88 protein-coding genes, 2 tRNA genes and 4 pseudogenes are annotated in these 104272 nt (G+C 72.4%); 40 read left to right on the top strand and 54 right to left on the bottom strand.

Annotated features, from left to right (window positions below; all coding sequences use genetic code 11):
- From ACSNN7_RS04700 to ACSNN7_RS04710, 3 genes are all read right to left on the bottom strand, one after another.
- On the bottom strand, nt 1-616 hold a 616-nt coding region (locus ACSNN7_RS04700), incomplete at its 3' end, for a TetR/AcrR family transcriptional regulator (RefSeq protein WP_436679391.1).
- Between the two features lie 100 nt (nt 617-716).
- Complete coding sequence (locus ACSNN7_RS04705) at nt 717-3554, bottom strand: hypothetical protein (RefSeq protein WP_436679393.1); 2838 nt, start codon at nt 3552-3554, stop codon at nt 717-719.
- A 7-nt stretch (nt 3555-3561) separates the two neighbouring features.
- A complete protein-coding gene (locus ACSNN7_RS04710; protein ID WP_436679394.1) occupies nt 3562-5349 on the bottom strand; it encodes an HSP90 family protein in 1788 nt (595 codons plus the stop codon).
- 113 nt (nt 5350-5462) lie between these two features.
- Between ACSNN7_RS04710 and ACSNN7_RS04715 the strand changes: the two genes are divergently transcribed.
- Entirely contained in the window at nt 5463-6749 is a 1287-nt protein-coding gene (locus ACSNN7_RS04715) for an MFS transporter (RefSeq protein WP_436679395.1), read from the top strand.
- Here ACSNN7_RS04715 and ACSNN7_RS04720 read toward each other — a convergent pair.
- Nucleotides 6640-7209, bottom strand: coding sequence for a VanZ family protein (locus tag ACSNN7_RS04720; protein WP_436679396.1), 570 nt, complete (start codon nt 7207-7209; stop codon nt 6640-6642). The genes ACSNN7_RS04715 and ACSNN7_RS04720 overlap by 110 nt on opposite strands.
- Nucleotides 7210-7218: 9 nt before the next feature.
- On the bottom strand, nt 7219-8373 hold the full coding sequence (locus ACSNN7_RS04725) for an FAD-dependent oxidoreductase (RefSeq protein WP_436679397.1): 1155 nt from the start codon (nt 8371-8373) through the stop codon (nt 7219-7221).
- A gap of 100 nt (nt 8374-8473) precedes the next feature.
- Here ACSNN7_RS04725 and ACSNN7_RS04730 point away from each other — a divergent pair, with 100 nt between their 5' ends.
- Nucleotides 8474-9058 carry a TetR family transcriptional regulator gene (locus ACSNN7_RS04730; protein ID WP_436679399.1) on the top strand — a complete coding sequence of 195 codons (585 nt, stop codon included), beginning with the start codon at nt 8474-8476 and terminating at the stop codon, nt 9056-9058.
- Nucleotides 9059-9114: 56 nt separating this feature from the next.
- Here the strand turns inward: ACSNN7_RS04730 and ACSNN7_RS04735 are convergent, their stop codons facing one another.
- The 8 genes from ACSNN7_RS04735 to ACSNN7_RS04770 all read right to left on the bottom strand — a co-directional run bounded on the left by ACSNN7_RS04735 (nt 9115) and on the right by ACSNN7_RS04770 (nt 17071).
- On the bottom strand, nt 9115-10017 hold the full coding sequence (locus tag ACSNN7_RS04735) for a sulfurtransferase (RefSeq protein WP_436679400.1): 903 nt from the start codon (nt 10015-10017) through the stop codon (nt 9115-9117).
- Nucleotides 10018-10140: 123 nt separating this feature from the next.
- Nucleotides 10141-10587 (bottom strand): imidazolonepropionase-like domain-containing protein, encoded by a 447-nt coding sequence (locus ACSNN7_RS04740; RefSeq protein WP_436679402.1) that lies wholly within the window; start codon nt 10585-10587, stop codon nt 10141-10143.
- 2 nt (nt 10588-10589) lie between these two features.
- Nucleotides 10590-11357 carry an SGNH/GDSL hydrolase family protein gene (locus tag ACSNN7_RS04745; RefSeq protein WP_436679404.1) on the bottom strand — a complete coding sequence of 256 codons (768 nt, stop codon included), beginning with the start codon at nt 11355-11357 and terminating at the stop codon, nt 10590-10592.
- 442 nt (nt 11358-11799) lie between these two features.
- A complete protein-coding gene (locus ACSNN7_RS04750; protein ID WP_436679406.1) occupies nt 11800-12894 on the bottom strand; it encodes a glycoside hydrolase family 19 protein in 1095 nt (364 codons plus the stop codon).
- A gap of 375 nt (nt 12895-13269) precedes the next feature.
- Nucleotides 13270-14736, bottom strand: a complete 1467-nt coding sequence (locus ACSNN7_RS04755; protein ID WP_436679408.1) for a TolB family protein — start codon at nt 14734-14736, stop codon at nt 13270-13272.
- The gene (locus ACSNN7_RS04760) at nt 14733-15236 is read right to left on the bottom strand and encodes a SigE family RNA polymerase sigma factor (RefSeq protein ID WP_436679410.1); all 504 of its coding nucleotides are present in this window, start codon (nt 15234-15236) and stop codon (nt 14733-14735) included. Before ACSNN7_RS04760 ends, ACSNN7_RS04755 begins: the two co-directional genes overlap by 4 nt.
- A gap of 138 nt (nt 15237-15374) precedes the next feature.
- Nucleotides 15375-16544 carry a hypothetical protein gene (locus ACSNN7_RS04765; RefSeq protein ID WP_436679412.1) on the bottom strand — a complete coding sequence of 390 codons (1170 nt, stop codon included), beginning with the start codon at nt 16542-16544 and terminating at the stop codon, nt 15375-15377.
- A complete protein-coding gene (locus ACSNN7_RS04770; RefSeq protein ID WP_436679414.1) occupies nt 16541-17071 on the bottom strand; it encodes a SigE family RNA polymerase sigma factor in 531 nt (176 codons plus the stop codon). Before ACSNN7_RS04770 ends, ACSNN7_RS04765 begins: the two co-directional genes overlap by 4 nt.
- Before the next feature lie 153 nt (nt 17072-17224).
- Between ACSNN7_RS04770 and ACSNN7_RS04775 the strand changes: the two genes are divergently transcribed.
- The 4 genes from ACSNN7_RS04775 to ACSNN7_RS04790 all read left to right on the top strand — a co-directional run bounded on the left by ACSNN7_RS04775 (nt 17225) and on the right by ACSNN7_RS04790 (nt 20661).
- A complete protein-coding gene (locus tag ACSNN7_RS04775) occupies nt 17225-18994 on the top strand; it encodes a proline--tRNA ligase (protein WP_436679416.1) in 1770 nt (589 codons plus the stop codon).
- 57 nt (nt 18995-19051) lie between these two features.
- On the top strand, nt 19052-19471 hold the full coding sequence (locus tag ACSNN7_RS04780; protein WP_436679417.1) for a CBS domain-containing protein: 420 nt from the start codon (nt 19052-19054) through the stop codon (nt 19469-19471).
- Between the two features lie 111 nt (nt 19472-19582).
- On the top strand, nt 19583-20008 hold the full coding sequence (locus ACSNN7_RS04785) for a SufE family protein (protein WP_436679418.1): 426 nt from the start codon (nt 19583-19585) through the stop codon (nt 20006-20008).
- 20 nt (nt 20009-20028) lie between these two features.
- The gene (locus ACSNN7_RS04790; protein ID WP_436679477.1) at nt 20029-20661 is read left to right on the top strand and encodes a DsbA family oxidoreductase; all 633 of its coding nucleotides are present in this window, start codon (nt 20029-20031) and stop codon (nt 20659-20661) included.
- Between the two features lie 56 nt (nt 20662-20717).
- On the opposite strand, the gene ACSNN7_RS04795 is transcribed toward ACSNN7_RS04790, so the two are convergent.
- From ACSNN7_RS04795 to ACSNN7_RS04815, 5 genes are all read right to left on the bottom strand, one after another.
- Nucleotides 20718-21266 (bottom strand): YbaK/EbsC family protein, encoded by a 549-nt coding sequence (locus tag ACSNN7_RS04795; protein ID WP_436679478.1) that lies wholly within the window; start codon nt 21264-21266, stop codon nt 20718-20720.
- Nucleotides 21267-21435: 169 nt separating this feature from the next.
- Nucleotides 21436-21630, bottom strand: coding sequence for a hypothetical protein (locus ACSNN7_RS04800; RefSeq protein ID WP_436679419.1), 195 nt, complete (start codon nt 21628-21630; stop codon nt 21436-21438).
- Nucleotides 21631-21667: 37 nt separating this feature from the next.
- Nucleotides 21668-22450, bottom strand: coding sequence for an SDR family oxidoreductase (locus ACSNN7_RS04805; protein WP_436679421.1), 783 nt, complete (start codon nt 22448-22450; stop codon nt 21668-21670).
- A gap of 52 nt (nt 22451-22502) precedes the next feature.
- Nucleotides 22503-23144, bottom strand: a complete 642-nt coding sequence (locus ACSNN7_RS04810) for a GAP family protein (protein WP_436679422.1) — start codon at nt 23142-23144, stop codon at nt 22503-22505.
- A 138-nt stretch (nt 23145-23282) separates the two neighbouring features.
- Nucleotides 23283-24662, bottom strand: coding sequence for an MFS transporter (locus tag ACSNN7_RS04815; RefSeq protein ID WP_436679423.1), 1380 nt, complete (start codon nt 24660-24662; stop codon nt 23283-23285).
- A 267-nt stretch (nt 24663-24929) separates the two neighbouring features.
- On the opposite strand from ACSNN7_RS04815, the gene ACSNN7_RS04820 reads away from it, so the two are divergent.
- A complete protein-coding gene (locus tag ACSNN7_RS04820; RefSeq protein WP_436679424.1) occupies nt 24930-29417 on the top strand; it encodes an HAD-IC family P-type ATPase in 4488 nt (1495 codons plus the stop codon).
- A gap of 58 nt (nt 29418-29475) precedes the next feature.
- Entirely contained in the window at nt 29476-30273 is a 798-nt protein-coding gene (locus ACSNN7_RS04825; RefSeq protein WP_436679425.1) for an MBL fold metallo-hydrolase, read from the top strand.
- A 73-nt stretch (nt 30274-30346) separates the two neighbouring features.
- Here the strand turns inward: ACSNN7_RS04825 and ACSNN7_RS04830 are convergent, their stop codons facing one another.
- Nucleotides 30347-30766: a CBS domain-containing protein gene (locus ACSNN7_RS04830; RefSeq protein WP_436679426.1), complete on the bottom strand. Its 420-nt coding sequence runs from the start codon at nt 30764-30766 to the stop codon at nt 30347-30349.
- Nucleotides 30767-30838: 72 nt separating this feature from the next.
- Entirely contained in the window at nt 30839-31801 is a 963-nt protein-coding gene (locus tag ACSNN7_RS04835) for an L-threonylcarbamoyladenylate synthase (protein ID WP_436679479.1), read from the bottom strand.
- Nucleotides 31802-32167: 366 nt separating this feature from the next.
- Between ACSNN7_RS04835 and ACSNN7_RS04840 the strand changes: the two genes are divergently transcribed.
- From ACSNN7_RS04840 to ACSNN7_RS04860, 5 genes are all read left to right on the top strand, one after another.
- A complete protein-coding gene (locus ACSNN7_RS04840; protein WP_436679427.1) occupies nt 32168-33403 on the top strand; it encodes a glycosyltransferase in 1236 nt (411 codons plus the stop codon).
- A 62-nt stretch (nt 33404-33465) separates the two neighbouring features.
- Nucleotides 33466-35619, top strand: a complete 2154-nt coding sequence (helR, locus tag ACSNN7_RS04845) for an RNA polymerase recycling motor ATPase HelR (protein ID WP_436679428.1) — start codon at nt 33466-33468, stop codon at nt 35617-35619.
- A 73-nt stretch (nt 35620-35692) separates the two neighbouring features.
- Nucleotides 35693-36658 (top strand): phosphotransferase enzyme family protein, encoded by a 966-nt coding sequence (locus ACSNN7_RS04850; RefSeq protein WP_436679429.1) that lies wholly within the window; start codon nt 35693-35695, stop codon nt 36656-36658.
- 274 nt (nt 36659-36932) lie between these two features.
- Nucleotides 36933-38105 carry a hypothetical protein gene (locus ACSNN7_RS04855; RefSeq protein WP_436679430.1) on the top strand — a complete coding sequence of 391 codons (1173 nt, stop codon included), beginning with the start codon at nt 36933-36935 and terminating at the stop codon, nt 38103-38105.
- 218 nt (nt 38106-38323) lie between these two features.
- Nucleotides 38324-38704: a YciI family protein gene (locus ACSNN7_RS04860; protein WP_436679431.1), complete on the top strand. Its 381-nt coding sequence runs from the start codon at nt 38324-38326 to the stop codon at nt 38702-38704.
- A gap of 178 nt (nt 38705-38882) precedes the next feature.
- Here the strand turns inward: ACSNN7_RS04860 and ACSNN7_RS04865 are convergent, their stop codons facing one another.
- Nucleotides 38883-39353, bottom strand: coding sequence for a hypothetical protein (locus tag ACSNN7_RS04865; RefSeq protein ID WP_436679432.1), 471 nt, complete (start codon nt 39351-39353; stop codon nt 38883-38885).
- Nucleotides 39354-39677: 324 nt separating this feature from the next.
- The gene (locus ACSNN7_RS04870) at nt 39678-40034 is read right to left on the bottom strand and encodes a hypothetical protein (protein ID WP_436679433.1); all 357 of its coding nucleotides are present in this window, start codon (nt 40032-40034) and stop codon (nt 39678-39680) included.
- 182 nt (nt 40035-40216) lie between these two features.
- Here ACSNN7_RS04870 and ACSNN7_RS04875 point away from each other — a divergent pair, with 182 nt between their 5' ends.
- From ACSNN7_RS04875 to ACSNN7_RS04885, 3 genes and pseudogenes are all read left to right on the top strand, one after another.
- Entirely contained in the window at nt 40217-40372 is a 156-nt protein-coding gene (locus ACSNN7_RS04875; RefSeq protein ID WP_436679434.1) for a hypothetical protein, read from the top strand.
- A 1122-nt stretch (nt 40373-41494) separates the two neighbouring features.
- On the top strand, nt 41495-42145 hold the full coding sequence (locus ACSNN7_RS04880; protein WP_436679435.1) for a DUF4241 domain-containing protein: 651 nt from the start codon (nt 41495-41497) through the stop codon (nt 42143-42145).
- Nucleotides 42146-42163: 18 nt separating this feature from the next.
- Nucleotides 42164-42406 (top strand): annotated as a pseudogene (locus ACSNN7_RS04885) (tyrosine-type recombinase/integrase); the annotation flags it as partial.
- A 55-nt stretch (nt 42407-42461) separates the two neighbouring features.
- Here ACSNN7_RS04885 and ACSNN7_RS04890 read toward each other — a convergent pair.
- From ACSNN7_RS04890 to gyrB, 6 genes are all read right to left on the bottom strand, one after another.
- Nucleotides 42462-42537 (bottom strand) — tRNA-Ala (locus tag ACSNN7_RS04890).
- A gap of 44 nt (nt 42538-42581) precedes the next feature.
- Nucleotides 42582-42710, bottom strand: a complete 129-nt coding sequence (locus ACSNN7_RS04895) for a DLW-39 family protein (protein WP_218105107.1) — start codon at nt 42708-42710, stop codon at nt 42582-42584.
- 46 nt (nt 42711-42756) lie between these two features.
- Nucleotides 42757-42830, bottom strand: a tRNA-Ile gene (locus ACSNN7_RS04900).
- A 298-nt stretch (nt 42831-43128) separates the two neighbouring features.
- Nucleotides 43129-44013, bottom strand: a complete 885-nt coding sequence (locus tag ACSNN7_RS04905; RefSeq protein ID WP_436679436.1) for a DUF3566 domain-containing protein — start codon at nt 44011-44013, stop codon at nt 43129-43131.
- 3 nt (nt 44014-44016) lie between these two features.
- The gene (gyrA, locus tag ACSNN7_RS04910) at nt 44017-46536 is read right to left on the bottom strand and encodes a DNA gyrase subunit A (protein WP_436679437.1); all 2520 of its coding nucleotides are present in this window, start codon (nt 46534-46536) and stop codon (nt 44017-44019) included.
- A gap of 130 nt (nt 46537-46666) precedes the next feature.
- The gene (gene gyrB / locus ACSNN7_RS04915; RefSeq protein WP_436679438.1) at nt 46667-48613 is read right to left on the bottom strand and encodes a DNA topoisomerase (ATP-hydrolyzing) subunit B; all 1947 of its coding nucleotides are present in this window, start codon (nt 48611-48613) and stop codon (nt 46667-46669) included.
- 525 nt (nt 48614-49138) lie between these two features.
- Between gyrB and ACSNN7_RS04920 the strand changes: the two genes are divergently transcribed.
- Nucleotides 49139-49693, top strand: a complete 555-nt coding sequence (locus ACSNN7_RS04920; RefSeq protein WP_436679439.1) for a hypothetical protein — start codon at nt 49139-49141, stop codon at nt 49691-49693.
- Here ACSNN7_RS04920 and ACSNN7_RS04925 read toward each other — a convergent pair.
- Entirely contained in the window at nt 49678-50217 is a 540-nt protein-coding gene (locus ACSNN7_RS04925; protein WP_436679440.1) for a MarR family winged helix-turn-helix transcriptional regulator, read from the bottom strand. The genes ACSNN7_RS04920 and ACSNN7_RS04925 overlap by 16 nt on opposite strands.
- 91 nt (nt 50218-50308) lie before the next feature.
- Here ACSNN7_RS04925 and ACSNN7_RS04930 point away from each other — a divergent pair, with 91 nt between their 5' ends.
- A complete protein-coding gene (locus ACSNN7_RS04930; RefSeq protein WP_436679441.1) occupies nt 50309-50551 on the top strand; it encodes a hypothetical protein in 243 nt (80 codons plus the stop codon).
- Here ACSNN7_RS04930 and ACSNN7_RS04935 read toward each other — a convergent pair.
- The 5 genes and pseudogenes from ACSNN7_RS04935 to dnaA form a co-directional block, all read right to left on the bottom strand.
- A pseudogene (locus tag ACSNN7_RS04935) lies at nt 50542-51108 on the bottom strand (DUF721 domain-containing protein); the annotation flags it as partial. The gene ACSNN7_RS04930 and the pseudogene ACSNN7_RS04935 sit on opposite strands and share 10 nt — an antisense overlap.
- Nucleotides 51109-51322: 214 nt before the next feature.
- On the bottom strand, nt 51323-52456 hold the full coding sequence (recF, locus tag ACSNN7_RS04940; RefSeq protein WP_436679442.1) for a DNA replication/repair protein RecF: 1134 nt from the start codon (nt 52454-52456) through the stop codon (nt 51323-51325).
- 22 nt (nt 52457-52478) lie between these two features.
- Nucleotides 52479-53351, bottom strand: a complete 873-nt coding sequence (gnd, locus tag ACSNN7_RS04945; protein WP_334453793.1) for a phosphogluconate dehydrogenase (NAD(+)-dependent, decarboxylating) — start codon at nt 53349-53351, stop codon at nt 52479-52481.
- 41 nt (nt 53352-53392) lie between these two features.
- Entirely contained in the window at nt 53393-54526 is a 1134-nt protein-coding gene (gene dnaN / locus ACSNN7_RS04950) for a DNA polymerase III subunit beta (RefSeq protein WP_436679443.1), read from the bottom strand.
- Between the two features lie 773 nt (nt 54527-55299).
- Nucleotides 55300-57219, bottom strand: a complete 1920-nt coding sequence (gene dnaA, locus ACSNN7_RS04955) for a chromosomal replication initiator protein DnaA (RefSeq protein ID WP_436679444.1) — start codon at nt 57217-57219, stop codon at nt 55300-55302.
- Between the two features lie 510 nt (nt 57220-57729).
- On the opposite strand from dnaA, the gene rpmH reads away from it, so the two are divergent.
- From rpmH to ACSNN7_RS05000, 9 genes and pseudogenes are all read left to right on the top strand, one after another.
- The gene (rpmH, locus tag ACSNN7_RS04960) at nt 57730-57867 is read left to right on the top strand and encodes a 50S ribosomal protein L34 (protein ID WP_067300964.1); all 138 of its coding nucleotides are present in this window, start codon (nt 57730-57732) and stop codon (nt 57865-57867) included.
- A 35-nt stretch (nt 57868-57902) separates the two neighbouring features.
- Nucleotides 57903-58319 (top strand): ribonuclease P protein component, encoded by a 417-nt coding sequence (gene rnpA, locus ACSNN7_RS04965; RefSeq protein WP_436679445.1) that lies wholly within the window; start codon nt 57903-57905, stop codon nt 58317-58319.
- Between the two features lie 32 nt (nt 58320-58351).
- A complete protein-coding gene (gene yidD, locus ACSNN7_RS04970; protein WP_436679446.1) occupies nt 58352-58603 on the top strand; it encodes a membrane protein insertion efficiency factor YidD in 252 nt (83 codons plus the stop codon).
- A 3-nt stretch (nt 58604-58606) separates the two neighbouring features.
- Nucleotides 58607-59590: a membrane protein insertase YidC gene (gene yidC / locus ACSNN7_RS04975; RefSeq protein WP_436679447.1), complete on the top strand. Its 984-nt coding sequence runs from the start codon at nt 58607-58609 to the stop codon at nt 59588-59590.
- A gap of 213 nt (nt 59591-59803) precedes the next feature.
- Nucleotides 59804-60403, top strand: coding sequence for a protein jag (locus tag ACSNN7_RS04980; protein ID WP_334453773.1), 600 nt, complete (start codon nt 59804-59806; stop codon nt 60401-60403).
- A 118-nt stretch (nt 60404-60521) separates the two neighbouring features.
- Nucleotides 60522-61223 (top strand): 16S rRNA (guanine(527)-N(7))-methyltransferase RsmG, encoded by a 702-nt coding sequence (gene rsmG, locus ACSNN7_RS04985; protein WP_436679480.1) that lies wholly within the window; start codon nt 60522-60524, stop codon nt 61221-61223.
- Between the two features lie 225 nt (nt 61224-61448).
- Nucleotides 61449-62807 carry an AAA family ATPase gene (locus ACSNN7_RS04990; RefSeq protein WP_436679448.1) on the top strand — a complete coding sequence of 453 codons (1359 nt, stop codon included), beginning with the start codon at nt 61449-61451 and terminating at the stop codon, nt 62805-62807.
- Nucleotides 62808-62993: 186 nt separating this feature from the next.
- A pseudogene (locus tag ACSNN7_RS04995) lies at nt 62994-63860 on the top strand (ParB/RepB/Spo0J family partition protein); the annotation flags it as partial.
- Nucleotides 63861-66464: 2604 nt separating this feature from the next.
- Nucleotides 66465-67454: a hypothetical protein gene (locus ACSNN7_RS05000; protein ID WP_436679449.1), complete on the top strand. Its 990-nt coding sequence runs from the start codon at nt 66465-66467 to the stop codon at nt 67452-67454.
- A gap of 11 nt (nt 67455-67465) precedes the next feature.
- On the opposite strand, the gene ACSNN7_RS05005 is transcribed toward ACSNN7_RS05000, so the two are convergent.
- Both ACSNN7_RS05005 and ACSNN7_RS05010 read right to left on the bottom strand, forming a co-directional pair.
- Entirely contained in the window at nt 67466-68464 is a 999-nt protein-coding gene (locus ACSNN7_RS05005) for a D-alanine--D-alanine ligase family protein (protein WP_436679450.1), read from the bottom strand.
- A gap of 7 nt (nt 68465-68471) precedes the next feature.
- The gene (locus tag ACSNN7_RS05010) at nt 68472-69782 is read right to left on the bottom strand and encodes a PLP-dependent aminotransferase family protein (protein ID WP_334453764.1); all 1311 of its coding nucleotides are present in this window, start codon (nt 69780-69782) and stop codon (nt 68472-68474) included.
- Between the two features lie 295 nt (nt 69783-70077).
- Between ACSNN7_RS05010 and ACSNN7_RS05015 the strand changes: the two genes are divergently transcribed.
- Nucleotides 70078-70743 (top strand): GNAT family N-acetyltransferase, encoded by a 666-nt coding sequence (locus tag ACSNN7_RS05015; RefSeq protein ID WP_436679451.1) that lies wholly within the window; start codon nt 70078-70080, stop codon nt 70741-70743.
- A 16-nt stretch (nt 70744-70759) separates the two neighbouring features.
- Here the strand turns inward: ACSNN7_RS05015 and ACSNN7_RS05020 are convergent, their stop codons facing one another.
- The 7 genes from ACSNN7_RS05020 to murJ all read right to left on the bottom strand — a co-directional run bounded on the left by ACSNN7_RS05020 (nt 70760) and on the right by murJ (nt 79212).
- On the bottom strand, nt 70760-71917 hold the full coding sequence (locus ACSNN7_RS05020; protein WP_436679452.1) for an N-acetylmuramoyl-L-alanine amidase: 1158 nt from the start codon (nt 71915-71917) through the stop codon (nt 70760-70762).
- 194 nt (nt 71918-72111) lie between these two features.
- Nucleotides 72112-72435 carry a thioredoxin gene (gene trxA, locus ACSNN7_RS05025; protein ID WP_436679453.1) on the bottom strand — a complete coding sequence of 108 codons (324 nt, stop codon included), beginning with the start codon at nt 72433-72435 and terminating at the stop codon, nt 72112-72114.
- 36 nt (nt 72436-72471) lie between these two features.
- The gene (trxB, locus tag ACSNN7_RS05030) at nt 72472-73425 is read right to left on the bottom strand and encodes a thioredoxin-disulfide reductase (protein ID WP_436679454.1); all 954 of its coding nucleotides are present in this window, start codon (nt 73423-73425) and stop codon (nt 72472-72474) included.
- 195 nt (nt 73426-73620) lie between these two features.
- Entirely contained in the window at nt 73621-74613 is a 993-nt protein-coding gene (locus ACSNN7_RS05035) for a hypothetical protein (protein ID WP_436679455.1), read from the bottom strand.
- Nucleotides 74610-75386: an RNA polymerase sigma factor SigM gene (gene sigM, locus ACSNN7_RS05040; RefSeq protein ID WP_436679456.1), complete on the bottom strand. Its 777-nt coding sequence runs from the start codon at nt 75384-75386 to the stop codon at nt 74610-74612. Before sigM ends, ACSNN7_RS05035 begins: the two co-directional genes overlap by 4 nt.
- A gap of 43 nt (nt 75387-75429) precedes the next feature.
- Entirely contained in the window at nt 75430-77028 is a 1599-nt protein-coding gene (locus ACSNN7_RS05045; protein WP_436679457.1) for a protein kinase family protein, read from the bottom strand.
- Nucleotides 77029-77469: 441 nt separating this feature from the next.
- Nucleotides 77470-79212 carry a murein biosynthesis integral membrane protein MurJ gene (murJ, locus tag ACSNN7_RS05050; RefSeq protein ID WP_436679458.1) on the bottom strand — a complete coding sequence of 581 codons (1743 nt, stop codon included), beginning with the start codon at nt 79210-79212 and terminating at the stop codon, nt 77470-77472.
- Nucleotides 79213-79341: 129 nt separating this feature from the next.
- On the opposite strand from murJ, the gene ACSNN7_RS05055 reads away from it, so the two are divergent.
- Nucleotides 79342-80811, top strand: a complete 1470-nt coding sequence (locus tag ACSNN7_RS05055; protein ID WP_436679460.1) for a CCA tRNA nucleotidyltransferase — start codon at nt 79342-79344, stop codon at nt 80809-80811.
- A gap of 41 nt (nt 80812-80852) precedes the next feature.
- Here ACSNN7_RS05055 and ACSNN7_RS05060 read toward each other — a convergent pair whose 3' ends face one another.
- The 4 genes from ACSNN7_RS05060 to ACSNN7_RS05075 are packed head-to-tail and all read right to left on the bottom strand — an operon-like array spanning nt 80853 to nt 84564.
- Complete coding sequence (locus ACSNN7_RS05060; protein ID WP_334453744.1) at nt 80853-82382, bottom strand: flotillin family protein; 1530 nt, start codon at nt 82380-82382, stop codon at nt 80853-80855.
- 40 nt (nt 82383-82422) lie between these two features.
- Nucleotides 82423-82959 carry a hypothetical protein gene (locus ACSNN7_RS05065; RefSeq protein ID WP_436679461.1) on the bottom strand — a complete coding sequence of 179 codons (537 nt, stop codon included), beginning with the start codon at nt 82957-82959 and terminating at the stop codon, nt 82423-82425.
- A 10-nt stretch (nt 82960-82969) separates the two neighbouring features.
- The gene (locus ACSNN7_RS05070; RefSeq protein ID WP_436679462.1) at nt 82970-84046 is read right to left on the bottom strand and encodes a hypothetical protein; all 1077 of its coding nucleotides are present in this window, start codon (nt 84044-84046) and stop codon (nt 82970-82972) included.
- The gene (locus ACSNN7_RS05075) at nt 84043-84564 is read right to left on the bottom strand and encodes a SigE family RNA polymerase sigma factor (RefSeq protein WP_436679463.1); all 522 of its coding nucleotides are present in this window, start codon (nt 84562-84564) and stop codon (nt 84043-84045) included. The genes ACSNN7_RS05070 and ACSNN7_RS05075 overlap by 4 nt, the downstream gene beginning before the upstream one ends.
- Before the next feature lie 145 nt (nt 84565-84709).
- Here ACSNN7_RS05075 and ACSNN7_RS05080 point away from each other — a divergent pair, with 145 nt between their 5' ends.
- The 3 genes from ACSNN7_RS05080 to ACSNN7_RS05090 all read left to right on the top strand — a co-directional run bounded on the left by ACSNN7_RS05080 (nt 84710) and on the right by ACSNN7_RS05090 (nt 87314).
- The gene (locus ACSNN7_RS05080; protein ID WP_436679464.1) at nt 84710-85189 is read left to right on the top strand and encodes a methylated-DNA--[protein]-cysteine S-methyltransferase; all 480 of its coding nucleotides are present in this window, start codon (nt 84710-84712) and stop codon (nt 85187-85189) included.
- Between the two features lie 122 nt (nt 85190-85311).
- Entirely contained in the window at nt 85312-86232 is a 921-nt protein-coding gene (locus tag ACSNN7_RS05085) for a hypothetical protein (protein WP_436679465.1), read from the top strand.
- Between the two features lie 164 nt (nt 86233-86396).
- Nucleotides 86397-87314, top strand: coding sequence for a hypothetical protein (locus ACSNN7_RS05090; RefSeq protein ID WP_436679466.1), 918 nt, complete (start codon nt 86397-86399; stop codon nt 87312-87314).
- A gap of 82 nt (nt 87315-87396) precedes the next feature.
- Here ACSNN7_RS05090 and ACSNN7_RS05095 read toward each other — a convergent pair whose 3' ends face one another.
- Both ACSNN7_RS05095 and ACSNN7_RS05100 read right to left on the bottom strand, forming a co-directional pair.
- A complete protein-coding gene (locus ACSNN7_RS05095; protein ID WP_334453737.1) occupies nt 87397-88476 on the bottom strand; it encodes an inositol-3-phosphate synthase in 1080 nt (359 codons plus the stop codon).
- A 23-nt stretch (nt 88477-88499) separates the two neighbouring features.
- Nucleotides 88500-89138, bottom strand: a complete 639-nt coding sequence (locus ACSNN7_RS05100) for a PadR family transcriptional regulator (RefSeq protein WP_436679467.1) — start codon at nt 89136-89138, stop codon at nt 88500-88502.
- 174 nt (nt 89139-89312) lie between these two features.
- On the opposite strand from ACSNN7_RS05100, the gene ACSNN7_RS05105 reads away from it, so the two are divergent.
- From ACSNN7_RS05105 to ACSNN7_RS05115, 3 genes are all read left to right on the top strand, one after another.
- Nucleotides 89313-89771, top strand: coding sequence for a DUF5318 domain-containing protein (locus ACSNN7_RS05105; RefSeq protein ID WP_436679468.1), 459 nt, complete (start codon nt 89313-89315; stop codon nt 89769-89771).
- Between the two features lie 197 nt (nt 89772-89968).
- Entirely contained in the window at nt 89969-92749 is a 2781-nt protein-coding gene (locus tag ACSNN7_RS05110) for a transglycosylase domain-containing protein (RefSeq protein ID WP_436679469.1), read from the top strand.
- A gap of 113 nt (nt 92750-92862) precedes the next feature.
- Nucleotides 92863-94365, top strand: coding sequence for a glycosyltransferase family 87 protein (locus tag ACSNN7_RS05115; protein WP_436679470.1), 1503 nt, complete (start codon nt 92863-92865; stop codon nt 94363-94365).
- A gap of 17 nt (nt 94366-94382) precedes the next feature.
- On the opposite strand, the gene ACSNN7_RS05120 is transcribed toward ACSNN7_RS05115, so the two are convergent.
- Nucleotides 94383-96818, bottom strand: a complete 2436-nt coding sequence (locus tag ACSNN7_RS05120; protein ID WP_436679471.1) for a hypothetical protein — start codon at nt 96816-96818, stop codon at nt 94383-94385.
- A gap of 5 nt (nt 96819-96823) precedes the next feature.
- Nucleotides 96824-97606 (bottom strand): deoxyribonuclease IV, encoded by a 783-nt coding sequence (locus ACSNN7_RS05125; RefSeq protein ID WP_436679472.1) that lies wholly within the window; start codon nt 97604-97606, stop codon nt 96824-96826.
- A 625-nt stretch (nt 97607-98231) separates the two neighbouring features.
- Between ACSNN7_RS05125 and rpsF the strand changes: the two genes are divergently transcribed.
- From rpsF to rplI, 4 genes are all read left to right on the top strand, one after another.
- Nucleotides 98232-98522 carry a 30S ribosomal protein S6 gene (gene rpsF, locus ACSNN7_RS05130; protein WP_120328341.1) on the top strand — a complete coding sequence of 97 codons (291 nt, stop codon included), beginning with the start codon at nt 98232-98234 and terminating at the stop codon, nt 98520-98522.
- Nucleotides 98523-98603: 81 nt separating this feature from the next.
- Nucleotides 98604-99140 (top strand): single-stranded DNA-binding protein, encoded by a 537-nt coding sequence (locus tag ACSNN7_RS05135; protein WP_179802407.1) that lies wholly within the window; start codon nt 98604-98606, stop codon nt 99138-99140.
- Nucleotides 99141-99181: 41 nt separating this feature from the next.
- Nucleotides 99182-99421 (top strand): 30S ribosomal protein S18, encoded by a 240-nt coding sequence (gene rpsR / locus ACSNN7_RS05140; protein WP_007073789.1) that lies wholly within the window; start codon nt 99182-99184, stop codon nt 99419-99421.
- Nucleotides 99422-99435: 14 nt separating this feature from the next.
- Complete coding sequence (gene rplI, locus ACSNN7_RS05145) at nt 99436-99882, top strand: 50S ribosomal protein L9 (RefSeq protein ID WP_436679473.1); 447 nt, start codon at nt 99436-99438, stop codon at nt 99880-99882.
- An 82-nt stretch (nt 99883-99964) separates the two neighbouring features.
- On the opposite strand, the gene ACSNN7_RS05150 is transcribed toward rplI, so the two are convergent.
- Entirely contained in the window at nt 99965-101515 is a 1551-nt protein-coding gene (locus ACSNN7_RS05150) for a hypothetical protein (RefSeq protein WP_436679474.1), read from the bottom strand.
- A 396-nt stretch (nt 101516-101911) separates the two neighbouring features.
- Between ACSNN7_RS05150 and dnaB the strand changes: the two genes are divergently transcribed.
- The gene (gene dnaB / locus ACSNN7_RS05155) at nt 101912-103318 is read left to right on the top strand and encodes a replicative DNA helicase (RefSeq protein WP_436679475.1); all 1407 of its coding nucleotides are present in this window, start codon (nt 101912-101914) and stop codon (nt 103316-103318) included.
- Between the two features lie 13 nt (nt 103319-103331).
- Here the strand turns inward: dnaB and ACSNN7_RS05160 are convergent, their stop codons facing one another.
- Together ACSNN7_RS05160 and ACSNN7_RS05165 are read right to left on the bottom strand one after the other, a co-directional pair.
- Nucleotides 103332-104012 (bottom strand): maleylpyruvate isomerase N-terminal domain-containing protein, encoded by a 681-nt coding sequence (locus ACSNN7_RS05160; RefSeq protein WP_436679476.1) that lies wholly within the window; start codon nt 104010-104012, stop codon nt 103332-103334.
- Nucleotides 104013-104088: 76 nt separating this feature from the next.
- Nucleotides 104089-104272: pseudogene (locus tag ACSNN7_RS05165) on the bottom strand (zf-TFIIB domain-containing protein); the annotation flags it as partial.

The following is a 104272-nucleotide window of genomic DNA, read 5'->3' on the forward strand; positions in this document are numbered from 1 at the left end:
CGGTGGGGGCGAGGAGGGCGGCGAGGGTGGCGGCCCGGAGCAGTTCCGCGCGGCGGCGGCGGTCGACCTCGCCGCCGAGGAACGGGGTGGAGTTCATCAGGCCGAACGCGGCGTGGGCCAGCACCCGCGCCTCACCGTCGGGCAGCCCCGGGTGCAGCGCGGTCAGCACCGTCACCCACTCCTCGACGTAGAGCCGCTGGAGCCGGCGGATCTTGCGGCGCGGCTCGTCGGGGAGCCGATCCAGCTCGTGCAGGTGCAGCGCGATCACCGCCGGGTTGGCCAGCGCGAAGTCGACGTGGAAGTCGATCAGCGACTCCAGCGCGCCGCGCGGGTCGTCCGGGTGACCGGCGGCCCGGTCCCGGCCGCCGTCGAGCAGCCCCTCGCTGACCGGGATCAGCGCGGCGACCAGCATCGCCTCCTTGCCGGCGAAGTGGTGGTAGAGCGCCGGACCGGTCACCCCCGCGGCGGCGCCGATGTCGTCCATCGACACGCCGTGGTAGCCGCGTGCGGCGAAGAGGCCGACCGCGATCTCCAGGATCTCGTCCCGACGGGACCGCCGGCGACCCGCGCCCGTCGCGCCGTTCGCCCCGCCCCGCGCCTGCTGTTCCACCGCCACCGGGCAAGCCTAGACCGCGCACCGGCCGTGGTGGAGGCTCGGTTACCCGTCGGTCGGTCCACCGCCCCGCGTGCGCCCCCCGGCGGGAGCGCGACCCCCGTCAGTCCTCCTCGATGCCGTGCTCGGCGCGCAGCTTCGCCGCCTCGGCCGACCGGCCCAGCTCGTCCAGGGCCCGGGCCAGCAGCCAGGCCGCCTGGCTCGCCGGCCGGGAGTCGGACGGCAGCCCACCCAGCACCTCGCGGAGCAGGCGCTCGGCGTCGGCCGGCCGGTCGCTGCGCAGCAGCAGGTCGCCGGTGAGGAGTTCGACCTGTGCCGCCTCGCCGAACGCCTCGATCGACCGCAGCCGGCCCGCCACCCCGTCCAGGCGGTCCAGCGCGGCGACGGTACGGCCCTCGGCGGTCAACACCCGGGCCACCGCCTCGGCGGCCAGCGCCCGCTCGTACGTCACCACGGGCGGCTCCTCGGGCAGCCCGGTGAGCGCCGCCATGGCCACGTCCACCACGTCGACCAGCGCCGAGGCGGCCGGCAGGTCACCGGCCCAGAAGAGGGCCAGCAGCTGCCGCCGCCGGGCGCGCAGCTCGTCCAGCGGCAGCTCGGCCAGCCGGTACGCCGAAGCCGCCGCGGCGAACCGCTGCGCGGCCACCGCGTCCCGGTCGGCGTCGTAGAGGACCCCGCCGGCCTCCTCCAGCACCTGCGCCCGGTGCGGGAGGTTGTCCGGGCTGTCCAGGTTCTCCGCGAGCTGCTCCAGCAGCGCCAGCGCGGGATCGATCTCGCCCAGGCTCTCGTAGACGCCGGCCAGCAGGTGCCGGCACCGGTCCGCCTCGGCCTGCGCACCGAGCCGGTCCAGCCCGAGCACCGCCTCCTCCGCCACCTCGGCGGCTTCGCTCATCCGGCCGGCCACCCGGTAGGCGTTGGCCAGCTCCCACCGCAGGAACGCGTCGCCCTGGGCGCCCTGCTCCACGCAGAGGGTCACCGCCTCGGCCAGGTCGTCCACGGCGTCGCCGGCCCGGTCTGCGGCGAGCAGTGCCCGGCCCCGGGCCACCCGGACGGCGAGCCGGGCGTCCGCCGGGGCCACCCGCAGCGCCTCGTCACAGGCGGCGACGGCCTCGGCGGGGTCGTCGGCCCAGCGGGCGTACGCCAGGCAGGCGGCGGCCAGCATGCCGGCCGAGCCCACCTCGCGGCTGAGCCGGCGGGCCCGCTCGGCCGCCTCGCCCACCTCCTCGCCGCGTTCCAGCTCCTCCAGGATGTGCGCGCGGTGCAGCGCCACCCGGGCCGCCAGCCACGGGTCGACGTCCGCCTCGGCGGCGGCCCGGTCGACCTCGTCGAGCGCGTCGGCCCAGCGCTGCCGGTGCACGTACGCCAGGGCCAGCCGGTCGTGGGCGGCGGCCCGCTCCCGCTGGTCGCCGTGCCGGTCGAGCTGCTCCGCCGACTCGCGGGCCAGGGCCAGGCCCTCCTCGGCACCCTCGTCGGTCATGCAGAGCAGCGCGCCGAGACGCCCCGCCACCACCTGCGCGCGCACCGGGTCGGGCACCTCCCGCCAGGCGGCCAGCGCGATCCGGTTGGCCTCGACGGAGGCCGCCGGGTCACCGTCGTCGTTCAGCTCACCCGCGCGCAGTTCCAGCCGCCGCGCCACGGTGGCCGCGGGCAGCTCCGCGGCACCGAAGCGCTCGTCGTACGCCTTCAGGACGGTGGCGCAGTCGTCGGTGCGGTGGGTGCGCCAGCACTCGTCGGCGAGGGCCAGCAGCTCCTCGGCGCTCGCCCCGGCCGGCACCTGCACCGGCTCCGCCGCGGGCACGTCGGCCGGGGCGGGCTGCGGGGTGCGGGCCGGGCGGCGACGCAGGCTCGCCGAGAGCGGCAGGTGCTCCCCGACGGGCTGCGCGGCGAGCCGCCGCGCGACCACCTCCGACTGGTACGCCGTGCCGTTGCGCGCGTCGAACCGGGCGGCCAGCGCGGTGGCCGTGTCGGTCAGCTCGGCGGCGAGCGCGGCCACCGGCACCTCCCCGGCCGGTCGGTCGCCGAACGCCCGGCGGTGCACGGTCAGCTCGCCCGGCACCTGCCGCAGCGCCGCCGCGGCGGTGGCCGCGAAATGCATCGCGGCGGCCGGGGTGGGTGCCCGGTCCAGCCAGTCCAGGTGCCGCTCGACGAGTTCCAGGGCGCGGGCGTCGTTGCCGGTCACCGTGCAGAACTCGACGTGGTCGGCGATCTCCCAGAGATCGGAGAGGTTCGACCGCAACCGCCGGTACGCCTCCCGGTGCGCGTCCCGCGCGGCCTCCCCCCGCCCGGTGCCCAGGTACGCCGGCAGCAGCGCGGTGAGGATCGCCTGCGGCTGCTCGGTGCAGCTGAGCCGGCCGGCGAGCACCGGCTCGGCCAGCGCCACCGCCTCGTCGTGCCGGCCCACCTCGGACAGGTGGTGCACCTGCGTGGTCGGGTCACAGCCGGCGCAGTCGGAGAGTGCGTCCCGGGGGGTGGTCATCCACCGGCGGTACCACTCGGCCGCCTCGTCGTGCGCCCCGAGGTGCGACGACACCAGGTAGCGGTGCTTGTACACGGCCTGCAGCGAGTGCCCGGTGTCCCGGTAGCGCCGCTCCATGTCCTCCAGCACCGCGTAGGTGCGGTCCAGCGGCAGCTCGGGGAACTTCAGCATCGCGCTGATCATGTACTTGAAGTGCCAGAGCAGCTGGTGGGCGAAGCGCTGGTGGTACGGCTGCGGGTCCCGGTCGAACTCCGCCAGGCACCAGGAGAAGGTGACGAAGGACTTCGCCGGCTCACCGCCGTAGACGTACGAGGTGGTGGCCTGCATCCGGGCGGCGAAGGCGAGATGCCGGTCGTCGCCGGCGTCGGCGCGCCGGATCAGCTGTTCCAGGGCGGCGGTCTGCCCCGCCCCGTACGGCATGTTGTGGGCCTCGTGCAGCACCCGCCACAGGTCGTCGTCGCTCACGGTCGGTTCACTCCCGTCCCGGTACGGCCCGGCCGAGCAGGCCGAGGAAGGAACTGTTCAGCAGGGCGGCGTCGGCCGCGCGGATGGGGTGGTGCCCGAGCAGCAGTGCCTGCCCGTAGAGCGCCTCGACGGCGAGCCCGACCAGCTCCGGGTCGGTCAACGTGGTGACCCGGCGGACCAGCGGGTTGCGGTGGTTGAGCACCAGTTGCGGGCGGTCCGGCGGGGCGGAGGCGGCCAGCGCGTCCAGCACGCCGCCCCACAGCTCGTCGGCCTTCTCCCGGCTGGCGGCGAGCTGGTCGTTGAACGCCGCCGAGCGGCTGACCAGGTAGAGCGCCGGCAGCGAGACCGGATCGTACGCCCGGACGACCACCTCGCAACCGAGCCGTTCCAGGGCCCGCTGGGCGCCGGTCAGGAACGGCCGCAGCGCCAGCTCGACGTGCGGTTCGAGCGCCTCGAAGCGGGTGGTCAGGTCGCTGGGCTCCAGCCGTTCGATGAGCACCGACCGGTCCACCGCGGGCAGCCGCTCGATCAGCTCGGTGTCGTACGTGTAGCCGCCGTTGACCACGGCCAGGTCCTGCGCCGCCGCGACCGCGGCGAGCTGGCGGAACTCGTCGAGGCCGGCGGCGTACCGGATCAGGCCGTGGCGCCGGCGGAACTCGGCGAGGGTGAGCGTGCCGACGTTGGTGTCCATCGGCCACCACTGGTCGACCAGGCGGAGCATCTCGTCGTCGTGCAGGGCGAGCGCCTTGACCCCGAGGTGGTGCACCTGGAGGAACTCGGCGAGCCGGCGCGGGTCGTGCCTGGCCAGCCGGACCAGCCAGCCGCGCACCTGGTCGCCGAGGGCGTCCCGGGTGCCGGTGAGCAGGGTGTCCTCGTAGAGCGCCTCGCGGCTGGCGGTGGGCCGCAGCTCGCTGGCGTCGACCACGCAGTGCGCGAAGAAGGCCCAGTCCGGCAGCAGCCCGTCGGCGTGCTCGGTGAGCAGCATCCGCTTCAGGTAGACCCGGTGCCCGGCGCGCGCCGCCGGGTTCACCGGGGTGGGCAGGATGAACGCCACGCCGGTCAGCCCGGCCTCCGGCACCGCGAGCGGCACCACGTCGAACGGCACGAAGCCGAGGGTCTCCTGCGCGTAGCGGACCAGGGCCGCCCGGTCCAGCGGGGCGCCCGGGGTGGTCGGCCAGGGCGGCGGACCGGAGGTGGTCGGGGTGTCGCCGACCCGGACGTCGACCGGCAGCAGGCTGCCGTAGAGGCGCGCGAGCTCGGTCACCGTCGGCACGCCGAACCACTGGTCGGCGTCGCGGCGCGGCACCAGCGTGACGGTGGTGCCGGGCTCCGGCCGGGCCTGCTCGGGCTCGGCGAGGCGGACCGCGTAACGGCCGTCGGACCAGCCCGTCCAGAGCACGGTCGGCTGGTCGGCGTGCCGGGTGACCACCCGGATCTCGTCGGCGACCAGGAAGCAGGAGAGCAGGCCGATGCCGAACTGGCCGAGGAACTCGTGCCGGGAGAAGCCCAGCTCGTCCCGCTTGGAGCTGCGGCCGATGGTGGCCAGCAGCTCGTGCACCTGCCCCTCGGTGAGGCCGACCCCGGTGTCGTGCACCCGCAGGGTGCCGTCGCCGGTCAGCTCGGGCGGCTCGATCCGGACCCGGGCGGGGGCGTCCGGCTCGGTCGCCCGGCGGGCCGTGATCGCGTCGACGGCGTTCTGGAGCAGTTCCCGGACGTACACGCGTGGGCTGCCGTAGAGGTGATGACTGAGCAGGTCGACCACGCCACGGAGGTCGACCTGGAAGGTGCGGTCCACGCGCTCTCCCCGGTCGGATTCGGCGCTCACCGTACCGGTGATCACCGACGCTGTCCGACCCCTTTCCGGCCGGGTTGACCCTCGACCCGGTGGAGGCGGCAGGGTCCGTCGGCATGACCGACACCCCGCTCGGGCGCGACTACCGGCTGCTCTGGTCCGCCGCCGTCTGCTCCCGGTTCGGCGACGCCCTGCGTACGCCGGCGCTGGCCCTGCTGGCCGCGTCGCTGACCCGCGATCCCCGGGCGGTGGCCCTGGTGACCGTCGCCGGGCAGCTCCCGCCGCTGCTGCTCGGCCTGCTCGGCGGCGTGTACGCGGACCGCTGGGACCGCCGCCGGACGATGGTGCTGGTGGACGGCCTGCGGGCGGTGGTGGTCGCCGCGCTGGCCGGGGCGGTGGTGATGGACGGAGCCGGTGTGCCGGCGCTGGTGGTGACGGCGTTCCTGCTCGCCGCGCTCGGCGTGCTCTTCGACGCCGCCTCGTTCGCGCTGCTCCCCGCGCTGGTGCCCGCGCCGGCCCTGCCCACCGCCAACGGGCGCCTCCAGGCCGGCACCGCGCTGGCCGGCGGGCTGATCGGTGCCCCGCTGGCCGGTGTCCTCTTCGCGCTCTCGCCGGCCGCCCCGCTGACCGTGGACGCCGTCACCTTCGCCCTCGCCGCCCTGCTCACCCTCGCCCTGTCCCGCTCCGCCGCCGCTCCGGGCGGACGGGAGAGCCGGCACGCGCCCGGGAACGCCAGGCGGTCGGTGTGGCGGGAGGCCGCCGACGGGGTGCGGTGGCTGCGGGGCGAGCCGACAATGTGGCGAATCACCCTGCTCACCGCGGGGACGAACCTGGCGATCAGTGCGCTGATGGCGGTGCTGGTGCTCTACACGCTGGACGTGCTGCGCGTCCCGCCGGCCGGGTACGGGCTGTTCATGGCGGCGGTGGTGCTCGGCGGGCTGGCCGGGGCGCTCGGTGCGGGCCGGCTGGCCGCCCGGCTGGGCACCACCGCCGCGCTGCGTGCGGTGCTCGCCACCCAGACCGTCGCCCTGGCCGGGTTCGCGCTGGTCCGGCACCCGGTGGCGGCGGGACTCACGCTGGCCGTCTTCGCGGCCGGCGGCACGGTGTGGAACAGCCTCTGGGCGGCGTACGGGCAGACTCGGGTGCCGACCGCGTTGCTCGGTCGGGTGGGTGCCACCCAGCGGATGGCCGCACTGCTCACCGCGCCGGTCGGCGCGACGCTCGCCGGGCTGGCCGGGGCCGCGTACGGGGTGGGGCCGGTGGTCGGGGCGGCGGCGGTGGTCTTCGCGCTGGTCACGCTCGCGGCGTGGCGGGCACTGCGGCCGGCCGTACCGCAGCCGGAGCACGCCCCGCCCACCACCGCCGGGACAGCAGCCCGGCCAGGGCCGCCCCGGTCGCGTTGAGCAGCACGTCGTCGACGGAGGTGACCCGGCCGAGGTCCAGCGCGTACTGGGCGGACTCGACCAGCACCGAGCCGGCGGCCCCGAGCAGGAAGAGCCGGCCGACGCCGGCCAGGGCGGCGGAGCGTACCGGGGCGAGGAAGCCCAGCGCGGCGAAGACCAGCAGGTTGCCGACCACCTGGACCACGACGGTGGCCGGTGGGCCGGCCTCGACGAGATCGGCGAGATCGCGCAGCGGCACCAGCTTCACCTCGCCGGGCGCGGCGCGCGGGGTGAGGATCATCCACACCCAGGGCAGCGTCCCGGCGACCAGGCCCACCTCGGCGGCGCTGCGCCGCCACGCCTCCCGGCGGGTCGGCGCGGCCCGGACCCGGGCCAGCAGCGCGACGAGCAGCACCGTCACCGGCACCGCGACCAGCGTGGCGAGCAGCACGTCGCCCCACTCCCGCCACACCTGCCCCATCGGTGCAGCCTAGCCCGGCCGCCGGGCCAAACCGGAGAGGCGCAGCGCCAGCCGCCGACGGACGGTCGGCGGTGCGGTGACGGCCCGGAGCAGCAGGTCGCGCAGCGGTCGGACGGCCGGCGGAACGGTGGCGAGCCGGGTCAGCCGCTCGGCGAAGCCGGCGACCTCCTCGGCGAGTGGGCGGCGCGCGGCCGAGTAGTCGTCGAGCAGGGTGTCGGGCCCCCCGGCGACCACCTCGGCGAGGGTGTCGCCGAGGGCGACCGCGTCGCAGATGCCGAGGTTCATCCCCTGCCCGCCGGCCGGGCTGTGCACGTGCGCGGCGTCACCCGCCAGCAGCACCGGGCCGGCGCGGTAGGTCTCGGCGACCCGATGATGGATCCGGAACCGGGAACTCCAGAGCACGTCCGTCACCCGGTCCGGCCGTCGGGCCGGCCCGCGCTCGTCGAGCAGCGCCTGGAAGTACCCCGCCTCCGGCGCGCGGGGGGCCTGGGCGACCGCAGCGACCACCCGGACCACCCCGTCCGGCAGCGGCGCCCAGACCAACGGCCCCGACCGGGCCAGGAAGAGCGCGATCTCGTCGCGGGGCAGCGCGCTGCGTACCCGCACGTCGGCGAGGACGAACGACTCGCCACGGTCGTCCGGTCCACCGAAGCCGATCCCGGCCAGCTCGCGCACGGTGCTGTGCATGCCGTCCGCGCCGATCACCCACCGGGCGCGGACGCGGGCGCCGTCGGCGAACCCGACCACTGCGCCGGCGTCGTCGCGGTCGAGGCTGCTCACCTCGTACGGCCGGTGCACCCGGGCACCGAGCGCGGTGAGCCGTTCGGTCAGCACGGCCTCGGTGACCGCCTGGGAGACCAGCAGCGCGTACGGGTAGCGGCTCGGCAGGTCGCCGAAGCCGATGCCGAACAGCACCCGGTCGCGGTTGCGGACGGTGAACCGGCGCGACGCCGCTCCCCGGGCCACCAGCGGCGCGGCGGCGCCGATCCGGTCCAGCACCTCCAGGGTGTACGCGTGCACGACGGCGGCCCGGGAGGTGACCGGCGGTTGCGCGGCGCGGTCGACCACGGTCACGTCGACCCCGCGACGGGCGAGGGTGGCGGCGACGGCGAGGCCGGTCGGCCCGGCCCCCACCACCAGGACGTCGGTGCGCTCGGGCACCATGGCCCACCTCCAATGTCAACAATTGTTTGCCAACGCTTGTAGGCAAGGCTAGGCCGGGGCGAAACTTCGTGTCAACGCTTGTTGGCATAGAGTCGGAGACATGACCGCCGCCACCCCCGCCCGCCGCTCGGACGCCACCCGCGCCGCGATCCTGCGCGCCGCCCGGGAACGGTTCGCCGCCGACGGGTACGAGCGCGCCACCATCCGCGCCATCGCCGCCGACGCCCGGATCGACCCGTCGATGGTGATGCGCTACTACGGCAACAAGGAGGCGTTGTTCGCGGCGGCGGCCGAGTTCGACCTCCGGCTGCCCGACCTGACCGACGTGCCGACCGGGCAGCTCGGCGAGGTGCTGGTCCGGCATTTCCTGAACCGCTGGGAGGGCGACGAGACGCTCGCCGCCCTGCTCCGGGCGGCGAGCACCAACCCGGGTGCCGCGCAGCGGATCCGCGACATCTTCGCCGACCAGCTCACCGCGGCAGTGGCGCGGTTCGGCACCGACCCGGCGACCACCGCCCGGCGCGCCGGTCTGGTGGCCAGCCAGACCCTCGGCCTGGCCTTCACCCGCTACATCGTCGGCCTGCCGCCCATGGTGGACGCGACGCCGGCCGAGTTGGTCGCCTGGGTCGGCCCCACCCTCCAGCGCTACCTGACCGGGACGGCCCCGGACGGGCGTACCCCGTGACGACGGCGGCCGTGGCCACCCAGCGGTGACCACGGCCGTCGGTGCCACGGAACGGATCAGCCGGCGAGGCCGCCCGGCTGGTCGCCCTTCACGACGGGCGCCCGGACCAGGTTGCCCCACTCGGTCCACGAGCCGTCGTAGTTGCGCACCTGCGGGTAGCCGAGCAGGTGCCGCAGCACGAACCAGGTGTGGCTGGACCGTTCACCGATCCGGCAGTACGCCACCACGTCGTCCGACGGGCTCAGCCCAAGCTGGTCGGCGTAGATCGCGCGCAGCTCGTCGGCGGACTTGAAGGTGCCGTCCTCGTTGGCGGCCGACTTCCACGGCTTGTTGACCGCGCCCGGGATGTGCCCGCCGCGCAGCGCGCCCTCCTGCGGGTAGTCCGGCATGTGCAGCATCTCGCCGGTGTACTCGCCGGGCGAACGAACGTCCACCAGCGGCCGGCCGGCGGCCACGTGCGCCAGCACCTGCTCGCGGTACGCCCGGATCGGCGTGTCGTCACGCTGCGGCACCGGGTACTCGGCGCGAGGGCGGGTCACCTTCTCCCGGGTCAGCTCCCGCCCCTCGGCGATCCACTTCTGCCGGCCGCCGTCGAGCAGCCGCACGTCGGGGTGGCCGAAGAGAGAGAAGACCCAGAGCGCGTACGCGGCCCACCAGTTGAAGTTGTCGCCGTAGAAGACCACCGTGTCGTTCCGGCCGATGCCCTTGGCGGCGCACATCTCGGCGAAGCTCTTGGCGTCGAGGTAGTCCCGGGTGACCTGGTCGTTCAGCTCGGTGTGCCAGTCGACCTTGACCGCACCCGGGAGGTGACCGGTGTCGTAGAGCAGCACGTCCTCGTCGGACTCGACCACGACGAGGCCCTCGTCGCCCAGGTGCTCGGCCAGCCACTCGGTGGTGACCAGGCGCTGCGGATCGGCGTACGACTGGAGGCGGGGATTCGGATCGCTCGGCACAGGCATGATCCCCAAGGTACGCCCGAATTCGGGCACGGTGACCGGCCCTCGGAAATCGGGTGCCGCGGACGTGACCGACGGCACGGCGACCACTGAGGATCGACGCGCACCCGGTGGGCCGGGCGACGGTCAGGCGCGGCGGTGCACCAGCCGCCCGGCGACCACGGTGGCGAGGCAGCGGCCGTCGTCGGCGAAGACGGCCAGGTCGGCGCGGCCGGCCGGAACCAGCGCCGGCGGGCGTACCCGATCGAGCACCGCGACGTCGTTGCGGGCGGCGGCGGCCCGCAGCTCCGGCTCGGTGACGTGCGCGGCGAGCACCGCGGCGACGCCGAGCCGGAACAGCGCGTGCACCCGCTCGCGCGGGCTCGGTGCGGGCGGCAGCGGTCCGTCGTGCACCAGCGCCGGCCCGAGGGTGCCGGCCCACCGCCGCACCCGCACCTGCGGGTACGCCTCAATCAGCTCGTCCAGCGGCGCGACCGCCTCGATCCGGTTCCCGGCGACCAGCACCGCCCGACCGGGCACCGGCTCGTCGTCCAGGGTCGGCCGGAACAGCGTCGCGGCGTGGATGGTCCGCACGGTCAGTCGGCGATCGGCCCGAGCAGCGGGCGCTTGGCGGTGACCGTGTCGCCGGAGGAGCGGCCGGTCAGCCGGCGCTTGATCCACGGGGCCAGGTGGCGGCCGGCCCAGCGCAGGTCGGCGGCGCGGGCGGCCAGCCAGGGGGTGGGGGCCGGCCGCTCGGGGACCAGCAGCCACTCCTCGTCGCAGCCGACGCCGAGCGCGGTCAGCACCTGGGCGGCGACCCGCCGGTGCCCGGCGGCCGAGAGGTGCAGCCGGTCGGTGCTCCACAGCATCGGGTTGAGGAAGGTGTCGTCGGCGTACAGGTCGACCATGATCGCGCCGTGCCGCTCGGCGGTCTCGCCGACCGCCCGGTTGAGCAGCTCGATCCGGGGAGCGACCAGACGCTGGCCGGGCAGCCGCGCCATCACGTCGGCGAACCGGAAGAGGATCACGTCGGCGCCGCCGGAGCGGAGCTGCCGGACCACGTCGTCGAAGCGGGTGACCAGGGCGTCCGGGTCGAAGTTGCGGCGCAGCACGTCGTTGCCGCCGGCCGCGAAGCTGATCAGATCCGGTTTCATCGCCAGCGCGGCGGGCACCTGCTCGGCCACCACCCCGGGAAAGAGGCGGCCCCGGATCGCCAGGTTGGCGTACCCGAAGTCCGGACCGGCCTCGGCGGCCAGCCGGGTCGCCACCAGGTCCGCCCACCCGCGGTAGGTGCCGTCCGGGTACGCGTCGTCCATGCCCTCGGTGAAGCTGTCCCCCACCGCGACGAAGCTGCGCCAGCGCACGCCGCCTCCCTCACGCTCTTGGTTGCCTGCGGCGACCAGTCTGTCACCGGGTCGGTTCCCGGCGCTGCCACCCGTGGGGCGAACGTGGCAAAGGTCATCGATCCGGCTCGACCACGGACCTGCGGTACGGCCCCAGCCGACGAACCGCGCGAACAGCTCGCGCGGGGTCGGGCCGTCGTGCGGATTCAGCCGGAACAGGTCGTGGGTCGCCTCGTGGTAGAGCCCGGAGAGGTAGATGGCCAGGTCGACGGGGTGGTCGGCGTACTCGATCTGGCCGCGATCTCCTGATCGTTACCCCGCTCGATCGTCCAGCGGCGAGCCCCCGTTGTGGCAGAGCGTTTCCGGCGCGCCAGGGCGCTGGGGCGGACGACAGGAGGCCAGCAGGGTTACCGGCGGTCCGCGACAGCGAGGGTACGGCCCAGGGCCGCACCCTCGCTGAAGGTCAGCAGTACAGATTGCCGCCCGGGTCCACGCCCAGGATCTGCGCGAACCGCTGGTAGGTGGTGACCCGGTTCTGCACGGTGGCCGGGTTGCGGCCGTCGCACTCCAGGGCGCCGTTGATGCTGCGGATGGTGCCGCCGAATCCCTGCGAGCCGAGGATCGCCGAGTGCGCGGGCTGGCTGTTCGGGCCGTTCTGGGTCATCCAGTACCAGACGCCGGTCTGCCACGCCACCGACGACTCGTTCTTGACCCGGTCCGGGTTGTTCAGCAGGTCGATCCCCAGCGCGTCACCGGCGGCCTTGTAGTTGAAGTTCCAGCTCAACTGGATCGGGCCCCGACCGTGGTAGGCCGACTGGCCTGCCGGGCAGCCGTACGGCTGGGATCGGTCGCAGTACAGCGGCCAGTTCGCCTGGTTCTGCTCCTCGACGTAGCGCAGCTGGCCCGACTCGTGATCGATGTTGGCCAGGAACGCCGCCGCCTCACGCTTACGCGCGGTGGCGTCGCCGGTGCCGGTGAACGCCGGATACTTGCGGGCCGCGTCGATCAACCCGGCGTACGAGTAGAACGGGATGCGCAACGGGAACATCTGGTTGTACTGCGCCTCGCTGACCGGGAACCCGTTGGTGCCGCCACTCGGAGGCGGAGTGGTGCCGCCCCCGCCGGAGCAGGTGTACGGCTCCCAGTACCAGGTGCTGATGACCGGGTCGTACCCGGGATTCTCGTGCTTTGCCCGGTAGTGGTTGCCGTTGGTGTAGCGCACGATCGAGCCGGCCGGATAGAAGGTGCCCGCCGCCCAGTCCGGGTAGTTGCAGGTGCCGCCGCCTGCGCCACCACCGCCTCCACCGCAGGGACCGTTGTCCTGCCACACTCCGGATCCGCCGGTGCTGGGCGTCTCGTACTGCGTCCACCACTTCGCGGTCCAGTTCCGGCCCTGGTGCGAGACGCGCATGGAAGCGGTGTAGACCGCACTGTTGTTGTACGCCGCCGCGCAGGCTTCGGCCGCAGCCGATGGCGTCGTCGGCAGCAGCGCCGCGGCAGCACCCGCGACGGCCAGGCTGACCGTCGCGATGATCGCCATCAGGCGTCTTTTGAACATGGTGGGGGCACCTCTCGGCAAGGTCGTGGACACGACGGAAGTACAGCATCGAGTCCCTTGGATATACCCCAGGCGAGCCCTTACTGTAAACAAAGTTCCGTAATTAATTCTTCGCCTTCAGCAGGTCGGTCCCCCGCCTCCTCTGCCACCGAGGTCGCGATCGCCCGCTTCGGATCCCCACCCGGAGACAACCCGCCGTCGGCGATTTCGCCGGGCACGACGACGGCGGGCCACCCCCCGTCGGTGTGGCCCGCCGTCGTTGGTTCCCCGGATCAACCGAGCAGGCGACCCCAAGGGGTGGCGGCCGGCATCTGCAGGCTGCTCAGCACCCGGCCGTTCGCGGCGTATCGGACGAGGCGGTAGGCGGGGGCGTCGTCACCCAGAGTGGCGGTGTTGATCTGGGCGACGAGCGTGCCGTCCGGGAGGAAGCGGACCTGCTCGGTCAGGCCGTGGCCGGTCGCCTTCCGCCCTGCGGAACCGCCGGTCATCGATCCACCGAGACAATCCCTCCCGACCTCGGTACGCCGCGACGCCGGTCACCAGGACGGTGAGGAGAAGGGTCCAGAACCAGAACCGGCCTCCCACCCCGCCCGGCGGCCTCGCGTCACGGATGCGCCCGTCGCTGATCACGTCGTCGGCCACGTCGACGGCGAGCACCTGCTCCGGCGCGGTCATCACGGTGCGCGGTGCGGCAGCCCCCGGCGACAACGCCAGCACCCGCACGCTGCGGACGTTGGGATACGCCGTGCGCTTATCCATCTCCAAGGGCTGGTCGAACCGGTCCCGAGACAGTGGTTCGGGCTGGTACGCCACCACCACCGCCGACCCGTCCTGGGCCCAGCCGAGCAGCCGGATCGCGGTCACGCCGGTCACGCCGGGCAGGCGCAACGGGTCGGCGTCCCGACCGGTGCGGGGATCGATCCGGCGCAGGCTCCAGGTGGTGCTACCGCCCTGCCGGGTGACGAGCGTCAGCGCCCCGTCCTCCGTCCACGCGCCTTTGCCGCCGAGCCAGGACTCGGTGGGCAGCCCGAAGGATGAGATCTCCCGGCCGTCGAGATCGGCGACCGCCACCGTGCGTCCGTACTGGTAGGCCAGTCGGGTCCCGTCCCGGGCGAAGGCAACGGCAGAGCCGAAGTGCGCTTCCTGAGCACCGTCAGCGAACTGGGTCCACCGGTCGCCGCCGAGGGTGACGATGCTCAGCACGGAGGTGTAGGTCGCGCCGGTGAAAGCCACTGGCTTGTCGTCGCGGACCACCAGATGCCCGCCATCCGGCGACCACGCCAGCGGAATGGTCGACACGCTGTCGGCGACCATGCTGGGCAGTCGCCGAGTGCGGCCAGCAACCAGGTCGACGATGTCGATCCGTGGCTCGTCCTGGGAGCCGGCCGGCCTGGCCACGTACCGGCCGTCGGGCGAGAGCAGGACCTTCTCGCCGGCCGGCGCCTCGTAACCGACGGGCATGATCCGGTAGTGGTCCGAGTCGGCGCTGACGATCCCGACGACTCCATCCTCGTCCCAGCCCTGCAGGCGCGGCGCCTGTCCGCTGAAGAGGACCGACGCGGGACCGAGGCGCGGCCGGTCGGTGGCGTGCAGCGTACCGATCGGGGGCAGTGCGATCCGGTCGGGCAGCGCGGCGTCCGCGCTGGCCGCCTGATCGACGTCGGGGGTACGCCCCGACGGCAGCACCAGCCCGGCCAGCGCGACCAGCACCAGTGCCGCTCCTGCCGCGAGCGCTCCCCGGCGGCGGGAGCGTCGCGCGGTGGCTAGTGCGCGCTCGTACACCGGGTACGCGGGGACGTCCGTCGCGGCGGTGTGCAGGGCCTCGCGCAGTCGGTTGCTCATCGCGGGGCCCTCTCGGCTGTCCGGTCGACCAGGTCGGGGGCGATGGCCCGTAGTCGCCGCACCGCTTCGTGGCCGTGCCGCTTGACGGTGCCGACCGAGCAGCCGAGCACCTCGGCGACCTGGGCCTCGGTAAGGTCCTCGTAGAACCGCAGCACGATGACGGCCCGCTGGCGCGGGCTGAGTTGGCGCAGCGCAGCCGCCAGGCTCAGCCGCAGCGCGGTGGCGTCGGTGTGATCGGCGGCCGGCCGGTCGGTGGGTGTCGACTCCAGCCGCTCGGCCAGTCGGCGGCGTCGCCACCAGGAGACCTGCTGGTGGTACATCACCCGTCGCACATACGCCTCCGGGTCACCGCCGTGGATCCGCCGCCAGTGCCGGTACGTCCTGGCCAGGGCGCTCTGCAACAGGTCCTCGGCGAGCTGGTGATCGCCGGTGAGCAGGTAGGCGGTCCGGGACAGGGCCGGCGAACGCTGCACCACGAACTCGTGGAACGTCTCGGTCATGCCCACCCCCTCCCCAGGTAAGACGCCTCCGCTCAGGTGGATGGTTGGGGTCGGAGGCGGATCAAGCACCCAGCTCGCCCGGCTGCGACGGAGGCGGGCCGCCCCGAAGGACGGCCCGCCTCTGTCGTACCCGACGGGTCAGTCCGCGGCGGCGATGATCTGCATCGACGCCAGGCTGCCCGGCTCGGCCTTCTCGGCGACCTTCTTCCCGGCCTTGTCGACGAGGATCAGGGTGTACCGGCCGCCGCTGCGCACCCGGGCCACCAGCGAGCCGTCCGCCTGGAAGTACGCCTGCCGCAGCTCACGGCCGCCCAGCGGCAGGGTGATCTCCTTGCCGGTCCGGGTGTCGAGCACGGCGTTGACCAGCAGGTCACGGGCGGCGTCGCCGGCTTCCTTGTCGCGGTCGATGCGGAACAGCGCGATCCGCCGCCCGTCCGGGGAGATGCCGGCGACGTCGAAGCAGACGTAGCGGCTGCCCTTGCTGCCGAGGCCGGGGATGGTGCGCCGCCCGGTGCCCGTCCGGTCGGTGACGACGACGGTGCCGTTGGTGCCGTCGGCGAAGGCCACCGTGCCGTCGGCGGCCCAGACCGGGTGGCAGCCCTCGAAGCCGGCCACCTCGGTGAAGGCGCGGGATGAGACGTCCAGCAGACCGGCCTTGCCGGGGCTGCCGTCCGCCGCGCCCACCCGCACGGTGAGCTGCCGCGAGTTCGGGGACCAGGTCGGCGACCAGCACGTCCCGTCGACCAGGTCGTGAAGCTTGCGCTTGCCGGAGCCGTCGAGGGCGGCGGTCCAGAGCGCGGCCTCGTCGTCGACCCAGGCCACCCGGCGGCCGTCCGGTGAGACGGCGGCGTTGAGCTGCGCCGCGTTCGTCGGCAGGGCGAGCCGTCGGACGGGAGTGTCACCCGGCGTCCACGAGTAGAGGTGGGCGGTGTCGGCCTCGCCCGAGCCGAACGGGCCGTAGTGGAGCCGGCCGAAGGCGGCGCTGGTGGTGGGCTCGCTGCTGGTCGAGGTGACCGGCGGGGCGACCGACGGGCTGGTGGTGGGCGACGGGGTAGGGGGGGCGGTGGGCGACGGGCTGGCGGTGACCGACGGCGTGGTGCCGGGGATCGGGTCGGCACCCCGGTTCGGCAGGATCGCGAAGGCGGTGCCGGTGGCCGCGCCCAGGAGCACCACCGCCGCGGCCGAGGTGGCGATCGCGCGCTGGATGCCGATCCGGCGGGACGTCCGCAGGGCGCGGTCCCGCAGGTCGACCGGGGTGACCTCCTCGGCCAGCTCGGCCAGGTCGAGCCGAAGACGCTGGTCGTTCATCGGGCGCTTCCTTCCAGGACGTACAGCTCGGCGAGCTCGGGTGCGACGGTGCGCAACTTGGCCAGGGCCTTGAAGGTCTGGCTCTTGACGGTGCCGACGGTGACGCCGAGCAGTTCGGCGGCCTCGGCCTCGGTGCGGTCCTCGAAGAAGCGCAGCACCAGCACGGCCCGCTGCTTCGGGGAGAGCTTGGCCAGCGCCGCTCGCAGGGTCAGCCGCAGGGTGGTCTGCTGGGCGTGGTCGGGGCCCGAGTCGCCTCCGCGTGGTTCGGGCAGCTCGCCCGTCATCGACTCGGGCACCCGCCGGCGTCGCCACCAGGAGACCTGCAGGTGATACATGATCTTGCGGGTGTACGCCTCGGCGTTGCCGCTGTCGTGCAGCCGGCCCCACGACCGGTGGGTACGGGCCAGCGCGGACTGGACCAGGTCCTCGGCGAGGTGCTGGTCACCGGTCAGTAGGTAGGCCGAGCGCAGCAGCGCCGGCGTCCGGGCACGGACGAACGAGTCGAACTCACTCAGCAGAGGGTCCACACGAGCCCATCCTTCGGTAGTCGTTGATGTCTTTCCAGACGCCACCTCGGGATCGCCGGGTTGCCGCCCAGCGGGCGATGTGCCCGGCACGTTTCGGCAGCGACCCGGGTAATGACGTCGCCCACCCCGCTGCGCCGGTCGTACGCTGCCCGGATGCTGCTACGTACGTCGACCCTGCTGCTGCGGACCCTGCGCGAGGACCCGGCGGACGCGGAGGTGCCGAGCCACCGGCTCCTGCTGCGCGCCGGCTACGTTCGCCGCGCCGCGCCGGGCGGGTACACCTGGCTGCCGCTGGGCAAGCTCGTGCTGGACCGGGTCACCGAGGTCGTCCGGTCGGAGATGACCGCCATCGGGGACCAGGAGGTGCACTTTCCGGCGCTGCTGCCGGCGGAGCCCTACCGGACCAGCGGCCGGTGGACGGAGTACGGCGACGACATCTTCACCCTGGCCGACCGCAAGGGCGCGGAGCACCTGCTCGCCCCGACGCACGAGGAGATGGCCGCCCTGCTGGTGAAGGACCTCTTCACCTCGTACCGGGACTTCCCGGTGACGCTGTTCCAGATCCAGACGAAGTTCCGCGACGAGGCCCGGCCCCGGGCCGGCCTGCTGCGCGGGCGCGAGTTCCTGATGAAGGACGCCTACTCGTTCGACCTCGACGAGGCCGGGCTGGCGGAGTCGTACGAGCGGCACCGGGCGGCGTACCGACGGGTCTTCGACCGGCTGGGGCTGGACTACACGGTGGTGCGGGCGATGTCCGGGGCGATGGGCGGTTCCGCGTCGGAGGAGTTCCTGGCCGCGACGCCGGTCGGCGAGGACACCTTCGTCGGCTGCACGGCCTGCGACTACGCGGCGAACACCGAGGCGGTGACCACGCGCGCCCCGGCCGCCGGCGACCCGGACGCGCACCCGGCCGGCGAGGTGCACGACACCCCGGAGACGCCCACCATCGCCTCGCTGGTGGAGCTGGCGAACGCCCGCCGGCTGGCCGGCCGGGACGACTGGACCGCCGCCGACACCCTGAAGAACGTCGTGCTGAACGTGCGCCGGCCGGGCGCCGAGTCGCCGGACCTGCTGGTCATCGGGCTGCCCGGCGACCGAGAGGTGGACCTGAAGCGGGTCGAGGCGGCGCTGGCCCCGGCCACCGTGACGGTCTTCGACGGCTGGGCGGAGCGCCCCGAACTGGTGCGCGGCTACATCGGACCGCAGATCATGGCCAAGCTCGGCGTCCGCTACCTGGTCGACCCGCGGGTGGTCACCGGCACCGCCTGGCTGACCGGCGCGAACGAGCCGGGCCGGCACGCCACCGACGTGGTCGCCGGCCGGGACTTCACCCCGGACGGCACCATCGAGGCGGCCGAGGTCCGCCCCGGCGACCCCTGCCCGGCCTGCGACACCGGTGAGCTGACCATGCGCCGGGGCATCGAGATCGGGCACATCTTCCAGCTCGGCCGCCGTTACACCGACGCCTTCGCGCTCGACGTGCTCGGCGCGGCGGGCAAGCCGGTCCGGCCGACCATGGGCTGCTACGGCATCGGTGTGTCCCGGGCGGTGGCCGCGATCGCCGAACAGCACCACGACGAGAAGGGGCTGGTCTGGCCGGCGGCGATCGCGCCGGTCGACGTACACCTGATCGCCGCCGGCAAGGGGCCGCAGCTCGACGCGGCGCTCGACCTCGGCGGGCGGCTCTCCGCCGCCGGCCTGCGGGTGCTGGTCGACGACCGGGTGAACGTCTCCGCCGGGGTGAAGTTCACCGACGCGGAGCTGATCGGCATCCCCCGCGCCGTCGTGGTCGGCCGCCGTCTCGCCGACGGGTACGTCGAGCTGCGCGACCGAGCCGGCGGGGAGCGGGTGGAACTGCCGGTGGACGGTCTGGTCGAGCGGCTCGCCGACGAGGTGGGCGCAGCGCTGCGCAACCGGGTGTAGCGGGCGCGCCACGGGGTACCGCTGCGGGATCGACTACGGGGTTTTTCGGAGGCTCTCATGTACCGGGTCAGTGACGTGATGACGAAGCAGGTGGTCTACCTGTCGACGGAGACCACCCTGGACGAGGCGGCCAGGGTGATGAAGGAGGCGGACATCGGCGACGTGGTGGTCACCGACGGCGCCACCCTCGCCGGCGTGCTGACCGACCGCGACATCGTGGTGCGGGCGGTCGCCGAGCGCAGCGATCCGTCGACCACCACCATCGGTTCGATCATCACCCGCGAGGTGGTGATGATCGAGCAGCACTCCACCGCCTCGGAGGCGGCGTCGCTGATGCGCGAGCGCAACATCCGGCGGGTGCTGGTCTGCGACAACGAGCGCAAGCTGGTGGGCATCGTCTCCCTGGGCGACCTGGCCATGCAGCTCGACCCGACCTCGGCGCTGGCCGACATCAGCGAGGCGGCGCCGAACGCCTGACCCCGTCGACCCGGTGCGCCCGCCCGAGCGGCGGCACCGGGTCGATGGGCGTCGTCACGGCCGATCCGCCGAGCGCCGAGGGTGCCGGGCGGGCGGCGGTAGCCTGACGGGATGCCCGAGATGCCGACGAAGCTGGCCGAGATCGTCGAGGAGTTCGCCGCCGCGCCCCGCGACGTGGTGCTGGAGATGCTGCTCGAATACGCCGACGTCATCCCGCCGCTGCCGCCCGGGGTGGACCGCGAGGGCATGGAGCAGGTGCCCGAGTGCCAGACCTCGTTCTTCCTCCGGGCCGAGGTCAACCCGGACCGGACGGTGAGCACGATCTTCGACTGCCCGCCGGAGGCGCCGACCACCCGGGCCTTCGCCGGCATCCTCGCCGAGGGGCTGGACGGGGCGAGCGCCGACCAGGTGCTGGCCGTGCCGGACGACCTCTACCAGCGGATGGGGCTGGCCCAGGCGATCAGCCCGCTGCGGGTGCGCGGCGGGACGGCCATCCTGGCCCGGCTCAAGCGCCAGGTCCGGGAACAAGCCGGCTGAGCTGGGTGTTCCCCCCGGTTATGGAGATCGAGATCTACGCCGACGTGGTCTGCCCCTGGTGCTGGATCGGCAAGCGCCGACTGGAGCAGGCGTTGGCGTCGTACGGCGGTGACGTGACCGTCCGCTACCGCCCCTTCCAGCTCGACCCCACGCCGGTGACCGAGCCGAGGCCGCTGGTCGAGGCGATGGCCGCGAAGTTCGGTGGCCGCGAGCGGGCGGAGTCGATGTTCGCCCAGGTCACGCAGGTCGCCGCCGGGGTGGGGCTGGACATGCGCTTCGACCGCGCGGTGCAGGCCAACACCTTCGAGGCGCACCGGCTGATCCGGTTCGCCACCGAGCGGGGACTGGCCGAGGAGACGGTCGAGGCGCTCTACGCGGCGCACTTCACCGACGGGGTGGACCTCGGCTCGCGGGACGCGCTGGTCGAACTGGCCGCCAAGGTCGGCCTCGACGAGGGCGGGGTCCGCGACCACCTCGACTCCCCGGCCGGTCGCCGAGAGGTCGCCGCCGACCTGGCTGCCGCCCAGCAGCTCGGGGTGAGCAGCGTGCCCACCTTCGTGCTGGCCGGCAAGTACGCGGTCACCGGCGCGCAGGAGCCGGAGACGCTGCTGGCCGCACTCTCCGAGGTGGAGCGCCGCGAGTCGGGCGCCTGACCGGCCATCGACGGCCGTGATGTTTCACGTGCAACCACATCGACGGGCGTGACCGTTCAGGCCGGCCGGGCCAGCCCGTCGACCACCCGGGCGCCGGGCAGCGCGCCGAGCGCCGGGCCGGGGAGCGCGATCTTGCTGTGCCGCACCCCGGACCCGATGATCACGTGCGGGGTGGCGATCACCCGGGCGTCGACCAGGATCGGCCAGTTCTCCGGCAGGCCGATCGGGGTGATCCCGCCGTACTCCATGCCGGTCAGCTCGACCGCGTCGGCCATCGGGGCGAAGCTCGCCTTGCGGACGTCGAGCGCCCGCCGGACCACGCCGTTGACGTCCGCCCGGGTGGTGGCGAGCACGATGCAGGCGGCGTAGCGGATCTCCCCCTCGCGCTTGCCGGCGACCACCACGCAGTTCGCCGACACGTCCAGCCTCACCTCGTACGCCGCGCAGAAGGCGGCGGTGTCGGCGAGCGTCGCGTCGATCGGGGCGACCAGCACGTCGTCGGCGTCCACCGGGGCCTCGAGCGGCCACTGCTCCAGCGCGGCGGCGACCGGCGGTGCCAGCAGGTCGAGTCGGGCACGGGCCGGTTCGGTCTTCAGCGTCCCCATCACGGTTGCGATCCTCGCACCCGCGGCCCCGATCCGCCCGTCGGCGCCCTGCCCCGCCCCGCCCTGCCCCGCCCTGCCGGCCCGGGCTGAGCGCCCCCGTTTGCGGCGTGTCGGGGTGTCCCCCGCTGCCGAAGCCCCGACACGCCGCAGATGGGGGCCGCCGACGCGGTCAGTTGCCGCTGAGGAAGGCGTTCTCGCGCATGAAGGCCCGGTCGTCGGCGGAGGCCGAGCGAGCCACCCGCTGCACCTGCGGCCGGTGGCTCTCCAGGTCCTCCATGCCGTGCCGGACGGCCAGCCGGATCACGCCGTAGAGGAAGACGAACCCGAAGACGTAGAGGATGACGGTGGCGATGACGGTGAACATGGCGCCACGGTAAGGCGAACGTGAACGGGGAGAGCTTTCATTTCCGGTCGGTTCCCCCGTACGTGTCCGCCAGGTGGTCCGCCCAGGTCCGCCGGCCCGTCGGGGTGGCGGTGGTGGTCAGCCCGCCCGCGCGCAGCGCGCTGCCCAGCCGGCCGGGAATCCGCACCGGCAGCAACGGACGGCGCGAGCCCCGGGCCGCCCGCCAGGCGCGTACCGCCTCGTCGAAGCGGAGCACCTGCGGGCCGCCGTACTCCTCGATGTCGTTTAGCGGGCCGGCGGTGAGCCGTTCGCTGAGCCGGCCGGCGACCTCGTGCTGGTCGACCGGCTGGGCGAGCACCGCCGGGTCACCGATCACCGGGCCGAGCCGGCTCGCCGTCCGCAGCATCGCGTCGAGGAACGGCGGGAACTGGGTGGCCCGCAGCACCGTCCAGGGCACCGGACCGGCGGCCACCACCCGCTCGGCCGCCAGCTTGTGCCGGTAGTAGCCCAAGGGCACCCGGTCGACGCCGACGATCGAGACGTACAGCAGATGGGCGACGCCGGCCGCACCGGCCGCGACGGCCAGTTCCCGGCTGCCCAGCACGTCGACCCGGTGGGTACGCCGGCTGTTCGGCAGCGTCGCCAGGTGCAGCACCGCGTCCACGCCGTCCACCGCCTCGGCCAGCCCGGCCCCGGTCTCCACGTCGGCGACCACCCATTCCGCCGCCGGGTCGTGCCGGGGTCGCCGGCTCATCGCCCGTACGGCGAACCCGTCCGCCCGCAGCCGGGGCAGCACCGCCCGCCCGAGGGTGCCACCGGCACCGGTGACCAGCACCTTCATCTTGACTCCTTCCGGTCGACGACTCGACGGGGCGGCCGGGCCGATCGTGACGTCAGGTGAGCAGGTCGACCCCGATCATCAGGATGAAGAAGGCGATCACGACCTCGCTGACGATCCAGGAGTTCCGGGCGGCCCAGTCCCGCATCCTCGGCAGCACCCGCTCGGCACGCCGCCCCATCACCAGCAGCGCCAGCAGGGGCAGGGCGAGCAGCAGCAGGGTGAGCAGGACGAACGGCAGCAGGTGCCACCAGGGCAGCTCCTGCCGGGCGGCGGTCGCCCCCACGGTCGCCATGGTGATGTCGTCGGCGGGCATCACGACGAAGAGCACCAGGCCGAGCCGGAGGCCGTACCCGGGGCCGGCGTGCCGGAGCCGGCTCATCCAGGCCGGTGGGCCGGTCGAGTGCCGGCGCAGGAACACCACGACGGCCAGCGCGACGAGCAGCGCCAGCACCACCCAGTCGATCGTCGTCCGGATCGTTTCGCGGCGGCCACCGCCACCGCCGCCGCCCGCGCCGACGGTCCGGGCGATCAGCCAGGCGATCGTCGTACCGGTGACCACCACGATCGCCGCGCCGGCCAGGAAGCCCAGCGAGGCCTGCCGGGGCCGGTCCCCGGAGGCGAGGAAGACCGCCGCAACCAGCTGCGTGCCGGCCACCATGACCACGGCCAGCGGCAGCACGGTCAGGATGCTCATCGCCTTCCCATCCTCCCGGCCGACCCCGCCGACCAGGGCCGTTTCGCCGCATCACCCTGAGCCGCCGCCTGATGGCGGGTGCCCCGGCTGCCGCCGGACGAGAAGGCCCGGCGGATCATCAGACCCGGCGGGGGTCGGTCAGCGGAGCGCGGCGGCGGGCACCACCCGCCCGGCGAGGAGCAGCCCGAGCAGGCCGCAGGCCGCCGCGACCGCCAGCATCCCGGCGTAGCCGGCCGGACCCGGCGCCGAGCCGGCGGCCAGGACGGTGCCGGTGAGCGCCAGCACCGTGGCGGCGAAGAGCGAGTCGCCCAGTTGCAGCGACGAGCTGTTGCGTCCCTGCTCGGCGGGGGCGGACAGCTCCAGGGTGAGCACCGACAGGGACGGGAAGAGCAGACCCATCCCGGTGCCGGCCACCGCCCAGCCCGCCACCGCGACCGCCACCGGCACGGCCGGCGCGACCGCCAGCGCGACGGTCGCCGTCCCCAGCGTGATGCAGGCCAGCCCGGCCCGGGGGAACGCCGCCGACGAACGGGGCGCCGGCAGCCGGCCCTGCAACCAGGAGCCGGCCGACCAGGACACCGCACCGACGGTGAGCACCAGGCCCGCGGCCGTCGGCGTGAAGCCGCGCTCCCGGGAGAGCATCAGCGGGATCACCACCTCGGCGCCGGTGAACGCCGCCGAGGCCAGGCCGCGCAGCCCGATCACCGTCGGCAGCCCGCGCGCCGCGCGCAGGAAACCCGTCGGCAGCAGCCGGGGCGCGCAGCACGCCAGGCCGACCAGCGCCAGCACCACCAGCGGTACGGCGAGTGCGCCGCGCTGCTGCCCCCCGTGGTGCAGCAGTGCGGCGCTCACCCCCGCCCCGGCCGCCCAGCCGATCCGGGCCAGCGCCCCGGCGGGCGGCCGACCGGCGGCCGGCGCGGGCAGGGTGCGCAGGCCGGAGTGGACCAGCAGCGCCGCCGGCACCGCCACCGCCGGCACGAGGAGGAAGACCCAGCGCCACCCCAGGTGTTCCACGATCAGCCCGGCCACCGCCGGCCCGACCAGCGACGGTACGACCCAGGCGGCGGCGAACGCCGCGAACACCCGCCGCCGCAGCTCCTCCGGGTACGCCTGCCCGACCACCACGTACAGCGCGACGGAGAGCAGCCCGGAGCCGAAACCCTGCACCGCCCGGCCGACGACGAGCTGCCCCATCGCGGTGGCGGTGCCGGCCAGCAGCAGCCCGGCCACGAAGAGCCCGACCCCGCTCCACATCGGCACCCGGGGACCCCGGGCGTCGCACCAGATCCCGGAGAGCACCATCGCGAGCACCCCGGCGGCGAACGTGCCGCCGAAGGCGAGCGCGTACAGGGCGAGACCGTCCAGGGCGCGGGCGACCGTCGGCATCGCGGTGCCCACCGCCAGCGCCTCGAACGCCAGCAGGGAGACCAGGGCGACGCTGCCCACCGTCATCGCCCGCAGGCGCGGGTCGTACAGGCGGGGAGCCGGGGTGACCGGTGTGGTGGCGGTGGCCGTCACCGGCCCGACCGGCCCACGGGAGATGTGCTCGACATGGCCTCAGCCTGCGACCTCAACCCGGGTTGAGGTCAACCGTGAGCCCGGTCTCGTCAGGCCCGGTCCAGCGCCTCGCCGAACCTCTTGGCGGAAACTTCCGCTGTACCGGGGGCATAACGGGAGGCTCGTCGGGAAGCCAGGCCGCCTGACGAGCGCGGGAGGCGAGATGGCGTACGGCAGCAGCGGCGGGCACGGCGGGGAGCGGGGCCGGCGGCACGGCCGTACCGCTAGATGACGGCGCTGGGCCGGGTCGCCGGTCGCGTGCTCCCGCCGGTGCCACCGCTGGTCGCCGACGCGTCCCGCAGCGTCGGTTCGGCCGCGTCGCGGCTGGCCCGCGTGGCCGGCCTGACCGGGCGCCGGGTCTGGTCCCGCGACGGACGGCACCACATCGAGGTGCACGGGGTCTGCCAGGACGGCGGGGACTTGCTGGCCCGGCAGGTCGAGACGGCGCTGGAACGGATGCCCGGGGTGAGCTGGGCCCGGGTCAACGCGCCCTCCGGCCGGGTGGTGGTGGCCGTCGAGGAGCCGAAGCCCCGGCTGGGTGACCTGATCGCCACGGTGGCTCGCACCGAGCGGGTCTGCCCGCACGAACCGGACCCGGACATCCCACCTCCGCACCCGCCGGAGGACGGACCGCGGACACCCCGGACGCTCGGCGCGCTCGCCTCCGACGCGTTCGGCCTGACCATCTCGGCGGCCACCCGGATCCTGCCCCTCACGCCGGTGCCCGGCGAGGTGGCCGGCCTGCTGGGTGCGATCGACCTGCACCCCAAGCTGCACCGGCTGGCCGACCGGGGAATGCCCGCCGACCCCCGCGCCGAGGTGCTCTTCCCGCTGGTCGAGGCGGTGGTCCAGGGCATGACCGGCGGCTGGACGGGCATCGTCCTGGACAGCGTGCAGCGGATCGTGCAGTGGGGTGAGGCGCGGGCGCAGCTCTCCGCCTGGAACAAGGCGGAACCACGGCTGACCGGCGATCCAGAGCGGGCCGTCGCCCGCTCGCCGGACAGCGAACGGGGCCAGCCGAAACCCGACGGCCCCGTCGAGCGGTACAGCAGCTGGGCGCTGGCCGCCGGGGCGGCGGCCGGGGCCGCCGCACTGCCGGTCGTCGGCCGTAAGCGGGCCGCCGCGCTCGCGCTCTCCTCGCTGCCGAGGGCCCCGGGCATCGGCCGTGAGGGGTTCGCCGCCCAACTCGGCCGGATGCTCGCCCGGCGCGGCGTGATCGCCATGGACCGGATGGTGCTGCGCGAACTCGACCGGATCGACACCGTGGTGCTCGACGCGGCCGTGCTCGCCTCGGCGCGGGGCGTGCTCGCCGACCTGGCTCCGCTCGGCGACGCGGCGACCGGCGAGGTGGCCGCCCGCGCGTTCGCGCTCTTCGACCCGGCCGATCCGGACGCCTCGCGGGAGGCGGACGGCTGGCGGCTCGGCCCGCTCGACGGGCTCGACGTCGCCGATCCCGGGGACACGCCGGACAGCCGCCGGCTGCGCGACGGCGGCGGCCGGCTCCTCGGCCTCGCCCACCAGGACACCCTCGCCGCGGTCCTCCGGGTCGAGCCCGAGCCGGCGCCGGGCGTCGAGGCGCTGCCCACCGCCGCCCGGCACGCCGGGCTACGGCTCGTCGTGGGCGGCGACGACCCGCAGCGGTACGCCTTCGCCGATGCCGTGCTGCCCGGCGGTGACCGCCTCGCCGAGTCGGTGCGCACCCTGCAGCGCGACGGCGGGGTGGTGCTGGTGGTGTCCGGGGACCGGGCGGCGCTCGCCGCGTCCGACTGCGGTCTCGGCGTGGCCGACCCGGAGGCGTTGCCGCCCTGGGGCGCCCACCTGCTGGTCGGCACCGACCTGCGAATTCCGGCACTGGTGATCGAGGCGGCCGGGGTGGCCCGCCGGATGACCCGGCAGAACATCCGGCTCGCCGTGGCCGGCGCCGGCTTCGGCGCGTTGGGCGCGCTCACCGCCGAGCGCGAACAGCTCCCCGGCCGGGCCCTGTCGTCGGTGAACGGCGCGGCGGCGCTGGCCTTCGCCCACGGGGTGTGGCGGGCCCACCGGCTGCCCCACCCGGACGGTACGCCCGCTCCGCCCACCACCGCCTGGCACCTGATGCCGGCGGAGACCGTACTGCGGCAGCTCGGCACCACTCCCCGCGGGCTCGGTGAGACCGAGGCGCGCCGCCGGCGGACGGACGGCACGGGCGGGGGACCGGGAGCGGGCGGCGGCCTGCTCCGCGCCTTCGTCGACGAGCTGTCCAACCCGCTCACCCCGGTCCTGGCCGGCGGGGCGGTGCTCTCCACCGCGTTCGGTTCGCCGGTCGACGCCGCCCTGGTCGGTACGGTGGTGGGCGGCTCCGCGCTGATCGGCGCGATCCACCAGCACCACACCGAACGCTCACTCGCCGAGTTGCTGTCCCGCTCGGCGGTGACCGCGCGGGTCCTGCGGGACGGCACCGAGCGGGTGCTCGCCGCCGACGAACTGGTCCCCGGTGACGTGGTCACGCTGGCCACGGGTGACGCGGTGCCGGCCGACTGCCGGGTGCTCACCGCCGACGGCATGGAGGCGGACGAGTCCTCGCTGACCGGGGAGTCGCTGCCGGTGGGCAAGTCCGTCGAGCCGGTGGTCGCCGCCGCCGTGGCGGACCGCCGCTCGATGCTCTACGAGGGCACCACCGTCGCCGCCGGTCACGGCACGGCCGTGGTGGTGGCGACCGGTGCCGCCACCGAGTCCGGCCGGAGCCTCGCGCTGGCCCGGCAGGCTCCGCCGGTCAGCGGGGTGGAAGCCCGGCTCGGCAAGCTGACCAGTGCGGCACTGCCGCTGGCGGCCGGGTCGGCGATCGCGGTGGCCGGGGCGGGACTGCTGCGGGGCGTACCGCTGGCGGAGACGGCGGCGACCGCCGCGAACCTGGCGGTGGCGTCGGTGCCGGAGGGGCTGCCGTTCCTGGTCAGCGCCGCGCAGCTGGCCGCGGCCCGGCGGCTGGCCGAGCACGGCGCGCTGGTCCGCAACCCGCGCACCATCGAGGCGCTGGGCCGGGTCGACGTGCTCTGCTTCGACAAGACCGGCACCCTCACCGAGGGCAGCCTGCGGCTGACGGGCGTCGGCGACGACGGCCGGTACACCCCGGTGGACCGGCTCGACGACGCGCTGCGCCCGATCCTCGCCGCCGCGCTGCGGGCCACCCCGGCCGCGGACGACCCGGACGAGCTGCCCCAGCACACCGACCGGGCGGTACGCCACGGCGCCCGGGAGGCCGGGGTGGTGGAGCAGGTCGGCGCGGACGACTGGGCGGCGGTCGGCGGGCTGCCCTTCGAGCCGTCCCGCGGCTACCACGCCACCGTCGGGCGGACCGGTGACCGGCTGCTGCTCAGCGTGAAGGGGGCACCGGAGACGGTGCTGCCCCGGTGCAGCACCCGGCGGATGGCGGACGGCCGGGAGGTGCGCCTGGACGACAAGGGGCGGGCCGGGCTGCACGGTCTGCTCGCCGATCGGGCCAGGGCCGGTCACCGGATCCTCGCCGTGGCCGAGTGCCGGGTCGGCGCCGAGACGGTCAGCGACGACGAGGTACGCGACCTGGTCTTCGTCGGCTTCCTCGCCCTCGCCGACGGGGTACGCGAGAGCGCCGCCCCCGCCGTACGCCGGATCCGGCAGGCCGGCGTGCACACCATCATGATCACCGGGGACCATCCGGCCACCGCCGAGGCGATCGCCTCGATCATCAGCCCCGACCACGAGGCGCAGCGGGTGGTGACCGCCACCGAACTGGACCGGCTCGACGACGACGCGCTCGGCGAGCGGCTGGCCCGCACCGACGTGGTCGCCCGCTGCACCCCGACGCACAAGGTGCGGATCATCCAGGCGTTGCAGAAGTGCGGCCGTACCGTCGCGATGACCGGCGACGGCGCCAACGACGCCCCGGCGATCCGGCTGGCCGACGTGGGTATCGCCCTCGGTCAGCGGGGCACCCCGGCCGCGCGGGCCGCCGCCGACCTGGTGGTCACCGACGACCGGCTGGAGACCATCATCGCCACCCTGGTCGAGGGGCGGGCGATGTGGTCCTCGGTACGCCACGCGCTGAGCATCCTGGTCGGCGGCAACCTCGGCGAGATCGCGTTCAGCGTGCTGACCGCCGCGGCGACCGGCCGGTCCGCGCTCACCGGTCGGCAGCTGCTCCTGGTCAACCTGCTCACCGACCTGGCGCCGGCGCTGGCCATCGCGGTCCGGCCACCCGGCGCCGACCACGCCGACGGGCTGCTGCGCGAAGGCCCGGACACCTCGCTCGGCGAGACGATGACCCGGGAGATCAGCCTGCGCGCGGGGGCCACCACCCTCGGCGCGACCGCCGGCTGGACGCTGGCCCGGTACACCGGGCGGCGGAAGCGGGCCGGCACGGTGGCGCTGGTGTCGCTGGTCGGCACCCAGCTCGGGCAGACGGTGCTGGCCGGCGGCACCAGCCCGGCGGTGCTCGCCTCCACCGCCGTGTCGCTCGGCGTGCTGGGCACGGTGGTGCAGACGCCGGGGTTGAGCCAGTTCTTCGGTTGCACCCCGCTCGGGCCGGTCGGGTGGGGGATCGCGGCCGGTTCCGCGCTCGGCGCCACCTTCGCCAACGGTGCGCTGACCCGGCTGGTCGAGCGCTTCCCGCCGAGCGGCGACGGAACGTCCGGGGACGGGTCGACCGGGGACGAGACGGCCGGTGACGACGGGGCCGCGCCGGAGGAGACGTCCGGTCGCTAGGGCGGCGGGCCGCATGGCCGCGCCCGTCGGCGGGTACGGGCCGGGTGGAGGTGGACACGTGGAGACGGATCAGCCGAACGTGACGTTCATCGGCACCGCGACGACGGTGCTGCGGATCGGGGGATTCACCCTGCTGACCGATCCGAACTTCCTGCACCGGGGCCAGCGGGCGTACCTGGGCAAGGGGATGTGGTCCCGGCGCAGCACCGAGCCGGCGCTGACCATCCCCGAACTGCCCGCCCTGGACGCGGTGGTCCTGTCCCACCTGCACGGTGACCACTTCGACCGGGTGGCCCGCCGGGGACTCGACCGGGAACTGCCGATCATCACCACCCGGCAGGCCGAACGGAAGCTGCGCCGCTGGGGATTCCGGGCCGCCGAGGGACTGCCCACGTGGCGCTCCCGGGAGCTGCACCGGGGCCCCGCCACGCTGCGGCTGACCTCCTTGCCCGGCCAGCACGGCCCCGGGGTCATGGACCGGCTGCTGCCCGACGTGATGGGCACGATGATCGACCTGGAACGCGACGGGACGCGCCGGTTCCGCCTCTACGTCACCGGGGACACCCTGCGCCGCCCGCAACTGGCCGAGATCCCGCAGCGGTTCCCGGACATCGACGCGATGCTGATCCACCTCGGCGGCACCCGGATCGCCGGCATCCTGCTCACCATGGACGCGAAACAGGGCGCGGACCTGGTCGAGCTGGTCCGGCCGAAGCTGACCGTGCCGATCCACTACGACGACTACCCGGTGTTCCGGTCGCCGCTGCGGCACTTCGTCGAGGAGGCGAAGCGGCGGGGCCTGATCTCCGGCGTACGGACGATCCTGCGGGGCGAGACCGTGCCGCTGACCGTCTGAGCCGCCCCTCGTACGCCGATCGCCGCCGCCCGGCGCGGAGCCGGGACGGCGGCGATCGACGGTGCGGGACCGGTCAGGAGCGCTCGGAGATGGCCTCGATCAGGTCGCCCACCGGGCGCTCCGGCAGCGACCGGGCCACGTCGGCCACGGCCACGATGCCGACGAGCTCGTGCCCGTCGATCACCGGCAGCCGGCGGACCTTGTGCTGACCCATCGTGCGCAGGATCTCCGCGGCGTCGTCGTCGGCGCCGATGGTCACCGCCTCGCCCTGGGCGAGTTCACCGGCGGTCACGTTGGCCGGGTCCTTGCCCTGCGCGAGGACCTTGACCACGATGTCGCGGTCGGTGAGCATGCCCTTCAGCTTGTTGTCGTCGCCGCAGATCGGCAGCGCGCCGACGCCCAGGTCGGCCATCCGCTTGGCGGCGGCCCGCAGGTCGTCCTGCTCGCGGACGCAGGTCACGTCGTGGGTCATGATGTCGCGTGCGGTCGGCATGGTGACACCTCGCTTTCCGGGGGTTGGTAGCTGAATCGGTACCCTCGGTCCGCCCGGCCATGCATCCGACCCTCAGCCGGCCGCGTCCCAGGTGGCGGCGGCGCGGCGCAGCCGGTCGTTGATCGCGCGGCCCACCCCGGCGTCGGGGGCCGCCTCCGCCAGGATCTCGGTCACCCCGGCCGCGTCGAGCCGGTGCAGCGCGTCGAAGAGCCGGGCGGCGGCCTCCGTCACGTCCCCGGCGGGCGAGAGCACCTCGACCGCCGCGTACCCGTCGGCCGGCCGCTCCCGGAAGGCCAGGAAGCCGCGCCGGCCGCCGTCGGCGGGCGCCGGCTGCGCCCCGGCCACCACCCGCAACGGGGTACGCGGCGCGTAGTGCGCCGCCAGCGTCCCGGGCGCCACCGGCTGGCCCGAACTGCCCGGCCGTACGCTCACCGGCCCGACCGCCTCGATCAGTTCCTCCAGGGCGAGCGCACCGAGCCGCAGCACCACCGGCTGGGCGCCCCGCGCGTCCACGATGGTCGACTCGATTCCGCAGCGCGTCGGCCCGCCGTCGAGCACCACGTCCACCGCCGCGCCCAGTCCCTTGACCACGTGTTCGGCGCGGGTCGGGCTAAGCTGCCCGAACCGGTTGGCGCTGGGGGCCGCCACCGGCACCCCGGCGGCCCGGATCAGGGCGCGGGCGGACGGCTCGTCCGGCACCCGGACGGCCATGGTGTCCAGCCCCGAGGTGACGATCGGCGGAATCTCGGCGGGCCGGTCCACGATCAGGGTGAGCGGCCCCGGCCAGAACCGCTCGGCCAGCGCGGCCACCGCCGGGGGCACCGGCCCGACCAGCTTCTCCAGGTCGGCGGCGTCGGCCAGGTGGGTGATCAGCGGGTCGAAGCTGGGCCGGGCCTTGGCCTCGAAGATCCGGGCGGCGGGGCGGGCGTCCAGCGCGTTCGCGCCGAGGCCGTAGACGGTCTCGGTGGGGAAGGCCACCAGCCCACCGTCGCGCAGGACGGCGGCGGCCTCGGCGATGCCGCTGTCGGCGGGCAGGACGCGTGGGGATCCGGTGCTCACGCCTCGACGCTAGCCTGCCGGTCTCCCGGCCGGCCGCACGGATGTCGCACCGGTGGGCCTTGTCTTGCCGGTGGCGGTCCCGCAGGGTCTGTTGGCTCATCGGGCCCGGATCGGGAGACGCGGCCGGTCAGCTACGCCGACGCATCATCGCAATCCCCACTGACCACGGATTGCTCATAGGCCCAAGGGGACTTTGGAAGCTCGCTTGTTCGAATGGAAAGGGGAATGCCCCGCTCCTTTCCACTTTCAGAATATAGCGCAGTGGGGGTCTTGCGGCAAGACCGGGGTGGTGCCGCAGAATCGTCGGCCGAGGCCACGACCTGCGGAAACGGAAGTCACTAAATGCGAGTGTTGTTGTCGACGTATGGTTCGCGCGGCGATGTCGAACCGCTGGCGGGACTCGCGGTGCGATTGCGGGAACTCGGCGCGGAGGTGCGGGTGTGCGCGCCGCCGGACGAGGAGTTCGCGGTGCTGCTGGCCGGTGTCGGCGTGCCGCTGGTGCCGTTCGGCCCGTCGGTGCGCGCGCTGGTGACCGGCATGGCGGCGCGGTCCGCGCCGGACCCGTTCCGGCTCGCGGCCGAGTTGGTCGCCGCGCGCTTCGACACGCTCGCCGCGGCGGCCGAGGGATGTGACGCGCTGGTCGCGACCGGACTGATGCCGGCCGGGGCACGGTCGGTGGCCGAGAAACTCGGCATCCGCTACGTATACGCGTGCTTCCAACCGTTCGAACTGCCGTCGCCGCACTACCCGCCGCCGCCGCGGCCGGGCCGGCCGTTCCCGGCCGACGTGACCGACAACCGGGTGCTGTGGAACCTGGACGCCGAGCGCGTGAACGCGCTGTACCGCGCGGCACACGACGGCCACCGGGCGTCGATCGGCCTGCCACCGGTGGACAACGTCCGTGACCACGTCTTCACCGACCAGCCGTGGCTGGCGGCAGACCCGGCCCTGTGCCCGTGGCAGGGCCGGACAAGCCTCGACGTCGTACAGACCGGGGCGTGGATCCTGCCCGACGAACGCCCGCTCCCGGCCGAGGTGGAGGCGTTCCTGGACGCCGGCGCACCCCCGGTGTACGTGGGCTTCGGCAGCATGCCCATGCGCGCCTCGACGGACGTCGCCCAGGTGGCCATCGAGGCGATCCGCGCACAGGGCCGCCGCGTACTCGTCGGGCGCGGCTGGGCGGACCTGGCCCGGATCGACGACCGGGACGACTGCCTCGCGGTCGGCGAGATCAACCAGCAGGCGCTGTTCGGCCGGGTGGCCGCCGTCGTGCACCACGGCGGCGCGGGCACCACGACGGCGGCCGCCCGGGCCGGCGCGCCCCAGGTGGTGGTACCCCAGATCGTGGACCAGCCGTACTGGGCCGGCCGGGTGGCCGAGCTGGGCATCGGCGCGGCACACGACGGTCCGACTCCGACCCTCGACTCGCTGTCGGCCGCGCTCGGGACGGCCCTGACCCCCGAGACGCGAGCACGAGCGAAGGCCGTCGCCGGCACGATCCGCACCGACGGGGCGACGGTGGCCGCGGAACTGCTGCTCGAAGCGGTCAGCCGGGAGAAGCCGCCGGTGTCCGCGTGAACACGCGGGATTCGGCGAGCCAGGACCTCGATCGCAAGCGACCTCAGATCGGAACCGATCAGATGACTCCTCGGACCACCAGCGCATTCGACCTTCCCGACCATCTCTCGCCCAAGGCCGACACGGCGCTGATCGCCCGCGACGAGCAGCACTTCGCGGCCATCGCGGAGAGCCTCGAGCAGTTGTTCGCCGACCTGTCCGACCGTCTCGACGCCGCGCGCAAGGCGCCTGGCGGCAAAGGCCGGCAGGCGGTGGACCGGGACATGGAGGTCCGCCGGCTGGCCGCCCGCCTGCGCGCACTGCGTCGCTTCGGGCTGGACCTCTGCATCGGACGCATGGTCAGCGCGGACAACCCCGAGCCCGTGTACGTCGGACGGCGTGGCCTCACCGACAGCACGGGTCGCCGGCTGTTGCTCGACTGGCGCTCCCCCGCGGCCGAGCCGTTCTTCGGAGCGACCCACGCCAATCCGATGGGTCTGGCGAGCCGCCGCAGGTACCGCTGGACCCGCGGCCGCATCAACGACTACTGGGACGAGGTGTTCACCCCGGACGGGTTGGAAGGGCACGCCGCGCTGGACGACCAGTCCGCCTTCATCGCCAGCCTGGGCGGCAGCCGGTCGAGCCGGATGCGGGACGTGCTCGGCACGATCCAAGCCGACCAGGACGCCATCATCCGCGCGGGATCCCGCGGCGCGCTCGTCGTCGACGGCGGTCCGGGCACCGGCAAGACGGTCGTCGCGCTGCACCGCACCGCCTACCTCCGCTACGCCGACCCGCGCCTCGGTCACCGCCGGGGCGGCGTGCTGTTCGTCGGTCCGCACCAGCCCTACCTCGCGTACGTCTCCGACGTCCTGCCCAGCCTCGGCGAGGAGGACGTGCAGACCTGCACCCTGCGGGATCTCGTGCCCAGGGGCGCCGCGGCAACCGTCGAAGCCGACCCGGAGGTGGCCCGCCTGAAGTCGTCCGCGGACCTGGTGAAGGCGATCGAGACGGCCGTCAGGTTCTACGAGGAGCCGCCGGCCAAGGGCATGACGGTCACGGTCGGCGAGTCCGACGTCTGGCTGAGCGCCGACGAGTGGGCCGAGGCGTTCGAGGCGCCGGGCCCCGGTACCCCGCACAACGAGGCGCGTGACGAGATCTGGGAGGAGCTGCTGACGATCCTGACGGACAAGTACGACGGCGACGAGCCGGACGAGCTGGTCCGCAGGTCGTTGCAGCAGAACAGGGAACTGCTCACGACCCTCAACCGTGCCTGGCCACTGCTCGAAGCGACCGACATCGTCGCAGACCTGTGGTCGGTACCCGCCTACCTACGCAGGTGCGCTCCCTGGCTCAGCCCGGATGACGTGCGGAAGTTGCAGCGCGCGGACGCCCAGGCGTGGACGGTGTCCGACCTGCCGCTCCTGGACGCGGCACGGCAGCGGCTCGGCGACCCGGAGGCCTCCCGGCGCAACAGGCGGCACGACGCCATCGTCGCCGTCGAACGGGAGCGCAGGGCCACGGTCATCGACGAGCTGATCGAGGCTCATGCCTATGACGACGGCGAGGGTGTGCTGTCGAGCCTGCGCCAACTCGATCTCCAGGATGCCCTGGTCGAGGACGAGGCGACACTGCCCAGCACCGAGCCGGACCGGCTCGCCGGCCCGTTCGCGCACATCGTCGTGGACGAGGCGCAGGAACTGACCGACGCGGAATGGCAGATGTTGCTGCTCCGCTGCCCGTCCCGGAGCTTCACCATCGTCGGGGACCGGGCTCAGGCCCGGCACGGGTTCACGGAGTCTTGGCAGGAACGGCTCGAGCGGATCGGGCTCGACCGGATCAACCTGGCCTCGCTGAGCATCAACTACCGGACGCCGAAGGAGGTCATGGCGGAGGCCGAGCCGGTCATCCGGGCCGTACTCCCGGACGCCAACGTGCCGACCTCCATCCGCAGCAGCGACATTCCCGTCGTACACGGATCCGTCTCTGACCTGAGCCCGATCCTCGACGCCTGGCTCGCCGCGCACAGCGACGGGATCGCGTGCGTCATCGGCGATCCCACGTTCCAGGCGACGTCCCGCGTCCGGTCGCTGACCCCGGAACTGTCCAAGGGGCTCGAGTTCGACCTGGTCGTCCTCGTCGACCCCGAGTCGTTCGGCGAAGGGATCGAAGGAGCGGTCGACCGCTACGTGGCGATGACCCGAGCGACCCAGCAACTCGTCGTCCTGAACCCCTGAGCCGCGAGGCAGTGGCGGACCCGCCGCGGGGAACCGCGTTGCCGGCCGGACTGCCGGCTGCAAGGCTTCGACGATGATCGACAAGCCTGGCGTCGACGAGCGGTTGCTGGCGGCGGAGGTGGCCGCCGCCTGGGCCGTGGACATCGCCGGTCTCGTCTTCATGCCGGTGGGGCTCGACGGGCACGCATGGGCGTACCGGGTGGACACGTCCGACGGCGAGCGCTACTTCCTGAAGATGCGACGCGGCGAGTTCACCCGGGCGGCCGTCCTGCTGCCCGGTTTTCTCCGAGCGCAAGGCGTCCGGCAGGTCGTAGCGCCGATCGACCTGCCGGACGGCGGAGCCAGTCGCGGGTTCGGGGACTACCGGCTGCTGCTCTACCCGTTCCACAACGGCGGCAGCCTGTGGGGCCGCGGCCTCACCGACCGCCAGTGGATCGAGTACGGCGAGTTCCTGGGTCGGCTGCATGCGGCCACGCCGAGGGCCGACATCGCCGCGGTCCTGCCGGTCGAGACCTACCGATCGAGCGCGGGCGAGCGGCTGCAGACTCTCGGCGGGCAGGCTGCGGCGAGCGAGGCCCTCGGCGCCTTCTGGGACCGGTACGGCGCCGCGCTGCATCGGTTGTCGGAAACGGTGGACAACCTCGCCTCCCGCGTGACGCACGGTCGACACGTCATCTGCCACGCCGACATCCACCCCGGCAACCTGATCGCTGACGGCGACGGTCCGCTGCACGTCGTGGACTGGGATGCGCCGATCCTCGCGCCGCGCGAGCGGGACCTGATGTTCGTCTACAGCCAAGACTTCGGCGACCACCCGATCAACGCGCACCGCGCCGAACTCTTCCGCCGAGGCTATGGGCCGCTGGAACCGGACCAGACCATGCTGAGCTACTACCGCAGCGAGCGGCACCTCGACGACGCCGCCGTCTTCTTAGGCAGCATCCTCGACTCCGCAGCCAGTCCAGAATCTCGAGTCAACGACCTGCACTGGCTGACCCGCATCGCCGAGACCGTCGCCGACCCCAGCTACGCGGCCTGAGCCTCTCGCAGCCAGCGAGCACGGCGGATCACGTTGATAGAGGTACGCGCCCTGGTGGCTGAAGCGCGGGAGCGCTGCAAGCGGCTGCGTAGTGCGACAGCACGCAACGACCGGGCGTACGTAGCCTGAAACGGCACCAGTCGCGCCCTCCGTCAGGGGTCACGCGGGGGATACCGAACCCGGCCGAGTGTCGATAGTGTCCACCGGTCGCACACCGCCCGTTCATCTGGAGGACTCCGTCATGAGGTTCGGACTTCCGTGGCTGCCCCGAACGGTGGCCACCGCGCTGCTTCTTCTCGGAGGGGTCGGCGTGCCCGCAACGTCCGCCTCGGCGGCGCCGGCGGGTCCGGACCTCACTGTCGACCTGGCCGGCGGGACGATTCCGCTAGGGGTCACGAAGAAGACGCTGCACCTGAAGCTCAGCAACCGGGGCGACGCGACCCCGGCCCGGGTCGTCGTCCGGGTCGACGCGTCGGAGCTGGACAAGTTCGATTTCAAGATTTCGCTCTGGCCGACCGGCGGGCTGGCTGAGTGCGACGGCGATGTCTCCGGCTGGTACTGCGACCTGCTGCCGGATCGGCTTCCAGGGCCGGGCGAGACGGTGGAGCTTCCCGTCGTCGCCACCGTCCAGACCCGAGAGCCCCTCGCAGGCCGGATCAAGGTGACGGTCGATGTCAAGCCGGTCGACACGAATCCGGCCGACAACACGAAGTGGTTCCCGATCGAGGTGGTGGATCACCCCGAAGCCGACCTTTCGGTGGTGGCGCCGGACGTGACGCAGTCGGTGCGGGTCGCTGCCGACGGCAGCCTCGCATCCACCGGCACGTTGAATCCGGGCGAGACGGGCGCGGTGCGCTACACGATCGCCAACCAGGGGCGGAAGCCGGTCGATGGCGTCAAGGTCGAACTGCGCGCGCCCACGGGCGCGACGTTCACCAGCCCGCCGGATGGATGCGTCCTCAGTGACGCCGGGCGTGCGGCGGTCTGCACCTACGACCGGCTGGCCCTCGTTCCTGTCGACCAGGACACCGACCCGAACGACCAGCTCCACTCCGCCGTCGAGCTGTACCACCTGGTGACGGTGCCGGCCGCGACGAAGGCGCCGGTCACGTTGCGGAACGGGACCGTCCGGGTCGAGGGCCTGAGCAACCCGCGGTCGGACCTCTCCAGCCCGGCGCGGAGCGACCTTCCCACGAACGCCGTCGCCGTTCGGGCGGCCGACGTGGACGACAGCGACAACCAGGACGGGTTCGCGGTCGTGGTGGCCGCGAACAGCAGCGGCGGAGGTAATGGCGGCAGCCCCGGTGACGGTGGCGGCGCTGGTGGTGGCGGCAGCTTGCCGATCACCGGGCCTCAGGCCGGGCTGACCGCCGGGGCCGGCCTCGCCATGCTGGTGGGTGGCGGCCTGATGCTGCTCCTGGCCCGCCGACGCCGGGCCATCCGGTGACCCTCGACGGGTGACCGCTGTCGGCGGTGCGCAGATGGCCCTCCGATCGTGCGGTCCGCGACGGACGCGATGCTCCGCAGCTGGCGCTGCCTTCAAAAGTTCCCGGGATGATGTCGGATCGCTGCACAGCCATTCGTAGAACGAGTGTGCGGCGGCCGGGCCGCCGGATACGAGGAGTCGGGTAAGGCCCTCGTCCGGGGAACTGCGAGGAGACGACAGTGACGGAGTACCTGATCACCTTCAACGACGAGTGGGTGCCCGACCACACGGCGGAGGAACTGCGCGAGAAGGCCACGGCCGTCCGGGTTGTGATTGAGGAGATGCAGGCTGACGATGTCCTGATCTTCACCAACGGCGGGCTCGACCGGTCCACCGCAATGTGCAGTGTCGAGCCGGTTGACGGCAAGCCGATCTTCACCGACGGTCCGTACGTCGAGTCCAAGGAGCACCTCGGCGGCTTCGTGGTCGTTGACGTGCCTGACGACGCGGCGGCGCGGTACTGGGCCGGCAGGCTCGCGACGGTGCTCGACTGGCCGCAGGAGGTGCACCGGTTCCGCGGTCCCGGGCAGGCCCGGCGTAGCGGCTCTGGACAGAAGTGAGCAGGGTGCCCAGGTACGCGCTGTCCGTCTACGGACCGGCCGAGCGCACCGAGCTCGGCTGCCGTTGACCTGCACGCCCTGTCGTCTCGCGTCTGCCCATGACCGGGCCAGCCGGCAGGCTTGGCTGTACGAATGGCTGTACAGCCAAGCCTGCGTGGCCGCCGAATCCCGTTGGGGCCTACCTCAGGTAGCCGCGCTCATCCATGACGTAGGTCGGCTCCCCGAGGAACGTGTCGACCGGAACCTGACCGTGAGCGACATTCAGAGTGTCGAGCCGGTACGACCAGTCGCCGGTGCAGCACCCTACGAACCGGTAGTTGATTTGCCAGCGCAGCCACTCGCCGGGCTTCAGGAGCAGAACCGGCGGTCGGCGATGGCGCCGCGGCATCCCCCGCGATGACGCATCGAGCTGCACCCGAAGCCGCCCATCGACCTGGCGCAGCTGCACGCCGTCAACGGGCAGCGCCAGCTGCGTAGTGGAGTGCGGTCGGAACTCGTCGGACTCGCCTTGGAGGACTTCGTGTACGAGTGGTGCCGTCTCGGTAGGCAACCGAAAGGCAACCGGTGCCGCATTCCGCTTCGCCGCGGCCGTGCCGCCCCGAAACTGCTTCGTCCACGACGTCCGCACCCACTGCACTACCGGCTCCATGCGGGCAATCTTCGGGACTCGACAGGCATCAGGCAACGGGAAAGCGATCCCCCAGCGCTGGCCTTGGGGATGGCGGTCGGATCGGCCCGGCTCGCCGTTCACCCTAAATCTCGGCAATAAGGGCAGGTTCCAGAGGTGCTGGTGGCGTCCAGAGGACTTGAACCCCTAAGCCGCGAGCGCCTTTCGCATTGGGTGGAATCGGGCTCATCGACGCCCCGACCTCGGCCGGCGCTGTCAGTGCCTCTCGACGCTTCACAGCGCTTGCGGTGCTCAGGTGTACTGGCGTTGCACTAGTTGATCTTCGTGAAGCGTCCGCTGTCGCGGTCACGCCGACCCGGATCCTTTGCGGGAGTACCCGAGAGCGTCATACAGCCAGTGATCGAAGTACCGGTCCAAGGCGGCGGCGTCCGCGAGGTCCAGAGCTAGCCACTCTTGCGCCGCACGGACCATCTCCAGACTCGCCTCCTCCTCTTCCTGAGGCTTGAGTTCAACCCAGTCAGTGAGCGCCGCCCATTGAAGGTAGAGATTGAGTCTCAGCGTGTCGTTGAGGTCTGTAGGTCCCAACTCACCCCAGAGGTCGACCGCAGCCTCGTAGGTACGGTTCGCCACCAGAACCTGCCGGAGCAACCGGTTGATGTCGTCCAGATCGAGCTCAGTGCCCTCGCGGTAGATGCTGGTCACGCTACGAGCCTTCCAGCCGACCCTCACCTTGCAAAGATCAAGACTGTTGCCGGCTGGTGTCGACCCTTGCCGTTGACCTGCTCGACTCGTCGACCACGGCCGCTCGTCACCTGTGCCTGTCTGCCGGCTTGGCTGTACGGATGGCTGTACAGCCACACGGTCGGGTTTGACATGATCACGACGTGCCCGACCCCGAGCCCGCCGCCGGCAGTCCGCCGCCGGAGCCGTCTGCGCCGACGGCGCGTAACGAACTGCCCACACTACTCGTGCTGCTGCTCGCCTCGGCCGTTCTGCTGGCGCTGTGTTTCGGCTGTGCCGCCTTCTGGCTGTACGACTAACTGGCCGTCCTCGCTGGGCCCGGAGCGTCAGTTTGGAAGAGCGTGCTCAAGCGGTCGTGATGCCCGAAACGCCTGCGGGCGACGGTCCGCCCGGTTGCGTCACGTGCCCGCTGATGCCCGCTGCGCACCACGCTTACTGGCCCACAGATGGCCCATGGTGGCCTTTGGCGGGTTCCTCCAAGTCGACGGCTTCCAGCCACCCATAGTCGTAGCCGAGGTCGTCTAAGCGACTCCGGAGCCAGTTGCGTTTGCGTCCTGACGAGACCCGCCACACGTATCGCAGCCCTTCCGCAGCCCGGTGCCGCCGTTCGGGCGCGAGGTATCCGGGCAGGTTGTGGCAGAGGTCAGCGAGTTCATTTATTCGGTCACATCGCTTGGCCAGTGCTTTTGTTGACTGGTCCGCGGTCAAGGGCGATGTCTGGGAACGAATCTCGATGAACGCCAGGTGTAGCAGCATCGCCACCGCATCCTGAGTGACTGCCTCTGGTGGCCCCTGCACAGACATGGGCGTTCCTCCTGGCGGACGGTATCAGTGCTGGCCGCCGGTCTGCCCCCATCTCCCGGATAGGTTCCAAGGACTGCGGCGGCCGGTCGGGGTCAAGGGTGGCCGTAGGCCATCGGCGTGCCGACGCGCAGCGCCCTTGACGCCGGGCGGGTGGCGTAGAGGATCGGCATCCGGGGGATGGGTCACGCCCTGGTCCTCGTCGTCATCGAACCGCGGGCGGTGCCCACGAGAGTTCAGGGGCAAGCAGCTCCGCTGCGCGGCAGCCGGTCGCCCCGACCTCGACGGGGAGCAGCCCAGAGATCGTCTCGCCTCAGTGCTCGTGGTGGTTCCGTCAGCGTGGCCGGCCGGCCCGGCCGATGCCGGCCGGAGGTCGCCCGCAGGCCGGGGCCGGGCCGGCGCGGCCCGCTTGCGGGCCGCCTTGATCTGATAGAGCGGAACTCGGCAACGCATACCGCCTAGGGCTATGTCTGGTCCCCCCACGTGCTTGACGAATCCGTCCCAGGACGTGCACGACAGCGGGCTTTGATGGCTCGACCAGCCCGGTGACGGTGGGTGACAGCCGAGCCTGGCATGATCGCTGCCAATTCCCTGGGTGTGCTGGTAGTGCTGGAGGATGTGTGCCATACCTGCCTGACCTGACCACGGTGTTGATCGACGGTGCTCGGATCACACAAGACGGCGTCGAGTACGTGATCAAGGCGCGTCCGGTTGGCATGGTGACGCTGCCGAGCGGTCAGGTTGTCGGTTGCGATCCGTTGATTGCCCCCGACACAGCGGCGCCGTTCACGGTCACGGTTGCGCCAGGTCGGTATCGGCTATACGCGTGGGTGGCGGCAGTCCGCCAGACCGGGAGTGAACCACAGGACCGCACCGCTGCTCTCCAACTCGTTGTCAGGGATCTACCGACGATGCGCTGGGAGCTGGCGCTGACCGACGGGCAGGAGCCCGTCGAGCTGGGAGCGGACGGGTTCTTCGGCTATCCGGTCGACGCGGGCGTGGGCACACCGGCAGACGCGGTGGCCGTGCGGGCGCTGGCCCGCTGGGAGTTCGACCAGGTGGACGAGGTCTTCATCCCGGCGCAGGTGCCGCCGGCACCTGCCGCTGTCGATGCCATTACAGACGAAGCGACCGGAGCGAACGTGATCATCGTTAGCTCCGGATGGGGCGACGGCCTCTACCCGACCTTCATCGGTTATGCCGCCGACGGCGAGGTAACCAGCTACGTCACTGACTTCCTGGTCATCCCGGACCAGACGGCAGAAGTCTGATTCAACCGCTGGAACGTCAACCGGCGCTTCGAGCAGCTGCGCGCGGCGGCCGGTCTGGACTGGCTGCATCTGCACGACCTGCGGCACGCCGTCGCCACGTTCCTGCTCGACCAGGGCGAGGAGCTGCGCACGGGGGTGGAAATGCTCGGGCACTCCACGATCCGAATGACGGCCGACACCTACGGCCACGTCCTGCCCGTGCGGGCTCGTCAGGCCGCCTCGGCCATCGATCGTGTGCTGGGCGAGGAGGGGACGGCGTGACCGCTTGGCTGTACAAATGGCTGTACTTGGAACCGAGATCAACCAAAGGAGGTGCTGGTGGAGCCCAGGGGACTCGAACCCCTAACCCCTGCCTTGCAAAGGCAGTGCTCTGCCAGTTGAGCTAGGGCCCCGAGGGCGGTCGGAGCCGCCGGGTGCTGGCCGTCGCCAGCGGGTGTCAGCGCAGGTCGGGCGCGGTGGTGGCCTCGTGCCAGAGGGCGCGCTCGTCGTTGGAGGCCTTGACCTTCTTGGCAACCACAGCGGCCACGCCGACGACGCCGACCAGGAACAGAAGCTTCTTGAACATGGGGCGACCCCTCGCGCTCGACTGCTGCCGTCGGAACGGTGTGCGGTGGGGCTAGCTGGAATCGAACCAGCGACCTCAGAGTTATCAGCTCTGCGCTCTAACCGACTGAGCTATAGCCCCGCGTGGCGACGAGCAAGGTTAACCCATCGCCTCGTCCGGCCCCAAATCGGGGTGGCCGTGGCGCTCGTGGCCCTCTGTGACCGTACCCGGAGCGGCCGCGTGGCGGCGACCTCTTTCCCCGGGGGGCCCCGCGCCGGCAGTCGATCCCCGTTTGCGGCGTGTCGGGGCGTCAGCCCGCCGGGACACCCCGACACGCCACAAACGGGGGACAGCAGCCGCGCCCCGGCGGAGATCGGGGCCAGACGCGCCGACGCCGGGGCTACCGCAACCGCGGTGGCCCCGGCGTCGACGTCAGATGTCAGTCGCGCTCGGCGAGCGTCAGCTCGATCCCGCCGACCAGGTCGGCGCAGACGTTGTAGACGAACGCGCCCAGCGTGGCGAGCGCCGTGAACAGGACGACGTTGACCAGGCCGATCAGCGCCGAGCTGAGGATCACGCCCCGGGCGGTGATCTGGAAGCCCCCGGTGCCCTGCCCGCCGGCGTTGACCAGGTCGGTCAGGCTCTCGTTGACGCTCTGGAAGACCCCCATCGCGTCCAGCGCCAGGTAGAGCACCGAGGTGGCGACCACGACGACGATGAAGAGCACCACCGAGACGGCGAACGCGAACTTCATCACGGACCACGGGTCGATCCGCTTGAGGTTCAGCCGGGCCCGGCGCGGTCCGCGGGACGCGGCCGAGCTGACCGAGCTGCGCGCGGCGCGTACCGCCTCACCCACCCGCGCGGCCCCGACGGCTGCGGCGCCGCCGACGCCCGGCGGAAGGCCGCCCCCGTTTGCGGGGCGGCCGGAGCCGGCCGGACGGCCGCCGTCGGGCGACGGCCTGGTCGGAGCGCCCACCTTCGGCTGGGTGCCGGTGCTGGACGGGGACGTGGCGGTGCCCGCCTTGATCGGCTGGGTGGTGGTGCTGGCGGCGACCGGGGCGCTGACCGGCATCGCCGCGGAGGTCGGCGCGTCGGTCGGCGTCTCGGCCTTTTCGCTCGCCCCCGAATCCTCCCCGGGCTTGTCCGGCGGCGGTGCCATACCGGGGGCCCGGGTGAACTTCGGGGCAGGCGCGTCGGCGGGGACGGTTGCCCGGCCCACGGCGGCCCGGCCGGCCGCCGTTGTGCCGCTCTTGGCGGCCTCCTCGTCGACCGGGGTGGCCGAGGGTCCCTTGTTCCCCGACTTCGCCTGTGTCTCCGTCATCAACTAGTCCTGTTCGTCAGGCTCGTCGGCATTGCGAGCAATCGCCACGATAGTCACGCCGTCCGGGAGGTCCATCAGCTTGACCCCCATTGTGTTCCGGTCACGCGTACGGCGTACAGGCTTCACCGGAGTCCGGATGACGCCGCCGTTGCTGGTGATCGCGAACAGTTCGTCCTCCGGGTCGATCACGACAGCGCCGACCAGACCACCGCGGCGCTCGGTGATCTTCGCAGTCAGCACGCCCTTACCTCCCCGGCCCTGGACCGGGTATTCCTCGATCGGGGTACGTTTCGCGTATCCCCCGTTCGTGGCCACCAGAACGTCCAGACCCTCCCGAACCACCTCCATGGCCAGCAGGACGTCGTCGTCGGTGAAGCGCATGCCGATGACGCCCGTGGTCGCCCGCCCCATCGGCCGCAACGCCTCGTCGCTGGCGTTGAACCGGATCGCCTGCGCCTTCTTCGACACCATCAGCAGGTCGTCGGAGGGCGCGACGAGGGCAGCACCGACCAGCTCGTCCTCATCGCGCAGGTTGATCGCGATGATGCCGCCGGAACGGTTGGAGTCGAACTCCTCGAGCCGCGTCTTCTTCACCAGGCCGTTCTTCGTGGCCAGTACCAGGTAGGGAGCCACCTGGTAGTTCGGGATTTCGATGATCTGCGCGATCTGCTCGTCCGGTTGGAAGGCGAGCAGGTTGGCCACGTGCTGGCCCTTGGCCACCCTACTGGCTTCCGGCAGTTCGTACGCCTTCGCCCGGTAGACGCGGCCCTTGTTCGTGAAGAACAGGATCCAGTCGTGGGTGGAGCATACGAAAAAGTGGCTCACGATGTCGTCCTGCCGCAGGGTCGCCCCGCTGACGCCCTTGCCGCCGCGCCGCTGGGAGCGGTACAGGTCGACCTTGGTCCGCTTGGCGTACCCGGTGCGGGTGATGGTGACCACCACGTCCTCGCGGGCGATCAGGTCCTCCATCGAGACCTCGCCGTCGAACGGCACGATCTTCGTACGCCGGTCGTCGCCCCACTTCGCGACGATCTCGCCGAGCTCCTCCGAGACGATCCGCCGCTGCCGCTCCGGCTTGGCGAGGATGTCCTTGAGGTCGGCGATCTCGATCTCGAGCTTGGTGAGGTCGTCGATGATCCGCTGCCGCTCCAGGGCGGCCAGGCGGCGCAGCTGCATGTCCAGGATCGCGGTCGCCTGGATCTCGTCGATCTCCAGCAGCCGGATCAGGCCCTGGCGGGCGTCGTCGACGGTGGGCGAGCGCCGGATCAGCGCGATCACCTCGTCGAGGGCGTCCAGCGCCTTGGCCAGACCGCGCAGGATGTGCGCCCGCTCCTCGGCCTTGCGCAGCCGGAAGGCGGTGCGCCGGCGGATCACGTCGATCTGGTGCTCGACGTAGTAGCGGATGAACTGGGCCAGGTTCAGCGTGCGCGGCACCCCGTCGACCAGGGCCAGCATGTTGGCGCCGAAGGTCTCCTGGAGCTGGGTGTGCTTGTAGAGGTTGTTCAGCACCACCTTGGCGACCGCGTCGCGCTTCAGCACGAGCACGATCCGCATGCCGGTACGCCCGGAGGACTCGTCGCGGATGTCGGCGATGCCGGCGAGCTTGCCCTCCTTGATCAGCTCGGCGATCCGCTCGGCCAGGTTGTCCGGGTTCACCTGGTAGGGCAGCTCGCTGACCACCAGGCAGGGGCGGCCGCGCTTGTCCTCCTCCACCTCGACCACGGCGCGCATCCGGATCGAGCCACGCCCGGTCCGGTACGCGTCCTGGATCGCCTGGGTGCCGACGATCAGGCCGTGGGTGGGGAAGTCCGGGCCCTTGACGATCTCCAGCAGCGCGTCGAGGGTGGTGGCCTCGTCCTCCTCCGGGTGCTCCAGGCACCACTGCACCGCCGCGCCGATCTCGCGCAGGTTGTGCGGAGGGATCTTGGTGGCCATGCCGACCGCGATGCCCTCGGAGCCGTTGACCAGCAGGTTGGGGATCCGCGACGGCAGGATGGTGGGCTCCTTGGCCCGGCCGTCGTAGTTGTCCTGGAGGTCGACGGTGTCCTCGTCGATGTCCCGCAGCATCTCCATGGCCAGCGGGTCGAGCTTGCACTCGGTGTACCGCATGGCGGCGGCCGGGTCGTTGCCCGGGGAGCCGAAGTTGCCGTTGCCGTCCACCAGCGGGTACCGCAGCGACCAGGGCTGCGCCATCCGGACCAGCGCGTCGTAGATCGCCGAGTCGCCGTGCGGGTGGAACTGACCCATCACGTCACCGACGACGCGCGAGCACTTCACGTAGCCGCGGTCCGGCCGGTAGCCGGAGTCGAACATGGCGTAGAGGATCTTGCGGTGGACCGGCTTGAGCCCGTCCCGGACGTCCGGCAGGGCCCGTCCGACGATGACGCTCATGGCGTAGTCGAGGTACGAGCGCTGCATCTCGACCTCGAGGCCGACCGGCTCGATCCGGTCGTGCGCCACGACCGCCGCAAGTGTCTCCGGGATCTCCGGCTCGTTCGGGGTGGACTCGGGAGTATCGGTCACTGTTAACCCTTATCAGACTCAGAGTCGTTTTCGTGCTGTGGATAACGGCTGTGGAAACCGGCCAAGCTGTGGATAACTCTGTGGACCGACGGGCCGGCCGGGGACTGCCCGGCCGACCCGTGCGGCACCGTCAGATGTCGAGGAACCGCACGTCCTTGGCGTTGCGCTGGATGAACGAGCGGCGCGCCTCGACGTCCTCACCCATCAGCACGCTGAACAGCTCGTCGGCCGTGGCGGCGTCGTCGAGCGTGACCTGGCGCAGCGTACGGGTGGCCGGGTTCATCGTGGTCTCCCACAGCTCGGGGTAGTTCATCTCACCGAGACCCTTGAACCGCTGGATGTCGTCCGGCCGGGCGTTGGGCTTCTTCTGCTGGCGCAGTGCGATCAGCCCGTCGCGCTCCCGGTCCGAGTACGCGTACTGCGCGTCGTCGCCCTTCTTGTTCCACTTGATCTTGTAGAGCGGCGGGGCGGCCAGGTAGACGTGCCCCAGCTCGACCAGCGGGCGCATGAAGCGGAAGAGCAGGGTGAGCAGCAGCGTCTGGATGTGCTGGCCGTCGACGTCGGCGTCGGCCATCAGCACCACCTTGTGGTACCGCAGCTTCTCCATGTCGAAGTCGTCATGGATGCCGGTGCCCAGCGCGGTGATCAGCGCCTGGACCTCGTTGTTCTTCAGCACCCGGTCGATCCGGGCCTTCTCCACGTTGAGGATCTTGCCGCGGATCGGCAGGATCGCCTGGGTCCGCGGGTCGCGCCCCTGCTTGGCCGAGCCACCGGCCGAGTCGCCCTCGACGATGAACACCTCGGACTCGCGCGGGTCGGTGGACTGGCAGTCGGCCAGCTTGCCCGGCATCGATCCGGATTCCAGCAGCGACTTGCGCCGGGCCAGCTTGCGCGCCTGCTGCGCGGCGATCCGGGCCCGGGCCGCCTGGGAGGCCTTCTGGATGATGATCTTCGCCTCGGCCGGGTTCCGGTCGAACCAGTCGACCAGCCACTCGTTGCAGACCCGCTGCACGAAGCTCTTCACCGGGGTGTTGCCCAGCTTGGTCTTCGTCTGGCCCTCGAACTGCGGGTTGGCCAGCTTGACCGAGATGATCGCCGCCAGGCCCTCGCGGATGTCCTCGCCGGAGAGCTTCTCGTCGCCCTTGAGCAGCTTCTTGTCCGCGCCGTAGCGGTTCACCACGCTGGTCAGCGCGGCCCGGAAGCCTTCCTCGTGGGTACCGCCCTCGTGGGTGTTGATGGTGTTGGCGAAGGTGTAGACCGACTCGCCGTACGACTCGTTCCACTGCATGGCGATCTCGACCGACATGCCCTCCTCCTCGGCCCCGAACTCGACCACCGTCTTGTGGATCGGGTTCTTCGAGGCGTTGAGGTGCCGGACGAAGTCGGCGATGCCGCCCTCGTAGAGGAAGGTCACCTCACGTTGCCGGCCGTCCTCCTCCTCGGCCACCCGCTCGTCGAGCAGGTGGATACGGAGGGCGCGGTTGAGGAACGCCATCTCCTGCAGGCGGCGGTAGATGGTCTGGAAGTCGAAGTCGACGGTCTCGAAGACGTCGGCGTCCGGCCAGAAGGAGACCGCCGAGCCGGTGCGGTCGGTGGTCTCCCCCTTCTCCAGCGGCGACGGCTTGGAGTTGGCGTACTGCTGCCGCCAGACGAAGCCGGACTTGTGGATCTCCACCGCCATCTTCGTGGAGAGGGCGTTGACCACCGAGACGCCGACGCCGTGCAGACCGCCGGAGACCGCGTACGCCTTGCCGTCGAACTTGCCGCCCGCGTGCAGCACGGTGAGCGCGACCTCGACACCCGGCTTCTTCAGCTTGGGGTGCAGGTCGACCGGGAAGCCACGGCCGTTGTCGGTGACCCGGACCCCGCCGTCGGCCAGCAGCACCACGTCGATGGTGTCGCAGTGGCCGGCCAGCGCCTCGTCCACGGCGTTGTCCACGACCTCCCACACGAGGTGGTGCAGACCGCGCTCGCCGGTCGACCCGATGTACATACCGGGCCGCTTGCGGACCGCCTCGAGCCCCTCGAGGACGGTGATCGACTCGGCGCTGTACTCCTGCTTGTCCTGCGCTGCCACCCTCGGCCACTTTCTCGCGCCGGCCGCGCCAGGGGGCGCGTCAGGCGCGGGTTCGGCGGACAGGACGCGACGTCGGCGCACGGACCGCCCCGGGAACTCCGGGTGACGGATCGCGTACGCCGGTCGCCGCGGTTGCCCGCGGATCGCGATCGGCTCGACCCGACGCAGGACTTTGACCAAGGGCCCCGGGGGCCCGTGTCCGTCGCTCCGCGTCCGGTCTTCGTCTCGTCGTCAATCCTACTGTGCGCGGACGACAGAGACGCCACTCGGCACCCCCTGCGCGGCGTCTGAGACCTCCGTAGCGGCCCGAATCGCGCTGTCCGCGACTCCCCCTACACGCCAAGGGGGGATCGGGGGCGGCACCGCCACGGAATCGGGCCGGGCCGGCGGCCGGTCGGGGGTCGCGCGCAGAGCGGCCGTACCGTAGCTTTGCGGCGCCACCGGTGCTGGTCTTGATCTTTTCCATCCGTAACCGGGACGATCGACCTGATCGATCCGACACGTGCTCACAAGGGGTGACGCCAGATGGGGCTGGACAACGTCGCGGTGCACTGGCCGCGGACCGGCCGCTTCTACGATCCGGTCGCGCCGGCCGAGTTCGTCGATTTCGGGGAGATCGTGGACATCCCGCGGATCTCCGCACCGACGGCCGCGCTCGCCGAACACATCGCCAAGACCGGCACGGTCCGGGCGACCGCCTACACCGAACTGGTCGACCTGATCCTCGGCCTGGAAAATGTGCTCTACGCCACGGACGCCGCCGCCGAGGACGAGGACCCGGTGATCGACCCGGACGGGTGCTCCTGGATCGCGGGCGGGGTGGAGAAGTTCGTCGCCCAGCACCGTCCCTTCGGCGAGACGGTCACCTTCGAGTCGGTCGGCGAGGTGCTCCGCTCGCTGATGGCCGACGGGCGCCTCGCCGAGCAGCAGCTGCGCTGGCTGGACACCCGGCTCGACGCGCTGCGCGACGAGAGCGGTGAGCCGCCGCAGTGGGACTTCACCTGCGCCGAACTGGGCGTGCTGGCCGCCTTCTACCGCCGCTGCGCGGACCGCGGCTTCGCCGTCTACGCCGACGCCTGATCCCGGCCCGCCCGGTCGACCTGGCCGGGCGGGTCGCTGTCGTCGTCCGGCGGTCGCCGGGCCGGTGCGCTGCCGGTCACGGCCCGGTTGGCCGCCCCGATCACCTCGGTCAGCATCGTGTGCAGCCGCAGCAGCTCCTCGACCGGCATACCGAGCCGCGCCACGATCGCCGGCGGGATCTGCTCGGCCCGGGCGCGCAGCGCCTGGCCGCCGGCGGTGAGCGTGACGGCGAGGCTCCGCTCGTCCGCCGCGTCCCGCTCCCGCCGCACGAGGCCCGCCGCCTCCAGTCGCTTGAGCAGCGGCGACAGTGTGCCGGGGTCGAGCTGGAGCAACCGGCTGAGCTCCCGGACCGACAGCGGCGCGTGCTGCCACAGGGCGAGCATCACCAGGTACTGCGGGTGGGTCAGCCCCATCGGCTCCAGCAACGGCCGGTAGACGGCGACCACCCCGCGCGCGGCGACGGAGAGCGCGAAACACACCTGCTGCTCCAGCGCCAGCGGATCCCCGTCCAGCTGGTCACGCACCGTTCGGCCTCCTTGCGGTCGTTGCTATCGTACCAATGGTTGGTACACCAATCGTTGGGGTACAAACGGGGTCACGGAGAGGTCGGGCGCGATGAGCGAGGCGGAGCGGCACCAGAAGGCCCCCGGCGAGGGCGGCCGGTTCTGGGCCTGGGCCTACAAGTACCTGGCCGGGCCGGCCGAGGGGGTGCCTGGCGCGGTGCAGGGCGGGTCGACGCAGGCCCGCGAGCTGTGGAAACAGGACCTCGAGCGGCGCAAGCAGTGGAGCCGTGAGCAGCGGGAGCGCAAGCGCGCCGAGCGCGCGGCCCGACGCGCCGAGCGGGACCGTCAGCCGTAGGTGTCGCGGGGGCCCCGGCCCCGCACCCGGCGCGGCCCCTTGGACCAGGACGGCGCCGCCGGGCCGTGGATGTGCAGCTTGCGCACCACGTTGTGGCCCACCTCGCCGGCGATCCGCTTGAGCAGCGAGCCGGCGAGCAGCCGCAGCTGGGTGGCCCAGGCGGTGGACCGCGCCTCCACGGTCAGCTCGCCGTCCTCCAGCTTGACCGGGCGGCTGTGCTGGGCGATCTCCGGCCCGACCACCTTCTCCCAGGCGCCGAAGACTGTCGCCTCGGCGGCCGGCTGCTGCCAGCCGCGCGCCTTCATCAGCCGTTCCAGCACCACCCCGAGTGGCTGCGGGTCGCGCGGGTCCGGGCCCGGCCCGGAGTAGCCCCGCAGCCGCCGCTCGCCGCCGTCGCCGGAGACCGCGCTCTTCCGCCGGCTCTTCGCCGTCTCCGCCCGCCGGGCCTTCGCCGCGTCCAGCACCGCCCGAGCCAGCTCCGGCCCGGCCGCGCCCGCCCCGGCCGCCGCGTCCGCACCGGCATCGGTCGGTCGCGCCCCGCCGACGGCCCCGGCCCCCGGCCCACCGGTCGCACCGGCCTTCCCGCCGGTTCCGGCGCCGCGGCCACCACGCGCGGCGTCCGCGCCGGCACCGGCCGCGTGGGCGGCGGCACCGCCCGCGTCGGTTCCAGCCTCCTGAGGGGTACGCGCACCGCGCCGGCCGCCCCCAGTGGCGCGGCTCGGCCCGCCCGTCCGGCGGACCGGCCGAGCGCCCTCGGCGCCGCGCTCCGGTTCAGTCGACACGACGTACCGTCCCCTCGCTGACCGCGTACCGGGTGCCGCGCAGCGCCGCGGGCACGTCGTCGTCGACCGCACAGGTCACCAGGAGCTGACCGGCCCCGCCGACCAGCTCCGCCAGGCGCTCCCGCCGGCCGGCGTCCAGCTCGGCGAAGACGTCGTCGAGCACCAGCACCGGCTCGATGCCGTCGGCGCGCAGCAGGTCGTACCCGGCCAGCCGCAGGGCCAGCGCGTACGACCAGGACTCGCCGTGGCTGGCGTACCCCTTGGCCGGCAGCGGCCCGAGGGTGAGGGTGAGTTCGTCCCGGTGCGGGCCGACCAGCGTCGTGCCGCGGTCGATCTCGCTGGACCGCGCCTCGGCGAGCGCGGCGGTCAACGCCTCGGCCAGCACGGCCCGGTCGGTGGTCGGCTCGGCCAGCTCCAGCGACGGCCGGTACGCGATCCCCGCCGCACCCCGCCCCGCCGCCACCGCGTCGTACGCCTTCGTCACGTGCGGGGCCAGCGCGGCGACCAGCTCCAGCCGGCCGGCCAGCAGCTCGGCGCCGTGCCGGGCCAGGTGGGTGTCCCAGACCGCCAGGGTGGACAGGTCCCCGCCGCGCGACCCACCCGTCTTGCGGGCCAGGTACGCGGTGCGCAGCAGGGCGTTGCGCTGCTTGACCACCCGCTCGTAGTCGGCGCGCACCCCGGCGTACCGGGGCTGCCGCAGGACCAGCAGATCGTCCAGGTAGCGGCGGCGCTCGGCCGGGTCGCCCCGGACGAGTTCCAGGTCCTCGGGGGCGAAGAGCACCAGCCGCAGCGCGCCGATCACGTCCCGGGCCCGCCGGGCCGGTGAGCGGCCGAGGCGGGCCCGGTTGGCCTTGCCGGGGACGATCTCCAGCTCGACCAGGAGTTCTCGCCCCTCGTGCACCACCGCGCAGCGGATCACCGCCGAGGTGGCGCCCATCCGGACGAGGGGGGCGTCCGTGGCGACCCGGTGCGAGTCCAGGGTCGCCACGTAGCCCAGCGCCTCGACCAGGTTGGTCTTGCCGACGCCGTTGGCGCCGATCAGGACGTTCGGCCCCGGCTCCAGGTCGACGCCGACCCGCTCGTACGAGCGGAAGTCGACCAGTTCGAGCCGGCGGACGTACACAGGCTGTGGATACCGATACCGGTCAGCGCTTGCGGACGGCGTGCCCGCCGAACTGCTGGCGCAGCGCGGCGACCGCCTTCATCGCGGGCGAGTCGTCCTGCCGGGAGGCGAACCGGGCGAAGAGCGAGGCGGTGATGACGTTCAGCGGCACGGCGAGCCGGACGGCCTCGTCGACCGTCCAGCGACCCTCACCGGTGTCCTCGGTGTAGCCGCTCAGCTCGGCCAGCTCCGGGTCCTCGTCGAGGGCCCGGTCGAGCAGGTCCAGCAGCCAGGAGCGGACCACGGTCCCCTCGCGCCACGACTTGAACACGCCCGGCACGTTGGTCACCAGCTCGGAGGCCGCCAGCAGCTCGTAGCCCTCGGCGTAGGCGTGCATCAGGCCGTACTCGATGCCGTTGTGCACCATCTTGGCGTAGTGACCGGCACCGACCGGGCCGGCGTGCACGAAGCCGAACTCGCCCTCCGGCTTGAGCGACTCGAAGATCGGCATCAGCCGCTCGACGTGCTCCTGGGCGCCGCCGACCATCAGGGCGTACCCGTTCTGCCGGCCCCAGACACCGCCGGAGACGCCGACGTCCAGGTAGCCGATGCCCTGCTCGGCGAGGCGCTCGGCGCGGGGGGCGTCGTCGCTGAAGCGCGAGTTCCCGCCGTCGATGATGATGTCGCCCTCGCCCAGCACGCCGGCGAGCTCGTCGATGGTCGCGTCGGTGACGCCGGCCGGGACCATCACCCAGACCGCGCGGGGCGACTCCAGCTTCTCGGCCAGCGCCGAAAGGCTCGCGACGTCGCTCAGCTCCGCGTTGTGGTCGAAGCCGACCACCTCGTGCCCGGCGGCGCGCAACCGTTCGCGCATGTTGCCGCCCATCCGGCCGAGTCCTACCAGGCCGAGCTGCATCTGCTCCTACCTCCGTGCGTCTGGATCTGTCGGGGCTGCGATCAGCGGGACACGCGGATCGGCATGATGAGGTACCGGTACCCCGGGACGACCTCGCCATCCTCCCCGGCGGGGGAAATCACCGCCGGCTTGAAGGCGTCGACGAACGCCAGCTGCGCGAACTGGGCGCCCAGGTTGGCCAGGCCGTCGATCAGGTACTGCGGGTTGAAGCCGATGGTCAGCGGCTCGCCGGTGAAGGTGGCCTCCATCGCCTCGCTGGCGCGCGCCTCCTCGGTGCCGCCCGCCTCGACCACCAGGCCGTCGGAGCTGAAGCTGAGCAGCACCGGCGTGGTCCGCTCGGCGACGAGGGCGACCCGCTTGACGACCTCGATCAGGGTGCTGACCGCCACCCGCGCCTCGGCGTTGTGGGTGGCCGGGAAGAGCGAGCGCACCGGCGGGTAGTTCGCCCCGTCGAGCAGCCGGCTGGTGGTGCGCCGGGTGCCGCCCGAGAAGCCGATCATGCCCTCACCGGCGCCGCCCTGGGAGAGCGCCATGGTGACCTGGCCGCCGAGCGGGCCGAGGGCCTTGGCGGTGTCGTGCAGGGTGCGCGCCGGCACCAGCGCGTTGATGCTGATCTCCGGGTCGTCCGGGTTCCACTCCATCTCGCGCAGGGCGAGGCGGTACCGGTCGGTGGCGAGCATCGCCAGCGTGCCGCCGGAGAGCTCCAGCCGGACGCCGGTCATCATCGGCAGCGTCTCGTCGCGCCCGGCGGCCACGGCCACCTGGGCGACGGCGGCGGCGAAGGCGGCCGCGTCGACGGTGCCGGCGCTCTCGGGCATCTCCGGCAGGGCCGGGTAGTCCTCCACCGGCATGGTCGGCAGGGTGAACCGGGCGCTGCCGCAGACCAGCTCCAGGTGGGCGCCGACCGCGGCGATGTCCACCGGCTTGGCCGGCAACGCCTTGGTGATCTCGGCGAGCAGACGGCCGGAGACGAGGGCGGCGCCGTCGGCGTCTCCCTGCACCTCGACGGTCACCTGGCTGGAGACCTCGTAGTCGAAGCCGGAGACCTGGAGGTTGCCGTCGGTGACCCGGAGCATCACCCCGGCGAGCACCGGTACGGACGGCCGGTTGGGCAGGCTCTTCGCGGTCCACGCCACCGCTTCGGCGAGCGCGTCGCGCTCCACTCGGAACTTCATCAATGCCTCCGCGTCGACGTCAGCGACAACTCTCTCATGCCGACCGCTGCCCACCGTCCCGCCCGACCGTGCGGGTACCCATCGCACCTTAGGGCGCGTGGGCATCGGCTGTGCGCCCGACCCCGTGCTTCCAGGTGCCGGGTGACTGCCGACGGCAGCATCCGGACCGATCCACAGGAAGTCCAACGGTGATGATTGGTTTTTGATTCTTCTTAGAAGAGATAACTCATCGTCTTCATCGCACCTGTGCAAACTGTGGAGAACCCGCGTCTGCCCAGGTCAGACAGGTTATCCACCGGTGGTTCGGCTGTGGAGAACCGGGGGGTAAACCGGTGTCGGAGTCCACAGGCCGACCGAACCCCCAGGTTGTCCACGGTTGTCCACCGGTTGTCCACGGGTAATCCACCGGGTTTCTCCCCAGTGCTGTGGACAGCGCCGACGGCCCTCGCCGGCGTCGTCCCCAGAACCTTCAACAGGCCGCCCACAGGTTGACCGTCGTCGGTGGACAACCCGACCGTCGTCCCCAGGCGTCCACAGCCCCGTCCCCAGGGTTTGTCCACAGTCTGTGGGTAACCGAGCCGGAACGGTGCGTGGTTTTCCACCGCCTGTGGAACAGGGGGTGTGGACAACCGGTGCGTCCTGTGGACGAACACGACACCGATCCTGGGCCCTCGACCCGGTGCAGGGTCAACCGGCGGCTCTCCACAGGCACGAAAAAACGCCCGACCGGTCTTCGGTCGGGCGCTTCCGCGCTGCGTCGGTGTGGCGTACGTCTAGGTGTTCTGCTTGATCCGGTTGGTCAGCTCGGCGATCTGGTTGTAGAGCGAGCGGCGCTCCGCCATCTGCTGGCGGATCTTCCGGTCGGCGTGCATCACCGTGGTGTGGTCCCGCCCGCCGAAGGCCTGCCCGATCCGGGGCAGCGACAGGTCGGTCAGCTCCCGGCACAGGTACATGGCGACCTGGCGGGCGTTGACCAGCACCCGGGACCGGGAGTGCCCGCGCAGATCCTCCAGGCTCACCCCGAAGTAGTCGGCGGTCGAGACCATGATCTGGTCGGCGGTGATCTCCGGCCCGGCGCCGTCCGGGATGAAGTCCCGCAGCACCTCCTCGGCCAGCGACAGCTCGACGTTCGACCGGGTGAGGCTGGCGAACGCCGTGACCCGGATGAGGGCACCCTCCAGCTCCCGGATCGAGTTCGACACCCGGGAGGCGATGAACTCCAGCACGTCCGGCGGGGCGTACAGCCGCTCCTGGGCCGCCTTCTTCTGCAGGATCGCGATCCGGGTCTCCAGGTCCGGCGGCTGGATGTCGGCGAGCAGACCCCACTCGAAGCGGGTCCGCAGCCGGTCCTCCAGCGTCGCCAGCTGCTTCGGCGAGCGGTCGGAGGTGATGACGATCTGCTTGTTGGCGTTGTGCAGCGTGTTGAAGGTGTGGAAGAACTCCTCCTGCGTCCGCTCGCGGTTCTCCAGGAACTGGATGTCGTCGATCAGCAGGATGTCGACGTCGCGGTAGCGCCGCTGGAACGCGCTGGTCTTGTCGTCGCGCAGCGAGTTGATGAAGTCGTTGGTGAACTCCTCGGTCGAGACGTACCTGACCGAGCGGGCGTTGCCCAACGTGGTGGCGTAGTGCCCGATGGCGTGCAGCAGGTGGGTCTTGCCCAGCCCGGAGCTGCCGTAGATGAACAGCGGGTTGTACGCCTTCGCCGGCGACTCGGCCACCGCCACGCTCGCCGCGTGGGCGAACCGGTTGGACGAGCCGATGACGAACGTCTCGAACATGTACTTCGGGTTGAGCCGGTTGCCGCCGCTCTCCGCGCCCCCGGGGCGGCGGTCGTCGCGCCCGCCGGGGCGGTGGTCGGGCCCGGCCCGTCCGGGGCCGCTGTCCGTACCGTTGTCGCGGGGCAGGCCGCGCGGACCGTGCGTGTCGCGCGGCGGCCGGGCGTCGCCCCGGTACGCGGGCTCGAAGCCCCGGCCGTCGGTCTCCGGCGCCTCCGGCAGAGCGCGCTCCTCGAAGCCGCGCCGGTCGTGGCCGGGACCGGCGCCCCGCAGCGGCTCGGCGAACGCCGCGCCGAAGAGGGTGTCCTGACCGCCGTCCCGGCTGGCCGGGATGCGTCCGGCGCGATGGCCGTCGTGCGCCGGCGGTGCGGTCGGTGGCGCCGCCTCGGCGGGCAGCTCCGGATAGTTCGGCGTCAGGTCGGGGAAGGCGGGCGGTGCGGCGGCGAAGTCGTCCGGGCCCCCGTCGAGCCCGAGCTGCGCCGGCTCCGGGGCGCTGCGATAGACGGTGCCGGCCGGGCGGCCGGCGGCGTCCTCGGCGACCCGCACGGTGACGGCGACCTGGATCGGCCGGCCCAGCCGGCGGGTGAGCGCCTCGGTGATGGCCGGGCGCAGGCGCGACTCGATCACGTCCCGGGTGAAGGCGTCCGGGACGGAGAGCAGTGCGGTGTCCTCGACGATCGCCCGCAGCCGGGTCAGCCGCAGGTACGCGCGCTGCTGCGCGGAGATGATCTCGTCGGCGAGTTCGTCCGTCGCCGCGGTCCACACCGCGGCAAGGTCGGTCGTACCGGCCACCGTCGTGCCACCCCCTCGCCTCTGCTCCCGGTCGCCGCTGTCGTCCAGTCGGCCGTTCCGGGCCCGCCACCGCGTTCGAGCGGGTGGTACCTCACCCCACCGGGCGGCTCGCCGACCGGCATCCACAAGTTATCCACAGCCTGTGTGTACCGACCGATTGTGCCGCCCGCCGTCTGCGGGTCGGACCTGCCCCCCTGGTCGGGCGGGACGTTGAGCGGGTTCACCGTGCCGAACGATTCACTGTCGTGTCCGGTCTTGCCTGCCAGCAACAACCCGGACTCCCGACGCTGACCGCAATCGGGCACGGTAACAGCGACGGCGGGGCACCATCAACCGCCGACGCTCCGGCCGGTTGTCGGCATCAGTGAAAAGCGCCGGTTCGGTCGTCCGGCCGCCCCTGCTCGTGCCCCCGGTGACCTGTTTGACGGTCATTGCCCCCCTGCGTAGGCTGGAGCGGCTGCTCTGTGGCCCTCTGCTAGGGTGATGGGTGCTTGCTGTCCGCGGTCGCATCCCCGCATCGCCGAGGTTCCGCTCCGCCGGGCAGCACCGATCGGAGGCCGCCGCCGAAGGTGGCCTGGACCACCACACGACCCCGGCGATCCCGCGCCGTGGACGTACGAAAACGGAGAGCCTGACGTGAGCAAGCGCACCTACCAGCCGAACAACCGCCGGCGCGCGAAGACCCACGGCTTCCGGCTGCGCATGCGCACCCGTGCCGGCCGTGCCATCCTCTCGACCCGCCGCGCCAAGGGCCGTACCCGCCTGTCGGCCTGAGCCGACCGGGTCCGGGCCGGGGGACGTGGGCAGTCGTGCTGACGGCCGCACAGCGACTGCGGCGCAGTAACGACTTCGCCGCAGCGGTCAGGGGTGGTCGACGGGCCGGACGAGGCGCCGTCGTCGTCCACCTGACCCTGCCGCCGACCCCGGAACCGACCGCGACAACCTCGCCGGAGCCGGCGCGGGCCAGTGGCACGGAGACGATCTCCGTGCCGACCCGCGCCGGCTTCGTCGTGTCCAAGGCCGTCGGTCCCGCGGTGGTCCGCAACAAGGTCCGGCGCCGGCTGCGGCACCTGGTCCGCGAGCGCCTGGCCGCGCTCCCCGAGGGGAGCACCCTGGTGGTACGCGCACTGCCCGCCGCGGCCGAGGCGACCTATCTCCGGCTCGGGGCCGACCTGGACGCGGCGATCACCGCCGCGCGGGCACCCCGGGGGCGGCGGTCCCGGTGAGCACCGGATCGGCCGGTTCGCGGCCTACCAGCATGGGTGCCCGAGTGCTGAGTGGCCCCATCATCGCGTACCGTCGTTGGATAAGCCCGGCGCTGCCGGCCCGCTGTCGGTTCTACCCGTCGTGCAGTGCGTACGCCCTGGAGGCGGTGGCCCGGCACGGCGCGCTCCGGGGAGCCGGCCTGACGGTCCTGCGCTTGTCGCGCTGCCACCCTTTCCACCCAGGTGGACATGACCCGGTGCCGGAGCCGGGCGGCCGCCGCCGTGCCGACGTGACTGGAGCCTGAGAATTGAGTCTCGACTGGATCTACTACGCGATCTCGTGGATCCTGCTGACCTGGCACTCGGCCTGGGACGCCATCGGGGTGCCGGTCAAGGCGGTGCTCGGCACGAACTGGGCCTGGATCCTCGCCATCATCTTCCTGGTGGTCACCGTCCGGGTGATCCTCTTCCCGGTCTTCGTCAAGCAGATCAAGTCGCAGCGGGCGATGCAGGCGCTCCAGCCCAAGGTCAAGGAGCTGCAGGAGAAGCACAAGGGTGACCGGGAGACGCTCCAGAAGGAGATGATGGAGCTCTACCGGAAGGAAAAGGCCAACCCGCTGATGGGCTGCCTTCCGATGTTCCTCCAGATCCCGGTCTTCCTCGGTCTCTTCCACGTGCTGCGCCGGCTCGACCCGGCGAAGGAGAACAAGACCCTCTACGGCTGGACCGTCGACCAGTTCCAGAGCGCCTCGCAGGCGAAGATCTTCACCGCCCCGATCGCCGGCAAGTTCGGCTCGACCGCCGACGAGCTGGCCCGCCTCGGTGCCAACGGCACCACCGTCAAGGTGATCGCCGGCATCCTGGTCCTGGTCATGATGGGCACCACCTACCTGACCAGCCGCCAGATGATCCTCAAGACCGGGTGGGCGGAGGACCCGCAGCAGCGGATGGTGCAGCGACTGATGCTCTACGGCATCCCCCTGTCGCTGCTGATCTCCGGCGCGATCTTCCCGATCGGTGTGATCATCTACTGGGTCACCAACAACCTCTTCACGCTCGGCCAGCAGCAGTGGGTGCTGCGCAAGTTCCCGCCGCTGGTGACCAACGTCAAGCCCGGCAGCACGACGCCCCGCAACCCCGTGCAGCCGGCGAAGACCGGTGGCTTCCTCAACCGCGCCAAGCCGGCCGCGCAGGTGCCGGCCAAGCCCGCCGCGCCGAAGGTCGCCGGGCCGAAGCCGGGTGCGAAGCCGGTCAACCCGAAGAAGAGCCGGCCCGCCAAGCGGCAGGGCTGACCCACCGGGCCGCCGTCGGGACCACCGGCGGCGGCCTTCCGGCACCGCGCAGCCGCCGTACGGCCGGCGCCGGGCCGGAACCGCCGCGCCTGGCGCGGTCACGGGCGAGACTGCCCGTACAGACGTGCCCGTGGGCACCGGCCATCTCCCGCCGGGCGCCCCGGGAAACCAGCGGACCCGACGGTCCGGCCGAGCGAGTACGGAGATGACACCGTGACCGACACCAGCATCCCCAGCACGGAGCAGTCCGTGGACGAGGAGACCGTGCCGACCGCCGCGACCGGTGACGGCGAGCCCGAGGAGACCGAGGAGGCGGCTGCCGAGGCGGGTGCCCCGAAGAAGGCCGCCGGCGAGGGCGAACTCTTCGCACAGAGCGAGATCGCCGCCGACTACATCGAGGGCCTGCTCGACATCCTCGACTACGACGGCGACATCGACGAGCTCGTCTCCGGCGGCCGCCCGGTGGTCGAGGTCGTCGGCGGACGGCTGCAGAACCTGGTGGGCCAGCGCGGTGCCACCCTGGAGGCGCTGCAGGAGCTGGCCCGGCTCGCGGTGTTCCGCCAGACCGGTACGCCCAGCCGCCTGCTGCTCGACGTCGGCGGATACCGCGCCACCCGGCGCAAGGAGCTGGCCGCGGTGGCGAAGAACGCGGTCGAGAAGGTCAAGGAGCACGGCGAGCCGGTACGGCTGGAGCCGATGTCCGCCTTCGAGCGCAAGTGCGTGCACGACGTGGTCAACGCCATGAGCGGCGTGGAGAGCGAGTCCGAGGGCGTCGAGCCGAACCGGCGCATCATTGTCCGGCCGGCGGACTGATCGGGTGACCCACGACGACGCCACGGCCGACGCCGTGTCCGGCCCGGGTGGCACGCCGCCCGGGCCGCCGCCTGTCCGCCCCGTCCCCTCACCGGAGGACGCCGCGCTCCCGGCCGAGCTGGCCGCAGCCGCTCAGGCGCTCTTCGGTGACCGGCTGGACCTGGCCGCAGGGTACGCCGAGCTGCTCGCCACTGACGGGGTGGTACGCGGACTCATCGGCCCGCGCGAGGCACCCCGGATCTGGGACCGCCACCTGCTCAACTGCGCCGCGGTCGCCGAGCGCATCCCGGAGGGCGCGAGCGTCATCGACGTCGGCTCCGGTGCCGGGCTGCCCGGCCTGGTGCTGGCGATCGCCCGTCCGGATCTCCAGGTGACCCTGGTCGAGCCGCTGGCGCGGCGTACCTCCTTTCTCATCGAGGCGGTGCAGCACCTCGGGCTGGCCAAGACGGTTCGGGTGTTCCGCGGCCGGGCCGACGAGGCGGCGTCGGGTGCGACCGGCGTCGGCCCGCTCAGCGCCGACGTGGTGACCGCGCGAGCGGTCGCGCCCCTGGACCGGCTCTCCAGTTGGTGCCTGCCGCTCGCCGTGCCCGGGGGCCGGCTGGTCGCCCTGAAGGGCTCCTCCGCCGCCGACGAGATCGCCGAACATGGCGAGGCCGTCGAGCGGCTCGGCGGTGGCGAGCCGAGCGTTCAGCTCTGCGGAGTCGGCGTCATCGACCCGCCCACCACCGTGGTGGAGATCGTGCGTGAGCGGGTGGTCCGGCCGCCGGCCGCCAAGAAGGCGCCGAAGCGATCGCGCGGCGGACGCAAGCGCGCACGCTGATCTCCGGCGGGGGTTCCGGCGTGTCGTACCGTCGGCGGAGAACCGAGATGGACCCGCCGCGCCCGTCCCCCGTAGGCTGGCCGCGCGTCGATAGTGTGGGGCGGGCGGGCGTCGGGCGCACCGGGTCCCGATCGCTCCCGCCGGGGCCGTACGCGCTGCGGTGCGAGAGCGCGCGGCCTGATTGACGGGTGCGGACCGACCATCCGGAGCGGGTAGGGATGACAGGTGCATGACGACGGCAGGTACGACGATCCACGGGTGAGACGTCCGGAGGGACTTCCCTCCGGAGCAGACCCTGTTTCACGTGAAACCGACCACGACTCGTGGCCCGTCAGCGGCCAGCCGGACCCCGCCGGCTCAACTGACTGCGATCCGGTGGTACGCCGGGACGTGCCGGCAGTCGGTGCCGCGCGCCCCTCGCCCGAGTCGTACGTCCCCCCGCCGGCCATCGTGGACGACTCGGGTCGGCCGGTCAACGCGCCCAGCGAGCGCACCGCTCCGGTCCGTCGCAACTCCGGCGCGCCGTCCCGCTTCGAGACACCGGTCGGTGGCAACGTGCCGCCCGCCGTACCCCAGCAGCCGCACCCGGGCGCGGTGGCGGACTCCACGTCCGTCGTCGCAGACACGCCGGGGCCGGCGGCCGGGGGCGTGGCCGTGGACCCGGCCGCCGCCGCGTACGTTTCACGTGAAACCCCGACGCGCGAAGAGGATGATCCACCGTTGGCTATGGAGGCGATGCGCGCCGTGCAGATCCTGAATCCGAGTGGCGAGGTGACCATGCCTCGGCCCGAGCGGACCCGGGTCATGTGCGTCGCGAACCAGAAGGGTGGCGTGGGCAAGACCACGACCACGGTGAACCTGGCGGTGGCGCTCGCCCTGCACGGCAACCGGGTGCTCGTGGTCGACCTCGACCCACAGGGCAACGCCTCGACCGGGCTCAACGTGCCCCACCACACCGGGGTGCCGGACGTCTATGACTGCCTGATCAACAGCGTGCCGCTGGAGGAGGTCGCCCAGGAGGTCGAGGGCATCCCGAACCTGTGGTGCGTACCGGCCACCATCGACCTGGCGGGCGCGGAGATCGAGCTGGTGTCCGTGGTCGCCCGGGAGTCCCGGTTGTCCCGGGCCATCGCCGCGTACCCGGGGCACTTCGACTACGTCTTCATCGACTGCCCTCCCTCGCTCGGCCTGCTGACGGTCAACGCGCTGGTGGCCGCGCAGGAGGTGCTGATTCCCATTCAGTGCGAGTACTACGCGCTGGAGGGCCTGAACCAGCTGATCAACAACATCAACCTGGTCCGGCAGCACCTCAACCCGAAGCTCGAGGTCTCCACGATCCTGCTCACCATGTACGACCGGCGTACCCGGCTCGCCGACGCGGTCGAGCAGGACGTCCGGAACCACTTCGGCGACAAGGTCCTCCAGGCGGTCATCCCGCGCAACGTGCGGGTGTCGGAGGCACCCAGCTACGGGCAGTCCGTGATGACCTACGATCCCGGTTCGCGGGGGGCGACGAGCTACTTCGAGGCCGCCCAGGAGATCGCCGAGCGCGGTGTCAAGGAGCCGGTGAGCCGGAATGCGTAGTGCGGACGAGTCGCTGGGAGGCGTCGCATGAAGAACCGTCCCCGTGGCGGTCTGGGTCGAGGGCTCGGGGCGCTGATCCCGACCGGGCCGGCACCGGAGGCGCCGGGCACGACCCTCACCGCGCCGGTCGAGGCCGACGCCGACGGTACGGCGGAAGCCGCCCCCGTCGAGGCGGTGCCCGCACCGGTCGCCACGCTGCCGGAGCCGTCCGAGCCACAGCTGAGCCCGGTCCCGGGGGCCCGTTTCGCCGAGATCCCGGTCGACGCGATCGTGCCGAACCCGAAGCAGCCCCGGCACGTCTTCGACGAGGAGGCGCTGGAGGAGCTGAAGACCTCCATCCAGGAGGTCGGCTTCCTCCAGCCGATCGTCGTCCGCCAGCTCGACGCCGAGAAGTACGAACTCGTCATGGGCGAGCGCCGGTGGCGGGCCGCCCAGGCGGTGGGCCGGGAGAACATTCCGGCGATCGTCCGGGACACCAAGGACGACGCGATGCTCCGGGACGCTCTCCTGGAGAACATCCACCGGGCGAACCTCAACCCGCTGGAAGAGGCCGCGGCCTACCAGCAGCTGCTGGAGGAGTTCGGCGCCACCCACGAGGAACTGGCACGGCGGATCGGGCGTAGCCGGCCGCAGATCTCCAACACCATCCGCCTGCTGAACCTGCCGGCTCAGGTGCAGCGCCGGGTCGCCGCCGGCGTGCTCTCGGCCGGGCACGCGCGGGCACTGCTCAGCCTGGACGAGGCGGAGGCGCAGGAACAGCTCGCCCTGCGAATCGTCGCCGAGGGCCTGTCCGTACGCGCGACCGAGGAGATCGTGGCCCTCGCGCTCAACGACGGGCCGGCGAAGACCCCGGCGGCGAAGCGGCGCACCAAGCCGCACGCCCCGGCCCTCACCGACCTGGCCGACCGGCTTTCCGACCGTTTCGACACCCGGGTGAAGGTCGACATCGGCCGGAGCAAGGGCAAGATCACGATCGAGTTCGCCACGGTGGACGACCTGGAGCGGATCGTCGGGATCATCGGCGTGGGCGAGCAGGAGGAACCGGAGAGCTGACGGCTCCAACCCTCGTCGACCGGCCGCGTCCCCCTTTCGGGGAACGCGGCCGGTTCGTTTTCCGCTCCGGCGGCGAGAGCCACGGCGTGCGGGGCTTGGGTGGCCCGGCGATTTTCGGAGCCGCGTTTCACGTGAAACGGTTGGTCGCTCATTCGGCTGTGCGTGGCGCTGATGCGAGGCGCACGAGGCTCCAAGGATGCGGCCGACGGCGGACTCCCGGTTCATTCCTGGCTGCGGCCGGCCTGACGGCTGGGCCCGACTTCGAGGCTGCGCCCCCGACTTGGAGGCTCGGCCCGACTGGAGGCTCGGCCCGACCCGGAGGCTCAGCCCGACCCGGAGGCTCAGCCCGATCGGCGGGTCAACCTGACCCGGAGGCTCGGCCCGATCCGACGGCTCAACCTGACCCGGAGGCTCAGGCCGATCGGCGGTCAAGCCTGGCCCGGAGGCTCAGCCCAACCCGGTGGCTGCGCCACGGCCGAGGCTTCCACCCAGTTGTCCTACCGAGGGCAGGCCTCGATCAGAATCAGGAGTCCCCGCCTTCGTCAGCGTCCTGGGCGGTAGCGCTGAAGCCTCCCCGGCTCACCGCCTGAGCGGCTCACCTCCTGAGCGGCTCACCTCCTGAGCGGCCCACCACCTGGGCGGCCCACCCACCTGGACGGCCCACCACCGGTGCTCGCCCATGACGAGTTCGTCCGGCCTCTGTCGCGAGCCTGCCGTCGACGGGCCTGGAGCTGGCCCGAGCCCCTTGTCGACCCGACGAGCCGCAAAGGGGCAGCGCTGTGGCGACCGCCTGCGTGGAGACCGCTGCATGGGTCTGTGAGCCGTTGGCGGGCCCGGGAGGTCCGCGGGTGCCAGTCACGCGTCTCCTGCCGCCTGTGACGCCTGAGGAGGCTTTGCTAGGCCGTTGCAGAGAGGAGGCGCATTGGACCGTATGCCGCATCGCTGTCCCCGGTCCTGTTTCACGTGAAACGGGGACCTCGAATGCGCTCCAGCCCCCAAGACGATGAGGGCCTAGAGGTGCCCGTGCCCTGCTGCTGGCCGCCGCGCTGATCCCGCCGCACATCGGCGATCCGGGCCGGGCCGGCCTGGTGCGCGACGCGTTGTGGCGAGCTCGGCCTCCGGCGGCACCCGGCGGCGCAGCGGGGCGGAGCATCAGGCGGCTCGCCCCCCGAAGGTCCCTGCCACATGCTGAGCCGCCCGCCTCGATCGACGGGTCGAACGCGATGGCAGGTCGACCGAGGAGCTCCTCAACACGCAGCGGACCGGGCCCACACTGGCTGCGGGCCGACATGGGCTGCCGACCGACATGGGCTGCGGAGCGACATGGGCTGCGGAGCGCATGGGCTGCGGAGCGACATCAGCTGCGGACCGGACCGAAACGGGGCTGCGAGCTGGGGCCAATACCGGGCGCGCCCCGCGCCGCCGTGGGCTGCGCGCGGCCTCGGACCGGCTGCCGGACCGGACATGGCCATGGATCGGCCGAGCAGAAGGCAGCGAACCGGGTTTCCAGGCCGGCAGCTACACCGCTCGACCCGGGGATCGGTGCGCCGCCTGCGCGTCCCCAAGTCTTCCCCGACTTGGAGGTGCCCAGCGCGCGCCGCCGCTCGCCATCGCCACTTGCGCCGCCTGGCCCTCGACGCCTGGTGTCGAACCAGCCGCCGAGCGAGTGGATGTCGACCCTCCTGACGCTCGCACGATCCGAGACTGCGGCCCATCAAGCCGTTGCCGGGGTGGCGTCCCCACTCCGGAATCTCCGGCGAGCGGCTTGCCGTCGGGTGGCCCCGCCATGGCCACGATCCATCCTCCGCCCGACTCGACCCTCTCGGAATTCTCGCGGCGGACACCCCGTTTCACGTGGAACATGCAAGCCGCAACCTGCGCGACGCCTGCGAGGGCCGAGCGAGCGGGCCGCTCCCGGCCACCTAGGGGACCCGGCCTTTCACGCTCCTGCCGGAAGATCCCGCGCTCCCGCCTGCCCGCAGAGCGGTACGTCGTGGCTCAGCTGTTTCGAGATGGCCAGCCCTACCCGGCCGGTCACCTGTGGCTCCGTAGGCAGGGAACTGCCCCGCACGCTCCGAGGAAGGGCGAGTCGAGGATCCCCGCCGGCCAGGGGTCGTTGTCGCACCTGCCGACGGAGCCGGCGAGAGGGCGCGACGTGAAGCCGCAGCGCCACACCGGAGAAGAGTTGGCGACCGCCGGAGGCACGGCGACGAGAAGCCCTGATCGCCGCCTCCGAGCCCGCCTCGATGCGCTCCGCGTCGAGGGGCGCCACCGGAAAAGACCCTCCGGGCAGCAGCCAACCGGCGGTTCGCTCGTTGGGAGAAACGGGCCCGCCATGCCTGTGGCTGAAACTGTGGATTCGGCCCCAAAGTTATCCACAGCGGTTTTCCACAGGCCCCCTCCGTTTCACGTGAAACACGGTGTCAGAGCACGTCCTGCCCTGTGGATGACGTGCTGTGGTGGTGATCTCACCAGCCTGTGGACAACCACTCTCAGACTGCTCCCAGGGCCCCTCGGTGACTCGACCTGGCCTTCCGAGGTGTCCTCACGATCCCCGTCGTTCGGGTAGGGACAGCGGTCGCCGACTCGGTTAGGGTCAGCGTCGTGCACGACACCCCTCCCGCAGTCCCCGACTTCACCCAGTGGCCCTCGTTTCCCTTCGAGGGCGACCTCCACGTCAAGCAGCTCGACGACCCGGTCCCGGTCGAGCCGCCCCGCAAGGGCGAAGGACATCGGGAATGCACCGCCTGCAACGCCCCCGACGACGCCTACATCTGGGTGGGCGAGCGATGGCGGGTACGCGCCATGGACCGCCCCACCGGGCTGCCGATGGTGCTGATCCTGGAGTCCCGCTCGCACCTCGACCTCGGAGACCTGCCCAACCTGCTCGCCGCCGAACTCGGGGTCATGACGGTCCGGCTGGAACGCGCCATCCGGTCGTTGGACGGTGTCGCCCGGGTGCACGTCAACCGGTGGGGTGACGGGTCCGCGCACCTGCACATGTGGTTCCTGGCCCGGCCGTACGGGCGGCTCCAGTTGCGGGGCACGTTCCTGTCGCTCTGGGACTCGATCCTCCCGCCCATCTCCGAGGCGCAGTGGCGGGAGAACCTCGCGATGGTGGCCGCCTGGCTCGCCGAGTTCGGTGGGCGTCCGCTCGCCGAGCCGCCGCGCATCCAGTGGCAGGCACCGTCCAGCCTGTCCGCGCAGGCCTCTCGGGAGCAGGAGCAGCGCGCGGAGGAGGAGCCGGTGTCGGTGATCGAGTCGGACGAGGAGATCCCCGTGCCGGCGGACGACGACCTGGACGACACCGCCGACACCGCCGACGCCGCAAAGGGCGACGGCAGCGGCGGCAGCGACGCCGACGCGGGCGACCACACCGGAATGAGCGACGACGCGGGCCGTGACGACCGCGGCCAGGACACCGACGGCACCAAGGGCGGCAGCGGAGCAGCCCCCGGCAGCGACGCCGACGGAAACGGCGCCGACGGAAGCGACGCCGACGGAAGCGACGCCGACGAAGGCGACGCCGACGAAGGCGACGCTGAAGACGACGCTGCGGCGGAAGCCCGCCGAGGAGCCCAGCCCGCCAGGTGAGCGAGGGAAGGTCAGCCGCGCCGGGCAGCCGCGCGGCTGACCAGTGTCCCGAGCACCCGGCCGAAGTCCAGTCCGGCGGCCTGGATCGCCAGCGGCAGCAGCGACGTCTCGGTCATGCCCGGCGAGACGTTGACCTCCAGCACGTGCGGCCGGCCCTCGGCGTCGACGATCAGGTCGACCCGGGACAGGTCACGCAGGCCCAGGGCGGTGTGCGCCGCCAGCGCCACCTCGGTGACCGTGTCGGCGACCGCGCTGTCGAGCCGGGCCGGGGCGTGCCAGGTGGTCCGGCCGGCGGTGTAGCGGGCCGCGTAGTCGTACACGCCGTTGCGCGGCACGATCTCCACCGGCGGCAGGGCGCGCGGGCCGTCGCCGAGGTCGACCACGGAGACCGCCACGTCCATGCCGGGCACGTACCGCTCGACCAGCGCGGTCGAGTCGTACGCGAAGCAGCCGACCATCGCGGCCGGGAGCGCCGCGGCGTCCCGGACCACGGCGGCGCCCAGGCCGGAACCACCCTGGGTCGGCTTGACCATCAGCGGCAGCCCCAACCGGTCCACGATCCGGTCGAGCACCGCCACCGCGCCCAGCTCGGAGAAGCGGTCGTGCGGCAGCGCCACCCAGTCCGGGGTGGGGATGCCGTTCTCCCGCAGCACCGCCTTCGCCGACGGCTTGTCCCAGGCCAGCCGGGAGGCGCGGGCGTCACAGCCGACGTACGGCACGCCGCAGAGGTCCAGTACGCCGCGCAGCGATCCGTCCTCGCCGGTCGCCCCGTGCAGCGCGATCACCACCGCGTCCGGCGGGTCGGCGGCCAGGGCGGGCAGCAGCGCCACGTCGGCGTCCCGCAGCTCGGCCTCCACGCCGACCGCGCGCAGCGCGTCGAGCACCCGGCGGCCGGAACGTAGCGAGACGTCCCGCTCGTAGGAGAGGCCACCGGCCAGCACGAGCACGTGCAGGTCGGCGGTGACGGCGGGATCGGTCACGGGGGATGCTCCGGCAGCGGTCACGACCATGCCGGAATCATGCCAAGTCGGGTCCCGGCGCGTCCGCGCCGCCCTGCCGCCGGCGACCGGCCGGCGTCACCGTGCCGAAGACGCGCCGCATGGCGATGTCCTGTTCCATCACTCCGGCCAGCCGGCGCACCCCCTCGCGGATGCGCTCCGGGGACGGGAAGGAGAAGTTGAGCCGCATGTTGCCGGTGCCGGAGCCGTCCGCGTAGAAGCCGGTGCCCGGCACGTAGGCGACCCGGGCGGCGATGGCCCGGGGCATCATCGCCTTGGCGTCCAGCCCGTCCGGCAGGTTCGCCCAGACGAACAGACCGCCGGCCGGGGTGGTCCAGGTGGTGCCGGCTGGCATCAGGTCCTCCAGCGCGGTCAGCATCGCGTCCCGCCGCTCCCGGTAGACCTCCCGGTAGACCTTCAGCTGCTGCCGCCACGGCATCGTCGACAGGTACGTCGCCACCGCCGCCTGCGCGTAGCCGCTGGGGCAGAGGATCTGCGCCTCGCTGGCGATCACCAGCTTGTCGCGGACCGCGTGCGGGGCCAGGATCCAGCCGACCCGCAGACCCGGGGCGAAGGTCTTGGAGAAGGTGCTCAGGTAGAAGACCCCGTCGCGGCGGCGGGCCCGCAGCGGCGCGGGCGCCTCCCCCTCGAAACCGAGCTGACCGTACGGGTCGTCCTCCACCACGAGGAGGCCAGCGCGCTCGCAGATGTCCAGCACCCGCTCGCGCCGCTCCTCGCTCAGCGTCACGCCCGTCGGGTTCTGGTAGGTGGGGATGGTGTAGAGGAACTTGACCCGGCGCCCGGCGCGGGCCAGGTCGGCGATGGCCACCTCCAGCGCCTCGGGGATCAGCCCCTCGTCGTCCATCGGTACGTGCGCCACCTGGGCCTGGGCGGCCTGGAACACCCCGAGCGCGCCGACGTAGGTCGGGCCCTCGGCGAGCACCACGTCCCCGGGGTCGAGGAAGAGCCGGGCCACCAGGTCGAGGGCCTGCTGGCCGCCGACGGTCACCACCACGTCCTCCGGGGAGGCACCGCAGGACGCGTCGATGCCGGAGAGGGCCATCACCTCGCAGATCCGCTCGCGCAGCTCCAGGGTGCCCTGGCCGATGCCGTACTGGAGGGTGGTGACGCCGTGCTCGGAGCCGAGCCTGCCGAGCATCTCGCCGACCGCGTCGAGCGGCAGCGCGGCGATGTAGGGTGCTCCACCGGCGAGCGAGACGACCTCGGGCCGGCTGGCCACCGCGAAGAGCGCCCGGATCTCCGAGGCGGTCATCCCGCGGACGCGCCGGGCGTACCGGTCGGTGTAGTCGTCGAGCGTCGTGCCGGTCATGACATCACCTCATCGGGTGTCGGTCGGGCTCCCGCCCGGTGTGGTACCCGCGAAGCCGGCGACCATGGCGGCGCGGGACGCCGGTTGGTCGATCCTAGTCCGCGGCAGCCGTTCCGGAACCGCTGACGTGGGCTGCGTCCACATCCCGGACCGGCGTCCCCGGCTCGGGTGGCCGTTCGCGCGTCTGTTCCCGTACGGTCGGCTGGCGGCGTACGATCGCTCGTCGGGGGGCAGGAAGGCGGCGGCGTCTCCTCCGCGCTGGTTTCACCTCCGAGCCTATTGTGGGGATGCGCCAATGTCGCGACGTCTGGTCAGTCTGACCCTCGACACCCTGGAAGACCTGCCCCGCCCGTGCCGGCAGTGCGTCTACTGGGAGCTGGACCCGGTCTCCGCCGACCGGGCCTGCGCGGCCGGTGACCCCGGCCTGGAGAAGGAGGCCTGGGTCTCCCAGACCCTGCTCGAATGGGGCTCCTGCGGCAAGCTCGCCTACGTCGACGGCATGCCCGCCGGGTTCGTCATGTACGCCCCGCCGGCGTACGTCCCCCGCTCGATGGCCTTCCCCACCTCACCGGTCTCCGCCGACGCGGCGCTGCTGATGACCGCCAACGTGGTGCCCTCGTTCGCCGGGGGCGGGCTGGGCCGGATGCTCGTCCAGGGCGTCGCCCGGGACCTCACCAAGCGCGGCATCAAGGCGATCGAGGCGTTCGGTGACGCCAAGTTCGGCGACGGCGAGGACGCGACCCGGGCCTGCGTCGCGCCCGCCGACTTCTTCCTCTCGGTGGGCTTCAAGACCGTCCGGCCGCACCCGCGCTACCCCCGGCTGCGGCTGGAGCTACGGACCGCGCTGAGCTGGAAGTCCGACGTCGAGTACGCGCTGGAGAAGCTGCTCGGCTCGATGAGCCCGGAGACCCTGCTCCGCCCGGTACGCCCCGCCCCGGCCACCCGCGCCACCACCAGCTGAGGCCGAGCGGCCCCGGTCAGTCCATCACCGCACCGGCGGCCACCACCGCGCGCAGCTCGCTGACGTCGATCGAGCCGGTCGGCACGTCCCGTTCGATCGGGAAGAACATCCGCTGCACCGCGGCCACGATCGCCTCGACGACCTTGTCCCGGAACCGGGGGTCCACCAGCCGGTGCCGGTCCGCGGGGGAGGTGAGGTAGCCGACCTCGACGCGTACCGCCGGCATCCGGGTCAGCCGCAGCAGGTCCCAGGCCTTGGCGTGGGTACGGCAGTCCCGCAGCCCGGTACGCGCCACGATCTCCCGCTGCACCAGCCCGGCCAGCCGCTCCCCGGTCGCGGAGGTGACGCCGTTGTCGGTGCCGTAGTGGTAGGTCGCCACCCCCTCGGCCTCCGGGTTGGCGTGCCCGTCGGTGTGCAGGGAGATGAAGACGTCGGCGCCGAGCGAGTTGGCCAGCTGCGCCCGGTCGGTGTCCGGCAGGCAGGTCGCCGGCGTCGGGCCCCGGGTCAGCTGCACCCGTACCCCGGCGGCGGCCAGCCGCCCCTCCAGCCGGCTGGCCAGGTCGTGCACCAGCTCCGCCTCGCTCCAGCGCAGCGGGCCGTCCGGCACCACCACGCCGGGGTCGGTGCCGCCGTGGCCGGGGTCGATCACCACGGTCCGGCCCACCAGGGCCGGCCCGGACTGCCGGATCGCGTCGGACTCGCGCAGCCACTGCGGCCGGCCGCCGACCACCTTGCGACCGAGGCGGCGCAGGGCGCCCATGGTGTGCGGGCCGCAGGAGCCGTCCGGCTTGAGCCCGACCTCACGCTGGAACTGGGCCACCGCGCGGGAGGTGCGGATGCCGTAGATGGCGTCGGCGTGGCCGACGTCGTACCCCATCTCCAGCAGCCGCTCCTGCAGCGAACGGACGTCCTCGCCGGTGAGGGGTTCGGGCACCGCGTGGTAGAGGGTGCGGGCGCCGAGCCGCCAGCGGGCCGCGTCGAGCGCGCGCCAGGTCTCGGCGCCCACCCGCCCGTCGACGCTGAGGCCCCGGGACTGCTGGAAGGCGCGGACGGCGCGTTCGGTGGCGACGTCGAACTCGTCGCCCGCGTCGGGTGGGAGGAGATCGAGGCCGGTGAGGACCGTGCGGATCTCCGTCACCGCGGGCCCACGGTCACCGGGTCGGATCGGACGCACGCACGACCCCCTCTGCACGGATGCTGGCTGGCCGGGCGCCACGGTCGCGCGACCGGAGGTGCAAATCCGCGTAGCGGATGCCTACGGAGCGTACCGTGACCGGTGGCCGCCCGCCGGACGTTCGCCCAGCTCAGGGCCGCAACGACGAAACCCCCACACCCGGGTGGGTGCGGGGGTTCCGGTGGTACGAGCGGTTACAGCGCAGACTCGATCATGCGGACCAGCTCGCCCTTGGGCTTGGCACCGGCGATCGACTGCACCGGCTCGCCGTTCTTGAAGATGGTGAGGGTCGGTACGGACATCACCCGGTAGGCGCGGGCGGTCTCCGGGTTCTCGTCGATGTTGAGCTTGACGATGGTGACCTGGTCGCCCATCTCGCCCGCGATCTCCTCTAGCAGCGGGGAGACCTTGCGGCACGGCCCGCACCACTCCGCCCAGAAGTCCACCAGTACCGGCTTGTCGGACTTCAGCACGTCAGTGGCGAAGTTCGCGTCGGTGACGACCTTTGTTGCTCCCACTATGACCCTCCTCCGGGACTTTCGTTCTTCGGTTGTTCAGCCGCTGATCGTGGCGATGAAGCGCTCGGCGTCGAGGGCGGCGGCGCAGCCCGTGCCGGCCGCCGTGATGGCCTGCCGGTAGGTGTGGTCGACCACGTCGCCGGCGGCGAAGACACCCGGCAGGCTGGTGCGGGTGCTCGGCGCCTCGACCTTCACGTAACCCTCGTCGTCCAGCTCCACCTGCCCGCGGAAGAGCTCGCTGCGCGGGTCGTGGCCGATCGCGACGAACACGCCCGTCACGTCCAGCACCTTGGTCTCGCCGGTGTGCACGTTGCGGACCCGTACCCCGCTGACCTTGCCGTCCTCGCCGAGGATCTCCTCGACGGTGGTGTTCCACTCGACCTTGATCTTGTCGTTGCCGAGCGCGCGGCCGGCCATGATCTTGCTGGCGCGGAACGAGTCGCGCCGGTGGATGATGGTGACCGACTCGGCGAACCGGGTGAGGAAGCTCGCCTCCTCCATCGCGGAGTCGCCACCGCCGACGACGACGATGTGCTGGCCGCGGAAGAAGAAACCGTCACAGGTGGCGCAGGACGACACACCGTGGCCCAGGTACTCCTGCTCGCCCGGCACGCCCAGCGGCCGCCAGGCCGAGCCGGTGGAGAGGATGACGGCCCGGGCGCGGTAGGCGGTCTCGCCGACCCACACGGTGCTGACCGCGTCCGACCCGATCTTCCCGGTGTCCTTCAGCTCGACCCGGGTGACGTCGTCGGTGAGGAACTCCGCGCCGAACCGCTCGGCCTGCTTGCGCATGTTGTCCATCAGCTCGGGGCCGAGGATGCCGTCGGCGAAGCCGGGGAAGTTCTCCACCTCGGTGGTGGTCATCAGGGCGCCGCCGGACTGCACACCCTCGATGACGAGCGGCTTGAGGTTGGCGCGCGCGGCGTAGACCGCCGCGGTGTAACCGGCCGGCCCGGAGCCGATGATGATCAGGTTGCGGACCTCGTCCACTGCCGTCTCCCGATGTGTGTGTTCGACAGCCGCTCCCGGCTGGCCTTGCGGCCGGGGTCGACGTCGATCCGAGTGCCGACGGCCCAGCGACGCCGGCGACTGACTTGCAGAACGTCATCGTACGAACCGGGGATTCCCGAACCGGTCATCCGGTGGGTCACGTCACGCGGCGACGGACGACCGGTGACCGCGAACTCACCCTACCTGTGCCTGGTAGCGGGTGTCCGCGCCGGATCCCGGCACTCCGCATTCCGCGCCGCTCACCCAGGCCCAGCGGGCCCCGGACGGGTCGGCGAAGCGGAGCACCAGCGCCGGTTCCCCCTGGAAGGCGGCGTAGTCGAGCAGTTCCACGGTGATCGGTCCGCGCCCGTGCTCGGCGGAGACGTCGGCGAGACAGGCGTCCAGCGCGCCCGCTGCGGCCAGCCGGTCGAGCCCGTTGGCGCTGGACGATCGCCGGCCCTCGTCGAGGGCCTTCGCGGTCGAGCCGCCGGGGGCGAGCCCCGGGTCGGCGGTGGCCACCCGGGGCAGCACGGTCGCGCCAGCCCCGCCGGCCAGCGCCTGCGGGGTCCAGTCGGTGCCGCTGCGCTGCGCGGTGCCGGTGACCCGGAACGGTGCCGCCCCGGCGGCGGCCTCGCCGCGACCCTCGGCGACCGTCGAGTCGGCCGTGCCGGTGACGCCCGATCGGTCCAGCAGGTGGTCGACGCCGAAGCCGACGGCCGCGAGCGAGGCCGCAGCCAGCGCGACCGGAGCGGCGAGCCGCGTCCAGCGCCGGCGCCGGCGGCCCGGCCCGGTGGCGTCGCCCCGCCGGACCCCGCGGGTACGCCCCGACCCGAGCTGGGCCGGTACCGGATGCCCCGGGACCGGTCCGCCGGTCGGCGAGTCGGCATCCACCGGTGGGTGCGCGTCGGAAGCCGGCAGGTCGGCCGGGGCGGGCCCGGCACCGGCCAGTGCGGCGGTGAGTCGTTCGGTGACCGCGAGCGGCATCTGCGGGGCCGGCTCGGCCCAGTCGGCGAGGTCGGCGCGGACCAGGGCCACGGCGGGTGCCAGGGCGGCGTACGCCTCGGCCCAGGCCGGGTCCTGTTCGACCAGCCGCGCCACGGTGGCCTCCTCCGGGGTGCCGTCCAGCGCGCCGCCGAGGTAGTCGGCGAGCAGGTCGTGGTCGACCCCGCTGAACTCCCCGGCCGTCACGTGTCCTCCTGGTTGGCGTCCCGTCGGGAGTGCCCCGACCCCGATCCGACGCCCTCGGGCGCCCGTGGGTTCCCGAGGGTGACGCCGGGCACGCCCCGGCCGGTGGACGGGACCACGCCGGGCGTCGCGTCGGTGGAGCCGGTACGCAGGTGGCCGAGCTGCACCGCCAGCCGGGCGCGGCCACGGGCGCAGCGGCTCTTCACCGTCCCCTCGGCCACGCCGAGGATCCGGGCCACCTCGGCGACCGGGTAGCCCTGGACGTCCACCAGCACCAGCGCGGCCCGCTGCTCGACCGGCAACGTGGCCAGGGCCTGCCGGACGACCAGCGCGGTGTCGTGGTCGGGGGCCGGCGCGGCCGGCTCGACACCGCCGGAGCCGCCCTCGTCGACCCGGGTGCCGTCGGGCAGCGGGACGGTCGGGTGCGCCTGGCGGCGACGGATCCGGTCCAGGCAGGCGTTCACCACGATCCGGTGCAGCCAGGTCGTCACGGCCGAGTCGCCCCGGAAGCGCGCGGCGGCCCGGTGCGCGGAGAGCAGCGCGTCCTGGAGGGCGTCGGCGGCTTCCTCGCGGTCGCCGAGCGTGCGCAGGGCCACCGCCCAGAGGCGGTCCCGGTGCCGGTGGAAGAGTTCGGCGAAGGCGTCCCGGTCACCGGCGACGTGCGCGCGCAGCAGGTCGGCGTCGCCGGTCTCGGCGGCCGGCACCGGACGCGGCGGCACGACCGGCACCGCGTCGCCGGTCGCTGGATCAGGCGTACGCCCGCCGCGACCGGCCATCACCACGTCCGTCGGGTGCGGTGCCGGGCGCGCGGTGGGCGGCTCACGACCCGTAGACCTTGACTTCCTGCACGTCGATCTTGAGGTCGCTCGCCGGCAGCTTGGTGATCCAGAAGAGCAGGTACTGGTACTTCTGCTCCGGGTTGAACCCGTTGAAGGTCATCGTGGTGCCGTCGTGCTCCTCGAACGGCTGACCGATCGGGTTCTTGTAGCTCGCCACGAGCTGCTTGTCGCCGGCGGAGCTGGACGGGAAGTCCTTCGTACCCCAGAGCAGCTCGGCGGAGGCGCCGGTGGAGGAGAGGATCGCCTGCACCGACTTCACCGTGTGCGGCTTGCCCAGGTCGATCAGGACACCCATGCCCTTCTTGCGGTTGCCGAAGTTCGCGGTGGTGTAGGTGTCGGTGCCCCAGCCCTCGTCCTCGTCGCCGTCGATGACCTTCTCGGCGTCTTCGAGCTCGTCGCGGAGCTTGCTGTCCGGGTCGATGATCCGGACTTCCTCGACGGAGAGCTTGCGTACGACGGGCGCGGGCGCGGTGGCGCCGCTGGACGGGGCGCTGTTCGTCGGCCGGGCGACCGGCTCGGGGTCGGACGACTTGTCGTCGCCGCCCAGCGCGCTGATTCCGATGAGCAGACCGACCAGGGCGACCGCCAGCAGACCGGCGATGCCGACCGCGACCTTGCGCCCACCGGCGGCGGCCAGCGGGGACGGGTCGTCGCCCGGGTCCGCGGTGAACCGGATCGTGCCGGTCTGGTCGAGGAAGTGGTCCTCGGACGGCACGTCGAGCCGGGCCAGCTCGGCGGCGAGCACGTCCGACGAGGGCGGAGCGATCTCGGCGTCGAGCAGGTCCATGGTCAGGTCGTCGAGGTACGCCGGCACACCGGCGCGGACCTGCCGGGGCGCGGCGATCGCGCCGCTGGCGTCCCGGACCGCGTCCGGGATGGCGGCCCGGCCGTGCCCGGCGGTCGCGCCGCGCAGCGGGGCCTCGGCGTGCGGCCAGTGCCCGGTGAGGGCGAAGTAGAGGATGCCGCCGACCGCCCGGATGTCGTTCTCCTGGCTGTCCGCGCCGTCGGTGCGCGCGTCGGCCAGCACCACCCGGCCCTCGTCGCTGATCATCACGGTGCCGGGGTGCACGTTGCCGTGCACCATGCCGGTGGCGTGCACGGCGGCCAGCGCGCTGGCGACGGCGTTGCCGATGGCGGTGGCCCGGGCCGGGTCCAGCGGCCCGTCGGCGGCGACCATCTCGCGCAGGGAGTGCCCGTCGACCCACTCGCGGACGACGTAGGCCCGCTCGTCCTCGTCGATCGCGTCGTAGACGCCGACCAGGTTGGGGTGGATCACCCGGCTGGCGGCCACCGCGGCCTGGAGCATCTCGGTGGCCGAGTCGCCGCCGGGGTAGCGCAGCACGACCGCGACCGGCCGGCGCAGCACGACGTCGACCCCTCGCCAGACCAGTCGCCCGGCGCTGTCGTTGTTGATGTGCTCGACCAGCTCGTACCGCTCGGCGAGGATCTCACCGGCCGTGGGAGCACCGAAGGTCATGACGGGCGGAGCAGTCTCCTCCGCCTCCTGACCCTCGCCGACCTGGGTCACCCGTCCTCCCTCGGTGATCGTGTCGATCGATGGACCCGCGCTGCTGGGCATGTGGCTTCCCGCTCTGCCGTCGAAGGAACCGACCGGCGTGTCGACGCGTACGTCGAACACCTGCCGTGTCCGTCGAGAGCGACCTTACCCGGACCACCCGTCATACCGACATGTCATCTTCCCGCCGTACCCGGCGACGTGCCGGTTGTGGACGACCTCGCCCGGTTACGACCGTTGTCGGCCACGTTGCTGGCACATGTACTAGCCAATCTAGAGGCTGACCGCAAGTAGTCGTAGCAGGGGCCGACCCGGGTGTGGCGGCCCGCCGACGTCCGATCAGGTTCCCTCCGAACGGCCCTCCATGCTCAGCCGTACGGTTGGTTGTCCACAGGCCGATCCGGTTGCTGACCGGGGAAACGCGGAGTTATCCACAGCCACGTCCCCAGGCTGGTGATCCTCGTTCACGCTCCGTGCGGGGAAGCCCGCGCCGCCGGAGTCGGCTCAGCGGCCGAGCCGGCGGCGGACCATCCCGACCACCTCGGTGATCTCCCCGATCCGCAGCACCATGGCCAGCCCCAGGTACGTCACGCCGATCACCGCGCCGCCCACCACCAGCTGGAGCGCCGCCGCCAGCCAGCCCAGGTCGGCCGGGTCGCCGGGGAGCAGACTCACCACCAGCAGGCCGACCAGCGCCGCCCCGAGCGCGGCGACGACCACCTTGCCCATGGTCCGCATGATCCCGCCCAGCCCGATCCGGCCGACCCGCGGCCGCAGCAGCATGGCCGAGACGACCGCTGCCGCCACGTACGAGATCGCGTTGCCGAGCATCATGCCGGCCGCGGCGAAGGTGGCCGAGAAGGCGATGAAGAGTCCCACCTGGAGCAGCACCCGCAGCGCCACCACCGGGATGTTGATCAGTGCCGGGGTGCGGGTGTCCGGCAGCGCGTAGAAGGCGAAGGTGAAGAGCTGGCTGATCGCGAACGGCACCAGCCCCACGGCCGCGACCAGCAGCACGGTGGAGGTGGCCCGGGCGTTCTCGGCGTCGAAGGCGCCGTACTGGAAGACCACCCGGGAGATCGGCCCGGCCAGGACCGCGTAGCAGACCGCGATCGGGGCCAGCACCGCCGTCACCATCCGGGTGCCCCGGGCCAGGTCGGCGGTGACGTCGTGGAAGCGCCCGTCCGCCGCGGCGGCGCTCATCCGCGGCATCAGCGCCGTGATGATCGAGACGGCGATGATGCCGTGCGCCATCATCAGCAGCAGGAAGACGTTGTTGTAGATCAGGATGCCGGCGCTGTCCTCGCCCGCCGCCCGGGTGAGCAGGTTGACCACCACGAAGAGCCCGAGCTGGTTGACCCCGACGTAGCAGAACATCCAGGCCCCGAGCTGGGCCAGCTCGCGCAGCCCCAGCTCGCGGAAGTCGAACCGCCACTTCCACCGGAAGCCCACCTTGCGCAGCGCCGGCAGCAGCCCGGCGGCCTGCACCGCCACGCCGAGCAGGGTGCCGCCGCCGACCAGCAGGATCTGGCCCATGCCCAGGTCGCCGGGCTTCAGCGCCTCGGCCCCGTAGATCAGGATGTAGAGGCCGAAGACGCCGATGACCACCAGGTTGTTCAGGATCGGCGCCCACATCGGGGCGGCGAAGTGGCCCCGGGTGTTCAGCACCGCGGCGATCAGCGCGCTGACGCCGGTGAAGAACAGCATCGGCAGCATCAGGTACGACAGGCTGGTGACGAGATCCGTGTAGTCCTGGTCCTTGCCGCTGGCGTAGATGGCGGTCAGCGCCGAGGCCGACGTCACCGCGATGAGCGCGGCGGCCGCCAGCGTGATCACCGCCAGGCTGAGCAGCCGCTGCGCGTACGCCTCGCCCCGGTCGGCGTCGGCCTTGCTGCGGCGGACCAGCACCGGGATCAGCACGCTGGTGAGCACGCCGCCGAGCAGGAACTCGTACACCTGGTTGGGCAGGAACTGCGCGGTGGTGTACGCGTTGCCGACCAGGTTGCCCAGCGCCGCGCCGATCATCAGGTTGCGGATGAAGCCCGTACCCCGGCTGATCAGGCTGCCGACGGCCATCACCGCGCTGTTCGCCGCGGCGCTGGCCTCCCCCACCTGCTCCGGCGGCGGCGCGGTGGCCTCCACCGCCGGCTGGTTCAGCGGCTCGGCGGAGATGAAGGTCGCCTGGTCGGTCGGCGGGATGGCACCGTCCGGCGTGGCGTTCGCGCTGCGGTAGAGCCCGCCGCTCATCTCCTGCCTCCAAGGGGGTACGTCGGAGCCGGACGACCGGCCCGCACGCCCAAGACCTTAGTCAACCCAGCTCAGTTACCCGCGCCCGGCGGATCAGATCCCACCCCGGCCCGATAGGCTGGCGATCCCATGTCCGAAGCTGCCTCCGCACCCCACGCCGCCGACCGCCGCGAGCTCACCGTCGCGCAGCGCAACGCCGTCGCCGAACTGCTCCGTGTGTCCCCGGTCGCCGACGAGCTCGGCCGCCGGTTCGCGCAGGCCGGGCACGAGCTGCACCTGGTGGGCGGTTCCGTCCGGGACGCCCTGCTCGGCCGGCTCGGTGAAGACCTGGACTTCTGCACCGACGCCCATCCCGACCAGACCCTGCGGATCATCAAGGGCTGGGCCGAGTCGATCTGGGAGACCGGCCGCGAGTTCGGCACCATCGGACTGCAGCGCGACGGGCTGCGGCTGGAGATCACCACCTTCCGCGCCGAGGCGTACGACCAGGTCAGCCGCAACCCGATCGTCGAGTACGGGACCAACCTCAGCGACGACCTGAAGCGGCGGGACTTCACCATCAACGCGATGGCGGTCAGCCTCCCCGACCACCGGTTCACCGACCCGCACGGCGGCCTGGACGACCTCGCGGCCAAGGTGATCCGCACCCCCGGCACGCCCCGGGAGTCCTTCGGCGACGACCCGCTGCGGATGCTGCGGGCGGCCCGCTTCGCCGCGCAGCTGCGCTTCGCCGTGCACCCCGAAGTGCACGAGGCTATGACCCGGATGGCCACCGACCTGGACCGGATCACCGCCGAGCGGATCCGGGACGAGTTCACCAAGCTGCTCTGCGGCGCCGACCCGATCACCGGGCTGCGGCTGCTGGTCGACACCGGGCTGGCCGAGCGCTTCCTGCCCGAGCTGACCGGGCTCAAGCTGGAGATCGACGAGCACGCCCAGCACAAGGACGTCTACGAGCACACCCTCACCGTGGTCAGCAACGCGGTCTCGTACGAGACCGACGGCTGCGACTTCGTGCTCCGGATGGCCGCGCTCATGCACGACGTGGGCAAGCCGGCCACCAAGTCGGTCGGGCCGGACGGCCGGGTCAGCTTCCACCACCACGAGGTGGTCGGCGCCCGGCTGACCAAGGCCCGGATGAAGGCGCTGCGCTACCCCAAGGACGTGACCGGGCAGGTGGTCGCCCTGGTCGCCCTGCACCTGCGCTTCTACGGGTACGGCCGGGGCGAGTGGACGGACTCGGCGGTGCGCCGGTACGTCACCGACGCCGGTGACCTGCTGCCCCGGCTGCACAAGCTGACCCGATCGGACTGCACCACCCGCAACCGGCGCAAGGCGGCCCAGCTCGCGGCCGACTACGACGCGCTGGAGGAGCGGATCGCCCGGATCGCCGCCGAGGAGGACCTCGCGCGGGTCCGCCCCGACCTGGACGGCAACGCGATCATGGAGCTGCTCGGCGTACCGCCGGGGCCGGTGGTCGGGCGGGCCTGGCAGCACCTCAAGGAGCTGCGGCTGGAACGCGGTCCGCTGGAGCGGGACGAGGCCGAGGCCGAGCTGCTGCGCTGGGCCCGCGAGCAGGGCGTCATCGACCAGAGCTGACGACGAGGGCGCGTCCACCAGGACGCGCCCTCGTCGGTTGGTCAGCGGGTCTCGACCGCGCTGCCGTCGACCGCGGCCTTGCCGTTGCCCGCGGACTGCGAACCGCCGGCGGACGCCGAGCCGAGCCGGGCCAGCAGGCCCGGCAGGTCGATGCCGGTGAGGTCGGAGCCGAGCTGGAGGCCCTGCGCCACGTTGCCGGCCACCGACTTCGTCAGCGACGACGCGCCGTCGGTGGAGATGACGGTCATCTTGTCGATCGCCCCGATCGGGGCGCTGGCCGCCTCGACCACCTGCGGCAGCACCTTGACCAGCAGATCCAGCACGGCCGCCTCGCCGTACGCGGCGAACGCCTCCGCCTTGCGGGCCATCGCGTCGGCCTCGGCCTGCCCCTTGGCCAGGATGGCCGCGGCCTCCGCCTGGCCCTCCCGCTCGACCGCTTCGGCGATCGCGGAGCGCCGGCGCTGCTCCGCCTCACCCTCCTTGGCGCCCTCGATCGCGTTCGCCTCGGCGAGCGCGGCCCGCCGGGCCCGCTCGCCCTCACCGGTGAGCCGGGACTGCTCGGCGGCGGCCTGGGCGGCGGCGATGACGGCCTGCCGCTGCGCGTCGGCGTTGAGCACCGCCGCGTTGCGGGCCGCCTCGGCCTCCTGCTCCACCTTGTAGCGCGCCGCGTCGGCGGGCTTGCGCACCTCGGTGTCGAGCTGGCGCTGCTTCAGCTCGGCGTTGCGCTCGGCCACCTTCTGCTGCTCGGAGAGGATCGCCTGGTCCCGTTCCGCCTGGGCGAGCGGGCCGGCCGCCGCGGACCGGGCCTTGGCCGCGTCGATCTCGGCCTGGATGCCGGCCTGCTTGAGCGACAGGTTCCGGTTCGCCTCGGCGATCGCCTCCTCGGCGAGCAGCCGCTCCTGCTCGGCCTGCTGGCGGGCGCGCGCCTCGGCGATGGCCGCGTCCTTGAGGACCCGGGCGGCCTCCGGCCGGCCCAGGTCCTGCAGGTAGGAGCCCTCGGCGAGGATGTCCTGGAGCTGGAAGGTGTCCAGCACCAGACCCTGGTTGGTCATCGAGTGCTCGGCCTCCTCGGCGACCGCGCTGGCGAACGCCGCCCGGTCCCGGATGACCTCCTCGACGGTGAGCCGGCCGACGATCGAGCGCAGCGCGCCGGCCAGCACCTCGCGGGTGAAGTTGTCGATCTCGTCCTGCTGGTGCAGGAAGCGCTGGGCGGCGGCGCGGATGGCATCCTCGGTGCCGCCGACCTTGACGATCGCCACGCCGTGCAGGTCGGTGCGGATGCCCTGCTTGCTCACCGCGCCCCGGATGCCCACGTCGATGCGGCGGCTGGACAGGTCGAGCGACTGGAGCTTCTGGACCACCGGCAGCACGAAGACCGAGGCGCCGAGCACCACCTTCTGGCCCGACATGTCGGTGGAGCGACCACCGTCGGCGGTCTGCGTGGTCCGGCCCTTGCGGCCGGTGACGATGAACGCCTCGTTCGGGCCGGCGACCTTGATCCGGGAGAGCACGAAGAGCACCAGGACGAGCGCCAGCAGGACCGCGCCGCCGACGGCGATGACAAGGGGCATGGGCAGTTCCGTCTCTGCGAAAGGGGGTGAGCAGGGGTGGTCAGTAGGTCTCGACGTGGACGCTGGTCTCGCTCAGCGCCTGCACCACGAAGATCTGCGCGCCCACCGGGATCGGGTGGTCGGCGCGGGCGTTGAGCTTCACCGGCTGGCCGGCCACGCGTACCCGGACCTCGCCGTAACCGGCGGCGGGCACCGGGGTGACCACCAGGCCGAGCGCGCCGACCAGGTCGTTTCGGGTGGGGGTGGGGTCGGTGCGCATGTCCCGTGCCGCCCGGCTGAGCCGGGCCGCGAGCCACGCGGTGGGCACGGCGGCGACCGCGCCGCCGGCCACCGCCGCGGCGATCGTCCCGGGGGTACGCCCACCGACCAGCTCGTTGACGATCGCGGCGCCGAAGCCGAAGGCGCCGAGGAAACCGGCGACCGCCTCGACCGACACCGGACCGTCGACGTCGGCGACGTGGAGCAGCTCGGCGCCGAGCAGGGAGAGCGCCAGCACGGCGACGCCCGCCCCACCGATGATCAGAAAGATGAACGTCCCCGTGGCCACGACCTGCACGGTATCGACGTCACGCAACATTCCGGCCTGATCATTTCGGGGCCACGGTGACGTCCCGGTCGACCAGTTCCCGGGGCAGCGGCTGCCGTTCCAGCTCCCGGCCCTCGGTGTCGGCGAGCACGAAGTCGCCACTGCCGGACAGCCGGCGGTAGAGCAACCGGTCGTTCGAGACCCAGGCGACCTCCGCCGACGGCAGGGTCCGGACGACGGTCCCGGTCACCGCGTCGACCAGCAGCGGATCGCGCTGGCCCTGCACGACCGCCCACTGCCCGTCGGGCGAGAACGCCCACGGTCCGGCGGGGTCTCCGGGAATCGTCACGAACCGGGTGGGTCTGCCGTCGTCGGCGGAGAAGAACTGCACTCCCCAGCGTGGATGCCGTTCGCTCTCCGACCGGGGCTTGAACGCGTCGGTCAGCGGCAGCGCCACCTCCCGCCCGTTCCGCGCCCAGGTGAAGAGGCAGCGGTCGGTGCAGAAGTACCGGGTCCGGTCCACCGCGTACTCCCGGAACGTGCCGTCCAGGGTGAGGATGCCGATGTGGTGGACGCCCTGACGGAACCTGGTCAGGACGAGCCGGCGTCCGTCCGGCGACCACTGGAGGTTTGCTCCCGGCGCGCGGTACCAGCGCACGGTCGCCTTCCGGCTGTCGATGAGGCCGATCTGCCCGGGCCGGTCCTCGTCCGCGACGGCGGTGACGGTGCCGGTCGGGGCCGGCCACACCTCGTCGTACCCCTTGGTGTGGACGTAGCGGTCACGGCTGCGGTCGAGCAGGTAGCCACTGCCGCCAGTGACGCCACCGGTGACCCGCCAGCCGCCCGGCAGGGCCAGCGGCGAGTCCTTCCAGCCGGCGCCCGGCGTCGGGTGCACGGACGGCGTGGGCTGCGGTTCCGGCACGGCGGGACGGGTCGGCGGCGCCGGCCGGAGCAGCACGAACGGTACGGTCACCGCGAGCATCGCGACCAGCACGGCGGCGCCTGCCGCGGCCCGCCGCCGGGCCCGCAGCCGACGACCCCGGGCGATGGCCACGGCCGCCAGGCCGGGCGCCGGCCGGGCCTGATCGACGAGATCCTGTACGGCCGCCCGCAGCGCATCCTCCGTCGGCCTGCTCATCGGTGCACCTCCGGACGGGTGGCGAGGTCGTCGAAGGCCGGCACCAGTTCCCGGAGCCGGGCCAGCGCGCGGGACGCCTGACTGGCGACGGTGCCCGAGCGGCAGCCCAGCAGCGCGGCGGTCTGCTCGACGCTCAGGTCCTCCAGGTAGCGCAGCGTCAGCACCGCACGCTGCCGGGGCGGCAGCTCCCGCAGCGCGTCGCGCAGCAGCAGCCGCAGGTCGCTGTCGTTTCCGCTGTCCCGGCCGCCGGCCCGCTCCGGCAGTTCGGCCACCGGCACCTCCCGCCGTCGCGACAACCGCCGCCAGCCGGAGACCTGGTCGTGGTACAGGATGCGCCGCACGTACGGCTCGGCGTCGCCGCGGATCCGGGGCCAGCGGGCGTACGCCTTGGCCAGCGCGTTCTGCAGCAGGTCCTCGGCGGCGTGCTGGTTGCCGGCGAGCGCGTACGCGACGCGCAGCAACGCGTCGCCGCGCTCGTTGACGAACGCGGTGAACTCCCCGTCGGTCCCCTCGGTCACCGCCCACCTCCGTAACTCAGACGCCGGTGGGGCGGAAAAGTTTGCCTCAGCCGTGGCACGGTTCGGTCCGCCGGCTTCGTCGGCTCTCCCCAGGGCCGTCATGCCGAAGGCCCGGCCGTCGTACCGGCGAGGGAGAATGGCCGCCATGCGCTGGACCGTGCTCGACTCGCCGATCGGGGAGTTCTCCGTGGCCACCGACGGCGAGGCGGTGTGCGGCGCGCACTTCGGCCGGGTGGAGTCGGCGGTCGACGAGCCCGGTGACGAGCTGGCCCGGCGGGCGGTGGCGGAGCTGCGCGCGTACTTCGCCGGCGAGCTGACCGACTTCGGCGTGCCGGTGGCGGCGCCGCGCGGCTCCGAGTTCGAGCGCGCGGTCTGGCGGGAGATGACCCGCATCCCGTACGGGGAGACGCTCACCTACGGCGAGGTGGCCAGGCTGGTCGGTGACCCCGGGGCCGCCCGGGCGGTCGGGGTGGCCTGCAACCGCAACCCGATTCCGGTGATCGTGCCGTGTCACCGGATCGTCGGCGCGGGCGGCAAGCTGGTCGGCTTCGGCGGCGGGCTGCCCCGCAAGGTGCGGCTGCTGGAGCTGGAGGCCGGGGTTGCCCTGCGACGCGCCTGGTCCTGAATCCGACAGTCGGCGCACTACTGCAACCTGATCGTCCGATCAGCCGTTTCCCCGGCACAAGACCTCTCGATCATCGGTACGACCGAGACGTCATCCGCCACCACCACACGGGGGACACCATCGTGAAGAAGGACCAGGACAGCGCCGTCGGCCGTCGCCACCTGCTGCGCCGGGCGGGCACTGTCGCCGCCGGCCTAGCCGGCACCGCCGCGGTGGGCGCGGCCGCCGCCGGCCCGGCGCAGGCCGCACCGGGCGACCCGGTGCTGCAGGGGCAGGTCAACGAGGCGGGCACGGCCACCACGCTGCGCGGCGGCTCGGCCACCTCGGCCACCCTCCGACTGGAGAACTCCACCATCACCGACGACGCGGGTGTCGAGGTCGCCAGCCCGGCCCTGCGGCTGACCCCGAACGGGGAGAGCATCAACTCAAAGTCCGAGATGGGCTCGATCGCGATGGATCGTTCCGGGACGATCTGGGCGGTCACCGGCGAGGGCCTGCCGCCCATGGAGGGCAACTTCGTCGAGTACATCCGGACGGAGACGAACAGCAACCAGCTGGTGCCGGTCACGCCGCAGCGGGTGATCGACACCCGGACCGCCGCCGGTCGGGCCCGCATCGTGAATCCGGTCGGAAACCTGGACAGCTCGGGCCGGCTGCTGCGTGGCCGCACGATCCAGGTCAACCTGGACGAATTCGTCTACTTCGGTCAGGCCGTGTACGGCAACGTGACCGTGACCGGCGCGCTCGCCGCCGGGTTCCTGCAGGTCTACCCGTCCTCCGCTCAGCGTCCGCCGGCGTTCTCGACGATCAACTTCCAGGCCGGTCAGACCCTGTCGAACTTCTTCCTGACCGGGATCAGCCCGGTGATCGATCACATCTCCGTGCACGCCCAGCAGACCACCCACGTGATCCTCGACGTGGTGGCGTTCGTCGTCGCGGCCGGCCGGGTCAACCCGGCGATCCTGCCCACCCACCCCGAACTGGCGGCCGGGGACCGGCGGACGCAACTGGCCGGGCGGACCAAGCCGAACTGGGCGAAGTAGCCGTCACGTACGCGACGAAAGCCGGGTCCGTGCGGACCTGGCCCTCGGCCGTCCCCGGTGGGTCGGTGGGTCCGGCGATCGGATGGACTGCGATCGTTGTCAACGGGGTTCCGATCAGGAAGGATCGCGTCGCCAATTCTTCCTACCGATACGGGGATCTCGGTATGTCAGAAGCGCAGCACGAGCAGGACAGCATCGCCCGCCGGGGTCTGCTCCGTCGGGCCGGCACGGTCGCCGCCGGAGTGGCCGGCGCGGGCGTGGTGGGTGCCGCCGGCGCCACCCCGGCGCAGGCGGCCGCCGGCGACCCGGTGGTGCAGGGTGCGACCAACGTGGTCGACGCCGCCACCACCCTGCGGAACACCGGCGCCAGGGCGGCCCTTCGGTTGCAGAGCGTCCGGACCTACGACGAGGGCCCCGGCGGCCGGGTGCAGGCCGAACCGGCACTGCAACTCATGCCGAGCGGAAGCACCCTCTCCAACGTCGCCGAGGCCGGTTCGATCGGCATGGACATGCAGGGCAACATCTGGATCGTCACCGGCGCCTCCGGCGGAGGCAACGATCGGCACGTCGTCCACACCACCGCCAACAGCAACCGGATCGTGCCGCTGGTGCCGCAACGGGTGCTCGACACCCGGTACCCCAGCTCCCGCGCGCTGGTCCGCGAGACCGGATACCTCGACGCCAGCGGCCGGGTGCTGGCCGGCCGGTCGATCAGCCTCCGGTTGACCGATCACCTGTACTACGCGGACGCGGTCTTCGGGACGCTGACCGTGGTGCAGCCGACGCTGGGCGGCTTCGCTCAGGTCTACCCGTTCGGAACCACCCGGCCGACCGACTTTTCGTCGATCAACTACGCGCCGAACCAGATCGTCTCCAACGCGTTCGTCTGCGGAGTCGGTCAGGACACGGACATGAGCACCTGGGCCACCGATCTGATCAGCATCTACACCAACCGGACCACGCACCTCATCCTCGACATCACCGCGGCTGTGGTCGGCGCCGGCCGGGTCAACCCCCGCTCCGCCATGCCGGTCCGCGCGAACCGCATCGACCTCGGCGGCAGGCCGACGTGGGAGAAGTGACGGTCGGCGGGTAGCGCCTTCCGACACACCGAGGGCCGGGTCCGTTCGGACCCGGCCCTCGGCCATGCTGCTGGTCAGCGCGTCAGCGCTCGACCTCGCCGGCGATGAAGGCCTCGACGGCGGCGTGCGCGTCGTGGTCGGCGTACTGCACCGGCGGGGACTTCATGAAGTACGACGAGGCGGACAGGATCGGGCCGCCGATCTTGCGGTCCAGAGCGATCTTCGCGGCGCGGACGGCGTCGATGATGACCCCGGCGGAGTTCGGCGAGTCCCACACCTCGAGCTTGAGCTCGGCGTTGAGCGGGGTGTCACCGAAGGACCGGCCCTCCAGGCGGATGTAGGCCCACTTGCGGTCGTCCAGCCACGGCACGTGGTCCGACGGGCCGATGTGCACGTCGCTCTTGCTCATCTCGTGCGGGATCTGCGAGGTCACCGACTGGGTCTTCGAGATCTTCTTGGAGACCAGGCGGTTGCGCTCCAGCATGTTCATGAAGTCCATGTTGCCGCCGAAGTTGAGCTGGTACGTGCGCAGCAGCTCGACACCGCGGTCCTCGAAGAGCTTCGCCAGCGCGCGGTGCACGATCGTGGCGCCGACCTGGCTCTTGATGTCGTCACCGACGATCGGCAGGCCCGCGTCCTCGAACTTCTTGGCCCACTCGGGGTCCGAGGCGATGAAGACCGGCAGGGCGTTGACGAACGCGCAGCCGGCGTCGATCGCGGCCTGGGCGTAGAACTTGTCGGCCTGCTCCGAGCCCACCGGCAGGTAGGACACGACCACGTCGACCTGCGCGTCGCGCAGCGCCTTGGCCACGTCGACCGGCTCGGCGTCCGACTCCTCGACGATCTCGCGGTAGTACTGGCCCAGCCCGTCGAAGGTCGGACCGCGCTGCACGCTGACGCCGGTCGGCGGCACGTCACAGAGCTTGATGGTGTTGTTCTCGCTGGCGACGATCGCCTCCGCGAGGTCCATGCCCACCTTCTTGGCGTCCACGTCGAACGCCGCGACAAACTCCACGTCCGAGACGTGGTAGTCGCCGAAGGTGACGTGCATGAGACCCGGGACGCGGTCGTTCGGGTCGGCGTTCCGGTAGTACTCCACGCCCTGAACCAGGGACGAGGCGCAGTTACCCACACCGACGATGGCGACGCGGACGGAGCCCATAGCGTCTGCCTCCTTCTTCTTCATCACGGCCGCTCTTTCCTGGACTCTCCAGGCGGGGGCGGGCTGTTGTTGTCTCGTCGGCCGCCGGCCGTCCCGGGTTGCGGGACTGTCGGGGCACGGCCGGAGCGCTCGTTGGCGATGAGCTCCTCCAGCCAGCGGACCTCGCGCTCACAGGCGTCGAGCCCGTGGCGTTGCAGTTCCAGGGTGTACGCGTCGAGGCGCTCGGCCGCCCGGCCCAGCACGTCACGAAGACCTTCGCGACGCTCCTCGATCGTGCGTCGGCGACCCTCCAGGATCCGGAGTCGGGTCGCCTGGTCGGTCCGGGCGAAGAACGCGAAGTGCACGCCGAAGCCCGTGTCGTCGTACGTCTCGGGCCCCGCCTGTGCGATGAGCTGGGCGAAGCGTTCCTTGCCCTCCGCGGTGATTTTGTAGACCACCCGACCTCGTCGGCTGGTCAGCGCGGGAACCTCCTCGGCGGACGCGGGTGTCTCGGCGGCCTCGGTGATCCAGCCCGCCGCCTGCAGCCGGCGCAGGGTCGGGTAGAGCGAGCCGTAGCTGATCGCCGCCCGGATGGCACCGAGCTTGGCCGTGAGCTCCTTGCGGAGCTCGTAGCCGTGCATCGGTGCCTCCTGCAGGAGGCCGAGGATGGCGAGCTCGAGCACGGGCCATCCTTCCTACCCCGGGTGCAGGGACGTTAACCGCCTCGATGTATCGGACCGATACATCGCACGTTAGTACCTCACCAGCGATCAGGGCAAACCCTCGCTCCGGGATGTTTCTGTCACTCATCGTGACCGTGGTCGCCTGACCCGGCCGGACCGCGTACCCTTCACCGCATGCGTACGGCGCGGCAGGTGGTGGACTACTCGCTCCAGAAGCGGGCGGTGCTGCGTGAGCTCCTCGCGGGCCGGGTCGGCACGTACGACGTCTGCGACGCCTCGCCGTACCTGAAGAACGCCGCTCGGTTCCACGGCGAACCGACCGAGGAGCGCTGCCCAATCTGCCGGAGCGAGAACCTCATCCACGTCCACTACATTTACGGGGACGAGCTCAAGCAGTCCGCCGGTCAGGCGCGAACGTTGGCCGAGTTGCCCGCGCTGGCGATGACGCTGCGTGAGTTCCAGGTCTTCGTGGTGGAGGTGTGTCTCGGCTGTGACTGGAACCATCTCGTCGAGCAGTTCCTGCTCGGCCGGGACGGGCTGGCCGAGGGCGGGTCGGAGTCGGGCGCGGTGGGCGGCATGACCGCCCCCGGGGCCGGGTCGGCCCAGGAGCGAAGGCGAGAGGCGCAACGGTGAAGCTGGCTGGACCGGTCGCTACCGGTGCCGTCGACGACGGTTCCCCCGCCCGGCAGCCACCTGGCCTGATAGGTCCGAATAGTACGTATACGACGCTCCCGCTGCGGTCCCACCGCGAGCGGGCGTCACGTGTGTCAACTCACGGCAACCCGGTGGTGGCGCCCCCGCGCCCCACCGCGACCGGCAGGGTGTGAGGAATGAACTCGTACGGCGATCCCAGTTCCCCGCGTGCGCGGGCCCAGGTACCGGGCTCGAACGGTGACTCCGGCGCGGCTCCGGCCGGCCGGGCCTCGGTCGGCGGCGCACCCGCCGGTCGGGCCTCGGCGTCGGTGCCGCCGCCCCGCGCGACGGGAGCGTCCGGCTCGGCCTCGGTGGGCCGCGCGGGCGCGGGACGGGCCTCCGTGCCGGTCTCCCCGGCGCCCGGCGGGCGGCCCGGACGCGCGTCCGTCCCGGTCTCCCCGGCAGCCGGCCCGGCCGGCCGCGCGTCGGTGGGCGTGGGCTCCGCCGGGCGGGCCAGCGTCGGCGCGGCGGCCGTCGGCGGCCGGGCGGCGGTGGCCCGCGCGGGCGTGGCGCCGGTCTCCGGCGGTGGCCCCGGCGGCCCGGGTGGCCCCTACGGCCCGGGACGCGGCGGCAGTGGCGGCGGACGCGGGCCGGGCGACCCGGACGCGGTCGCCCGCGCGAAGAAGCGCAGGCGGGTCAACATGCTGATCGCGGGCTTCGCGGTCTTCATCATGCTGGCCGGCGTCGGCGTCATCGGGTTCACCTACTACTCGACGAACGTCGTGCTGCCCAACCAGATCAACCTGCCGCTGGCCACCACGATCTACGCCGCCGACAACAAGACGCCGATCGCCAAGGTGGGCGAGCAGAACCGCACGTTCGTCTCGATCAACCAGATCCCGCAGCACATGCGGGACGCGGTCGCGGCGGCCGAGGACAAGAACTTCTACCGCCACTCCGGTGTGGACTACAAGGGCATCGCCCGGGCCGCCTGGAACAACCTCAGCGGCGGCGACAAGCAGGGTGCGTCGACGATCACCCAGCAGTACGCCCGCAACGCCTACGAGAACCTCCAGGACGACTCGTACGCCCGGAAGGTGAAGGAGGCGATCGTCGCCTCCAAGCTCAATGATCAGTTCACCAAGGAACAGATCATGGAGCACTACCTGAACACCATCTACTTCGGCCGGAACGCGTACGGCATCGAGGCGGCCGCGCAGGCCTACTTCGGCAAGTCGGTCTCCAAGGTCGACGTGGCCGAGGCCGCGGTGCTGGCGGCGCTCATCAAGCAGCCGGAGCCCACCGCGACCCACAAGGGTTACGACCCGGCCGTCAACCCGACGGACGCCAAGGGTCGCTGGGACTACGTCATCGCCAACATGGTCAGCGAGGGCTGGGTCGACTCGCCGAACCACCCGCCGCGCCCCACGGCGTACCCGACCAAGACGTTGCAGACGCCGAAGGAGTCGAGGGCCGGCCAGAAGTTCGGGGTCAACAACCCGATCGGCAACGTCGTCAACTACCTCGTGCCGGAGATGCGCGAGAAGAAGCTCTGCACCGACAACGAGGCCGAGGCGACGGACCGCAAGCCGCTCTGCTCGCTGATGCTGAAGCAGGGCGGGTACCGGATCCGGACCACCATCGACATGAAGGTCCAGCGGGCGATCACCGGCGCGGCCCAGCGCAGCACCAAGGGTTCGGAGCTGGAAGGCACCAAGAAGAACCTGATGGCGGCCGTGGTGTCGATCGACCCGCGCAACGGCCGGGTGCTCGGCTACTACGGCGGTGACGACGGTACGGGTACCGACTACGCCGGCAAGAACACCGACGCGAGCGGCAACATCACCGGTGGCCACTCGCCGGGTTCAAGCTTCAAGATCTACACCTTGGCCGCGGCGATCGACGCGGGCAAGGCCATCGAGTCGCGCTGGAAGGGCAAGGCCTTCAAGCCCGACGGCGTGCAGTTCCGGGTCAGCAACGCCGGCACCGACAACCCCAGCTGCGGTGACTCCTGCACGCTGCGGGAATCGACCTTGAAGTCGCTGAACGTGCCCTTCTACCACGTCAGCCTCGACATCGGGCCGGACAAGATCGTCGACATGGCCAAGCGGGCCGGCGTCAGCATGATGTGGCAGACCAACACCAACCCGCCGAAGGGGCACGACCTCACCAAGGCCGACGCCAAGGACCTGGCGCCCGACCCCTTCTACCACGTGGTCTCCTACGGTCAGTACCCGATCACCGTGCTCGACCACGCCAACGGCATCGCCACCTTCGCCAACAAGGGCGTCTACAACAAGGCCCACTTCCTGCTCTCCGCCGAGAAGCAGAACAAGGACACCGGCAAGTGGGAGAAGCTCGGGGGCGAGCAGCTCAAGCCCCAGAAGCGGATCAACCCCGACGTGGTCGCCGACGTCACCAACGTGCTCGAGGACTACCCGGCCAAGGTCAACCACGTGCTCGACGGTGGCCGCAAGGCGACCGCCAAGACCGGTACGTGGGAGCTGAAGGAGGGCACCAACGAGAACGGTGACGCCTGGATGATCGGCTACACCCCGCAGATCGCCACCGCCGTCTGGGTGGGCAACAAGGGCAAGCGGGAAGCCATCAAGATGAAGGACGGCCGCAACATCAGCGGCTCCCTCATGCCCGGTGACATCTGGGAACGGGTGATGGACGACTCGCTCAAGGGCGAGGAGAAGCTGGACTTCCCGCCGGCGGCGAACATCGGTGACAAGGAAGCGGGCAACGGCACCCCGCCCCCGCCGCCGCCGCCCGTCCCCGGCCAGCAGCCGCAGGACTGCGGACCGCTCGGCCTGTTCTGCCCGCAGGACCCCAACGGCGGCGGCAACCAGAACCCGAACGATCCGCGCGGACCGGGCGGCGGCAACGACGGCGGCAACGACGGTGACGGCGGTGGTGACGGCGGTGGTGGTGGCGGCATCCTGCCGACCCTGTCACCCCGCCCTCGGGAGTAACCACGCGTGACACCGCCGTCGCCGTTCGGCGACGCGCTCACACGTCGACTTTCTTCGACGTCGCGCCACCGGAGGAGGACGAAGACCCCGGGCGTACGGCAGGATGCCTCTTCATGAGCACCCAGTCGACGGCCGGCCTGGACGACTCCGGGACCAGCGACCACCCGTCCCGGTCGGACGGTTTCGTCCGTGGCGTCTCCGAGGTGATCGGCGGCCCGCTCGGCGACCACGCGGTCGCGCTGGACCGGCCCGCCGGTCGGGAAAGGCGCTTCTGGACCGCCACCCGGATCGTCCTCGCACTGGCCTGCCTCACCCTGGCGCTGCACTGGGTGCAGAAGTCGCCCTGCCAGGACGGTGCCTGGCAGAACAACGTGCAGTACACCCGGCTCTGCTACACCGACGTGCTCGCGCTCTACTACGCCGAGGGCATCAACGAGGGCAAGGTGCCCTACCGGGACCACCCGGTCGAGTACCCGGTGCTCACCGGCTACTTCATGGGCGCGCTCGGCCTGCCGGTGCACAGCCTCGGCGCCGACGACCCGCAGCTCAACCAGGGCCAGTGGTTCTACAACCTGAACGCGCTGACGCTCAGCGCGCTCGCGGTCGCCACCGTCGCGGTGATCCTCGCCCTGCGCCGCCGACGACCCTGGGACGCCGCGCTGTTCGCCCTGGCCCCGGCGCTGCTGCTCACCACCACCGTCAACTGGGACTTCCTCGCCATCGGCCTGGCCGCCTTCGGCCTGGCCGCGTGGGCCCGCCGCCGGCCCGCGCTCGCCGGGTTGCTGCTCGGCCTCGGTGGTGCCGCCAAGCTGTGGCCGCTGTTCCTGTTCTGGCCCATCCTGCTGCTCGCGTTGCGCAGCGCCCGGGTGCGCGCCGCGCTGACCGCCATCGGCACCGGGGCCGCGGCACTGATCGTGGTCAACCTGCCGGTGGCAATCCCGTACCACGACAACTGGAACCGCTTCTTCGAACTGAACAGCACCCGGCCCATCGACTGGGGCACGCTCTGGTACATCGGCCGGTACCTGGACGGCAAGGTGAACAGCGGCGTGGCCGGTGACCAGGGGCCGTTCCAGTGGTTGAACACGCACATCCCGACGCTCAACATCCTGTCGTACGCCCTGTTCATCCTGGCCTGCCTCGGCGTGGCCGCGCTGGCCCTGCTGGCGCCCCGCCGTCCCCGGCTGGCCCAGCTCGCCTTCCTGGTGGTCGCCGCGTTCCTGATCTTCAGCAAGGTCTGGTCGCAGCAGTTCGTGCTCTGGCTGCTGCCGCTGGCGGTGCTGGCCCGCCCCCGCTGGGGCGCCTTCCTCGCCTGGCAGCTCGCCGAGGTCTGCTACTTCACCGCCTTCTACGGCGAGCTGCTCGGCGCGGCGACCAGCCGGCCGGTCTTCCCCGAAGGCGTCTTCGTGCTGGCCGCGACGCTCCGGCTGGGTACCGTCGTGCTGCTCTGCGTACTGGTGATCCGGGACATCCTGCACCCGGAACGCGACGCGGTGCGCCGCACCTACGCCGACGATCCGGACGGTGGGATGTTCGACGGCGCCCCGGACGCCCCCTGGCTCGCCGACCGCCGCACCACCCGGACGCCCGAACCGCTGGCCGCCGCCGCGACCTGACGACCCGCCGCGCAGGCCTAGAGCCGGAAGACCACTGCGTCGCCGACCTCCTCGCGGGTGATGCCGAGCTGGTCGACCGGGGAGTTGACGGTCACCTCCCACGGGGTGCCGACGATCTGGTCGCGCAGCAGCACCACGTTGCGGACGCCGAGGGTACGCAGGTAGTCGACGCTGGTCTGGTCGGGGAAGGCGAGCGTCACCCGGCGTACCTCGTCGAGCTGCGTGGGGGTGAAGCCGCTGCCGCCGTTGACCACGTCCGGGAACGTGCTGGTGGACCAGAGCATCACCGGCTGGTCGAGGTTCTGGCTGCTCGGCAGCACCAGCATCGGGCCGTCTACGGTCCGCATCGCCACCGGCTGCTCCGGGACCACCGGGTGCGGCGTCGCGTTCAACCCCTCCGCGAGGACCAGCAGCACCGGCAGCAGGACGGCCACCCGGAGCCACGGCGACGGCCGGTACGGGGCACGCTCCGCGGCGATCTCGCTCACCCGCTGGGCCAGGGCGCTCACCGCACCGGCAGCGAGCAGGCCGAGCAGCAGGGTGGTCCAGAGCATCATCCGGCCGGGGGTGCGCAGCCCGTTCCAGCCCGGCAGATACTCGAAGAGCAGGCCGTAGGTGAAGGTGCCGTCGAAGAACCGGGTGCCCATGGCCAGCACCATGGTGACCAGCACCCCCGCGAGCAGCAGCAGCCGGTGCCGCAGCCGCCAGACCGAGAAGAACACGCCGCCCGCGGCCAGCGCGTAGAGCACGTAGCCGGGCAGCAGGGTCATCTCCGGGTGCCATGGCAGCGTCGCCCGCGCCCCCTCGTGCAGCCCGCCCCAGACTCGGGACTCCGCGGGAGCGGTGAAGAAGCCCAGCGCCGGGGGCGAGTAGATCCCGATGTCGGCGAGCGTGCGTGCGGCGTTCGGGTGCAGGTCGGCGACCTTGAAGTACGGGATGGCCAGCAGCGCACCCACACCGGCGAAGAGCAGCCCGCCGACCAGGTCGGCGACGAGCAGCCGGGTGCCGAACGGACGCTTCACCGGCCGGATCACCCAGCGCCGCAGGAACCAGGTCGTCGCCGCGACCAGCACCGTGCCGGCCAGCACGTACGCGAACGGCAGGCCGATGCCGAAGCCCAGGCTGAGCTGCCAGGCCGCGACCATCCAACCGGTGTACGTCCAGCCCTCGTGCCGCCGCTCCGGGCGGTAGCCGTACCGCAGCGACCAGCCGTGGCCCCGGGCCAGCATGGCCAGCGCCAGCGGGATGCCGCCGTTGGAGACGATGTGCAGGTGCCCCGCCTGGGCGAGCAGCCACGGGGCGTACGTGTAGCCGATCCCGGCCACCGCGGCGCCCGCCCGGCCCGCACCCAGCTGCCGCGCCAGCGCGTACGCCCCGAACGTGGCCAGCGCGTGGGCCAGCACGAACATGATGTTGTAGCGGAGCACGGCCGCCTCGGGACCGGTGCCGATCATGCCGGCCGGCGCGTAGCCGAGCAGCATGTCGGAGAAGGCGAAGCTCCACTGCTCCGGGAAGAACGTGTTCGAGTGGAACAACTGCGCCGGCTCGGTCCGCAGGGCGTGCCCCGACCAGGCCATCTGCCAGGCCTGCAGGCTCGGGTCCCAGTAGTCCTGCGGCAGGGTGTAGAGCGGGTAGCGCAGCGTCGGCCAGGTCATGGCGACGGCGAGGGCCAGCGACGCGAAGGCGGCCAGCGTCCACTCGTGGACGAGGAGCCGGCCGACGGCGCGCACCGCGCGACGCGGACGTCCCGGTACCGGTTCGGGGGCCGGAGCGAACGCCGACCAGCGGTCCGGCGGCTCGCCGTCGCCGTCCTTCTTCTTGCCGTCGCCAGCGTCACCGGTCTTTCCGCCTCGTTCGCCGTCGCTCGCGGTCTTCGTGCCGGTGGTTGCCTTGGCGTCGGTCGCGGTCTTCGCGCGCTTCGCGTCGGCGGCCTTCTCGTCCTGTTCGCCGTCGCTCGCGGCCGCCGCGCCGGTGGTGACCTTCGCGCCGGTGGCGTCGTTCTGTCCGGCGTCGGCTGCGGGCTTCGTGGGTTTCTTCCCGCCCGGCGCACCGTCGCTCGCGGCGGTCGTCGGCTTCGCGTCGGTGGTGTCGCTCGCGCCGGCGTCGTCGGTTCTGGCCGTTGCGGCACCGGCGCTTCCGGCCTTCGCCGGGTCGGCGGTACCGACCTGCGCGTCGTCGATGGGGTGGCCTGCGCTGGTGTCCTTGCCTGCCGTCTTCGCCGAGTCGGGGTTAGCCATTTGGGCGTCGTCGGTCGGCTCGTGGTCGACGCTGCCGCCCGTGGTGGCGTCGGTGTCACCCAAGCCGGTCCGACCGCTGCCGGCCGATGCGGGCGCGGCGGCGTCGGTCCGGCCGGAGGTCGGGGCTGCGGTGCCGCCGGGAGACGTGCCGTCCCGGTCGTCGGTCCCGTCGGTCTGTCCGGTCGGCTGGCCGCCGCCGGTCGCGTGCGTGGTCATCCGGGTCAGGCCCCCGTGCCGAGCCGCTCACGCAGGAAGGCGATGTCCGCCCCCTGACCCGCCGCGCCGCCGGGCGTCTCCACGATCACCGGGGCGCCGGCGGCGCGGATCACCGCGACCACCAGGTCCGGGTCGATCGTGCCGCCGTCGAGGTTGTCGTGCCGGTCCTGCCCGGAGTTGAAGCCGCCCTTGGAGTTGTTGGCGTGCACCAGGTCGATCCGGCCGGTGATCGCCTTGACCCGGTCGACCAGGTCGAGCAGCTCCTCGCCGCCCGCGTACGCATGGCAGGTGTCCAGGCAGAAGCCGACCTCGTGGTCGCCGAGGGCGTCCCAGAGCCGGGCCAGCCCGTCGAGGCGCCGGGCGCAGGCGTTGTCGCCGCCCGCGGTGTTCTCGATCAGCACCGGCAGGGGGAAACCGCCGGAGTCCGCCGCGTACGCGAAGGTCTTGCGCCAGTTGTCGAAGCCGACCGCCAGGTCGTCACCGGCGTTGACGTGGCCGCCGTGCACGATCAGCCCCTTGGCGCCGATCTCCGCCGCCGCCGCCGCGTGCCCGAGGAGCAGTTTGCGGCTGGGGATCCGGATCCGGTTGTTCAGGGTGGCCACGTTGATCACGTACGGGGCGTGGACGTAGAGGTCCACCTCGGCGGCGCGCAGCCGTTCCGCGTCCTCCCGGGGTTTCGGGGCCTTCCAGCCCTGCGGGTCGGAGAGGAAGAACTGCACCGCCTCGGCGGAACGGGCGGCCGCCTCCGCCAACGGGTCGGCCTGGTCGACGTGGGCTCCGATACGCATGCAGGCGAGCCTACGTCGCCTCCCCGACGCCCGGGGTGATGGTGGCGGCCAGGCGCGGACCCTGTTGCGTCACCGTCGGGGCGGGCGGTCGTTGACCGGGGTGGGATCGATCCCGGGCTCTTCCGCCACGGCGGCCGGGGTCACGGTGGTCGATCCCGGACCCGGTCACCCTCCGTCGTGCGGCCCGGCACGTCGGAGGCCGGACCCGTCCGGCCTGTTCCACAGGTCCCGACAGGAATCTCGGACTAAAAGTGGCATTTACGCCTACTGGTGACGAGAGCCGTTGTACCGTCGGATAACAACAGGAAAAAGCTCCGCGGGGCGTCTTCGATCCAACCTCATCGGTGTGGTCGTTCCTCCCCAGGTCCCACCCAAGGAATGCGGACGGGACGCCCCGCGGTCTCGTGGACAGGGGTCCGCCACCCGCCTTCGGGCGTCGGGGCGGGCCCCTGTCACCACGCCCGGACGGTCGTCGGACCTGCCCGGGCATGATCGTCCGGACCGGGTATCCTGGTCCGGTTGTCCGCGTCCGGCCGGGTCCCCCCGAATCCGGAGCGGGCAGCGACGCACGACCTCCTGCCACGGAAGGACCGTGGCCGCACAGCCCACAGGAGGTGAGCACGTCTTGCGTCATTACGAAGTCATGGTGATCCTCGACCCCAGCCTCGAGGAGCGCACCGTCGCCCCGTCGCTCGACACGTACCTGAACGTGATTCGGACCGCGGGTGGCTCGGTGGAGAAGACCGACGTGTGGGGCCGCCGGCGCCTCGCGTACGAGATCAACAAGAAGGCCGAAGGCATCTACGCCGTCATCGACCTGCAGGCGACGCCGGAGGCGGTGGCCGAGCTGGACCGTCAGCTGCGGCTCAACGAGTCCGTGCTGCGCACCAAGGTCATCCGGCCGGAGATGCGCTAAGCATTCAAATCCCGGTTCGCCCGGATCAGCCTCACCGGTGCTGTCGGAGGGCTCTGAGAGCCTGTACGGCAGAACTGATGAGTGCGCGAGGAGATGGTCATGGCAGGAGACACCACCATCACGGTCATCGGCAACCTGACCGATGACCCCGAGTTGCGGTTCACCCCGTCCGGTGCGGCGGTCGCCAAGTTCCGGGTCGCTTCGACGCCCCGGTTCATGGACAAGGCCTCCGGCGAATGGAAGGACGGCGAGCCGCTCTTCCTGGCCTGCACCGTGTGGCGGCAGGCGGCGGAGCACGTCGCCGAGTCGCTCCAGCGGGGCGCCCGCGTGATCGTCTCGGGTCGGCTGCGTCAGCGGTCGTACGAGACCCGCGAGGGTGAGAAGCGCACCGTCATCGAGCTCGAGGTCGACGAGATCGGCCCGTCCCTGCGCTACGCCACGGCGAAGGTGCAGAAGATGTCGCGCTCGGGTGGCGGAGGCGGTGGCTTCGGTTCTGGTGGCGGTGGTGGCCAGGGTGGCGGCGGAGGCAACTTCGACGACCCCTGGGCTTCGGCCGCGCCGTCTCCGTCGCGCTCCGGTTCGGGCGGCGGAAACTTCGACGAGGAGCCCCCGTTCTAATGGCGCCGAGCGCCCGCGATCGCAAACCAGGAGCACGAGCAATGGCCAAGGCTGCGGCACTTCGCAAGCCGAAGAAGAAGGTGAACCCGCTCGACAAGGACGGGATCACCTACATCGACTACAAGGACACCGCGCTGCTGCGCAAGTTCATCTCCGACCGCGGCAAGATCCGCGCTCGGCGGGTGACCGGCGTGACCTCGCAGCAGCAGCGGCAGATCGCCCGTGCGGTCAAGAACGCCCGTGAGATGGCGCTCCTGCCGTACACCGCCACGGCCCGCTGAGAGGAGGCACCGACATGAAGATCATCCTGACCCAGGAAGTTTCCGGTCTCGGTGCCCCCGGCGACATCGTCGAGGTCAAGAACGGCTACGGCCGTAACTACCTGCTGCCGCAGGGCTTCGCGATCAGCTGGACCAAGGGTGCGGAGAAGCAGGTCACGGTCATCAAGCGGGCCCGCTCGGCCCGCGAGATCCGCGACCTCGGCCACGCCAACGAGGTCAAGGCCCAGCTCGAGGGTCTGAAGGTCACCCTGAAGGCCCGCGCCGGTGACGGTGGCCGGCTCTTCGGCTCGGTCACCTCGGCCGAGATCGTCGACGCCGTCAAGGCGGCCGGCGGCCCGGCCCTCGACCGTCGTCGGCTGGAGATGCCCGGTCACATCAAGTCGACCGGCACCTACTCGGTGCGGGTCAAGCTGCACCCCGAGGTGACCGCCACGTTCGACCTCAACGTCGTTCAGGGCTGACACCCACCGCACGACGGAAAGGCCCGCACCGGACACCCGGTGCGGGCCTTTCCGCATTCCTCCCGGCGACCCCGGGGCAGGCTCAGCCGATCGGCTGACCGGTCACCGCGCTGATCATCACGGTCGACAAGCCGCCGCCGACCACCGCCGCGGCCAGCGCCACCGTCGCCGACCGCCAGGTCGTACCCACCCGGCGCAGCAGCACCGCGACGACGAGGCTGCTCACCAGCGCCAGCCCGAAACGCGGCCCCCCGGCCACCAGCGAGGCGAACGCGTGCGCCCGCGCCGAGTCGCAACCGCCGCCACTGATGTCCGTCACGCAACCCGCCGGCGCTTGGCCGTCCAACGTCAACAGCCACGCGAAGACCAGCGCCGTCGGCACCAGGTAGCAGGCTGCGGTGTAGAGCAGCGGACGCAGCGGGCCACCCGGATCGGGGTCCAGCAGATCGTCCTCGAGCCGGCGGTTCCACCCGCCGCCGCCGACCGACTCGATGCGGTCGCGCCACGACGACGCGGGAACTCCGGCGGCCGGCTCCGCCCGACGCCGAGGTGCCGGCCGTGGCCGGGGCGCGGTGTAGGCGACCGCCGGGGAGCGGGGCGCCGACGGCGGCGGATCCATCCACCGCGGATCGTCCCCGGCCAGGCGCGTGCCCGACCAGAACCCGTCCGGCTGCTCCGGCCAGGACCAACCCTCACCCGTCACCGGCTCCGTCGACCGCGGCGGTTCGGTGCGGTCCCAGCGGCCGACGTCGGTGCGGTCCTCCCACCGGCTGGGCTCGTCGTACCGCCCGCGCCGGGCCAGATCGCCGCGGTCCCACTGGCCGGTGTCGGTGAACCGGTCCCACTGACCGGTGCTGTCGCCCTGATCCCAGCCGGCGGCGCCACCGGCACCGTCCCAGCGGGGCTCCGGCTCCGGGCGCTGCCAGGCGTGCACCCCGGAGGCGTCCCACGGGTCGACCGCCGGCCGGTACTCCGGCTCCGGCTCGGCCACCGGCTCCCTGCGGCTCCACGAGTCGGCCGCCGGTCGGGACCAGCCCTCGGCCGAGGCTCGCCGCCTGCGCCGGGTCGGCCGCTCCACCTCCCGGGCCGCCGCGCCCGACTCGTCGTCGGACTCCTCGACACCGGACCAGACCACCTGCGGCCGACGGGACGCCGACCGGCGCGGACGAGGTGTCGGCGCCGCACCGGAGACCGGATCGTCGTCGGCACGCCGGCTGCCGACGTACCCCTGCTCCTGCGGACGGTCGAAGGTCCATTCCCGGGTGTGGTCGGACTCGGGTGCGGCGCCGATCGCCCGCACCTCGCCCCAGCTGCGCTCGCTGCGCCGCTCCGCCGAACGTCGCCCGCCCCCGGACACCGGGCGGTCGTCGTCCTCGTCGTCGTCCGGCGCGGCGTGCCGCCCCCGGCCGTCGGCATGCGCGATCCCCGACTCCACGGCCCAGCGCGGCAGGTAGGCGTCGACCGGCTCCCGCTGGCCCCGCTCGATCGCGCGGCGGCGGCTGGGCGTGCGGTAGCGGTCGGTCGCGGAACTGTAGGGATCAGCCGGAGCGGCCTCGCCGAGGTCGTCCCACGGGGCGACCGGCTGACGCTCGCGCGGGCTGCCCTCCCCGCGCTCCCAGTCCCGGTAACTCACGGCCGGAGCGTGACCCTTCTCAACCGAAAGCGCAATCCGCTGTCCAGGTGTAGCCGTCCGCAGGAGATAGTACGGGAAATTCGACCCCAAAGCTTTACCAGAAAATACCCGTCCACAGGGTGGGGATCGTGTTTCCGCAGGTCAGAGCCGATCCTGCCAGAAATCCCCATTGGTTTTCCACAACCTGTGCACACGCTGCGCACATGCTCGTCCACCGCCGTCCACAGGTTGTCCCGAGGCTCGTCCACCGGCCTGGTTGGGGTCTGACCTCGGGATCCGTATCGTGGGGCACCGACCGGTCGCGCGATCGCCCCCGATCGACCGGCCGGGTCGATCGGAAGTTGTCGCACCCGGCCGGTAGAGCTGGTATCGACCCGACGCAGTGGAGGGGGATCCGTGTCGGTCACCGACGACATGCGGGCGGAGCCCCGATCCGGCGGGCAGTCGCCCGCCCCCGCGCAGCGCGACGGGCAGTTCGACAAGACCCCGCCTCAGGACGTGGCCGCGGAGCAGTGCGTCCTCGGCGGCATGCTGCTGTCCAAGGACGCCATCGCCGATGTCGTCGAGATCCTCAAGACCAACGACTTCTACCGGCCGGTGCACGCCACCATCTTCGACACCATCCTCGACATCTACGGCCGGGGTGAGCCGGCCGATGCGATCACCGTGGCCGCGGCCCTGGCCGACTCCGGCGACCTCGCCCGGGTGGGTGGCGCGCCCTACCTGCACACCCTGATCGCCAGCGTGCCCACCGCCGCCAACGCGGCGTACTACGCCCGGATCGTCGGCGAGCGGGCGGTGCTGCGCCGCCTGGTCGAGGCCGGCACCCGCATCGTGCAGCTCGGCTACGGCACCGCCAACGGCGGCGGCCGGGACGTCGACGACATCGTCGACCTCGCCCAGCAGGCCGTCTACGACATCACCGAGCGCCGGGTCAACGAGGACTTCGCGGTACTCGCCGACATGCTCCAGCCGACCCTCGACGAGATCGAGGCGGTCGGGGCGCAGGGCGGCGTGATGACCGGGGTACCGACCGGCTTCACCGACCTGGACCGGCTGCTCAACGGGCTGCACCCGGGGCAGCTGATCATCGTGGCCGGTCGGCCTGGTTTGGGCAAATCTACGGCCAGCATGGACTTCGCGCGAAACGCGGCCATCCGCGCCAACCAGGCGGCGGCGATCTTCTCGCTGGAAATGAGCAAGGTCGAGATCGTCATGCGACTGCTCTCGGCCGAGGCCCGCGTCCCGCTGCACGTGCTGCGCAGCGGCCAGCTCTCCGACGACGACTGGACCAAGCTGGCCCGCTGCATGGGTGAGATCAGCGAGGCGCCGCTCTTCGTGGACGACACACCGAGCATGAACCTGATGGAGATCCGGGCCAAGGCGCGCCGGCTCAAGCAGAAGCACGACCTCAAGATGATCGTGGTCGACTATCTCCAGCTGATGACCTCACCGAAGCGGACCGAGAGCCGCCAGCAGGAGGTCGCGGACCTCTCCCGGGGCCTGAAGCTGCTGGCCAAGGAGGTCGAGTGCCCGGTGATCGCGGTCAGCCAGCTGAACCGTGGCCCGGAGCAGCGCACCGACAAGCGGCCACAACTGTCTGACCTGCGTGAATCCGGGTCGATCGAGCAGGACGCCGACGTCGTCATCCTGCTGCACCGCGACGACTACTACGACAAGGAGTCGCCCCGCGCCGGCGAGGCGGACTTCATCGTCGCGAAGCACCGAAATGGGCCCACCGACAGCATCACCGTCGCCGCCCAGCTGCACCTCTCCCGCTTCGTCGACATGGCGATCGTCTGAGCGTCGCGGCGACTCAGCCGAGCAGCGGGAACCAGCCGGCCGCCTCGCCCAGCTGCACCCGGTCCCGGTCGCTGAGCGGCTCGCGGCCGGCGGCCTTGAGCAGGTATTCCGCGTCGTCCCAGTCACCCGGGCGGACCGCCTCGTCGCTGAGCAGCCCGTCCATGGTCGTCACCGCGACGCGGCAGGCGAGCGGCCCGGGTGCCGGCGCATCGGGCAGGTCGAGCACCAGGTCGAGGTGGTGGATCACGGCCTCGGTGGTCAGCGTGGCCAGGAAGTCGGGTACCCGCAGCACGTGCCCCTGGGTGCGGACGCAGCCGGCGGGGTCGGCGGCGGCCGCGGCGCGCACGGCGGCCGGGCCGGTGTCCGCCCAGATGCGGACCACGCCGCTGGGGCGGTCGAAGGCGGCGGCGGAGCGGCGGGCCCACCAGGCGTGCCGGGCGCCGTCGCCGTCACCGCCCGCCGGGAAGGAGCGCCAGTAGCTGACGTCGTCCACATCCGGTGGCCCGTCGGCGGGGGTGGCCAGGGCGACCAGGGCGCGCTGGGCGTCGCAGAGCAGGTGGAAGAGCAGGTCGGCGACGAGCCAGCCCCGGCAGCGGGTGGGCCGTTGCAGGTCGGCGTCGTCCCGCCCGGTGACCACGGTGGTGATCCCCTGGTACGCCTGGGCGAGCGCCTCGTGCTGCGCGATCGGCGTCATGGGGTGCAGCCTGCCACGGAGCACCCCGCTCGGCGAGACGGAACGGGCCGGGGCGGGTGCCCCGGCCCCGGTGCCGTCAGCCGAACATCTCGTCGAGGAAGCTCTTCTGCTTCTTGCGCTTGTAGTGCCCGTGGTGGCCGTGGTGCTGCTGCTGGTGCCCGCTGTGGCCGTACGCCGGCTGGGGCGGGTAGGCCGGCGCGTGCTGCGGCGGGTAGCCCGGCTGGTGCGGGGGCGTACCGACCGGGCGCAGGAGGAGGTGG

The sequence above is a fragment of the Micromonospora sp. URMC 105 genome (assembly GCF_051386295.1).
In the GTDB taxonomy this organism is placed as follows: domain Bacteria; phylum Actinomycetota; class Actinomycetes; order Mycobacteriales; family Micromonosporaceae; genus Micromonospora.

What these genes read in the sequence shown, in the direction of transcription:
- ACSNN7_RS04720 (WP_436679396.1), bottom strand. Translation starts at nt 7,209, where the DNA reads ATGGGGCAGGTGTGGCGGGAGTGGGGCGACGTGCTGCTCGCCACGCTG.
- ACSNN7_RS04830 (WP_436679426.1), bottom strand. Translation starts at nt 30,766, where the DNA reads ATGCCGACCGCACGCGACATCATGACCCACGACGTGACCTGCGTCCGC.
- ACSNN7_RS05095 (WP_334453737.1), bottom strand. Translation starts at nt 88,476, where the DNA reads ATGGGCTCCGTCCGCGTCGCCATCGTCGGTGTGGGTAACTGCGCCTCG.
- murJ (WP_436679458.1), bottom strand. Translation starts at nt 79,212, where the DNA reads ATGAGCGGCGGGCTCTACCGCAGCGCGAACGCCACGCCGGACGGTGCC.
- ACSNN7_RS05105 (WP_436679468.1), top strand. Translation starts at nt 89,313, where the DNA reads ATGCGTACGGCGCGGCAGGTGGTGGACTACTCGCTCCAGAAGCGGGCG.
- rpsR (WP_007073789.1), top strand. Translation starts at nt 99,182, where the DNA reads ATGGCCAAGGCTGCGGCACTTCGCAAGCCGAAGAAGAAGGTGAACCCG.
- ACSNN7_RS04775 (WP_436679416.1), top strand. Translation starts at nt 17,225, where the DNA reads ATGCTGCTACGTACGTCGACCCTGCTGCTGCGGACCCTGCGCGAGGAC.
- ACSNN7_RS04805 (WP_436679421.1), bottom strand. Translation starts at nt 22,450, where the DNA reads ATGAAGGTGCTGGTCACCGGTGCCGGTGGCACCCTCGGGCGGGCGGTG.
- ACSNN7_RS04840 (WP_436679427.1), top strand. Translation starts at nt 32,168, where the DNA reads ATGCGAGTGTTGTTGTCGACGTATGGTTCGCGCGGCGATGTCGAACCG.
- ACSNN7_RS05010 (WP_334453764.1), bottom strand. Translation starts at nt 69,782, where the DNA reads ATGACCGGCACGACGCTCGACGACTACACCGACCGGTACGCCCGGCGC.
- ACSNN7_RS05120 (WP_436679471.1), bottom strand. Translation starts at nt 96,818, where the DNA reads ATGACCACGCACGCGACCGGCGGCGGCCAGCCGACCGGACAGACCGAC.
- ACSNN7_RS04920 (WP_436679439.1), top strand. Translation starts at nt 49,139, where the DNA reads ATGGGGCTGGACAACGTCGCGGTGCACTGGCCGCGGACCGGCCGCTTC.
- ACSNN7_RS04905 (WP_436679436.1), bottom strand. Translation starts at nt 44,013, where the DNA reads ATGACGGAGACACAGGCGAAGTCGGGGAACAAGGGACCCTCGGCCACC.
- ACSNN7_RS04765 (WP_436679412.1), bottom strand. Translation starts at nt 16,544, where the DNA reads ATGAACGACCAGCGTCTTCGGCTCGACCTGGCCGAGCTGGCCGAGGAG.
- ACSNN7_RS04715 (WP_436679395.1), top strand. Translation starts at nt 5,463, where the DNA reads ATGACCGACACCCCGCTCGGGCGCGACTACCGGCTGCTCTGGTCCGCC.
- sigM (WP_436679456.1), bottom strand. Translation starts at nt 75,386, where the DNA reads ATGGCCGGTCGCGGCGGGCGTACGCCTGATCCAGCGACCGGCGACGCG.
- ACSNN7_RS05005 (WP_436679450.1), bottom strand. Translation starts at nt 68,464, where the DNA reads ATGGTCGTGACCGCTGCCGGAGCATCCCCCGTGACCGATCCCGCCGTC.
- yidD (WP_436679446.1), top strand. Translation starts at nt 58,352, where the DNA reads ATGGGTGCCCGAGTGCTGAGTGGCCCCATCATCGCGTACCGTCGTTGG.
- ACSNN7_RS05045 (WP_436679457.1), bottom strand. Translation starts at nt 77,028, where the DNA reads ATGCCCAGCAGCGCGGGTCCATCGATCGACACGATCACCGAGGGAGGA.
- ACSNN7_RS05060 (WP_334453744.1), bottom strand. Translation starts at nt 82,382, where the DNA reads ATGCCCCTTGTCATCGCCGTCGGCGGCGCGGTCCTGCTGGCGCTCGTC.
- ACSNN7_RS04730 (WP_436679399.1), top strand. Translation starts at nt 8,474, where the DNA reads ATGACCGCCGCCACCCCCGCCCGCCGCTCGGACGCCACCCGCGCCGCG.
- ACSNN7_RS04820 (WP_436679424.1), top strand. Translation starts at nt 24,930, where the DNA reads ATGACGGCGCTGGGCCGGGTCGCCGGTCGCGTGCTCCCGCCGGTGCCA.
- ACSNN7_RS04785 (WP_436679418.1), top strand. Translation starts at nt 19,583, where the DNA reads ATGCCCGAGATGCCGACGAAGCTGGCCGAGATCGTCGAGGAGTTCGCC.
- ACSNN7_RS04725 (WP_436679397.1), bottom strand. Translation starts at nt 8,373, where the DNA reads ATGGTGCCCGAGCGCACCGACGTCCTGGTGGTGGGGGCCGGGCCGACC.
- ACSNN7_RS04735 (WP_436679400.1), bottom strand. Translation starts at nt 10,017, where the DNA reads ATGCCTGTGCCGAGCGATCCGAATCCCCGCCTCCAGTCGTACGCCGAT.
- ACSNN7_RS04795 (WP_436679478.1), bottom strand. Translation starts at nt 21,266, where the DNA reads ATGGGGACGCTGAAGACCGAACCGGCCCGTGCCCGACTCGACCTGCTG.
- helR (WP_436679428.1), top strand. Translation starts at nt 33,466, where the DNA reads ATGACTCCTCGGACCACCAGCGCATTCGACCTTCCCGACCATCTCTCG.
- ACSNN7_RS05055 (WP_436679460.1), top strand. Translation starts at nt 79,342, where the DNA reads ATGTCCGAAGCTGCCTCCGCACCCCACGCCGCCGACCGCCGCGAGCTC.
- ACSNN7_RS04895 (WP_218105107.1), bottom strand. Translation starts at nt 42,710, where the DNA reads ATGTTCAAGAAGCTTCTGTTCCTGGTCGGCGTCGTCGGCGTGGCCGCT.
- ACSNN7_RS05080 (WP_436679464.1), top strand. Translation starts at nt 84,710, where the DNA reads ATGCGCTGGACCGTGCTCGACTCGCCGATCGGGGAGTTCTCCGTGGCC.
- dnaN (WP_436679443.1), bottom strand. Translation starts at nt 54,526, where the DNA reads ATGAAGTTCCGAGTGGAGCGCGACGCGCTCGCCGAAGCGGTGGCGTGG.
- ACSNN7_RS04760 (WP_436679410.1), bottom strand. Translation starts at nt 15,236, where the DNA reads ATGACCGAGACGTTCCACGAGTTCGTGGTGCAGCGTTCGCCGGCCCTG.
- ACSNN7_RS04755 (WP_436679408.1), bottom strand. Translation starts at nt 14,736, where the DNA reads ATGAGCAACCGACTGCGCGAGGCCCTGCACACCGCCGCGACGGACGTC.
- ACSNN7_RS04800 (WP_436679419.1), bottom strand. Translation starts at nt 21,630, where the DNA reads ATGTTCACCGTCATCGCCACCGTCATCCTCTACGTCTTCGGGTTCGTC.
- ACSNN7_RS05015 (WP_436679451.1), top strand. Translation starts at nt 70,078, where the DNA reads ATGTCGCGACGTCTGGTCAGTCTGACCCTCGACACCCTGGAAGACCTG.
- ACSNN7_RS05070 (WP_436679462.1), bottom strand. Translation starts at nt 84,046, where the DNA reads ATGAGCAGGCCGACGGAGGATGCGCTGCGGGCGGCCGTACAGGATCTC.
- ACSNN7_RS04750 (WP_436679406.1), bottom strand. Translation starts at nt 12,894, where the DNA reads ATGTTCAAAAGACGCCTGATGGCGATCATCGCGACGGTCAGCCTGGCC.
- ACSNN7_RS05160 (WP_436679476.1), bottom strand. Translation starts at nt 104,012, where the DNA reads ATGACGCCGATCGCGCAGCACGAGGCGCTCGCCCAGGCGTACCAGGGG.
- ACSNN7_RS05090 (WP_436679466.1), top strand. Translation starts at nt 86,397, where the DNA reads ATGTCAGAAGCGCAGCACGAGCAGGACAGCATCGCCCGCCGGGGTCTG.
- gnd (WP_334453793.1), bottom strand. Translation starts at nt 53,351, where the DNA reads ATGCAGCTCGGCCTGGTAGGACTCGGCCGGATGGGCGGCAACATGCGC.
- ACSNN7_RS04930 (WP_436679441.1), top strand. Translation starts at nt 50,309, where the DNA reads ATGAGCGAGGCGGAGCGGCACCAGAAGGCCCCCGGCGAGGGCGGCCGG.
- ACSNN7_RS04850 (WP_436679429.1), top strand. Translation starts at nt 35,693, where the DNA reads ATGATCGACAAGCCTGGCGTCGACGAGCGGTTGCTGGCGGCGGAGGTG.
- rplI (WP_436679473.1), top strand. Translation starts at nt 99,436, where the DNA reads ATGAAGATCATCCTGACCCAGGAAGTTTCCGGTCTCGGTGCCCCCGGC.
- ACSNN7_RS04780 (WP_436679417.1), top strand. Translation starts at nt 19,052, where the DNA reads ATGTACCGGGTCAGTGACGTGATGACGAAGCAGGTGGTCTACCTGTCG.
- ACSNN7_RS05065 (WP_436679461.1), bottom strand. Translation starts at nt 82,959, where the DNA reads ATGTTGCGTGACGTCGATACCGTGCAGGTCGTGGCCACGGGGACGTTC.
- ACSNN7_RS05115 (WP_436679470.1), top strand. Translation starts at nt 92,863, where the DNA reads ATGAGCACCCAGTCGACGGCCGGCCTGGACGACTCCGGGACCAGCGAC.
- ACSNN7_RS04810 (WP_436679422.1), bottom strand. Translation starts at nt 23,144, where the DNA reads ATGAGCATCCTGACCGTGCTGCCGCTGGCCGTGGTCATGGTGGCCGGC.
- ACSNN7_RS05110 (WP_436679469.1), top strand. Translation starts at nt 89,969, where the DNA reads ATGAACTCGTACGGCGATCCCAGTTCCCCGCGTGCGCGGGCCCAGGTA.
- ACSNN7_RS05125 (WP_436679472.1), bottom strand. Translation starts at nt 97,606, where the DNA reads ATGCGTATCGGAGCCCACGTCGACCAGGCCGACCCGTTGGCGGAGGCG.
- ACSNN7_RS04865 (WP_436679432.1), bottom strand. Translation starts at nt 39,353, where the DNA reads ATGGAGCCGGTAGTGCAGTGGGTGCGGACGTCGTGGACGAAGCAGTTT.
- ACSNN7_RS04790 (WP_436679477.1), top strand. Translation starts at nt 20,029, where the DNA reads ATGGAGATCGAGATCTACGCCGACGTGGTCTGCCCCTGGTGCTGGATC.